Source organism: Amycolatopsis kentuckyensis (assembly GCF_041679295.1).
GTDB lineage: Bacteria > Actinomycetota > Actinomycetes > Mycobacteriales > Pseudonocardiaceae > Amycolatopsis > Amycolatopsis kentuckyensis_A.
This window is the reverse complement of sequence record NZ_JBGDMD010000009.1, coordinates 168043-280421: the sequence shown is the minus strand read 5'-3', so window position 1 is coordinate 280421 and position 112379 is coordinate 168043. Positions and strand designations below refer to the sequence as shown.

General features: G+C 71.2%; 105 protein-coding genes and 2 riboswitches (2 of these 107 only partly in view). Of the genes, 46 read left to right on the top strand and 59 right to left on the bottom strand.

Annotated elements, in window-relative coordinates; genetic code table 11:
* A protein-coding gene (locus ACERZO_RS35545; RefSeq protein ID WP_372670257.1) for a sensor histidine kinase crosses the window boundary here: on the bottom strand, window positions 1–2856 show its 5' portion. 291 nt of this gene lie to the left of the window's left edge; 2856 of the gene's 3147 nt are visible here — the first part of the coding sequence; its start codon is at window positions 2854–2856; its stop codon lies off the left edge, out of view.
* A 727-nt stretch (window positions 2857–3583) separates the two neighbouring features.
* Here ACERZO_RS35545 and ACERZO_RS35540 point away from each other — a divergent pair.
* The 4 genes from ACERZO_RS35540 to ACERZO_RS35525 are packed head-to-tail and all read left to right on the top strand — an operon-like array spanning window position 3584 to window position 7073.
* Window positions 3584–4591, top strand: a complete 1008-nt coding sequence (locus ACERZO_RS35540; protein WP_372670256.1) for an ABC transporter substrate-binding protein — start codon at window positions 3584–3586, stop codon at window positions 4589–4591.
* Window positions 4592–5362, top strand: a complete 771-nt coding sequence (locus tag ACERZO_RS35535; protein WP_372670255.1) for an ABC transporter permease — start codon at window positions 4592–4594, stop codon at window positions 5360–5362.
* Window positions 5359–6192 (top strand): ABC transporter permease, encoded by an 834-nt coding sequence (locus ACERZO_RS35530; RefSeq protein WP_372670254.1) that lies wholly within the window; start codon window positions 5359–5361, stop codon window positions 6190–6192. Before ACERZO_RS35535 ends, ACERZO_RS35530 begins: the two co-directional genes overlap by 4 nt.
* Window positions 6193–6212: 20 nt before the next feature.
* Window positions 6213–7073, top strand: coding sequence for an ABC transporter ATP-binding protein (locus ACERZO_RS35525; RefSeq protein WP_372670253.1), 861 nt, complete (start codon window positions 6213–6215; stop codon window positions 7071–7073).
* A gap of 62 nt (window positions 7074–7135) precedes the next feature.
* On the opposite strand, the gene mdlC is transcribed toward ACERZO_RS35525, so the two are convergent.
* The 8 genes from mdlC to ACERZO_RS35485 all read right to left on the bottom strand — a co-directional run bounded on the left by mdlC (window position 7136) and on the right by ACERZO_RS35485 (window position 16707).
* Window positions 7136–8722 (bottom strand): benzoylformate decarboxylase, encoded by a 1587-nt coding sequence (gene mdlC, locus ACERZO_RS35520; RefSeq protein WP_372670252.1) that lies wholly within the window; start codon window positions 8720–8722, stop codon window positions 7136–7138.
* 10 nt (window positions 8723–8732) lie between these two features.
* The gene (locus tag ACERZO_RS35515; RefSeq protein ID WP_372670251.1) at window positions 8733–8891 is read right to left on the bottom strand and encodes a DUF397 domain-containing protein; all 159 of its coding nucleotides are present in this window, start codon (window positions 8889–8891) and stop codon (window positions 8733–8735) included.
* Complete coding sequence (locus ACERZO_RS35510) at window positions 8891–9736, bottom strand: helix-turn-helix domain-containing protein (RefSeq protein ID WP_372670250.1); 846 nt, start codon at window positions 9734–9736, stop codon at window positions 8891–8893. Before ACERZO_RS35510 ends, ACERZO_RS35515 begins: the two co-directional genes overlap by 1 nt.
* A gap of 81 nt (window positions 9737–9817) precedes the next feature.
* Window positions 9818–11464, bottom strand: a complete 1647-nt coding sequence (locus ACERZO_RS35505; protein ID WP_372670249.1) for a S53 family peptidase — start codon at window positions 11462–11464, stop codon at window positions 9818–9820.
* Window positions 11465–11631: 167 nt separating this feature from the next.
* Entirely contained in the window at window positions 11632–12594 is a 963-nt protein-coding gene (locus ACERZO_RS35500; RefSeq protein ID WP_372670247.1) for a hypothetical protein, read from the bottom strand.
* Between the two features lie 47 nt (window positions 12595–12641).
* A complete protein-coding gene (locus ACERZO_RS35495) occupies window positions 12642–12854 on the bottom strand; it encodes a hypothetical protein (protein WP_372670245.1) in 213 nt (70 codons plus the stop codon).
* A 447-nt stretch (window positions 12855–13301) separates the two neighbouring features.
* Complete coding sequence (locus ACERZO_RS35490) at window positions 13302–13979, bottom strand: copper homeostasis protein CutC (protein ID WP_372670243.1); 678 nt, start codon at window positions 13977–13979, stop codon at window positions 13302–13304.
* Between the two features lie 13 nt (window positions 13980–13992).
* Complete coding sequence (locus ACERZO_RS35485; protein WP_372670241.1) at window positions 13993–16707, bottom strand: sensor histidine kinase; 2715 nt, start codon at window positions 16705–16707, stop codon at window positions 13993–13995.
* A gap of 187 nt (window positions 16708–16894) precedes the next feature.
* On the opposite strand from ACERZO_RS35485, the gene ACERZO_RS35480 reads away from it, so the two are divergent.
* Both ACERZO_RS35480 and ACERZO_RS35475 read left to right on the top strand, forming a co-directional pair.
* A complete protein-coding gene (locus ACERZO_RS35480; RefSeq protein ID WP_372670239.1) occupies window positions 16895–17860 on the top strand; it encodes an ABC transporter substrate-binding protein in 966 nt (321 codons plus the stop codon).
* Window positions 17861–17918: 58 nt separating this feature from the next.
* The gene (locus ACERZO_RS35475) at window positions 17919–19304 is read left to right on the top strand and encodes an FAD-dependent oxidoreductase (RefSeq protein ID WP_372670237.1); all 1386 of its coding nucleotides are present in this window, start codon (window positions 17919–17921) and stop codon (window positions 19302–19304) included.
* On the opposite strand, the gene ACERZO_RS35470 is transcribed toward ACERZO_RS35475, so the two are convergent.
* Window positions 19282–19836: a TetR/AcrR family transcriptional regulator gene (locus ACERZO_RS35470; RefSeq protein WP_372670412.1), complete on the bottom strand. Its 555-nt coding sequence runs from the start codon at window positions 19834–19836 to the stop codon at window positions 19282–19284. The genes ACERZO_RS35475 and ACERZO_RS35470 overlap by 23 nt on opposite strands.
* Before the next feature lie 97 nt (window positions 19837–19933).
* On the opposite strand from ACERZO_RS35470, the gene ACERZO_RS35465 reads away from it, so the two are divergent.
* The gene (locus ACERZO_RS35465; RefSeq protein ID WP_372670234.1) at window positions 19934–20863 is read left to right on the top strand and encodes an NADP-dependent oxidoreductase; all 930 of its coding nucleotides are present in this window, start codon (window positions 19934–19936) and stop codon (window positions 20861–20863) included.
* Here the strand turns inward: ACERZO_RS35465 and ACERZO_RS35460 are convergent.
* Window positions 20860–21468, bottom strand: coding sequence for an LppU/SCO3897 family protein (locus tag ACERZO_RS35460; protein WP_372670232.1), 609 nt, complete (start codon window positions 21466–21468; stop codon window positions 20860–20862). The genes ACERZO_RS35465 and ACERZO_RS35460 overlap by 4 nt on opposite strands.
* A gap of 73 nt (window positions 21469–21541) precedes the next feature.
* Here ACERZO_RS35460 and ACERZO_RS35455 point away from each other — a divergent pair, with 73 nt between their 5' ends.
* Window positions 21542–23188, top strand: a complete 1647-nt coding sequence (locus ACERZO_RS35455) for a DNA repair helicase XPB (protein WP_372670231.1) — start codon at window positions 21542–21544, stop codon at window positions 23186–23188.
* A 54-nt stretch (window positions 23189–23242) separates the two neighbouring features.
* Here ACERZO_RS35455 and ACERZO_RS35450 read toward each other — a convergent pair whose 3' ends face one another.
* The 3 genes from ACERZO_RS35450 to ACERZO_RS35440 form a co-directional block, all read right to left on the bottom strand.
* Window positions 23243–24622, bottom strand: a complete 1380-nt coding sequence (locus ACERZO_RS35450; protein ID WP_372670229.1) for a CHAP domain-containing protein — start codon at window positions 24620–24622, stop codon at window positions 23243–23245.
* A 20-nt stretch (window positions 24623–24642) separates the two neighbouring features.
* Window positions 24643–26076, bottom strand: a complete 1434-nt coding sequence (locus ACERZO_RS35445; protein WP_372670227.1) for a glycoside hydrolase family 19 protein — start codon at window positions 26074–26076, stop codon at window positions 24643–24645.
* Between the two features lie 105 nt (window positions 26077–26181).
* A complete protein-coding gene (locus ACERZO_RS35440) occupies window positions 26182–29196 on the bottom strand; it encodes an AfsR/SARP family transcriptional regulator (RefSeq protein WP_372670225.1) in 3015 nt (1004 codons plus the stop codon).
* A gap of 289 nt (window positions 29197–29485) precedes the next feature.
* On the opposite strand from ACERZO_RS35440, the gene ACERZO_RS35435 reads away from it, so the two are divergent.
* Complete coding sequence (locus ACERZO_RS35435; protein ID WP_372670223.1) at window positions 29486–30247, top strand: DUF4253 domain-containing protein; 762 nt, start codon at window positions 29486–29488, stop codon at window positions 30245–30247.
* Between the two features lie 155 nt (window positions 30248–30402).
* On the top strand, window positions 30403–31248 hold the full coding sequence (locus ACERZO_RS35430) for a DUF72 domain-containing protein (protein WP_372670221.1): 846 nt from the start codon (window positions 30403–30405) through the stop codon (window positions 31246–31248).
* Between the two features lie 97 nt (window positions 31249–31345).
* Here the strand turns inward: ACERZO_RS35430 and ACERZO_RS35425 are convergent, their stop codons facing one another.
* Window positions 31346–34135, bottom strand: coding sequence for an AfsR/SARP family transcriptional regulator (locus ACERZO_RS35425; RefSeq protein WP_372670218.1), 2790 nt, complete (start codon window positions 34133–34135; stop codon window positions 31346–31348).
* Between the two features lie 72 nt (window positions 34136–34207).
* Here ACERZO_RS35425 and ACERZO_RS35420 point away from each other — a divergent pair, with 72 nt between their 5' ends.
* The 3 genes from ACERZO_RS35420 to ACERZO_RS35410 all read left to right on the top strand — a co-directional run bounded on the left by ACERZO_RS35420 (window position 34208) and on the right by ACERZO_RS35410 (window position 35970).
* Window positions 34208–35140 (top strand): o-succinylbenzoate synthase, encoded by a 933-nt coding sequence (locus ACERZO_RS35420; RefSeq protein WP_372670216.1) that lies wholly within the window; start codon window positions 34208–34210, stop codon window positions 35138–35140.
* 79 nt (window positions 35141–35219) lie between these two features.
* Window positions 35220–35438: a PspC domain-containing protein gene (locus tag ACERZO_RS35415; RefSeq protein WP_364452217.1), complete on the top strand. Its 219-nt coding sequence runs from the start codon at window positions 35220–35222 to the stop codon at window positions 35436–35438.
* 208 nt (window positions 35439–35646) lie between these two features.
* A complete protein-coding gene (locus tag ACERZO_RS35410; protein ID WP_372670214.1) occupies window positions 35647–35970 on the top strand; it encodes a hypothetical protein in 324 nt (107 codons plus the stop codon).
* Window positions 35971–36018: 48 nt separating this feature from the next.
* On the opposite strand, the gene groL is transcribed toward ACERZO_RS35410, so the two are convergent.
* The 5 genes from groL to ACERZO_RS35385 form a co-directional block, all read right to left on the bottom strand.
* Window positions 36019–37647 carry a chaperonin GroEL gene (groL, locus tag ACERZO_RS35405; protein WP_003085442.1) on the bottom strand — a complete coding sequence of 543 codons (1629 nt, stop codon included), beginning with the start codon at window positions 37645–37647 and terminating at the stop codon, window positions 36019–36021.
* A 245-nt stretch (window positions 37648–37892) separates the two neighbouring features.
* Complete coding sequence (locus ACERZO_RS35400; protein WP_372670212.1) at window positions 37893–39368, bottom strand: serine/threonine-protein kinase; 1476 nt, start codon at window positions 39366–39368, stop codon at window positions 37893–37895.
* Window positions 39369–39434: 66 nt separating this feature from the next.
* A complete protein-coding gene (locus ACERZO_RS35395; protein WP_086678989.1) occupies window positions 39435–39641 on the bottom strand; it encodes a cold-shock protein in 207 nt (68 codons plus the stop codon).
* A 112-nt stretch (window positions 39642–39753) separates the two neighbouring features.
* Window positions 39754–40377 (bottom strand): AIM24 family protein, encoded by a 624-nt coding sequence (locus ACERZO_RS35390; RefSeq protein WP_372670210.1) that lies wholly within the window; start codon window positions 40375–40377, stop codon window positions 39754–39756.
* Entirely contained in the window at window positions 40377–41054 is a 678-nt protein-coding gene (locus ACERZO_RS35385) for a TIGR00266 family protein (protein ID WP_372670208.1), read from the bottom strand. Before ACERZO_RS35385 ends, ACERZO_RS35390 begins: the two co-directional genes overlap by 1 nt.
* 74 nt (window positions 41055–41128) lie before the next feature.
* Between ACERZO_RS35385 and moeA the strand changes: the two genes are divergently transcribed.
* Window positions 41129–42322, top strand: coding sequence for a molybdopterin molybdotransferase MoeA (gene moeA, locus ACERZO_RS35380; protein ID WP_372670206.1), 1194 nt, complete (start codon window positions 41129–41131; stop codon window positions 42320–42322).
* On the opposite strand, the gene ACERZO_RS35375 is transcribed toward moeA, so the two are convergent.
* Both ACERZO_RS35375 and ACERZO_RS35370 read right to left on the bottom strand, forming a co-directional pair.
* Entirely contained in the window at window positions 42276–43529 is a 1254-nt protein-coding gene (locus ACERZO_RS35375) for an MFS transporter (RefSeq protein ID WP_372670204.1), read from the bottom strand. The genes moeA and ACERZO_RS35375 overlap by 47 nt on opposite strands.
* Window positions 43526–44092: a helix-turn-helix domain-containing protein gene (locus ACERZO_RS35370; RefSeq protein ID WP_372670202.1), complete on the bottom strand. Its 567-nt coding sequence runs from the start codon at window positions 44090–44092 to the stop codon at window positions 43526–43528. The genes ACERZO_RS35375 and ACERZO_RS35370 overlap by 4 nt, the downstream gene beginning before the upstream one ends.
* Window positions 44093–44164: 72 nt before the next feature.
* Here ACERZO_RS35370 and ACERZO_RS35365 point away from each other — a divergent pair, with 72 nt between their 5' ends.
* The gene (locus ACERZO_RS35365; protein ID WP_364452236.1) at window positions 44165–44449 is read left to right on the top strand and encodes a GlsB/YeaQ/YmgE family stress response membrane protein; all 285 of its coding nucleotides are present in this window, start codon (window positions 44165–44167) and stop codon (window positions 44447–44449) included.
* 40 nt (window positions 44450–44489) lie between these two features.
* On the opposite strand, the gene ACERZO_RS35360 is transcribed toward ACERZO_RS35365, so the two are convergent.
* Window positions 44490–44708: a hypothetical protein gene (locus ACERZO_RS35360; protein ID WP_372670200.1), complete on the bottom strand. Its 219-nt coding sequence runs from the start codon at window positions 44706–44708 to the stop codon at window positions 44490–44492.
* 247 nt (window positions 44709–44955) lie between these two features.
* Between ACERZO_RS35360 and ACERZO_RS35355 the strand changes: the two genes are divergently transcribed.
* Window positions 44956–45681 carry a phosphatidylserine decarboxylase gene (locus tag ACERZO_RS35355; RefSeq protein ID WP_372670198.1) on the top strand — a complete coding sequence of 242 codons (726 nt, stop codon included), beginning with the start codon at window positions 44956–44958 and terminating at the stop codon, window positions 45679–45681.
* A 3-nt stretch (window positions 45682–45684) separates the two neighbouring features.
* Entirely contained in the window at window positions 45685–46635 is a 951-nt protein-coding gene (gene pssA, locus ACERZO_RS35350; RefSeq protein WP_372670196.1) for a CDP-diacylglycerol--serine O-phosphatidyltransferase, read from the top strand.
* On the opposite strand, the gene ACERZO_RS35345 is transcribed toward pssA, so the two are convergent.
* The gene (locus tag ACERZO_RS35345) at window positions 46603–47247 is read right to left on the bottom strand and encodes a TetR family transcriptional regulator (RefSeq protein WP_372670194.1); all 645 of its coding nucleotides are present in this window, start codon (window positions 47245–47247) and stop codon (window positions 46603–46605) included. The genes pssA and ACERZO_RS35345 overlap by 33 nt on opposite strands.
* Window positions 47248–47275: 28 nt before the next feature.
* Between ACERZO_RS35345 and ACERZO_RS35340 the strand changes: the two genes are divergently transcribed.
* Both ACERZO_RS35340 and ACERZO_RS35335 read left to right on the top strand, forming a co-directional pair.
* Window positions 47276–47899 (top strand): nitroreductase family protein, encoded by a 624-nt coding sequence (locus ACERZO_RS35340; protein WP_372670192.1) that lies wholly within the window; start codon window positions 47276–47278, stop codon window positions 47897–47899.
* A 5-nt stretch (window positions 47900–47904) separates the two neighbouring features.
* Complete coding sequence (locus tag ACERZO_RS35335) at window positions 47905–50172, top strand: AAA family ATPase (protein WP_372670190.1); 2268 nt, start codon at window positions 47905–47907, stop codon at window positions 50170–50172.
* Window positions 50173–50197: 25 nt separating this feature from the next.
* Here ACERZO_RS35335 and ACERZO_RS35330 read toward each other — a convergent pair whose 3' ends face one another.
* Both ACERZO_RS35330 and ACERZO_RS35325 read right to left on the bottom strand, forming a co-directional pair.
* The gene (locus ACERZO_RS35330; RefSeq protein ID WP_372670187.1) at window positions 50198–50824 is read right to left on the bottom strand and encodes a LytR C-terminal domain-containing protein; all 627 of its coding nucleotides are present in this window, start codon (window positions 50822–50824) and stop codon (window positions 50198–50200) included.
* Complete coding sequence (locus ACERZO_RS35325; protein WP_003101701.1) at window positions 50821–51129, bottom strand: DUF3263 domain-containing protein; 309 nt, start codon at window positions 51127–51129, stop codon at window positions 50821–50823. Before ACERZO_RS35325 ends, ACERZO_RS35330 begins: the two co-directional genes overlap by 4 nt.
* Window positions 51130–51284: 155 nt before the next feature.
* On the opposite strand from ACERZO_RS35325, the gene ACERZO_RS35320 reads away from it, so the two are divergent.
* Window positions 51285–51863, top strand: coding sequence for a peptide deformylase (locus tag ACERZO_RS35320; RefSeq protein WP_364452258.1), 579 nt, complete (start codon window positions 51285–51287; stop codon window positions 51861–51863).
* Window positions 51864–51906: 43 nt separating this feature from the next.
* On the opposite strand, the gene ACERZO_RS35315 is transcribed toward ACERZO_RS35320, so the two are convergent.
* Window positions 51907–54072 carry a glycoside hydrolase family 15 protein gene (locus tag ACERZO_RS35315; protein ID WP_372670184.1) on the bottom strand — a complete coding sequence of 722 codons (2166 nt, stop codon included), beginning with the start codon at window positions 54070–54072 and terminating at the stop codon, window positions 51907–51909.
* 202 nt (window positions 54073–54274) lie between these two features.
* Here ACERZO_RS35315 and ACERZO_RS35310 point away from each other — a divergent pair, with 202 nt between their 5' ends.
* From ACERZO_RS35310 to thiD (ACERZO_RS35300), 3 genes are all read left to right on the top strand, one after another.
* Window positions 54275–55186 (top strand): S1C family serine protease, encoded by a 912-nt coding sequence (locus ACERZO_RS35310; protein WP_372670182.1) that lies wholly within the window; start codon window positions 54275–54277, stop codon window positions 55184–55186.
* Between the two features lie 38 nt (window positions 55187–55224).
* Window positions 55225–55346: riboswitch (TPP riboswitch) on the top strand.
* Complete coding sequence (gene thiC / locus ACERZO_RS35305) at window positions 55340–56977, top strand: phosphomethylpyrimidine synthase ThiC (protein WP_372670180.1); 1638 nt, start codon at window positions 55340–55342, stop codon at window positions 56975–56977. (Overlaps the previous riboswitch by 7 nt.)
* A complete protein-coding gene (thiD, locus tag ACERZO_RS35300) occupies window positions 56974–57774 on the top strand; it encodes a bifunctional hydroxymethylpyrimidine kinase/phosphomethylpyrimidine kinase (protein ID WP_372670178.1) in 801 nt (266 codons plus the stop codon). The genes thiC and thiD (ACERZO_RS35300) overlap by 4 nt, the downstream gene beginning before the upstream one ends.
* Here thiD (ACERZO_RS35300) and ACERZO_RS35295 read toward each other — a convergent pair.
* Entirely contained in the window at window positions 57771–58166 is a 396-nt protein-coding gene (locus tag ACERZO_RS35295; protein ID WP_372670176.1) for a winged helix-turn-helix transcriptional regulator, read from the bottom strand. The two genes, thiD (ACERZO_RS35300) and ACERZO_RS35295, sit on opposite strands and share 4 nt — an antisense overlap.
* A gap of 91 nt (window positions 58167–58257) precedes the next feature.
* Between ACERZO_RS35295 and ACERZO_RS35290 the strand changes: the two genes are divergently transcribed.
* On the top strand, window positions 58258–59181 hold the full coding sequence (locus ACERZO_RS35290) for an NADP-dependent oxidoreductase (RefSeq protein ID WP_372670174.1): 924 nt from the start codon (window positions 58258–58260) through the stop codon (window positions 59179–59181).
* On the opposite strand, the gene ACERZO_RS35285 is transcribed toward ACERZO_RS35290, so the two are convergent.
* Window positions 59178–60188, bottom strand: coding sequence for a phosphatidylinositol-specific phospholipase C domain-containing protein (locus ACERZO_RS35285; RefSeq protein ID WP_372670172.1), 1011 nt, complete (start codon window positions 60186–60188; stop codon window positions 59178–59180). The genes ACERZO_RS35290 and ACERZO_RS35285 overlap by 4 nt on opposite strands.
* A gap of 105 nt (window positions 60189–60293) precedes the next feature.
* Here ACERZO_RS35285 and thiD (ACERZO_RS35280) point away from each other — a divergent pair, with 105 nt between their 5' ends.
* Both thiD (ACERZO_RS35280) and ACERZO_RS35275 read left to right on the top strand, forming a co-directional pair.
* Complete coding sequence (thiD, locus tag ACERZO_RS35280) at window positions 60294–61121, top strand: bifunctional hydroxymethylpyrimidine kinase/phosphomethylpyrimidine kinase (protein ID WP_372670170.1); 828 nt, start codon at window positions 60294–60296, stop codon at window positions 61119–61121.
* A gap of 59 nt (window positions 61122–61180) precedes the next feature.
* The gene (locus tag ACERZO_RS35275; RefSeq protein ID WP_372670168.1) at window positions 61181–61984 is read left to right on the top strand and encodes an ion transporter; all 804 of its coding nucleotides are present in this window, start codon (window positions 61181–61183) and stop codon (window positions 61982–61984) included.
* Here ACERZO_RS35275 and ACERZO_RS35270 read toward each other — a convergent pair.
* From ACERZO_RS35270 to thiO, 4 genes are all read right to left on the bottom strand, one after another.
* Entirely contained in the window at window positions 61981–62409 is a 429-nt protein-coding gene (locus ACERZO_RS35270; protein ID WP_364452288.1) for a MarR family winged helix-turn-helix transcriptional regulator, read from the bottom strand. The genes ACERZO_RS35275 and ACERZO_RS35270 overlap by 4 nt on opposite strands.
* Window positions 62410–62506: 97 nt before the next feature.
* Window positions 62507–63265, bottom strand: coding sequence for a thiazole synthase (locus tag ACERZO_RS35265; protein ID WP_372670166.1), 759 nt, complete (start codon window positions 63263–63265; stop codon window positions 62507–62509).
* Window position 63266: 1 nt separating this feature from the next.
* A complete protein-coding gene (gene thiS / locus ACERZO_RS35260; protein ID WP_329054587.1) occupies window positions 63267–63467 on the bottom strand; it encodes a sulfur carrier protein ThiS in 201 nt (66 codons plus the stop codon).
* Window positions 63467–64540: a glycine oxidase ThiO gene (thiO, locus tag ACERZO_RS35255; RefSeq protein ID WP_372670165.1), complete on the bottom strand. Its 1074-nt coding sequence runs from the start codon at window positions 64538–64540 to the stop codon at window positions 63467–63469. The genes thiS and thiO overlap by 1 nt, the downstream gene beginning before the upstream one ends.
* Window positions 64534–64639, bottom strand: a riboswitch (TPP riboswitch). It overlaps the preceding gene by 7 nt.
* A gap of 31 nt (window positions 64640–64670) precedes the next feature.
* On the opposite strand from thiO, the gene thiE reads away from it, so the two are divergent.
* A complete protein-coding gene (gene thiE, locus ACERZO_RS35250; RefSeq protein ID WP_372670163.1) occupies window positions 64671–65336 on the top strand; it encodes a thiamine phosphate synthase in 666 nt (221 codons plus the stop codon).
* Between the two features lie 3 nt (window positions 65337–65339).
* Here the strand turns inward: thiE and ACERZO_RS35245 are convergent, their stop codons facing one another.
* Window positions 65340–66092, bottom strand: coding sequence for a hypothetical protein (locus tag ACERZO_RS35245; RefSeq protein ID WP_372670161.1), 753 nt, complete (start codon window positions 66090–66092; stop codon window positions 65340–65342).
* A 147-nt stretch (window positions 66093–66239) separates the two neighbouring features.
* On the opposite strand from ACERZO_RS35245, the gene ACERZO_RS35240 reads away from it, so the two are divergent.
* Window positions 66240–67190, top strand: coding sequence for a threonine ammonia-lyase (locus ACERZO_RS35240; RefSeq protein ID WP_372670159.1), 951 nt, complete (start codon window positions 66240–66242; stop codon window positions 67188–67190).
* 104 nt (window positions 67191–67294) lie between these two features.
* Here the strand turns inward: ACERZO_RS35240 and ACERZO_RS35235 are convergent, their stop codons facing one another.
* Together ACERZO_RS35235 and ACERZO_RS35230 are read right to left on the bottom strand one after the other, a co-directional pair.
* Window positions 67295–68827 carry an MFS transporter gene (locus ACERZO_RS35235; protein ID WP_372670157.1) on the bottom strand — a complete coding sequence of 511 codons (1533 nt, stop codon included), beginning with the start codon at window positions 68825–68827 and terminating at the stop codon, window positions 67295–67297.
* Window positions 68824–69579: a GntR family transcriptional regulator gene (locus ACERZO_RS35230; RefSeq protein WP_086678867.1), complete on the bottom strand. Its 756-nt coding sequence runs from the start codon at window positions 69577–69579 to the stop codon at window positions 68824–68826. The genes ACERZO_RS35235 and ACERZO_RS35230 overlap by 4 nt, the downstream gene beginning before the upstream one ends.
* Before the next feature lie 148 nt (window positions 69580–69727).
* On the opposite strand from ACERZO_RS35230, the gene ACERZO_RS35225 reads away from it, so the two are divergent.
* Together ACERZO_RS35225 and ACERZO_RS35220 are read left to right on the top strand one after the other, a co-directional pair.
* A complete protein-coding gene (locus tag ACERZO_RS35225; protein ID WP_372670153.1) occupies window positions 69728–70774 on the top strand; it encodes an SIS domain-containing protein in 1047 nt (348 codons plus the stop codon).
* Window positions 70771–71727, top strand: coding sequence for an N-acetylglucosamine kinase (locus tag ACERZO_RS35220; protein ID WP_372670152.1), 957 nt, complete (start codon window positions 70771–70773; stop codon window positions 71725–71727). Before ACERZO_RS35225 ends, ACERZO_RS35220 begins: the two co-directional genes overlap by 4 nt.
* A 108-nt stretch (window positions 71728–71835) precedes the next feature.
* On the opposite strand, the gene ACERZO_RS35215 is transcribed toward ACERZO_RS35220, so the two are convergent.
* Window positions 71836–72498, bottom strand: a complete 663-nt coding sequence (locus ACERZO_RS35215; protein ID WP_372670150.1) for a DUF3159 domain-containing protein — start codon at window positions 72496–72498, stop codon at window positions 71836–71838.
* Window positions 72499–72753: 255 nt separating this feature from the next.
* Between ACERZO_RS35215 and ACERZO_RS35210 the strand changes: the two genes are divergently transcribed.
* The 6 genes from ACERZO_RS35210 (at window position 72754) to ACERZO_RS35185 (ending at window position 77509) form a co-directional block, all read left to right on the top strand.
* The gene (locus ACERZO_RS35210; RefSeq protein ID WP_372670147.1) at window positions 72754–73572 is read left to right on the top strand and encodes an SGNH/GDSL hydrolase family protein; all 819 of its coding nucleotides are present in this window, start codon (window positions 72754–72756) and stop codon (window positions 73570–73572) included.
* Between the two features lie 461 nt (window positions 73573–74033).
* Complete coding sequence (locus tag ACERZO_RS35205; RefSeq protein ID WP_372670145.1) at window positions 74034–74765, top strand: OmpA family protein; 732 nt, start codon at window positions 74034–74036, stop codon at window positions 74763–74765.
* A gap of 16 nt (window positions 74766–74781) precedes the next feature.
* Window positions 74782–75177: a hypothetical protein gene (locus tag ACERZO_RS35200; RefSeq protein ID WP_372670411.1), complete on the top strand. Its 396-nt coding sequence runs from the start codon at window positions 74782–74784 to the stop codon at window positions 75175–75177.
* 55 nt (window positions 75178–75232) lie between these two features.
* Window positions 75233–75709 carry a DUF6932 family protein gene (locus ACERZO_RS35195; RefSeq protein ID WP_372670143.1) on the top strand — a complete coding sequence of 159 codons (477 nt, stop codon included), beginning with the start codon at window positions 75233–75235 and terminating at the stop codon, window positions 75707–75709.
* Entirely contained in the window at window positions 75706–76590 is an 885-nt protein-coding gene (locus ACERZO_RS35190; RefSeq protein WP_372670141.1) for a hypothetical protein, read from the top strand. Before ACERZO_RS35195 ends, ACERZO_RS35190 begins: the two co-directional genes overlap by 4 nt.
* A 250-nt stretch (window positions 76591–76840) precedes the next feature.
* Window positions 76841–77509 carry a DUF4190 domain-containing protein gene (locus ACERZO_RS35185; protein ID WP_372670139.1) on the top strand — a complete coding sequence of 223 codons (669 nt, stop codon included), beginning with the start codon at window positions 76841–76843 and terminating at the stop codon, window positions 77507–77509.
* A 288-nt stretch (window positions 77510–77797) separates the two neighbouring features.
* On the opposite strand, the gene ACERZO_RS35180 is transcribed toward ACERZO_RS35185, so the two are convergent.
* The 8 genes from ACERZO_RS35180 to ACERZO_RS35145 all read right to left on the bottom strand — a co-directional run bounded on the left by ACERZO_RS35180 (window position 77798) and on the right by ACERZO_RS35145 (window position 89366).
* Window positions 77798–80542 carry an AfsR/SARP family transcriptional regulator gene (locus ACERZO_RS35180; RefSeq protein WP_372670138.1) on the bottom strand — a complete coding sequence of 915 codons (2745 nt, stop codon included), beginning with the start codon at window positions 80540–80542 and terminating at the stop codon, window positions 77798–77800.
* Window positions 80543–80951: 409 nt separating this feature from the next.
* The gene (gene thpD, locus ACERZO_RS35175; RefSeq protein WP_372670136.1) at window positions 80952–81854 is read right to left on the bottom strand and encodes an ectoine hydroxylase; all 903 of its coding nucleotides are present in this window, start codon (window positions 81852–81854) and stop codon (window positions 80952–80954) included.
* 30 nt (window positions 81855–81884) lie between these two features.
* Window positions 81885–82277, bottom strand: a complete 393-nt coding sequence (locus tag ACERZO_RS35170; RefSeq protein WP_372670134.1) for an ectoine synthase — start codon at window positions 82275–82277, stop codon at window positions 81885–81887.
* Between the two features lie 12 nt (window positions 82278–82289).
* Entirely contained in the window at window positions 82290–83543 is a 1254-nt protein-coding gene (ectB, locus tag ACERZO_RS35165) for a diaminobutyrate--2-oxoglutarate transaminase (RefSeq protein WP_372670132.1), read from the bottom strand.
* A 15-nt stretch (window positions 83544–83558) separates the two neighbouring features.
* Window positions 83559–84071, bottom strand: coding sequence for a diaminobutyrate acetyltransferase (gene ectA / locus ACERZO_RS35160; protein WP_372670410.1), 513 nt, complete (start codon window positions 84069–84071; stop codon window positions 83559–83561).
* Window positions 84072–84290: 219 nt separating this feature from the next.
* A complete protein-coding gene (locus ACERZO_RS35155; RefSeq protein ID WP_372670130.1) occupies window positions 84291–87224 on the bottom strand; it encodes a patatin-like protein in 2934 nt (977 codons plus the stop codon).
* 110 nt (window positions 87225–87334) lie between these two features.
* Window positions 87335–88570, bottom strand: a complete 1236-nt coding sequence (locus ACERZO_RS35150; protein WP_372670128.1) for a DUF445 domain-containing protein — start codon at window positions 88568–88570, stop codon at window positions 87335–87337.
* A gap of 4 nt (window positions 88571–88574) precedes the next feature.
* Window positions 88575–89366, bottom strand: coding sequence for an Abi-alpha family protein (locus ACERZO_RS35145; RefSeq protein WP_372670126.1), 792 nt, complete (start codon window positions 89364–89366; stop codon window positions 88575–88577).
* 72 nt (window positions 89367–89438) lie between these two features.
* On the opposite strand from ACERZO_RS35145, the gene ACERZO_RS35140 reads away from it, so the two are divergent.
* The gene (locus ACERZO_RS35140; RefSeq protein WP_372670123.1) at window positions 89439–90260 is read left to right on the top strand and encodes a maleylpyruvate isomerase family mycothiol-dependent enzyme; all 822 of its coding nucleotides are present in this window, start codon (window positions 89439–89441) and stop codon (window positions 90258–90260) included.
* Between the two features lie 3 nt (window positions 90261–90263).
* On the opposite strand, the gene ACERZO_RS35135 is transcribed toward ACERZO_RS35140, so the two are convergent.
* From ACERZO_RS35135 to ACERZO_RS35120, 4 genes are read right to left on the bottom strand one after another with little or no spacing between them, the layout of a single operon-like run.
* A complete protein-coding gene (locus ACERZO_RS35135) occupies window positions 90264–90725 on the bottom strand; it encodes a LapA family protein (RefSeq protein ID WP_372670121.1) in 462 nt (153 codons plus the stop codon).
* A gap of 46 nt (window positions 90726–90771) precedes the next feature.
* A complete protein-coding gene (locus ACERZO_RS35130; RefSeq protein ID WP_372670119.1) occupies window positions 90772–91911 on the bottom strand; it encodes a dipeptidase in 1140 nt (379 codons plus the stop codon).
* Between the two features lie 42 nt (window positions 91912–91953).
* A complete protein-coding gene (locus tag ACERZO_RS35125) occupies window positions 91954–92556 on the bottom strand; it encodes an alpha/beta hydrolase (RefSeq protein WP_372670117.1) in 603 nt (200 codons plus the stop codon).
* Entirely contained in the window at window positions 92553–93518 is a 966-nt protein-coding gene (locus tag ACERZO_RS35120; RefSeq protein WP_372670115.1) for a ring-cleaving dioxygenase, read from the bottom strand. Before ACERZO_RS35120 ends, ACERZO_RS35125 begins: the two co-directional genes overlap by 4 nt.
* An 83-nt stretch (window positions 93519–93601) precedes the next feature.
* Between ACERZO_RS35120 and ACERZO_RS35115 the strand changes: the two genes are divergently transcribed.
* Complete coding sequence (locus ACERZO_RS35115; RefSeq protein ID WP_372670113.1) at window positions 93602–94048, top strand: MarR family winged helix-turn-helix transcriptional regulator; 447 nt, start codon at window positions 93602–93604, stop codon at window positions 94046–94048.
* A 52-nt stretch (window positions 94049–94100) separates the two neighbouring features.
* Window positions 94101–94481: a VOC family protein gene (locus ACERZO_RS35110; protein WP_372670111.1), complete on the top strand. Its 381-nt coding sequence runs from the start codon at window positions 94101–94103 to the stop codon at window positions 94479–94481.
* Here ACERZO_RS35110 and ACERZO_RS35105 read toward each other — a convergent pair.
* From ACERZO_RS35105 to ACERZO_RS35075, 7 genes are all read right to left on the bottom strand, one after another.
* On the bottom strand, window positions 94473–95327 hold the full coding sequence (locus tag ACERZO_RS35105; protein ID WP_372670110.1) for an amidohydrolase family protein: 855 nt from the start codon (window positions 95325–95327) through the stop codon (window positions 94473–94475). The genes ACERZO_RS35110 and ACERZO_RS35105 overlap by 9 nt on opposite strands.
* Complete coding sequence (locus ACERZO_RS35100) at window positions 95324–96868, bottom strand: benzoate-CoA ligase family protein (protein ID WP_372670108.1); 1545 nt, start codon at window positions 96866–96868, stop codon at window positions 95324–95326. Before ACERZO_RS35100 ends, ACERZO_RS35105 begins: the two co-directional genes overlap by 4 nt.
* An 8-nt stretch (window positions 96869–96876) precedes the next feature.
* Window positions 96877–98298, bottom strand: coding sequence for a benzoyl-CoA 2,3-epoxidase subunit BoxB (gene boxB, locus ACERZO_RS35095; RefSeq protein WP_372670106.1), 1422 nt, complete (start codon window positions 98296–98298; stop codon window positions 96877–96879).
* A 5-nt stretch (window positions 98299–98303) separates the two neighbouring features.
* Entirely contained in the window at window positions 98304–99923 is a 1620-nt protein-coding gene (boxC, locus tag ACERZO_RS35090) for a 2,3-epoxybenzoyl-CoA dihydrolase (protein WP_372670104.1), read from the bottom strand.
* 32 nt (window positions 99924–99955) lie between these two features.
* The gene (locus tag ACERZO_RS35085) at window positions 99956–100393 is read right to left on the bottom strand and encodes a hypothetical protein (RefSeq protein WP_372670102.1); all 438 of its coding nucleotides are present in this window, start codon (window positions 100391–100393) and stop codon (window positions 99956–99958) included.
* A gap of 82 nt (window positions 100394–100475) precedes the next feature.
* Window positions 100476–101378 carry a GNAT family N-acetyltransferase gene (locus ACERZO_RS35080; protein WP_372670099.1) on the bottom strand — a complete coding sequence of 301 codons (903 nt, stop codon included), beginning with the start codon at window positions 101376–101378 and terminating at the stop codon, window positions 100476–100478.
* Between the two features lie 151 nt (window positions 101379–101529).
* Window positions 101530–103956, bottom strand: a complete 2427-nt coding sequence (locus ACERZO_RS35075; protein WP_372670097.1) for a beta-glucosidase H — start codon at window positions 103954–103956, stop codon at window positions 101530–101532.
* Window positions 103957–104030: 74 nt separating this feature from the next.
* Between ACERZO_RS35075 and ACERZO_RS35070 the strand changes: the two genes are divergently transcribed.
* Both ACERZO_RS35070 and ACERZO_RS35065 read left to right on the top strand, forming a co-directional pair.
* Complete coding sequence (locus ACERZO_RS35070; RefSeq protein WP_372670095.1) at window positions 104031–104600, top strand: TetR/AcrR family transcriptional regulator; 570 nt, start codon at window positions 104031–104033, stop codon at window positions 104598–104600.
* Window positions 104601–104650: 50 nt separating this feature from the next.
* The gene (locus ACERZO_RS35065) at window positions 104651–105355 is read left to right on the top strand and encodes an MBL fold metallo-hydrolase (protein WP_372670093.1); all 705 of its coding nucleotides are present in this window, start codon (window positions 104651–104653) and stop codon (window positions 105353–105355) included.
* A gap of 1 nt (window position 105356) precedes the next feature.
* Here ACERZO_RS35065 and ACERZO_RS35060 read toward each other — a convergent pair whose 3' ends face one another.
* Together ACERZO_RS35060 and ACERZO_RS35055 are read right to left on the bottom strand one after the other, a co-directional pair.
* The gene (locus ACERZO_RS35060; protein ID WP_372670090.1) at window positions 105357–105740 is read right to left on the bottom strand and encodes a PPOX class F420-dependent oxidoreductase; all 384 of its coding nucleotides are present in this window, start codon (window positions 105738–105740) and stop codon (window positions 105357–105359) included.
* Window positions 105741–105759: 19 nt separating this feature from the next.
* The gene (locus ACERZO_RS35055; RefSeq protein WP_372670088.1) at window positions 105760–106347 is read right to left on the bottom strand and encodes a dihydrofolate reductase family protein; all 588 of its coding nucleotides are present in this window, start codon (window positions 106345–106347) and stop codon (window positions 105760–105762) included.
* A gap of 87 nt (window positions 106348–106434) precedes the next feature.
* Here ACERZO_RS35055 and ACERZO_RS35050 point away from each other — a divergent pair, with 87 nt between their 5' ends.
* Entirely contained in the window at window positions 106435–106890 is a 456-nt protein-coding gene (locus ACERZO_RS35050) for a winged helix-turn-helix transcriptional regulator (RefSeq protein ID WP_372670086.1), read from the top strand.
* Here the strand turns inward: ACERZO_RS35050 and ACERZO_RS35045 are convergent, their stop codons facing one another.
* Window positions 106891–107337 carry a MarR family winged helix-turn-helix transcriptional regulator gene (locus ACERZO_RS35045; RefSeq protein ID WP_372670084.1) on the bottom strand — a complete coding sequence of 149 codons (447 nt, stop codon included), beginning with the start codon at window positions 107335–107337 and terminating at the stop codon, window positions 106891–106893. It abuts the gene before it with no gap.
* Window positions 107338–107386: 49 nt separating this feature from the next.
* On the opposite strand from ACERZO_RS35045, the gene ACERZO_RS35040 reads away from it, so the two are divergent.
* The 4 genes from ACERZO_RS35040 to ACERZO_RS35025 all read left to right on the top strand — a co-directional run.
* Window positions 107387–107854 carry a DUF1579 family protein gene (locus ACERZO_RS35040; RefSeq protein WP_372670082.1) on the top strand — a complete coding sequence of 156 codons (468 nt, stop codon included), beginning with the start codon at window positions 107387–107389 and terminating at the stop codon, window positions 107852–107854.
* A 374-nt stretch (window positions 107855–108228) separates the two neighbouring features.
* A complete protein-coding gene (locus ACERZO_RS35035; RefSeq protein WP_372670409.1) occupies window positions 108229–110154 on the top strand; it encodes an ABC transporter ATP-binding protein in 1926 nt (641 codons plus the stop codon).
* A 104-nt stretch (window positions 110155–110258) separates the two neighbouring features.
* Window positions 110259–111734: a WS/DGAT/MGAT family O-acyltransferase gene (locus tag ACERZO_RS35030; RefSeq protein WP_372670080.1), complete on the top strand. Its 1476-nt coding sequence runs from the start codon at window positions 110259–110261 to the stop codon at window positions 111732–111734.
* A protein-coding gene (locus tag ACERZO_RS35025; RefSeq protein WP_372670078.1) for an alpha/beta fold hydrolase crosses the window boundary here: on the top strand, window positions 111734–112379 show its 5' portion. Its footprint extends 236 nt past the window's final position; only the first 646 of its 882 coding nucleotides appear in the window; its start codon is at window positions 111734–111736; its stop codon lies beyond the right edge, outside the window. Before ACERZO_RS35030 ends, ACERZO_RS35025 begins: the two co-directional genes overlap by 1 nt.

Genomic DNA, 112379 nt, shown 5'->3' with positions numbered 1-112379 from the left:
GATCTCCTCGTTCTTCGACTCCAGCAGCGACTGCGCCGCCTGCCAGCCGTCGTCGGAGGCGCTGTGCCAGCCGTCGTCGGCGGGGAGGAGCGGGTGCCGGGTCGCGGCGGTCGGCTGCAGCTCGTCGACGGGCTCCTGGCGCCGGGCGACCGGTTCGGCCGGTACCGGCGGCTCGTCGGAGCCGGTGAGGGGCGGCAGGTTCGGGTCTTCACCCTCGCTCTGCGGCTGCACCGGGTCGGCAGCCGAGTCGTCGCCCTCACTGAACCAGCGTGACAGCACCGACTGGTAGATGGGCAGCCGCCGGGTGGGTACATCGTCCTCGAGGGCCGACGACCCGACCTCCGCCGCGGGCGGCGGGGGTGGCGGTGGCGGCTCCTCCGGGGGCACGTACTTCGGCTCGCGCTTCGGCAGGACCAGCGGCGCGAACTGCGTGTCACCGGCCCGCGAGCTGGCGCCGTCGCCGTTCGGCTGCGGGGTCAGCGGCGCGAGGTCCTCGGCGGTCGGCCAGGCCGGCGTCTCGGGCTTCGGCAGCTCGGGCGACAGGAACGGGCCCGCCGCGCGGCCGCCGCTGACCAGGTCGTCGAGGCTGATCGGCTGGTCGAGGGGGACCAGGCCGCCCTGGTTCGCCACCGGCTCGGGAGCCGGCGGACGCGGTGGGAGCGGCGGTGCCGACGGCGGCACCGGCGTGTGCGTCTGCGTCTGGTCGAAGTCCGAACGCGCGGCCGGGATCGGGATGCTCGGCATCGACATCGACGTCTCGGACCGGTTCGCCGGCGGCGGGGTCTGCCGCGCCATGCCCGGGCGCAGCGGCGTGAGCAGCTCGGCCGGGACGACGACGCGGGCGATCACGCCACCCTCGATGTCCTCGTTCTCGCGCAGCCGGACCTCGATGCCGTGGCGCTTGGCCAGTCGCGAGACCACGTACAGACCCATCCGGCGGGTCACCGACACGTCCAGGTCCGGCGGCTCGGCCAGGCGCGAGTTGACCTGGGTCAGCTGCTCGTCGCTCATGCCGACACCGTGGTCGGTGACCTGGATGGCAAGCGCCTTCCGGCGGGTCACCACGGCCCGCACGATGACCTTCGTCTCCGGCTCGGAGAAGTAGGTCGCGTTGTCGAGCAGCTCGGCGAGGACGTGCACGAGGTCGTGGATCGCGAGGCCCTGGACCGCGACGTCGGGCACGATGCCGACCTCGATCCGGGCGTACTGCTCGATCTCGGACACCGCGGCGCCGATGACGTCGGCGGCGGGCACCGGCTTGGGCACGGACTTCGCCAGGCCGGCGCCGGAGAGCACCAGCAGGGACTCACCGTTGCGCCGCAGCCGCGTGGCCAGGTGGTCGAGCTCGAACAGGCTGGCCAAGTGGTCCGGGTCCTGCTCGTCGGCCTCGAGGCGGTCGATGACGCCGAGCTGGCGTTCCACCAGCCGCTGCGACCGCCGCGAGAGGTTCACGAAGATGCCGTTGACGTTCTCGCGCAGGAGGGCCTGCTCGGCGGCCATCTTGACGGCTTGTTCGTGGACGATGTCGAACGACCGCGCGACCTCGCCGATCTCGTCGCGGGAGGTGACGGGCACCGGCTGGACGGCCTTCTTCGAAGCGCCGACCGGGTCCGGGTCGTCCAGGATCGCCTGCACGGTTTCCGGCAGCCGGGTGTAGGCGACGTCCAGCGCGCTCTTCCGCAGCACCCGCAGCGGGCGCAGCATCAGGCGGGCGACGACGAGCATCAGCGCGATCGCGGCGGCCAGCGCGGCGAGCACGATGCCACCGCCGACCCAGGCCGAGTTGACCGCCGCCGTGGCGAGGTCGTCGGCGCGGGTCTTGAGCTGGGCCAGCAGGTTCGACTCGACCGCGTGCAGCTTGTCCGCCGACACGGTGCTGTCCTTGCCGAGCGCCGTCGTGTCGATGCTCGGCGCCTCACCCAGCTGGGCGAAGGAGAACGCCGCGGTCTGGATCCGGCGGCGGTCGTCGACCTCCGGGCCGGAGTAGGTGTCGTTGTAGAGCTGGCGCTGGTCGTCGTCGGCGTTCGCGAGGAAGGCCTGGACCGAGGCGTCCGCGCTGGAGGCCGACGCGCGCGTCTGGTCCAGCAGGTCGCCCGGGAAGTTGCCGCGGAACGCGGCGATCTGCAGCTCGGCGTCGGAGCGGGTGGTGAACTCCTTGGCCTCGCTGATCGCCTGCGTGCTCGTGCCGAGGCGCAGCACGTCCCGGTCGGTGACCGCGGTGGTCACCTCGCGGCCGAGCTCGATGAGCGAGTCGAGGATGCCCGAGTAGGCGGTCATCACCGTGATGTCGGGCAGGCCGCTCGAGGTGTTGAACGCCGCCCGCAGCGGGCGCAGGGCGTCGAGGCGCTGGAGACCGCGGGTGTAGCGGTCCTTCGTCGCCTGGTCGTCGTAGTTGAGGGTCGCCGCGGCCGAGCGCAGGTTGGTGACCTCGCGGTCGACCTTGGCGATCTGCGCGTCCAGCCCGGTCTGCAGCAGCTGGTTGTTGGACGAGATCCGCGCGACGGCCAGCGAGCGCTCGTTCTGCAGCTCGTGGACCACCGTGGTGACCTTGACGGCGAAGGCGACCTGGTCGGCCGTCCGCTGGAACTCGGCCGCTTCCTGCGCGTCGTCGACCACGCGCAGCGTGCCCAGCACGAGCGCGGTCAGCGTCGGGATCAGGAGGATCGCGGCCAGCTTCGAGCGCAGCCGCCAATCGCGCATGCCGGAGAACAGCCCGGCCTTCCTGCCCGGAGCATCTCCGGGCGACTGCGCAGGGGTCCCTCCCACCCCCGCGGCGTCTTCGTTCGGCACCGCCGCACCACCATCATCGTTCGTGCTCGTGAAACCCTGCTCGGTCCAGCGCCCGCCAGGGCGCATCGCGTTCTCCTCAACCACTCGTCAGCACGCTCCCGGCGTTCCGGCTCGGCGGCCGATCGGCAGGAACCAGCGCGAGACGCTACCCGTACGGGTGAAAAGATCGTCTTCAGTGTCTGCCTTGGGGGCACCTGAACCCCGTCCGGCCGGACGGAATCGGTTCAGCTCGAGCATCACGGTCGGGTCCCTGCGCTGGTCTGCATCGGTCTGTTTGGTCGGTTCAGCCCACCGGCACGGCGGCTGAGCACGGCCAGGCAGTGGTCTCTGCGGGGGAGAATCTCTCAGGAAAAGCACAGTGAGCCCTGGTAAACCGAAGGTTGTCTTGATCGGCCATCCAGGCACTCTCTCTCACTACATCGGAGGTTGATACCTCCCCGCAGGTGCAGAGGGTAGCGAACGGCCGGAGAAGATGTAACCCTCCTGACGCTTCGTGCCCGATGTTGCACAGCGTTCGCTCAGCCGGCCCACAGTTGGCCATCCGATATTCAGGATCTTGGCCCTACGCTGCGTGAATGACTACGGCGAGTGGAGCAGTGGGTCTAGACCAGAGGCCGAAAGAGTGACGTGCACCACCTTGTCGGGTATTGATCCCACCCGTTGTGAGCGAGCTGTCACCGCCTCTACAGTGGCCCGCGGGACTCTCCTGAGAATGAGTTACGTACTTCCCCGGGATTCGGTCCACCAACCGTCAAACTTTTCACCCAAGGAGCAGGCCTTGCTTGGAAACGCCATGAGCAGTGGCCGGGTTCGCACTCGCCGCGCCGCGCTCGGGCTCGCCCTCACCGTCGCAGCCGCCACAGCCCTGACCGGCTGCAGCGCGCTCGGCTCGGACGACTCGAGCGCCTCGTCGAACGGGGGCGGCCTGGAGAAGTCGAAGATCAAGGTCTCGATCATGCCGACGACCGACCTGGCCCCCTTCTGGCTGGCGCAGGACGGCGGGTACTTCAAGGCCGAGGGCCTCGAGGTCGAGCAGATCATCGCCAACAGCGGCCAGGCGTCGATGACGAAGGCGATCTCCGGTGAAGCGGACATCGCGCTGTCGACCTACATGCCGTTCTTCGTCGCCAAGAGCACCGGCTCCGCGGACGTCCAGCTGGTCGCCGACGGCACGTCGGTCAACGCCAAGAGCAACGCGATCGTCACGGTGCCGAACTCGAGCGTGAAAACGGTCGCGGACCTCAAGGACAAGCGGATCGCGATCACGGCGAAGAACACCGCGTCCGACATCCTCACGAAGTCCGTCATGAAGGACCACGGCGTCGACTTCAACAACGTCACCTGGGTCCCGATGCCGCTGCCGAACATGGCGGCCGCGTTGAAGGACAACCAGGTGGACGCGGCCTACATGCCCGAACCGCAGCTGTCCCAGGCGGCGAAGATCGCCGGCGCGATCCCGGTCATCGACATCAACACCGGCGCCAGCCAGGACTTCCCGCTGACCGGCTACGGCGCGACGACGAAGTGGGTCCAGGCGAACCCGAAGACCCTCGCGGCCTTCCAGCGCGCCATGAAGAAGGCCACTCTCGACGCGCTCAACGACCGCGCGAAGGTCGAGCCGCTGCTGGTCAAGTACGCGAAGATCGACGAGGACACGGCCAAGCTGCTCACCCTGCCCGGCTACGGCTCCACACTGGACGCGCGGCGCCTCCAGCGGGTGCCCGACCTGCTGCTGCAGATGGGCGTCATCACCAGCAAGGTGGACGCCGCGTCGATGATCGCGCCGCAGGTAGCCAGCTAAGTGAAGAAACTGCTCCGAGGCCTGGCCGGTCTGGTCGGCTTCCTCCTGCTCTGGGAGGTCGTCGTCCAGGTCGGCCTGGTCAGCAAGACGTTCACGCCGCCGCCGAGCGTCGTCCTGGTCACCGTCGGGGACCTGCTGGGGGATCCCGACTTCATCCGCGACATCGTCGCGACCATGCTGGCGTGGCTGATCGCCATCGCCATCGCCATCGCCGTGGGGGTACCCGCCGGGCTGTTGCTGGGCAGCGTCCCGGTGCTGCGCACGGCCACCGCGGCGATCGTCGAGTTCCTCCGCCCGATCCCGGTCACCGCACTCGTCCCGCTGGTGCTGCTGGTGATCGGCTCGGGCCCGGAGGCGAAGATTTCCCTTGCGGTGTACGCATCGCTGTGGCCGATCATGTTCAACACCATCTACGGCATGGGTGAGATCGATCCGGTGCTGATGGAGACCGCGCGCGCCTGCGGGACCAGCCGGTTCCGCATGCTCTCGTCGGTCGCGCTGCCGCAGACCGCGCCGTTCGTCTTCACGGGCGTCCGGCTGTCGGCGACCATCTCCTTGATCGCCGTCGTCAGCGTCGAGTTCCTCGCCGGTTCCGAGGTCGGCCTCGGCAGCTTCATCCTGGTCGCGGGCACCGGTTCGATCCGGTTCGACCTGGTGCTGGCCGGTACCGTGGTCGCGGGGGTGCTGGGCTACCTGATCAACGAAGGTCTGGAGCAGCTGGGCAAGCGGCTGTTCCGGTGGAGCACCGTCGACCGGGAGGCGATCGCATGAGCACGGCGACCCTTTCCGGCCGGGTGGGCCGGCGCGCCGCCCGCGGTGCCGCGACCGTCGTCCGCAACTGGCTGCTGTTCGCGATCCTCGTGGTCGTCTGGGAATTCGCCGCCCGGGCCGGCGGCAGCAAGTTCTTCCCACCGCCGACGGAGATCGCGACCGCCGCCGCGAAGCTGTGGTTCACCGGGCCCGCGTCGCACCTGTTCCTCACCGACGCGGTGTTCGACAACGTGTTCCCCAGCCTCGGCCGGACGCTCGGCGGCTGGGCCCTGGCCGCGGTCGTCGGCGTCTTCCTCGGCGTGCTGCTCGGCCGGTCCGAGACGGCGATGGACTACGTCGGCCCGCTGTTCGCGTTCTTCCGCTCGATCCCGCCGCCCACGCTGATCCCGGTGTTCGCGGTGCTGTTCGGGCTGAGCTCGGGCATGCAGATCGGGTCGATCATCTTCGGCTCGGTGTGGCCGGTGCTGCTCAACGCGGTCGACGGCGTCCGGTCGGTCGACCAGGTGAAGGTGGAGACCTCGCGGTCCTTCCGCACGCCGAAGCGGTATTGGATCACGATGGTGGTCCTGCCCGCGGCGGCGCCGAAGATCTTCGCCGGGCTGCGGGTCAGCCTGTCCATCTCGCTGCTGCTGATGGTCGTTTCCGAACTGGTCGGCGCGTACAACGGCATCGGGCGGTCGCTGCTGAACGCCCAGCAGGACTTCGACTTCCCGAACATGTGGTCGTGGCTGGTGCTGCTGGGCATCCTCGGCTACGTCTTCAACACGATCTTCCTGGCCGCGGAGCGGCGGGTGCTCGCCTGGCAGCCCACCCGCCTCGGCCGCGACTGACGCTGGAAAGGCCTCTCCCCATGTCAACCATGCTCGAAGTGTCCGGCCTCAGCCACCGCTACGGCACGGGCGCCAAGGCACACACCGCGGTGAACGACCTGTCGTTCACCGTCGAGGCCGGACAGCTGGCCAGCATCGTCGGCCCGTCGGGCTGCGGCAAGTCGACGCTGCTGCGCTGCGTCGCCGGGCTGACCCCGCCGACCGAGGGCACGGTCAGCCTGCACGGCGACCGCGTCTCGGGGGTGCCGGACGACCTCGCCGTCGTGTTCCAGGACTACAGCCGGTCGCTGTTCCCGTGGCTTTCGGTGCAGAAGAACGTCGAGTTCCCGTTGCGCTGGCGGCAGATTTCGAAGGCCGAACGGCGTTCGCGGGCCGCGGAGGCTTTGGAGCAGGTCGGCCTGTCGGGCGTCGGCGGGAAGTTCCCGTGGCAGCTGTCGGGCGGCATGCAGCAGCGGGTGTCGATCGCCCGCGCGCTGGCCAGCCGGCCGGCGCTGCTGCTGATGGACGAGCCGTTCGCGTCGGTCGACGCCCAGACGCGCTTCGAGCTCGAGGACCTGACCCGGCGGGTGCAGCGCGAGCAGGGCAGCACGATCCTGGTCGTCACGCACGACATCGACGAGAGCGTCTACCTGTCCGACCGGGTGCTCGTGCTGTCGAAGTCGCCGGCGTCGATCGTGGCGGACCTGCCGGTGGCGCTGCCCGCCGCGCGGGACCAGATCACGACGCGCGAGTCGGCGGAGTTCGTGACGCTGCGCGGCGAAGTGGCACGGCTGCTGCACGGCGGCGGCGCGGAGGCCGCCACGGCTGCTTCGGATGCTGCGGAGTGGGAGCTGGCGGAGCAGTCTTCGGACGTTTCGGAGAGCAGCAAGACCGGCAGCTGAGTCCGGTTCGGACACTCGAAGGCCGCGGCCGGTTCGGAACCGGCCGCGGCCTTTTTCGTTTCTCAGTACAGCGTCCGGTCGGACGCGGCGACCTTGACGTGCACCAGTGTCGGGCGCGGGTCGGCCAGCGCCGACGTCAAGCCCGGGACCAGGCCGGACGGCTCGGTGATCGTCACGCCCTGGCAGCCCATGCTCGACGCCAGTGCCGCGAAGTCGATGCCGCCCAGTTCGGTGCCGGGGAGCTTCGCGCCGCCGATCGTCTCGCCGAGGATGCGGACCGCCGCGTACTCCGAGTTGTCCATGATGAGGATCGTGACCGGGAGTTCCTGGCGCGCGGCCGTCCACAGTGCCTGGATGCCGTACATGCTGGAACCATCGCCGACCACGCCGACGACCGGGCGGTCCGGGCGGCCGAGCGCCGCGCCGACCGCGCCGGGGACGCCGTAGCCGAGCGTGCCGCTGGCCATCGTCAGGAAGCCCGTGTCGGTGCTCTTGATCAGCAGGTGGTCGTGGAGGATGCCGCGGTGGCTCGGCGTCTCCTCGACGACGATCGCGTTGTCCGGCACCAGGTCCGCGAGCGTCGAGTAAACGAATTCGGCGGAAAGCTTGTCGGAGGCGGGCTTCGCGGGACGTTCCAGCGGGGCCGGCGCGGGCCGCGTGCTCCGGTCGACGACGTTCAGCAGCGCACGGATGCCCAGCTTCGGCGTCGCGCGGATGCCGGTGCCTTCGAAGGCCCGCGCGAGGATCTGCTCGTCGTCGCTGAGGATGAACAGCGGCGGCAGCGGAGCTTCCCCGCGCCCGCGATCGACGTGGTAGGTGAAGGCGGGCGCCCCGAGCACGAGCACGAGGTCGTGCCCGGCGAGCCTGTCCGAGACGGCACCGCGTTCGGGGTCGAGGAAGCCTTGGAACAGCGGGTGATCCTCGGGGAAGGAGCACCGGAACGACATGGGCGCGACGTAGACGCCGGCGTTGAGCCGTTCGGCGAGCGCGACGGTCTCGACGACGGCGGAGTCCTGATCGACGGCTCCCCCGACGACGATGGCCGGCCGTTCACTGGCTTCGAGCGCGGCGACGAGCTCGTCGATCGCCTCGGGATCGGGCGCGAACCCCCGGATGCGCGGGCGGCTGACGATCGGGCGTTCGGTGGTGACGGTCCAGTCGTCGGCGGGGACGGACACGAAGACCGGACCGGACGGCGCCTGCGTCGCGACGTGGTAGGCCCGGGCAAGAGCGGCCGGGACGTCTTCGGCGGTGGCGGGCTCGATGGACCACTTGACGTAGGGCTTGGGGAAGTCCGGCGCGTCGATGGCGCCGAGGAAGGGATCGTGCGGCAGGAGGTTCCGCGTCTGCTGCCCGGCGACGATGATCAAGGGGGTGCGGTTGCGATAGGCGTTGTAGAGGCTCCCGAGGCCGTGCCCGACGCCGCCGGCGGAGTGCAGGTTGACCAGCACGGCCTGCCGCGTGACCTGCGAGTAGGCATCGGCCATCGCCACGACGGCGGACTCCTGCAGGCCGAGGACGTAGTCGAAGTCGTCCGGCCAGTCGGTGAGGAACGGGACCTCGGTGGTGCCGGGGTTGCCGAACAGGGTGGTGAGGCCGAGTTCGCGGAGGAGTTCCCGGGTGGCGTCCAGCACCGTGCGCTTGATCATGCCCTCCAGACTAATGCTTAGTCTTGCGAAGGAAAGCCCGCCAAGTGGCCGCAGTGACGGTCAGCGTGCCCCCGGAGCGGTCCTTGGTGTCGCGGATCTGCGACACGGTGCCGAGCGAGACCTCGACGCAGTTCTCTTCTGTCCCGCTGTAGCTGGACTTACGCCACATCACGCCTCCAAGTCGGTGATCACCTCCCGAACGAGTGCGCAGGAGTCCTGCTCGTTCAGGGCCAGGGCCGCCATCATCCGCTGGGCCGCCTGGTAGTCGGCCACTTGTTGTTCATCGTAGAGGTAGGCGCTGCCGCGGTACTGCTCGAGAAAGACGATCGGCGGCAGGTCGGCGAAATCGAAGATCACGAAGGAACCGTTGAGGCCCGGGTGGAACTCTTCGTTGTCCGGCAAGACCCGCAAGCTCACGTTGCGCCGCTGCGCCATCTCGTCGAGGTGCCGGAGCTGCGGCGCCATGATCTCGGGACCGCCGCGCCGCTGGCGCAGCGCGGTCTCGGCGAGGAACACGGTGTAGGGCGAAGGATTCCGGCCGGTCAGCACCTCCTGCCGCAGCAGGCGCACTTTGATGCGCAGCTCTTCCTCCGCCCGCGGCCGCCCGGCGGCCGCGAGGATGGTCCGCACGTAGTCGGGGGTCTGCAGCAGTCCCGGGATGAGCAGCGGCTCCCAAGCGAAGATCGCCGATGCGGTGCGCTCGTACTCGATGAAAGCCGAGAGCTTGGGTGAGATTCCGGGAATACTGTGTTCGAGCCAGTTGGGCTCTCGCGCGTACTCCGCCAGCTCCAGCAGCCGCGCCCGTTCCACCGGCTCCACCCGCAGTGCGCCGAGCAACAGCCCTACCTGCGCGATCTTCGGCACCCGCGTGCCGATCTCCCAATGGGAGAGTTCCTGCGGTCGTACGTCGACCATCCGGGCCAGTTCGCGCATGCCGAGACCACGCGCCACCCTGGCCGTGCGCAGGCCGAACCCCAGCGCCCGGCTTCTCGGTGTCGCTACTCGTGTTGACATGTGCGCAGTGTGTCACCGGTCACCGGCAAAAACGGAAACCGGGGCCGTCGCACACTTGCGACAGCCCCGGCCCTCCGAACCTCAGCCGATCAGGCCCGACAAACCGCTCCCCTTGAACGAACCCCAGCCCGTCACCTGGTCATACCCGGTACCGGCGCTGAAACCCGTCGTCCCGTGCAGGGTGTTGTTGCCCGTCGTCACGTCGTGGAACCCGGTGCCGTACGACGATCCGTTGCCGATCGAATAGAACTTCGGGTTCAGGTTCCCCAGCCCACCACCGTGGACCTGGTTCTGCAGCGTCGCGAACGCCGCCCACAGCGGGGCCGCGCCCGACGTGCCCCACACCGTCTCCCACGCGCCCGCCGTGTAGATGTAGTAGCCCGAGCCGCTCGCCGCGTCGGCCGACACGTCCGGGACCTTGCGGTACGTCGTGCTCTGCGACGACTGCCACGACGGGGCCGTGAACACCGTCGAGATGCCGCCGCCCGTCGACCCGCTCGACGCGCCGTCGTTCCACGCCTTCTCGCTGCTGTACGCGTTCGACGACGTCACCGTCAGCTGGGTGCCGCCGACCCCCGTCACGTTCGGGCTGGACGCCGGGAAGTCGACCGCCTTCGCCGTCGAACCCGTCTGGCGGTAGCAGTCGGTCGTGCCGTCGTCGCCCGCGGCCGCGAAGTACGAGATGCCCTCCGCCGTGCCCGTCGCGATCGCGTTGCTGACGCTCTTCGCCGCGCTCGACCCCTCCGCGGATTCGCAGGCGCCCCAAGAGATCGAGACGACGTTGACCGTGTGGTCCGACGCGATCTTCTGGTACATCGCCAGTTCGCCGGCGCTGGTGTTCGGGGCCTCGTACACGTAGTCACTCGCCGCGGCCGCCAGCGCGTGCACGACCTCGATGTCGAGCTCGACCTCGATCTGGCCGTCGCCCGGCGCCGAGTCGTAGTTCGCGCCGCTGACCGGAACCGTGGTCACCGAGCCCGCCGAAAGGCCGTACGTGCTGTCGTACTTGGTGATGTTGGACTTCTGGTAGCCGTCGAACTCGACGAAGCCGACCTTGACGCCGCTGCCCGTCGCCGACAGACCGCTGGTGCCGTAAGCGGTCTTGAGCACCGGCGGGGTCACCGCCTTGACGACGTTGGGCTTCGCGACGGCCTGCGCGTGCGTCCGCAGCGCGTGGTTGTCCAGGCCGACGACGTTGCTCACGACGCCGGACACGTCCGCCGGTACGGTCGGCGCGGCGTCGTTGGCGAAGAAGTTCCGGCCGGACGCCTGGTCGTGGTAGCTCCCGATCCGGGTGTGGAACGCCGATTCCAGCTGCGCCGCCGAACCCGTGAACGTGATGGCCTGGCGGTTGCCGGAAACCTCGATCCCGGTCGCCCCTGATTTCTCGAGGAATGAGACGGCCTTGCTCACGTCGGCCTGGGTGGGCCCGAACTCGGCATTGAACTGCGCCGGGCTCAGAAAGTGGTGGTATTGCGGCGACGCCGGGTTCTGCACATCGGCGAGGAACTTTTCCAGCGCCTGCTGGTTGTGCAGTTTCAGCGACAGCGCGGCGGTGATCGGCTGCGCACCCGAGACATCGCCGACGCGGGCGCTGTTGACGAGCGGAGCGGCGCTGTCGGCCAGGGTGACCAGGGGTTCCGTCGCCGCGGCGGCCGGGACGGCCACGGCGAGGCCGAGCAACGCCGGCAGTGGCACGGCGGCCGCGACGAGCTTGCGCAAGCGCATGGGGGATTTCCTCTCGGCGGTGGGGACCGGGCCTGCGCCGCAATACTCGCCGCAGGTTGCCGAGAAGCATAAGAACCCGTCCGGCCGATCAGGAACCTACTTTTGGCTGCCGTTTCGCGGGTCCCATTTTCATTTTCCGGGACGTTTACCTACCCATGGTCATTCGATTATCGTCCGGAATGCCCCAAATCGTCGACGCGGTCGACGATCTCCTGCGCGTCCGCGTTGCCGGAAAACCGCCGGGCGGCCGCCGACAGCGAGTGCAGCCGCTGGCGCGTGCGCGGTGACCGCAGGACGCCCGCGAGCTCGATCGCCTCCTCGCCGACGGCGGTGGCGACGTCGAGGTCGCCGTCCAGCGCGTGCACGGTGGCCAGCCAGATCAAGGTCAGCGAGCGGCTGCGCGTCATCCCGCCCTGGTACCCGGCGATCGCTTCGGTGAGCGCGGGGATGCCGTCGCGGCCGTGCCGGACGTCGACCACCTGGGCCAGTTCGCCGTGCACGGTGCCGACCATGGCGGCCATGTCGGTGGGTCCGAAGAACGCGTCCCACGGCGACGGTTCACGCCCTTCGGCCTCCGCGAACTCCTGGCGCGCGCGACGCAGGTAGGTCAGCGCCTCGGTGACGTCGGCCTTCTTGGCGTGCGCCCACGCCTGGTTGGCCGAGAGGATCGCGAGCGCGAGCTTGGAGTGGGCCTGCAGCGCCGCCTCCCGGCCGCGCGCGAACTCGGCGAGCGCCGCGTCGACGGCGCCGTAGTGCAGGTGCAGCCGTCCGACGCGGTAGCGGATGTTGGCCTGCAGGTCGTCGTTCCCGGCTTCGACGGCCAGCTCCAGCGCCCGCGCGAACGCCTCCAGCGCGGCGGCCGGGCGGTCCTGGTCGAAGTTCGTCCACCCGGCCAGGTTGTAGAGGTCGGCGACGGCGGTGCAGAGCCGCGCCAGCACGACGGTCTTGGTCACGCCGTCCAGCAACGCCACAGCAGCGGGCAGCCGCGCCTCGACGGCCGCCCGACAGGCGCCACCGCCGTAGCGGTAGTCCAGGGCCCTGAGCTCCGCGACGACGTCCTCGAGCCGGCGCGCGTCGGCGAGACCCACGCGCGTGCCGCGCCCGTCGTCCCGCCCATCACTGCCCGTCATGGCAGCCCTCCGTCCGTAGAGAGCTGCCGATGCCGGGCAGCTCCCGGTCATTCCCCGCCGGGCCAGGCCGGAGCCCGCTCCTTCGAGGGACTGGCACCGGGGAGTACCCCGGTGGCGGTGAGCACCACACCTGTGGCGGTTTCCGCGATCTTGACGGCGGCCAGCAGGCCGGTGAGGGCGAGCGAGCCGCCGAGCCCCAGCTTCGCGAATTCGTCTTCGGAGGTTTCGGGTCCGCGCTGCCGCGGCAGCGCGCCGGTCACGATTCCACCTTCCGGGTGGTTGCGGAGACACTCGGCCGATCGCCGCGCGGAATCAACCACCCCAAGGTGGCGGAAATCCACCGTATCGTCGAACTCCTGGTTTCCTGCTGGCCACGCAACGAGTTCTCGAACTGAATACGCGCGCACACGGCGCCGCCTCCCGCACTGCAGATCGATTATCGGAATCGCCCGGATCGCCAAACGCGGGACCACCGTAGCCAGCCGATCGCTCCGAAATCAGCCGCCAACCAGGTCAAAAGCCTGATTGCGCGTGCAGCTGCACGGTCGACGGCCGGTAGGCATCGGCACGGGCCGAATGCAATTTCATCGCCATGATTCAAAAGCCGGAAATACTGGTACAACCGGTCCGCGAATCAAGCAATCACCCACCGGACGGCCGCGTATTCCGCGTGGTGCGTCCGTCCGGTGTGCGGCTTCCGCAGTTCTTCAGGATTTGACGAGATCCACCCACGTGCGCACCGTTCCGGCGTCGACCGGCGACTGCCACCCGCCCGGCCGGACCGCACTCCCGACATGGAACCCGCGCACCCCGCCCGCGCGCAAGAGGTGCACCTGCTGCGCGCGCAGGCCGCCGCCGACGAGCAGCTCCGGGCCGCTGTCGCGCTGCGCGAGCCGCTGCAGCACGGAAAGCCCACTGGCTACCCCGTTGGGGTGGCCCGCCGCGAGCACGGTGTCACACCCGAGCGCGGCCAGCTGGTCGTAGGCGCGCAACGGATCCCGGGTGCGGTCGATGGCGCGGTGGAACGTCCACGGCAGACCGTCGACCTCCTTGATCAGCGCTTCGCAGGCGTCCAGGTCGATCTCGCTGTCGATGTTCAGGAAGCCGAAGACGAACTCGCGCGCGCCCGCATCGATCAGCCGGGCGGTGTCCGCGCGCAGCCCCTCGAGGTCACCGACGGCGAAGGAACCGTTGTCCCGCAACATGACCCGCACCGGGAGGTCGGTCGCCGACAGCACGTCGCGGAGGGTTTCCACGGTCGGGGTCAGGCCGTCCTGCGCCATGTCCGTCACCAGTTCGAGGCGGTCCGCCCCGCCCGCCTGCGCGCCTTCGGCGTCCGCCGCGTCCAGCGCGATCACTTCCAGCAGGGGCGTCTTCGAGCTCATGCCTCAATCCGTTTCACTGGTTCCGGGTGTCGTCCCCCCTGGCATGACGCCCTCGCCGGAAGCCGCCTTGAAGGCTCGTCATCCGCTCGCGCACCGCTTCCGGGGAAAGAGAGAGTATCGGCCGCTGCTCCGGCACCGCTCCCGGCCCGGCGGCGACGTCGTCGGTCTGCAGGAACGGCCACGTGTCCTCGGCGCCGTCCTCCTGCTCCAGTTCGGCCGGGGTCGGCCACTCGTAGGCGGGCTCGATCGCGGCCGGCGGCGCGACGGGCGCGAACTGCGGATCGGTGTCCTCGTCGTCCGGGTTCGGCTCGGGCGCCACCAGCGGCGGGGGTGGCGGTGGCGGAGGCGGCGGCGCGGCGGCCAGCGCGTGGCGCGGGAGGGGTTCGGCCGGCCGGGGCTCCGGCGCCACCGGGAGCGGCTCGGCGGGCGGGCGCTCGGGTGCCGCCGCGGGCGCGGCCGCCGCGTCGAACCAGCGCGACAGGACGTCGCGGTAGGCGGGCATCCGCTCGGTCGGGGCGTCGAGGTCCAGGTGCGAGTCGTCGTCGGCCGTCGGCCACTCCGGGCTCTGCTCGCGGGCCACCACGGGCGCCCGGCGCGGCGGGCCGGCCTCGATCGACGGCGGCGTCAGCTCCTCCGGCTCCGGTTCGGGCTCGGGCTCGGGTTCCGCCGGCGTCAGCGGGGCCAGCGGCGCGAGCAGCTCCGGCTCGGGCGCGGCGGCGGGCTCGGCGGGCGGCGGCGGGCCCGGCATCGGCGGCAGCTCGACGATCAGGGCGGTGGGCACCAGCACCGTCGCGACGAGCCCGCCGTCGGCGCCCGGGCTCAGGCTGACGTCGATGCGGTGGCGGGTGGCCAGCGTCGCGACCACGAACAGGCCCATCCGGCGCGAGACCTCGACGTCGACGTCCGGCGGGTTCGCGAGCCGCACGTTGGTGCGGTCGATCTCGGCCTGCGGCATGCCGGCGCCGTGGTCGATGATCTCGATCTGCCAGTCGCCGTCGTGGGTCTCGGCGCTCGCGACGGTGACGGTCGCCTTGCCGGAGTAGCGCGTCGCGTTCTCCAGCAGCTCCGAGATGACGTGCACGAGGTCGTTGACGGCTTCCCCGCGGACGGCGACCTGCGGCGCCGGCCCGAGCTCGATCCGCTGGTAGTGCTCGACCTCCGAGAGCGCGGCGCCGATGATCTCGTCGGCCGAGACGGCGCCGGCGTCCTCGCGCGCGGAGTCGTGCCCGGACAGGACCAGCAGGTTCTCGCTGTTGCGCCGCATCCGCGTCGCGAGGTGGTCGAGCTCGAACAGGCCGGCCAGGGTGTCCGGGTCCTGCTCGTCGGCCTCCATCCGGTCGAGCACCGTCAGCTGCCGCTCGACGAGGTCCTGGCTGCGCTGCGAGAGGTTGACGAACATCGCGTTGACGTTCTCGCGCAGCATCGCCTGCTCGCCCGCCAGCCGGACGGCTTCGCCGTGCACCGCGTCGAACGCGCGCGCGACCTGCCCGAGCTCCTCGCGCGTGAACACCGGGACCGGCGCGACGGCCAGCCGTTTCCGCAGGTTCTCCGGGGCGGGCTCGGGGTCGGTGAGCAGGTTCTGCACGGCCGCGGGCAGCCGGTGCTCGGCGACCTCCAGCGCCGTCCGGCGCAGGATCCGCAGCGGGCGCAACAGGGACCGCGCGATGACGACCGACAGCACGCCCGCGACGAGCAGGACGCCGAGCACGACACCGCCGTCCCAGATCGCCGCCGTGCGCGCCTGCGCCGCCAGGGAGTCCGTGCGTTCCTGCAGTTGGACCAGGAGGGCCTGCTGCACCTGGTGGGCGAGGTTGACCGTGTGCGTCGCCGAGACGTCCCACTGGTTCGCGTCGAGGCCGTTGAGGTTCTGGCCGTTCTCCGTGCGGGTGAGCGCGGACTCGACCATGTCGTTGCCGATGTCGACGACCAGGCCGATCACGGTGTCGTCGAACATCCGCTGCTGCTCGGGCGTCGCGAAGGTGCGGTAGTCGTTGCGTGCGGCGGCGAGCTCGGCTTCGGCGCCGAGCAGCGCGCGCGTGCGGTCGCGGTTGAGGCTGCCCGCGGCGAGCGCCTCGGCCAGCACCGCGCGCTTGACCGACATCTGGTCCTTGATCCGGGCCAGCGCGTTGCCGGCCAGGCGCAGCCGGGCGAGTTCGGGGTCCGAGACGTCGGCGGCGGCCGAGTCGCTGATGTCGAGCAGGCCGGAGATCAGCTCGCTGTAGGAGCGCAGCACGGCGTCGGCGGGGAACGCCGAGTGTTCGGCGGAGAAGCGGAGGCCGCCGAGCACGCGTAGCCGGTCGTCGGTCTGCTGCAGGCTTTCCGCCGCCTTGGCGTCGAGCCGGGGTTTGCTGTCGGCGAGGGTCCGTTCGAACGTGCCGATCGCCTGGTCGACGCGTTTGCGCTGGCCGGTCAGGTCGGCGGTGTCGCCCTGGCGGTCCTGGGCGACGAACCGGACGGTGAGGTCGCGCTCGCGCTGCAGTTCGTGGATGGCTTCGGCGACGGTGCTGTCGACGCGGCCGCGGGTGGCGAACTCCGCGAGCTGCCGGGCGTCGCGCAGGTCCGAGCTGATCCGCAGGCCGACGAGCGCGATCACCGCCAGCGCGGGGATGAGGAGGACGGCGAAGAGCTTCGTGCCCAGACGCCAGTTGCGGAGCCGCCAGCGGCCGCCGGCCGGACGTGGATCCGCCGCGTCGCCGCCCTTGCGGGGACGCTTGTCGCGACGGGTCACCTGGTTTCCTTTTCCGCCGCGGGCGGGAACCCGCGGATCTGACAGCACCTCGAACCTACTGAACGGTAGCCCGCCCCATGAAGATCCGAAAGCCGCGCTGGCGCGATACGGCCCTGCCCGCGATCGTATGGGGCGCGGACCATACGATCCAGCACGAGAACCAGATTCTCGCGGTAGGTGAAGGTTCATGATCAGACGCGGAATGCTGATTCCGCTGGTAGCGGCGTTTCTGACGACCGCGGGCTGTGGCGTGTTCGAATCCGGTTCGGCGGCTCCGCCGCCGCCATTGGAACGGACCACCCTGCGCGTCGGTGTGGGCAACGCCATCGACACGGCCCCGCTGCGGATCGCCGTGGCGGCCGGGAAGTTCGGCGCCGTGGGCCTGAACGTGCAGCTCGTCGAGCTCGACGGGGAGGACGGCCTGGCCAAGCTGACCGCGGGTGATCTCGACGTCACGTTCGGGTCCGACATCGCGCTGTTCCGCGCCGCGGCCGGCGGGACGGCCCTGCAGCTGCAGGGCGAGGCCTACACGTCCGGCCCGAACACGATGGCCCTGGTCACCCTGCCCGGCTCCGACTACACCGTGCCGACGTCGAAGAAGTCGCCCCGGATCGCGGTGAACATGCTCGACGACATCGGCGCGCTCGCCGCGCGTTCGGTGCTCGGCACGGCCGGCGTCGACGTGACGAAGATCAAGTTCAAGCAGGTGGCGTTCGACCGGATGCCGCAAGCGCTGCAAGCCGGCGACGTCGACGCCGCGCTGATGATCGAGCCGTACACCACCCGCGCCGAAAAGGACCTCGGCGCCCACATCCTCGCCGACGGCGCCCGCGGCGCGACGCTCGACTTCCCGCTGTCGGCGTACGCGTCGGCCAAGCCGTTCGCCCAGGCCAACCCGCGCACGCTCGCGGCGTTCCGCACGGCACTGGGCGCGGCCCAGCAGAGCGCGACGGACCCGGCGATCGTCCGCGACGCGCTGCCGAAGTTCTCCGACATCGACACGACCACGGCGGCACTGATCTCGCTCGGCTCGTACCCGACGTCGCTCAACGGCATCCGGCTGCAGCGCGTCGCCGACCTCATGCACAACTCGGGGCTGCTGGCCGACCGCCTCGACGTCCAGGGCCTGCTCCCCGACCAGTCCGGTAGTTAGCTGTCATCAAACTTGCACTTGGTCTACTTTTGCACTCAGTCTACTTGAGGAGTGCGTGATGACCGACGTCCTGATCGCCGGAGCCGGCCCGACCGGGCTGATGACCGCCGCCGAACTCGCCCTGGCCGGGGTCGAGGTGACCGTCCTCGAACGCCGCGACGGCCCGGGACTCCCGCGGCCGGTCGGCCTGCAGCCCCGCACCGCGGAGCTGTTCGACCTGCGCGGACTGGACACCAGCCCCGAGATCGACGGCCCGAGCGGGCACTTCGCCGGGCTGCCGGTGGCCTTGGACCACAGCGTCTGGCGGACCCGGCACCCCCGGGTGCTCAACCGCACGCAGGACGACGTCGAGGCGATGCTGGCCGAACACGCGCTCAAGCAGGGCGCGGTCATCGAACGCGGCCACGAGGTCACCACCGTCGACGTCGACGCGGACGGCGTCACGGTCGACGGCATCCGCGCCCGCTGGCTCGTGGCCTGCGACGGCGCGCACAGCACGGTCCGGCGACTGCTCGGCGTGCCCTTCCCCGGCCGCACCGAGACCTACGTCGCCACACTCGCGCACGTCCGGCTCGCCGCCGCGTCCGAGCTCGTCCCGGCCCGCGCCGCGCACTTCAGCCAGGTGACGCGGCAGGCGAACGGCTACTGGTCGATGCTCACCCCGCTCGGCGACGGCGCCCACCGGTTCGTCTTCGGCTCCACGACGACGCAGCCGGGTCGCGACGCGCCCGTGTCGGACACCGAGGTCACCGAAGCCCTGACGGCCGTGTACGGCGCCGAAACGCGGCTAGGCGAGGTGTACGGCGCTTCGCGGTTCAACGACGCTACGCGGCAACTGGAGCGCTACCGGCACGGCCGGGTCCTGTTCGCCGGCGACGCCGCGCACATCCACCCGCCGCTCGGCGGGCAGGGGCTCAACCTCGGCGTCCAGGACGCCGTGAACCTCGGCTGGAAGCTGGCCGCGACGGTCCGCGGCACGGCGCCGGCCGGACTGCTCGACAGCTACCACGACGAACGCCACCCGGCCGCCGCGCGAGTACTTCGGCACACAGCGGCCCAGCGCGTGTTCACGGCGCCGGAGCGCACCGAGAACGTCGAGGCGCTGCGCGAGATCGTCGTCGACCTCATGCGGACGCCGGACGGCAACCGCTACTTCAGCGGGCTGCTGTCCGGGCTCTCGCTGAGCTACCCCGGCGCGCACCGCGTCCCCGACCTCGACCTGACGACGGCGGCCGGCCCGACGCGGCTCTCGACGCTGTTGCACGACGGCCGCGGCCTGCTCCTCGACCTGGGCGACCACCCCGAGCCGCCGGGCTTCCGCGGGCAGGTGGGCCTGGTCCACGCGGCGACCGCGGACGCCGAGTTCCGCGGCCGGCTGCTGCTCCTGCGTCCGGACGGGTACGCGGTCGACCCCGCCGGCCTCACCCGCTGGTTCGGCGGGTGAGGCCGGCCAGCAGGAGATCGCACAGGCGACCGGCCTGGGCCGCGCGCCCGGGCCGGGGAGCCACGGTGAAGATGCCGATGAGGGAGGCGGCGATGTCCTCGGCGGTGACGTCGGAGCGCAGTTCGTCCGTCGCGCGGCCCGCGTCGAGGATCGTGGTGATGGCCGCCAGCAGCTCGGTCCGGGTCGTCGCGTGGGCGATCTCGCCCGTCTCGATCATCGCGAGCAGCGTGTCGAGCATGCCGTTCTTGGTCGCGATCCAGTCCCCGAACAGGTCCGTCCAGCGCCGCAGCGCCGCGGCGGGGGCCAGCTCGCCGAGCAGCTCGCGGGCGCCGGTCGTCAGCCGTGCGACCTGGTCCCGGTAGACCGCGTCGACCAGCGACTCGCGGGTCGGGAAGTGCCGGTAGAGCGTGGCGATGCCGACCCCGGCCTCGCGCGCGATCGCCCGCATCGACGGCTCGTCGTCCGCCGCCGCGAACATGCGGGTCGCCACCGCGAGCAGCTGGTCGCGGTTGCGGGTCGCGTCCGCCCGCATCGGCGTCTCGGTCAAAACGGATCACGCTCCGGTTGTTGTGTTAGAGTCGACGACAGAAACGGAGCATAGTCCGTTTCGGTGTGTCCGGAGGAGACTCATGCAGAAATCCAGGGTGGTCCGGCTCGAGGCGTTCGGCGGCCCCGAGGTGCTCGACGTCCAGGAGGTGCCCGTTCCGCAGCCGGGCCCGGGACAGGTCCGGGTGCGGGTCACCGCGGCCGGCCTGAACCCGATGGACTGGATCATGACCGCCGACGCGGACACCGCCGCCCGGTTCGGCCTGAGCCTGCCCGCGGGGTTCGGGACGGACTACGCGGGCGTGGTCGACCAGGTCGGTGCCGAGGTGACCGGCTTCGCGCCGGGCGACCGCGTGTTCGGCGGTGCGCTGTCCCGCGCGGTCGCCGGCTTCGTGGTGGTCGACGCGGCCGGGGAGACCGCCGCGAACGAGGTCCACCACACGCCCGACGGCGTCGACGACCGCACCGCCGCCACCCTCGCGATCGCCGGCCGCACGGCGTCCGCCGCCCTCGCCGTGGCCGCCCCCGGCCCGGACGACACGGTGCTGCTCGGTGGCGCGGCGGGCGGGGTCGGGGTGTTCGCGGTCCAGCTGGCCCGGACCGCCGGAGCGCGCGTGCTCGGGACGGGATCGCCGTCGTCGTTCGGCTTCCTGCGCGACCTCGGCGCCGAGCCGGTGGCCTACGGCGACGGCCTGGCCGACCGGGTCCGGGCCCTCGCACCCGGCGGCGTCACCGCGGCCATCGACCTGCACGGGACGGAGACGGTGCGCGTCGCACGGGAACTCGGCGTCCCGGACGGGCGCATCTGCACGATCGCCGCGCAGGTCGACGGTGTGCCGGCGGCCAACGGCGCGAACGCCGCCCCCGGCGCCCTGGCCGAGATCGCCCGCCTGGTCGCGGCGGGCCGGCTGCGGGTGCCGATCGCGGCGAGCTTCCCGATCGAACGGATCCGCCACGCGGCCGAGCTGCAGGCCGGCCGGCACGTGCACGGCAAGATCGTCATCGACCTCTAGATGTTCTCGCCCGGCGGGGCCAGGCACACCGTGCGCGACGGCGAGCCGGCGTAGGACAGCACCTTGTCGGCGCGCTCGCACTCGTCTTCGCGCCCGTACCCGGACAGGATCTGGGCGCGCTCCTGCACCGTCGGGTCGGAGCAGCTCACCTTGGCAACCGTCGTCTCGTCGTCCAGGCCGCGCAGGCAGTCGCCGGTCCGGACGTTGAGGGCCAGGCAGAGCGTCTCGCCGGAGCCGAGCCGGAACCGCACGTAGTCGCCGGCGGCGCACGTGCCGGTCGTGCGGCGGCTGGTCTCGACCTTGTACGTCGCGCGGTCGGAGCTGCAGCCGACGTTGTGGTAGGCGAGCCGGTCGCCGCTCTCCCGCGACAGGTACAGGCAGTCGCCGTCCGACGGGGTGCCGTAGCGGCCGATCCGGCTCAGGCCCCACGCGCTCAGCGAGCCCAGCGCCAGCGCCAGGACGACGCACACGATGAGCGTGGTCCGCACCTTCGGGGTGAACCAGTGCGGGATGGGCCGCTGCCCCGGTACCGGCGGCATCGGGGGCGGCGCCGCGGCGTAGCTCGGCGTCCGGAACGGGTTGTCGTCGGACGGTGGTGTGGTCAAGTGCCCTCCCGTGATCCCCTCGGCACCTCGTCCCACCGGCGGCGCCGCGAGCGAGGCACGTATAACAGTAGTTGTGACTGATGGCCCGCTGATCGTCCAGTCCGACAAGACCGTGCTCCTGGAGGTCGACCACCCCCAGGCCGATGACGCGCGGATCGCGATCGCGCCGTTCGCCGAGCTCGAACGCGCGCCCGAGCACGTCCACACCTACCGGATCACGCCGCTGGCCTTGTGGAACGCGCGCGCCGCGGGCCACGACGCCGAGCAGGTCGTCGACGCCCTGACGACGTACTCGCGCTTCCCGGTGCCGCAGCCGTTGCTGATCGACGTCGTCGACGTGATGGGCCGGTTCGGACGGCTGCAGATCGCCAACCACCCGGCGCACGGCCTCGTGATGTCGACCACCGACCGGGCGGTGCTGACCGAGGTCGTCCGGAACAAGAAGATCAGCCCGATGCTCGGCGCCCGGATCGACGAGGACACGGTCATCGTGCACCCGTCCGAGCGCGGGCGGCTGAAGCAGGCGCTGCTGAAGGTCGGCTGGCCGGCCGAGGACCTCGCCGGGTACGTCGACGGCGAAGCGCACCCGATCGCCCTCGACGAGAGCGACTGGCAGCTGCGCGACTACCAGCGCCAGGCCGCGGAGGCGTTCTGGGCGGGCGGCTCCGGCGTCGTCGTGCTGCCCTGCGGGGCGGGCAAGACGATGGTCGGCGCGGCGGCGATGGCCAAGGCCGAGGCGACGACGCTGATCCTCGTGACGAACACGGTCGCCGGCCGGCAGTGGAAGCGCGAGCTGATCGCGCGGACGTCGCTGACCGAGGAGGAGATCGGCGAGTACTCCGGCGAGAAGAAGGAGATCCGCCCGGTCACCATCGCGACCTACCAGGTCATCACCCGCAAGACCAAGGGCGAGTACCGGCACCTGGAGCTGTTCGACTCGCGCGACTGGGGCCTGGTCGTCTACGACGAGGTCCACCTGCTGCCGGCACCGGTGTTCCGGATGACGGCGGACCTGCAGTCCCGGCGCCGCCTCGGCCTGACCGCGACGCTGGTGCGCGAGGACGGCCGCGAGGGCGACGTCTTCTCGCTGATCGGGCCGAAGCGCTACGACGTGCCGTGGCGCGACATCGAGGCGCAGGGCTGGATCGCCCCGGCGAAGTGCACCGAGGTCCGCGTGACGCTGACCGACGCGGAACGCCTGGAGTACGCGACGGCCGAGGCCGACGAGCGCTACAAGCTCGCGGCGACGGCGTTGACGAAGACGCCGGTGATCAAGTCCATTGTGGAGAGTCATGCGGGCGAGCCGACGCTGGTGATCGGCGCGTACCTCGACCAGCTGGAGATGCTCGGCGACGAGCTCGACGCCCCGGTGATCCAGGGCGCGACCCGCAACAAGGAGCGCGAGGAGCTGTTCGACAAGTTCCGCCGCGGCGAGATCCGGACGCTGGTGGTCTCGAAGGTCGCCAATTTCTCGATCGACCTGCCCGAGGCGTCGGTGGCGATCCAGATCTCCGGGACGTTCGGCTCCCGCCAGGAGGAGGCCCAGCGGCTGGGAAGGCTGCTGCGCCCCAAGGGCGACGGCCGTCAGGCGCACTTCTATTCGATCGTCTCCCGCGACACGGTCGACACGGAGTACGCGGCGCACCGGCAGCGGTTCCTGGCGGAGCAGGGGTACGCGTACCACATCGTCGACGCGGACGACCTGCTCCGGCCGCTCTGACCCGCGAACGGCAGTGCGGGCCACGCCCCCTCGGCGTGGCCCGCACTCCCCGGCTCAGTAGTTCGTGAGCTGGAAGTCGCCCACGCCGCCGGTCTGCTCGACCCACGAGCCGTACGGACCGCCGTCCTTGACCGCCAGCGAACCGTCCCCGCGCAGCACGCCCACCCGGCCCGTCGGGGCGTCGACCTCGATCTTCGCCGCGCCCGGGAGCTGGTTGATCCAGCCCGCGTAGAGGTTGCCCTGCTTGACCGACGCGAGGCCGTCCGTGAACACCACCCCGAGGTAGTCCACGGACAGGTCGACCTGCTTGACCCCCGACGTCTGCTCGACCCAGGCGCCGTAGAGGCCGCCTTCCTTGACCGTCAGCGAACCGTCGGCGCGCACCACCGCGAGCCGGCCCGTGCTCGCGTCCACCTCGACGTCGGCGCCGCCGCTCAGCTCGGGGACCCAGCCCGCGTACAGGTTGCCCTGCTTGGCGAACACCGCGCCGTTGTTGTCCACGACCGCGATGTAGTCGCCCGACAGCTCGACTTCCTTGGCGTTGTTGGTCTCCTCGACCCAGCCGCCCTGCAGGCCGCCCTCCTTGACCGCGACCGTGCCGTCGGTGCGCAGGACGGCGATGCGGCCCGCCGCCGACTCGAGCGCGAAGTCCTTGACGCCGCTCGCCTGGTGGACCCACTGCTGGTACAGGTTGCCCTGCTTGACGAACAGGTCGCCCGCGCTCGTGAGCACGCCGACCATGTCACCGTGCACTTCGGACTTGACGGCGCCGCCGCCGTACACGTTCGTCCAGCCCTCGAAGAGGTTTCCTTCCTTCACCTGCACCGAGCTGTCCCCGAACCGCACGCCCAGGCGCGGGGTGACCGGCTTCCCGGGCTCGGACAGCCCGACCGGGCTGACGAACGCGGAGATCTGCTGGCCGGCTAGGTACTGGCCGACCCGGCCGGGCCCGGTCCCGAACTCGACGCTGGTGGTGCCGGGACCGCCGTTGCCCCAGTTGCCGTTGATCGTGCGGATGCTGCCGTCGGCGTTCACCGTGTCGACCATCGCGACGTGGTCGGCGTAGCCGTTGCCCTGGTAGTTGAAGACGACGGCGTCACCCACCTGCGGGACGTAGCCGGGATCGGTGTGCAGCGTGCCCTTTTGCTGGCCGTACAGGTAGAAGCTGCCCGCCGCGGCCGTCAGCCGGTCGACGTCGATGTTCCGGTTGCCCCACACCCATCTGACGAAGTCGGCGCACCACGCCCACTGCATCCGGCAGCTGTCCATGAACCCGGTGCCGCCGAGGCTGTTCGTGCTGCAGGTCTGCTTGTGCAGGTTCGCGGCGGCGAGGTCGCGGACGTCGGTGCGCGTGTCGGCATGGGCCGGCACCGCGCCCAGCAGGGCGAGGACGGCGGCGGCGAGGACGGTCGTGGTGGCGCGTTTGAGCGACATGGCGTTCTCCTGAAGGAAAGTCAGCGGGTGCAGTTGACGGCGCCGTCGGCGACGGGCAGCGAGCCGCCGTTGAAGTAGGCGAGCGCCTTCTTGTAGTCCGCGCAGCGGTTGAGCGACTCGGTCGGGTCGAGGTCGTACGAGTAGCCGATCGCCCGGCCGACCGCGCCCATGTCGTAGTTGTCCGCGGCGGCGTTGATGTTGCGGGAACCCCAGTACCAGCGGGCGACCTTGGCGCTCCAGTCGAGCGTCGCGGCGTCGTCCGGGTGGTTCAGGAAGTCGTGGCCGAGCGCGTTACCCGCGGACCGGTAGTTGAAGTCGCCGGTCAGCTGGATGAACCCGCGGCCCCGGTACGGCTCGGTGTGGCCCGCTTCGCCCGCGTTGTAGCGGAAACCGCTCTCGTGCTTGAGCGTGGCGAGCAGCGCGGCCTTGCGGCTCGGCGTGGTGATGGCCCCGGCCACCATCTCGGCGTTGAGGCTCGGCAGCCCGGCCGCGACGGTGTCGGTGGCGTAGGTGGAGCCGTAGACGGCGGTGATGTCGGCCAGCGACACCTGGCCACCCGTCGAGGGCGTGCCGGCGGCGGCGAGGGCCAGCTGCTGGACGCCGCCGATCTGCTCGACCCACGTCCCGTAGAGGCCGCCGTCCTTGACGGTGACGCTCCCGTCGGTGCGCAGCACGCCGATGCGGTCACCGGCGATCTGCAGGTTCGCGGCGCCCGGGAGCTGGTTGACCCACCCCGCGTAGAGGTTGCCCTCCTTGACCGTCGCCAGCCCGTTGTCGAGCACGACGCCGATGCGGCTGCCGGAAAGCTTCAGCTGCTTGACGCCGCCGATCTCCTCGACCCAGTTCGACCAGAGATTGGACTCCTTGACCGCGACGGTCGCATCGGTGCGCAGGACCCCGATCCGGTCGGCGGAGAGCTCGAGGTCGGCGACCGACCCCAGCTGGTCCACCCAGGGCGCGTAGAGGTTGCCTTCCTTGACGGTCGCCAGGCCGTTCTCGAACACCACGCCGACCCGGTTCGGGGTCAGCTCCAGGTCCTTGACGCCGCTGGTCTGCTCGACCCAGGCCGCGTCCAGCGCGCCGTCCTTGACCGTGGCGGTGCCGTCGTTGCGCACGACGCCGATCCGGTTGCCGGCGAGCCGGAAGTCGCGGACGTCGCCCGCTTCCTCGGCCCAGTTCGTCCAGAGGTTGCCCTCCTTGACCAGCAGGCGCGAGTCCGCGGTCAGCACGCCGATCCGGTCGCCCGCGATCTCGAACTTCTTGACGCCGTCGATTTCGGGGACCCAGGAGTCGTAGAGGTTCCCCTCCTTCACGAGCAGCTTGCCGCCGGCCAGCACCCCGATGCGGTGCGCGCCCTGCGGCAGCTCCCCGGCCGACGCGGTGGCCTGCAGCCCGCCGATCGCGAGGCCCGCGACGAGCGCCGCCGCGGTCACCGTGATCCTGACCGAAGACATGGTTGATCCCTTCTTCACCGTGGGAAAGATCCGCCTCGTCCCGCTTCTCCTGCGGGACGGGAGCAGCCTCTCCCGGCGGGGTCAAAGAAACCTGAAAGCCGTTCTTCAGCTGCCGACCGGACGGACCGCGTTCGCGAGCCGGCGCGGCTCCCGTGCCTCACGGCTGCCGTGCAGCCGGAAGAGGCCCTCGGCCTCCGTCCACGCCGCTTCGGCGGCGACCGTCTCGCCGAGGGCGTCGAGCGTCGTGGCGAGGTCGCGCAGGGCGCGCGCCCGCCAGACCGGCAGCACGAGCGCGTCCCACCACTGGACCGACCGCTCGAGGTGGACGCGCGCTTCGCGGAACCGCCCGGCGGCGAGCTCCAGTTCGCCGAGGGTGCGCAGCATCAGGCCCTGGCCGAAGCCGTCCTGCATCTCGTGGCACGTGGCCAGGCACGCGAGCACGTCGTCGCGGACCTCGTCACCACGGCCCTGGCGGATGCGGACCTTGGCGAGCGCCTGCACGGCGTACGCGGACATCAGCGGGTCGTCGACGCCGCGCAGCAGGTCCACCGCCTCCTGGCTGTAGCGGGCCGCTTCGCCGAGCCGTCCGGCGGCGCGGTGCACGAGGCTCAGCGAACGCAGGGCGACCGCCCGGCCGGTGGCGTCCGCGTACCCCGCCGCCGCGGCTTCGGCGGCGACCAGGGCCTCGGCCAGCTCGCCCTGTTCGGTGAGGACGCGGCCGAGTCCGTGCAGCGCCTGGACGACCGCCTGTTCCTCGCCCAGCTCCCGCAGTTCGGGCAGGGCGAGGTCGAGGGAGTGCCGCGCCTGGGCGAACTGGCCGTACTCGCACTGCACGGTGCTGAGGTCGAGCAGGCTCATGGCCTGCCCGTGCCGGTCGCCGCCGAGCTCGTAGGCGGCCAGGGCCTGCTCGTGGTAGGCGATCGACTCGTCGAAGCGGTCCTGCTCGTAGCGCAGCCAGCCCAGGCCCGACAGCAGCCGCGCCTCCCCGGTGCGGTCACCGGTCCGGCGCGCGGCCGCGAGGGCCGCGTTGTGCGTGCGCCACCACTGGCCGAACAGGTTGCGCACGGCGAACACCGACGAGCACAGCGTCGCAGCGAGCCGGGTGGCGACGTCGGTGAGGTCCAGCCCGCTGACGCGCTCGACCACGCCGACGAGGCCGGTCTGCTCGGCGTCGAACCAGGCCTCGGGATCGGTCAGGATTTCGTCGATCCGGGCCGGGTCGAGGTACCGGACCAGCGAGCCCGTCTCGGCCGGGACGTGCGGCGCCCGCCGGCCCGCGAGCTCGACCAGTTCGAGCCAGCACTCGGCGGCCCGCGCGATCACCGCCCGGACGTCGGCCGCGGGCTCCTCCGCCTCCCCGCGTTCGCGGGCGAACGCGCGCGTCAGGTCGTGGATCTGGTAGCGCACGGCACCGCCGTCGTCCACTGTGGACACGTCGAGCAGCTGGGCGTCGACGAGCCGCTCGACGACCTCCTCCGCCTCGTGGCCGTCGCAGTCGAGCAGCGGCGCCGCGACCCAGGCGCCGAACGAAGAGACGTCGAGCAGGCCGAGCCGGCGCAACGCGGCGCGCTCCCGCTCGGCCAGGTCGTCGTAGCTGAGGGCGAGGCTGCCGCGCACTTCGAGGTCGCCGAGGGTGAGCTCCTGCAGGATCCGGTGCTGCCCGCGGAGGCGTTCGGTGAGCTTGCCGACCGGCCACCGCGGCCGCGCGGCGAGCCGGGCGCCGGCGATGCGCACGGCGAGCGGCAGGTTGCCGCACAGGCGCACCAGCTCGCGGGCGGCTTCGGGCTGCTCGGCCACGCGCGTGCCGCCGACCACCCGGGTCAGCAGCTCCAGCGCCTCCACGTCGTCCAGCACGGGCAGGTGCAGGTGGGTGGCGCCGCCGACCGCACCGAGGCGTTCGCGGCTGGTCACCAGCGCGGCGCAGGTGTGGCCGCCGGGCAGCAGCGGGCGGACCTGGCGTTCGTCGGAGGCGTCGTCGAGCACGACGAGGATGCGCCGGTCGGCGAGCATCGTGCGGTAGAGCTGGGCGCGTTCTTCCTGGCGCGCCGGGATGTCCTGGTCCGGCACGCCGAGCGCGCGCAGGAACCCGGCCAGCACTTCGGCCGGGTCGGCGCGGACGGCCTGCACGCCGCGCAGGGAGGCGTAGAGCTGGCCGTCGGGGAAGTGCTCGCGCACGCGGTGCGCGACGTGCGCCGCGACGGTGCTCTTGCCCGAGCCGGGCTTGCCGTAGACGGCGCACAGCCGCGATCCGGCGGCCGGTTCGGCCAGCGTCCGGGCCAGCTCGGCGACTTCGCGGGCGCGTCCGGTGAAGTCGGCGATGTCGAAGGGGAGCTGGCTCGGGACCCGCCGGTCCTCTCGCCGCGGCCGGCCGGCCGGTGTCTCGGGTTCGTCGTGCAGGACGCGCTCGTGGGCGGCCTGCAGCACCGGACCGGGTTCCAGCCCCAGCTCGTCGAGGAGCGTCGTGCGGCCGTCCTGGTAGCAGGCGAGCGCGTCGGCCCGGCGGCCGCTTTGGTGCAGCGCGAGCATGAGCTGCGCGCGCAGGCGCTCCCGGAGCGGGTGCGCGGCGACGGCCGAGGTCAGTTCCGGGACCAGGGACTCCCCTTCGCCGGTCTCGAGTTCGACGTCGACGCGGTCCTCCAGCGCGGCGACGCGCAGTTCCTCCAGCCGGGCGCGTTCGTTCTCCGCCCACCGGCCCTGCGTGCCGCCCAGCGCGGTCCCCCGCCACGCCCCGAGGGCGTCCCGGATGAGGGCGACCGCGCGACCGGGTTCGCCGGCGGCCCGCGCGCGGCGGCCGGCCGACAGGTCGCGGGTGAAGACGTGCAGGTCGACCTGGTCGAGGTCGACGGCCAGCCGGTAGCCGCCCCCGCTGCGCGCGAGCACGTCGGCGTCACCGCCCGCCGCCAGCGCCCGCCGGAGGGCCGAGACGTAGGTGTAGACGGCGGCGCGGGCCTGGTCCGGTGGTTCCTCGCCCCAGATCGCGTCGATGACCTGCTCGAGCGGGACGACGTGTCCCGCGTGCACGGCGAGCAGCGCGAGCAGGGTGCGCGGCTTGGGGCCGCCGAGGCCGATCGCCCGGCCGCCGGCCGCCACTTCGACCTGGCCCAGCACGTGGAACTCCATGCACCTCCTCCGGTACCCGTCGTCCTGCAGAGCCTGGCAATCGATCACCGGCTAGGCAAGATCCGCACCGGTGACCGGTCTGTCGGGTTCGTCTCGTCGGGTGCGGCCACCCCTTCGGCGCAGTGGCGTGTCTCAGCAACACCTTGTGTCACACGAGCATCAGCAACGCGCTGACCTGCGGATTCGTGGATTCACTCGAACGGATGAGCGGCCGGATCGCTGGAAATTGTCGGACCCTCGAACTACTGTTCGAGGGGCAGTAGCCGAACACAAGTTCGAGGGGACGTCCATGACGATCGCACCGCTCCGCCCCGGTACGCCCGCGCCGCCGGTCCAGACCCTGCCACCGGGGTCGTGGCACGGCCGGCTGTGGGTGTCCGACCTGCCGCTGACCCGGCCCGAGCGTTACCTGGGCTGCGTGGCCGAGTTCGACCGGTCCGGCCTGTGGCCGGTGCTGATCCCCCACGACCAGCGGTTCGCGGCGAACGGCGAGGACTGGATCGACGACCGGGGCCGGCTGGCCCCGGCGGGCCACCGGGTGGCGTCGGCCGACCCGGCGGGCGCGCTGGAGCGCTGGTGGGACGGCTCGTGCTGTGACGGAGCCTGTCTCCGCCCGTTCGGCGCGCGGTTTCCCGGGCTGGCCAAGAAGAGCGCGCGCAAGTCGGACCCGTTGGCGGAGGCGGGCAACACGGGTTCGATCCTGGCGAACCGGGCCCCGCACCGGCTCGGGCTGGTCCAGACCGAGCGCCCGGCGGACATCCCGGCGCTGCTGGGCTGGACGGGGATGATCAAGTGCACGGACCAGGTGGCCGAGCTGTCGGCGGTGCTGAGGAGCTGGGAGGACCGCTTCGGGGCGACATTGGTAGTGCTGGGGTTCGATGCGATCGAGCTGTCGGTGGCGGCGCCACCGCGGAACCAGGCGCGGGCGTTGACGGTGGCGGCCGAGCACCGCGCGTTCAGCTTGCCGACTTTCGCGGGACAGCCGGGGAATCTGCGGGAGTACGCGTCGGGATTGGTGCAGTCGCGGCTGTGGAGGTTCTCCTGGGCGTAGACCCAGGAGCAAGCGTCATGACCAGACACCACAAAGGTCCGCTCAGACGGCCGTCCGCAAAACTGGGTCATCCGTCCCAACCCGCGGCCCGCATGTCCCGCCACGGCCGCGTTTGGTCCCACCCCACTCCGGGAATCACCCACCGCGGAAAGGCGGTGAGAGCGATCGCCGAGATCCGGATCGGCACGTCAGGCTGGCGGTACCCGCCCTGGCGCGGAGTGTTCTACCCACCGGGGCTGGCACAGCGCCGAGAGCTCGAACACCTCTCGCGCCGGATGAACGCGGTGGAAATCAACGGCTCCTTCTACTCCCTGCAACGCCCGGAGCGCTACCGCGCCTGGTTCGACGAGACCCCGGAGGGCTTCCTCTTCGCGGTCAAAGGCGGCCGCTTCATCACGCACATGAAGCAGCTCCGAGACGTCGAAACGGCTTTGGCGAACTTCTACGCGTCCGGAGTTCTCGCGCTGGGCGCGAAACTCGGCCCGTTCCTCTGGCAGCTCCCGCCCAGGCTGACCTTCGACCCCGACCGCCTCGCGAACTTCTTCGCCCTCCTGCCCCGCACGACAACGGAAGCGGCCCAGCTCGCCACGAAGCACGACGACAAGCTCAAAGGCACCCCCTACCTCGAACCCGGACCGCGAAAACCCCTGAAGCACGCGCTGGAAGTCCGCCACCCGTCCTTCGCCGAACCCGCGGCGAAGGACCTCCTGAAAGAACACGGCATCGCCCTCGTGACCGCCGACACGGCAGGCAAGTGGCCGTTCCTGGAGGACCAGACCGCCGACTTCGCCTACGTCCGCCTGCACGGCGACGAGGAGCTGTACGTCAGCGGCTATTCCGACCAGGCCTTGCGCACCTGGGCCGGCAAGATCCGGGCCTGGCACGACGGCGGGAAGCGAGACGTCCACGTCTACTTCGACAACGACGTCAAGGTCGAGGCACCCCGCAACGCCGAGACCCTGGCCGACCTGCTCGGCGTGGCCCCGCCGACAAGACAGTGAGTGGACAGTGAGCGCGATCGGCTTGAGTGGGCACGCGGGCCGGACCGGCTTGCGTGCTGTCGCTGGGGGTCGGCACGCGGGCCGGTCCGCCCAGCCCTCAGCTCCCCGCGCCCACCAACGCCGCCAGCTTCGCGCGCACGTCGTCGGCGTCCGGGTGCCTCAGCTCGGTCAGCAACCGCACCGACCGGACCCAGCACTCCCGGGCCAGCGCCCGGTCGCCGTGGCGCAGGTGGATCGTGCCCAGCTGCGCCAGCACGTCCGCCGCCTCGTACTGCTCGCCCATCTCGAAGAACATCGAGACCGACTCGCGGATGCCCGCGATTCCCTCGTCGACACGGCCCAGCCCGACCAGCGCCAGCCCCCGCGTGTGCAGGGTGAACCGCGCGTCCACCGGCTCGCCGTCCGGCCCCAGCACGGCCAGCGCGGCATCCGCCAGCCGAAGCGCCTGGTCGTGGTCGCCCATCGACGTGCAGATGTCGCCGAGCGCCCGCAGCACGCTCGCTTCGAACGCGCCCAATCCCAGGTCGCGGACGATCTCCAGCGCCTGCATCCCGTGTTCGTACGCCCAGGCGTAGTCGTCGAGGTTGTGCGCCGCCATCGCCAGGTTGTACTGCGCCCGCGCCTCGCCCTCCCGCGCGCCGAGCTCGCGCTGGATCGCGAGCACCTGCTCCAGGTAGCGCCGCGACTCGTCGTATTCGCGCGCGACGCCGTTGACCACGCCGAGCCCGCTCAGGATGCCCGCCTCGCCCGGCCGGTGGCCGCTCGCCCGCGCGGCTTCGAGCGCCACCACGAACACCGAACGCCAGTCGTCGAGCCGCGAGCGCGTCACGAAGTAGCTCTGCAGCAGCCACGCGAGCTTCCAGCAGACGTCGTCCCGCCGGCGCCGCGCCAGGTGCACCGCGGCGATCAGGTTGCCCGCCTCTTCGCCGAACCAGTCCAAAGCGTCGTGGTACGCGGCGAAGGACAGGCCGCCGGCGAGGCCGTCCAGCTCCAGCAGCCGGTAGTAGCGCTCCGGCCGCATCCGGCGCGACGCGTTCAGCGCCGACGCCAGGAACCAGTCCAGCAGCCGGTCCAAGGCCGCTTCACGCTCGGCCGCCGTGTCGACCTGCGAAGCGACTTCGCCCGCGTACGCGCGGATCAGGTCGTGGAACTGGTAGCGCCCGGGCCGCGGCTGGGCGAGCAGGTGCGCGGCAGCCAGGGTCTCCAGCTTCGGCCGGGTCGCCACGACGTCCAGACCGGCGACCGCGGCCGCCGCCGGCGCGGTGAAGTCGACGCCGGTGGGCAGCCCGAGCAGCCGCAGCAGCCGGGCCGTCGACGGCTCCAGTGCTTGGTAGGAGTACGAAAAGACGGACCGGATGTTGGTGCCTTCGCCGTCGGCGAGGTCGAACGAGCCGAGCAGGTCGGCGTCGAGCGAGTCGACGAACTCGTCGAGCGCCAGGTCCGGGAACTGCGCCGCCCGCACCGCGAGGATCCGGATCGCCAGCGGCAGCCCGCCGCAGTAGCGCACGAACCGCTCGGTCGCGGCGGGATCGCGCGCGACGCGGTCGAGGCCGACCGTCGACGCGAGCAGCTCGACGGCGTCTTCCTCCCCCATTTCCGCCAGCGCGATCCGCCGCGCGCCGTGCGTCGCGACCAGCCCGCGCAGCTGCCAGCGGCTCGTGATGACGACCAGGCAGCCCGGACCCGGCAGCAGCGGGCGCACCTGCTCGGTGCGGTTGGCGTTGTCGAGCAGGACCAGCAGCCGCCGGCCCGCGCTGTGCGTCCGCCAGCTCGCCGCGCGGCCGTCGAGGTCGCCGGGGATCGCCTCGCACGGCACGCCGAGCGCGGTCAGCATCGCCTCCAGCGCCGCCGACGGCTCGACCGGCTCGCCGGGCCCGTAGCCGCGCAGGTTGAGGTAGACCTGCCCGCCGGGGAACCGGTCGGCGATCTCGTGCGCGAAGTGCACGGCCAGGGTGGTCTTCCCGATGCCGCCCATGCCCTCGACGGACGCGATCGGCGTCGACGTGTCGGCGTCGATCGCCTCCGGCAGCAGCGCGTGCAACGCCTTGAGGTCGCACTCGCGCCCGGAGAACGTCGGCAGGTCGGCGGGCAGCTGGTGCGGCACCTGCGGCTCGGCGCCCAGCCGGTAGCGCGCCGGGGTGGCGTGGCCGTCGTCGGTGCCGGTCAGGATCGCCTGGCGGGTGCGCTGCAGCGCGGGCCCGGGGTCGAGCCCGAGCTCCTCGGCCAGCACGTCGCTGATCCGGCGGTGGACGTCGAGCGCCTCGGCTTGGCGGCCCGACCGGTACAGCGCGACCATCAGCTGCTCGTGCAGCCGCTCCCGCAGCGGGTTTTCCCTGGTCAGGCGGGTCAGTTCGGGGACGACGGTGCCGTACTCGCCGACGTCGATCAGGGCGTCGGCCCACTGTTCGCGCACGCGCAGCCGTTCCTCGGCGAGCTGGCCGACCTCGTCCCGGTGCAGCGCGTCCGACTCGACGTTCAGCAGTGCCGGGCCGCGCCACTGCGCGAGCGCGTCGGCGAAGAGGGTCGCCGCCTGCCGGCTTTCGCCGCGGTCCACGGCGGCCTTGCCCCGGGTGGCGAGGGCGCGGAACCGGGAGAGGTCGAGGAGGTCGTCGTCGATCTCGATGAGGTAGCCGCCGCTCTCGGTGCGGATCGCGACCTGGTCGCCCAGCGCCCGGCGCAGGCGCAGCACGTACGTCTGGAGCGCGCCTTTCGAGCGGCGGCGGTCGTCGTTCCAGAGCCAGCGGCCGAGCTCGTCGACCGGCACGACCCGGTTCGCGCGCAGCAAAAGCCCGGCCAGCACGATCAACGGCCGGCTGCCCCCGAGCGGCACCGGGTGGCCGTCTGCCGTGACCTCGGCCGGACCCAGCACGCGGAAGTCGAGGACCACGGGAACATTCTTGCCGGAAACGCGCTGTTCGGCAGCCGTTCGCCGCAAGTCGGGATGGCATGATCGGCGGCGATGAAGGTTTACGCGATCCCCTTGCGCAACCGCTTCCGCGGCATCACCGTCCGGGAAGGCGTGCTGCTGCCCGGCCCGGCGGGCTGGGGCGAGTTCTGCCCGTTCGCCGACTACTCGGACGCCGAGAGCGTGCCGTGGCTGCACGCGGCACTGGAGGCGAGCGAGTCCGGCTGGCCGGCGCCGGTCCGCGACCGCGTCGAGGTGAACACGACGGTCCCGGTCGTCGGCGCGGAGAAGGCGTACGAGCTGGTCCGCGCGTCCGGCTGCCGCACGGCGAAGGTGAAGGTCGCGGACCCGAGGTCGTCCGTGGCCGACGACTGCGACCGGGTGGCGGCGGTCCGCGACGCGCTCGGCCCGTCCGGCGCGGTCCGCGTCGACGCGAACATGGCGTGGGACGTCGACACGGCGGTCCGCGCGATCACGGACCTCGACAAGGCGGCGGGCGGCCTGGAGTACGCGGAACAGCCGTGCCCGACGATCGAGGACCTGGCGGCGGTCCGCCGCCGGGTCTCGGTCCGCATCGCCGCCGACGAGTCGATCCGCCGCGCGGAGGACCCGCTGAAGGTGGCGGTGGCCGGAGCGGCGGACATCGCGGTCCTGAAGGTGTCCCCCCTCGGCGGCGTGCGCCGGGCGCTGGAGGTCGCGGAGGCGTGCGGGCTGCCGTGCGTGGTGTCGTCGGCGGTGGAGACGAGCGTCGGCTTGGCGGCTGGGCTGGCGTTGGCGGGCGCGTTGCCTTCGCTGGAGTTCGCGTGCGGCCTGGGCACGATTTCGTTGCTGGAGGGGGACGTCTGCGCGTCCCCACTGTCCCCTGTGGACGGATACCTGCCGGTACCCCTGGAGCCCCCGACCCCAACGGACGCGTACTCGGCGTCGCCCGAGGTGCAAGCGGCGTGGGAAGCCCGGCTCGAGCGAGTACGCGATCTGTCCGGGTAGATCCCCGAGGTCAAGTTCAGGGTCGGAGTCCGGGCCGTTCCCGATGTGGGCGCACCCCGCGAACAGACACCATTGAGCCATGACGAACAGCGTGTACACCCCGGAAACCACCAAGAAGCTCCGCCGCAGCAAGAGCGACAAGATGCTCACCGGTGTCTGCGGTGGCTGGGCCACCTACCTCGGCATCGACGCCAGCGTCCTGCGCATCGGCATGGTCGCCGCCGTCTTCCTTTCCGTCGGGATCGCCATCCCGGTCTACGTCGCCGCCGCGATCCTGACGCCCGAAGAGGACTCCTGACGCCGGGCGGGCGCCGGCTCGCAGGGGGAGCCGGTGCCCGCCGGACACCGGGGGTGCACCGAAATACGGGGGAAGCCGCTGTCGGGGGACGCGGCGAGGGAACGGCCCGGACGCCAAGGGGACGTCCGGGCCGTTCGGCGTACGCCCCTACTCCGACCAGCCCAAAAGCCCGCCGTGAACCCCGGACGAGGGGTTAGGGTTCGCGGTCGTGGATCAAGGCAGCAGAACGGCGGCGAAGATCGTCGTCGGGATTCTGGGTGGGCTCTACCTGATCGCCGGACTGGGGCTGACCGCCTTCTCCGCGTTCGTCGCGCTCGCCTTCAACGACACCGGCAGCACCAGCGTCACCAAAACCGTCCTCTACACCGCCGCCGGGCTGGCCATCTGGATCCTGCTCACCGGCATCGGTGCCATCGTCGTCGCGCTCGAAGCCGAAGAAGCGAGCACCGCCTGGCTCGGGGGACTCGGGGTGCTCGCGCTCGGCGTCGTCATCCTCGGCGCCTACGCCGTCTGGTTCTTCACGAAGCCATAAGAAAAGCCCGGCCCGCCGAAGCGGACCGGGCTTTCGAAGCAGCCGAACTCAGAAGTCCATGCCACCCATGCCACCGGACGGGTCGGCGGGAGCGGCCGAAGCCTTCTCCGGCTTGTCCGCCACGACGGCCTCGGTGGTCAGGAACAGCGCCGCGATGGACGCGGCGTTCTGCAGCGCGGACCGGGTGACCTTGGTGGGGTCCGGCACGCCGGCGGCGAGCAGGTCCTCGTAGACACCCGTGGCGGCGTTGAGGCCGTGACCCTGCGGCAGGCCCTTGACCTTCTCCACCACGACGCCGCCTTCGAGGCCGGCGTTGATCGCGATCTGCTTGAGCGGGGCCTCGACGGCCACCTTGACGATGTTGGCACCAGTGGCCTCGTCGCCCTCGAGCTTCAGGCCCGCGAAGGCAGCCTCGGCGGCCTGGATGAGAGCGACGCCACCACCGGCGACGATGCCCTCTTCGACGGCGGCCTTGGCGTTGCGCACCGCGTCCTCGATGCGGTGCTTGCGCTCCTTGAGCTCGACCTCGGTCGCGGCGCCGGCCTTGATGACGGCCACGCCGCCGGCCAGCTTCGCGAGCCGCTCCTGCAGCTTCTCGCGGTCGTAGTCCGAGTCCGAGTTGTCGATCTCGGCGCGGATCTGGTTGACGCGACCCTGGATCTGGTCGGCGTCGCCCGCACCCTCGACGATGGTCGTCTCGTCCTTGGTGATGACGGCCTTGCGAGCCTTGCCCAGCAGGGACAGGTCCGCGTTCTCCAGCTTGAGGCCGACGTCCTCGGAGATGACCTGGCCACCGGTCAGGATCGCGATGTCCTGCAGGATCGCCTTGCGGCGGTCACCGAAGCCCGGGGCCTTGACGGCGACGGACTTGAAGGTGCCGCGCATCTTGTTGACGATGAGGGTGGCCAGGGCCTCGCCCTCGACGTCCTCGGCGATGATCAGCAGCGGCTTGCCGGACTGGATGACCTTCTCCAGCAGCGGCAGGACGTCCTTGACGGTGGAGATCTTGGAACCGAAGAGGAGGATGTACGGGTCCTCGAGCTCGGCTTCCTGACGCTCCGGGTCGGTCACGAAGTAACCGGAGATGTAGCCCTTGTCGAAGCGCATGCCCTCGGTGAGCTCGAGCTCGAGGCCGAAGGTGTTGCTCTCCTCGACGGTGACGACGCCTTCCTTGCCGACCTTGTCCAGCGCCTCGGCGATCAGCTCGCCGATGGTGCGGTCAGCGGCCGAGATCGAGGCGGTAGCAGCGATCTGCTCCTTGGTCTCGATCTGGACGGCGGCCTTGTGCAGCTGCTCGGTGACGGCCTCGACGGCCGCCTCGATGCCACGCTTGAGGGAGATGGGGTCGGCGCCGGCGGCGACGTTGCGCAGCCCCTCGCGGACGAGGGCCTGGGCGAGCACGGTGGCGGTGGTGGTGCCGTCACCCGCGACGTCGTCGGTCTTCTTGGCGACCTCCTTGACGAGCTCGGCCCCGATCTTCTCCCACGGGTCCTCGAGCTCGATCTCCTTGGCGATGGAGACACCGTCGTTGGTGATGGTCGGCGCGCCCCACTTCTTTTCGAGCACGACGTTCCGGCCCCGCGGGCCGAGGGTCACCTTGACGGCTTCGGCGAGGGTGTTCAAGCCGCGCTCGAGACCGCGGCGGGCGTCCTCGTCGAACGCGATCAGTTTGGCCATTGCGGTGTGGTCCTCCGGTATTGGGCGCCACCGCCGCGCTGCGTCGTTGAGTGATCAACTGCTAAGCAGCGGCGGCAGCAGGACTCTTTCCTCGGCCAGGCTCGGTGCCCGCGACGGACGACTGGACCCGGGTGGGGGTCAGCCTCACCGTCCCGACCTTTGGCACTCGACGGCGTCGAGTGCCAACACCGTGTTTAGCACTCTCGGGTGGAGAGTGCAAGAAGACCTGCTCAGCGCCGCACGACTCAGTTGCCCGGCTTGATGGAGATCGACGTCGGCGGGGCGTTCAGCGACGAGGACGGGTTGCCCTGCGAGTCGCCGCCGGGGCCGACCGGGATGTTCGGGGCCGTCGTCGTGCCGCCGCCACCACCGCTGCCGCTGTCACTGAAGAGGAAGATCGCGCCCACGATCAGACCCGCCAGCACCAGCACACCGAGCGCGATGAAGATCCACTTCTTGCCGCCGCTGCTCTTCGGCTGGTGGAACGCTCCCGCGCCGCCCGCGGGCATCGGGGGACGCAGGCGCATCGGGTCCTGGCCGTAGCCCTGCGGGGGCATCCCCGGCTGCTGCGGGTAGCCGTAACCCGGGGGCGGGCCCTGCGGCGGCATGCCCTGCTGCTGCGGATAGCCGTAACCGGGCGGCGGGCCCTGCGGCGGCATGCCTTGGGGCGGCATGCCCGGCGGGCCCTGCGGACCGCCAGGACCGGGGCCCTGGCCGTAGCCGGGTTGCTGCTGTCCTCCGTACGGGTGCACGGGGGCCCCCTCTCCCTGCGGTGCGCTGTTCTGGTGCGGCCCCTGTTGTACCTGACCATGGCGCTGCGGCGCGGGGATTCCACCCGAATTGGACCCGGGCGGACCCGGTGGGGTGTCCGACGCCGCCTGGGCGCCGAGCGCGCGGCGGGCGGCCGCGATCATCTCGACGCAGCTGGGGTAGCGGTCGGCCGGGTTCTTGGCCATGCCGCGGCGGACCACCTCGTCGATCGCCGGTGGCAGCGCGACCACCCGGGAGATCGACGGCGGGTCGCCGTTGAGGTGGCCCTTGATCACCGTCGGGACGTCGCCCTTGAACGGCGGGCTGCCGGTGAGGCACGCGAAGAGGACGCACGTGAGCGCGTACTGGTCGGTGCGCCCGTCCAGCGGCTCGCCGCGCAGGTGCTCGGGCGCCGCGTACGTCGGGGAGCCGAGGAAGTCGCCGCCGCGCGTGCGGTGCCCCGTCGCGCCGCGGCGCGTCAGCCCGAAGTCGGCGACGTACACGTGCTCGCGCGACGTCTCCTTCTTCGTCACGAGCACGTTGGCCGGCTTGACGTCGAGGTGGACCAGACCACGGTTGTGCAGGGTGTCGAGGGCGTCGGCGACCTGGTCGAGCATCGTCAACGCGCGCGCGGGCGCGATCGGGCCGCCGGAGATCAGGCCGGCGAGATCGCCGCCGTCGACCATCCGCATGGCGATGTAGAGCATGCCGTCGAGCTCGCCGAAGTCGTACAGCGGCACGACGTTGGCGTGGTCGATCGCGGACGTGTTGCGCGCCTCGTCGACGAACCGCTCGCGGAACTCGGCGTCGGCCCCGAGGTGGTCACCGATGACCTTCAGCGCCACCTTGCGGCCGAGACGCACGTCCGTGGCCTTGTAGGTGACGCTCATGCCGCCTTTGCCGAGCACCCCGTCGATGCGGTAGTTGCCCAGCCGGCGACCGGTGAGGTCCCCCGACACATCGCCTGTCACGCCCGGCAGCCTAACGTCCCAGGTTCGCAGGCTGCCGGGGGTTCGCCAATCGGGTGATCAGCGCTGCTATGAGACCTTGCGGACGTCCGCCGCCTGACTCCGCCCGTCACGCCCGGACTGGACTTCGAACTCGACGCGGTCGCCTTCGTCCAAAGTGCGGAATCCTTCGGCCTGGATGGCCGAATAGTGGACGAACACGTCCGGTCCTTCGGTGGATTCGATGAACCCGTAGCCCTTTTCCGAGTTGAACCATTTGACGGTGCCGACAGCCACGGCGCCCTCCCTCAGCACAAAGGATCCGCTGGCCCGAGCGGATGCCAGCGGCGGAAGTGCCAATCACGCTACCGGAATTACCGCCCTCGGCAATGGGCAATTCGTTTGAAGATCACATCGAAGAAAGGCGTCTGTTCCGCGCTTGCACGAGCACCGTCCCGGGCCCGGCGAAGTCGACCGCGAGCCCTTCGCCCGTGCGCAGCGACTGCGGCCCGCCGGGATCGAGCGCCCGCAGCCGGCACTGGACGCTGTCGGGGTAGGCCAGCAGGTAGTCCGGCCGGACGGTGACCAGCTCGCCCTGGCCGAGCTCGAACGCGTCCACCGGGCCGGGCGCGGCCAGCACGAGCGGCCCGGTTCCGCTGTAGTGCTCGAGGAACCCGGAGTCGGCGCCGAAGAGCTGCTGCAGCGGCGCCCAGCCCGCGTCGTGCCGGACCGTCGACGGCCGGACCAGCACGGCGTCGCGGTGCACCGACCAGCCCGTGCCGCCGCCGAGGTCGAGCGGGTAGACGTCGCCGGGGCGCAGCGGCGCGAAGTCGAGCCAGCCGCCGTCGGCGGGGGCGGTGTAGACGGTCGCCGCGGACTTGCCCGCACGGACGCCGCCGCGGCCCGCCGGCGCCTCGGTGACGCCGAACCGGCTGGCGAGCAACGTGTCCGGCGCGGCCTGCACCGACTCGCCCGGGTCGAGCAGCACGCGGGCGACGCCGAAGCCGGGCGTGTGCCGGGTCTGGACGCGCATCAGCGGGACGGGACGTGGGAGATGATCCAGCTGATCAGCGCCGACGGGTTGCGCGTCTGCGTCATGATCTGGCCGGGACCGACGAAGTCGAAGACGAGGCCTTCACCGCTCTTCATGGACTGGATGATGCCCGTCGCGACCTTCCGGATCTGGTACTGCACGGTGTCGGCGTACGCGACGACGTGCCCGGTGTCGATGGTCACCATCTCGCCCTGCTGCAGCGTGATCGTCTCGACGGCGCCGTAGCAGGAGACGAGCAGCTGGCCCTGGCCGGTGGCGTGGGTCAGGAACCCGCCCTCACCGCCCATCAGGTTCTTCATGCCGCCCCACTTGGTCTCCGTCTGCACGCCGTGCGACGACGCGAGCCAGCAGCCGCGGGTGACGGCCCAGCCGGTGCGGCCGTCGAGGGTGATCACCTGGATGTCGCCGGGCAGGTTGGCCGCGACGTCGACCCAGCCGCCGTTCTGCGGCGCGGTGAAGGTGGAGATGAAGAAGGACTCGCCGGAGAGGAACGCGCGCCCGAGGCCCTTCATGATCCCGCCCTGGGCCTGCGACTGGACCTGCACGCCGTAGCTGGTGGCCATCATGGCGCCGGACTCGACCTGGCACGGCTCCCCGGGCGCCAGCATCAGCCGGGCGACGGCGAACGAGGGCTGTTGACGGACTCCGACCTGCATGCGTGCTCCCCATACTGCGTGCCTGTGACGGGGCAGAGTCTTGCACGCCCCGAAAACCAGGAGAGGATGGTCCGGTGATCTCCGTCGACGACTACCGCGACGAGGTGGCCGCGCTCCTGGGCACCTCCCCCGCGACCGCCCTGCCCCTCGCCGCCGCGGCCGGCCTCGTGCTCGCCGAGGACGTGCGGGCCGGCGTGTCCCTCCCGCCCTTCGACAACTCCGCGATGGACGGCTACGCGGTCCGCGCCGCCGACGTCGCGCAGGCACCCGTGACCCTGCCGGTCGCCGACGACATCCCGGCGGGCCGGGTCGACGTCCGGCCGCTCGAACCGGGTACCGCGCACCGGATCATGACCGGCGCGCCGCTGCCGCCCGGCGCGGACGCCGTCGTGATGGTCGAAGACACCGACGGCGGCACCGGGACCGTGACCATCTCCGCCGTCGCCCAGCAGGGCGCGCACATCCGGCGGACCGGCGAGGACGTCGTCGCGGACAGCGTCGCGCTGCACGCCGGGACCGTCCTCGGCCACTCCCAGCTCGGCCTGGCGGCCGCGGTCGGGCTCGCCGAGGTGCGGGTGCACCGGCCGCTGCGGGTGCTGATCGCCTCGACCGGCACCGAGCTGATCGACGCGCCGGCGCCGCTGCGGCACGGCCAGATCTACGAGTCCAACAGCGTGATGCTGGCCGCGGCGATCCGCGGCCTCGGCTGCGAGGTCGACGTGGTCCGCAGCGTCGTCGACGACGTCGAGGAGTTCCGCAAGGTCATCGAGCCGAAGCTCGCCGACGCCGACCTGCTGGTCACCTCCGGCGGCGTCAGCGCAGGCGCGTACGAAGTGGTGAAGGACGCGTTGTCCGGCCAGGGCGTCGAGTTCGCGAAGATCGCGATGCAGCCGGGCGGGCCGCAGGGCTGCGGACGCTGGCAGGGCGTGCCGGTCGTGACCCTGCCCGGCAACCCCGTCAGCGTGCTCGTGTCGTTCGAGGCGTTCCTGCGCCCGGCCCTGCTGACGGCCATGGGTCACACCGATGTTTCGCGCCGGCGCGTGCGAGCCCGGCTGCTCGAGGCGATGTCCTCGCCGGCCGGCCGCCGTCAGTACCGCCGGGGCGTGTTCACGCCGTCCGACCGCGAGGTCACCGGGGTCGTCGGGCCGCGCGGCGGGCCGGGCTCGCACCTGCTGGCCGCGTTCACGCAGGCCAACTGCCTGATCGTGCTGCCCGAGGACGTCACGTCGGCAGCGGTTGGCGACGAGGTGGACGTCCTGCTGCTCTGACCGGGAAGTCCCGCAGTTTCCGGAAGGGCGCGAGGACCGGGAGCGCGGCGACCAGCACCACGGACGCCACCCAGAGCGTCTCGCGGACGCCGATCACTTCGCCGAGCACGCCGCCGAGGACGCCGGCCAGCGGGATCGTGCCGTAGGCGGCGAGCGAGGCGCTCGAGGTGATCCGGCTGAACAGCTCCGGCGGGCAGTACGCCTGCCGGAACGTCGTCGTGAGCACGTTCGAGGCCACGACACCCGCGCACACGCCGAACACGCCCAGGACGAACAGCGACAGCCGCCACCCCGGCCCGCTCAGCGGCCCGAACGCCATCATCGGCGCCGCGGCCACCTCGCACAGGAGGAACGCGCGGGCGGTGCCGAAGCGCGCACCGAGCCGGCCGGCCAGGGCGGCGCCGAGGATTCCGCCGGCCGCGGCCAGCGCGAGCACCAGGCCGACCAGGCCCGGCGCGGCACCGAGCGTGCGGGACAGGAAGACGATCTGGATGGAGCTGTAGCCGGTCAGCGCGAGGTTCGACACCGCGCTGAACACCATCAGCGACCGCAGGTACCGGTCGCCCATGACGAACCGCAGTCCTTCGGCGATCTGGCTGCGCAACGGCGTCCGCGCCGCCGGGACCACGGTCTCGCGCACCCGGATCGCCCGCACGCACAACACGGAGACACCGAAGCTGACCGCGTCGGCGAGGATGCCGCTGACCGGGCCGAACGCCTGCGCCAGCAGGCCGGCCAGGCCCGGCCCGCCGACCTGGGTCGCCGACTCGCTGCCCTGCAGCTTCGCGTTGGCTTCCAGGAGGTCGTCCCGGTCGAGGAGGGCGGGCAGATAAGCCCGGTAGGCGAGCGTGAAAAACACCTTCGCGACCCCGCCGAGCAGAGCGGCGGCGAGCAACAGCGGCATGGTCAGCGCGCCGAACGCGGCCGCGAGCGGGACGCTGCCGAACACCGCCATCGACACGGTGTTGCAGACCAGCATCACCGGGCGCTTCGGCAGCCGGTCGACCCACGCGCCGGCCGGCAGGCCCACGAGCAGCCAGGGCAGCCAGGCGACCGCGGTCAGCAGCGCGACTTCGAAGGTGCTCGCCCGCAGCGTGACCACCGCGACCAGCGGCAACGCCGTGCTCGCGACCATGCTGCCGAGCATGCTCGTGGTCTCGCCGGTCCAGAGCAGCCGGAAGTCCCTGTTCCCCCAGAGCCCCTTCACGGCTGGCCCAGCGAAGCCCGCGCGGCGAGGAAGACCGGACGGCGTTCGACGCCGTCGTCCGGCTGGGTGCGGTCCCGGTACTCGGCGAGCATGGCGACGATCCGGGCGTTCAGCTCGGCCAGTTCGGCGACGGACAGCCGCGCCCAGCCGTCGATGCTGAAGAGCGCCCCGCGCCACTCCGCCGGGTAGGTCTCACGCTTGGCCAGCCATTCGCGGGCGATCGCGTGCTGGTGGTCGAGGGTCAGCACCTCGGCCGCTTCGGCGATCGGGTCGTCGGGGAAGTCCTGCGCGCCCCACTTGATCGCGCTGGAGGTGCGCCGCCACCACCGTTCCCGCCGGTCCCGGGCCAGCTCGGGCGCCTCCTCGATGAGTTCGCTGGCCGCCAGCACCTTGAGGTGGTGGCTGATGTTGCCCACCGCCTGGTCCGTCTTCTCGGCCAGCAGCGACGCCGTCGCCGGGCCGTCGAGGTGCAGCAGGTCCAGCAGCCGGTGGCGCAGCGGGTGCGCGATGGCGGCCAGTGCCTTCGAGTCCCGGATCTCCCGGACGTTCTCTTCTCTCACCATGACGCACAAGAGTAGTTGTACAACACATCTTGTGCAATAACTCTTGTGCAAGCGCTCGCGTAAGCTCCCGCCATGGGTTTCGTCGCATGGGTGATCTTCGGGGCGATCGTCGGCTGGGCCGCCAACCTGGTCGTCGGCGGCCGGGACCGGCGCCGGCAGGGTTGCCTGGTCAGCGTGCTCGTCGGCGTGGTCGGCGCGGCACTGGGCGGGCTGCTCTACCGGCTCGCGACCGGCCAGTCCAAGACGTTCGACTTCGACTTCCCCAGCTTCGGCGTGGCCATCCTCGGCGCCGTCGTGCTGCTGGCGATCCTGCGGCTCGTAACCGGTGTCGGCCGCCGTCCGAGTGACCGTTCGTAACTTTTACTCGGACATTCGGTGATCAACCGGCGATCAGCCGCTAAACTGTTTCCTCACGCGCATCTCCCGGTGGCCGGGTGCATGCGCCGTCGGGGGGCGGATGCACCCGGCCCCGGTTCCCCTTCTTCGCCTCGATCACCACGTCGACGGCGCGCAGCGGGTCCACCAGGGTCGGCAGGGGCACCTCGTCGATCTCCGCCCGCCACGCCCCGAACAGCTCGTCGAGGCGGGCGTCGGCCGGCTCGCGGTGATCGGTCATCGTCCCCTCCCAAGGCTCGCGGCAGCGCCCCGAACGGCATCAACTACTGAGAGTTGTCGCTGAATTCGACCAAGCGTTACCGGGATGTGGCCCCTCCCACCCGCTGCGGGGACACCCTCGCGAGGGAGCCGATCAGGGGCACGCGGCGAGCCCTGCCTGGGGCAGCGGTAGCGTGGTGGCGCCCGTACGCGGCCGCCGGACCCCGGCGCCGACACCTCCTTCCGACACGAAACCAGGGGACCCGACCATGAGCGGCACCCGGCCGGAGCCCGCCGGCAACCCAGTCGCGCACGCCGTCCAGCTCGCCCGCGAGACGCTGCCGCCGATGCACCCGGCCGGCCGACCGTTCGTGGCGGGCGGGGTCGCCGCGACGCTGCTCGCGCGCCGGTTCTCCAAGCGCCTCGGGCTCGTCGGAGCGCTCGCGACCGTGGCCACCGCCGCGTTCTTCCGCGAGCCGAAGCGGGTCCCGCCGCCGCGTGACGGTGTCGCGCTCGCGTCGGCCGACGGGCTCGTGTCGCTGATCGAGGAGGCCGTCCCGCCCGCCGAGCTGGGCCTGCCGGCCGAGCCGCGGATGCGCGTGTCGGTGTTCCTCTCGGTGTTCGACGTGCACGTCCAGCGCGTGCCGGCGAACGGCGTGATCGAGCGCGTCGCCTACCGGCCCGGCAAGTTCCTCTCCGCCGACCTGGACAAGGCGAGCGACGACAACGAACGCAACTCCGTGCTGATGCGCACCGAAGACGGCCACGAGCTCGTCGTCGTGCAGATCGCCGGGCTGGTCGCGCGCCGCATCCTCTGCGAGATCCGCGAGGGCGACAAGGTCGGCGCCGCTTCGACGTACGGCATCATCCGGTTCGGCTCGCGCGTCGACCTCTACCTTCCGCCGGGCTCGACGGTGCTGGTCAGCAAGGGCCAGCGCACGATCGGCGGCGAGACCGTGATCGCCGAACTCCCTGCCGCGCCTGCGAAAGGCTGATCGATGGTCCGCGTGACCACCCCCGGCGTCCGGCTGCTGCCGAACGCCATCACCGTGCTCGCGCTGTGCGCGGGGCTGTCGGCCGTGCAGTTCGCGCTGACGAAGAACTACGCGATGGCGATCGCGTCGATCGGCATCGCCGCGGTGCTCGACAGCCTGGACGGCCGGATCGCCCGCCTCCTCGACGCGACGTCGAAGATGGGCGCGGAGCTGGACTCGCTGTCCGACGGCATCTCGTTCGGCGTCGCGCCGGCGCTGGTCATCTACGTGTGGCAGACGGGCGCGGACCGGATCGGCTGGGTGGCGTCGCTGATCTTCGCCGTCTGCATGATCCTGCGCCTGGCCCGGTTCAACACGCTGCTGGACGACACCGAGCAGCCGCCGTACGCGAGCGAGTTCTTCGTCGGCGTCCCGGCCCCGGCCGGCGGCCTGCTGGCGATGCTGCCGCTGGTGGCGTACCTGCAGTGGGGTTCCGGCTGGTGGTCCTCGCAGTACGTCGTGTGGGCGTGGACGATCGCGATCGCGGCGCTGCTGATCAGCCGCATCCCGACGCTGTCGCTGAAGACGGTCAAGGCCCCGGCGAAGGCGATCGCCCCGCTGCTGATCGGCGTCGCCCTGCTGGCGGCGGCGATCATCCAGTTCCCGCTGGTGGCGCTGATCGTGGCGATGGTCCTGTACCTGGCCCACATCCCGTATTCGGTGTACCGGCACCGCTGGCTGGCGGCGCACCCGGAGGCGTGGACGGTGCCGCCGAGCGAGCGCCGGGCGATCCGCCGGGCCCGGTCGCCGCGCCGGCTGGGGCTGCGCCGGCCACTGCGGCGCCGGGTCGCGGGTGCGGCGATGCGCGCGGTGCGGTTGCCGCGGGAGACGGTCCGGACCCCGCGGGGCACGTCGGAGAACGGCCAGGGCCCGCGGCGCCGCTCATGGCGTCAGATCGGCCTGCGCCGCAAGTAGGCCGCCGATCAGCAGGTCCAGCTGGTAGCCGAAGTCCTGCACGCAGTCACCCGTCTCCAACGCGGGCAGCACGCGGTGCAGGCTCGGCAGCTCCTCGGCCGTCGCCATCCGGCGGAAGTACGCGACGACCGGCTCCGCGCGTTCGGCCTTCGCTTCGCCGGTCCCGGCCGTGCCGGTGAGCACCGAGCCGAACAGCATGCCCAGCAGTGACCGGTAGCTGCGGGCCGCGGCTTCTTCGTCCAGACCCGCGTCGAGCAAGGCGTGCAGCAGCGCGTCGATGACCTTCAGCGCTCCTGCCGAGCGCGGGTTCGCGTCCTGCGCCGCCAGAGCCCGGACCACCACCGGGTGCCGGGCGAAGCTCGCGTGCAGCTCCGCGGCCAGTAACCGCAGCCGGGCGTCCCACGGCAACTCGGGATCCGGCAGCGGCACCTCTTCGAAGACCCGGGCGGTGAGCCCGTCGAGCAGATCACCCTTGTTCTCGACGTGGTTGTAGAGCGACATCGCCTCGACGCCGGCCGCGGCCGCGACCTTGCGCATCGACAGCGCCGCCAAGCCCTGTTCATCGGCCAGCCGGAGGGCCGCGTCCAGGACTTTCTCACGGTTCAAGACCATACTTACAGTGTACGCATACACTGTAAGTATGGACGCCGAGACCGTGCTGACCACCACCCGATCCGTTCGCCGCAAGCTGGACCTCGACCGCGAAGTGCCCCAGCACGTGCTGGACGACTGCCTGCGCATCGCCCAGCAGGCCCCCGCCGCGGGCAGCATGGCCCCTCAGTTCCGCTGGTTGCTCGTGCGCGACGCGGACACCAAAGCCGCGATCGCCGCCTACAACCGCGAGACCGCCGAAGCGGCCTGGGCGAAGTACGGCCACCTCGTCGAAGCCCGCGCCCTCGCCTCCGCCCAGCACCTCGTCCGCAACCTCCACCGCGTGCCCGTGCTGGCCATCCCCTGCATGATCGGCCGGCCGCCGGCGGACGCCTTCACGCAGTCCGCGTACTTCGGCTCCGCCTATCCCGCCGTCTGGAGCTTCCAGCTGGCCCTGCGCGACCGCGGGCTCGGCAGCTCGATCTGCGGCTACCACCTCCAGGACCACGAAGCCGACGTCGCCGCCCTGCTCGGCATCCCCGACGACGTCCTGCAGATCAGCCTGCTCGCCGTCGCCTACACGACCCAGCGCGACTTCCGCCCGGCGGCGCGCGCGGCGGTGGAAGACATCACCTACTTCGACGCCTGGGGCCGCCCCGCATCGCTAGGGTGAACGGCGTGAGCCACCCGCAGATCACGCTGACCGTCCGGCACACGCCGTCCGCGCTGGACACCCGTCGCGGTGTCGTCCGGCTGCACCCCGAGGTCCTCGACGCGCTCGGCCTGCGGGCCTGGGATGCCGTGCACCTCACCGGGGCCCGGGTCAGCGCCGCCCTCGCCGCGCCGACCGACGAAGCCGACGTGCCCGGTGTCGTCCTCACCGACGACGTCACCATGTCGAACCTCGGCGTCACCGAAGGCTCCGAGGTCGTCGTCGCGCCCGCGGACGTCGCCGCGGCCAAGACCGTCACCGTCGCCGGCTCGCGGCTGGCCAGCGTCTCCGTCAGCCCGCACATGCTGCGGCTCGCCCTCATCGGCAAGGTGCTCACCGTCGGCGACGCCGTCTCCCTGCTGCCGCAGGACCTCGCGCCGACGCCGGGGTCCGACCCGGCCGGGCTGCGCGGGCAGCTGTCGCGGGCGATCGGCGCCACCTGGACCAACGAGCTGCTCACCGTCACCGCCACCGAGCCCACCGGCACCGTCGCGGTCGGACCGTCCACAGTGGTCGTCTGGCGCGACGGCGCCCGGCCCGCCCCCGAACCCGCCGCGCCGCGGACGGCGACCGCGCTCGTCCGCACCTCCGCCGTCACCGCGGCCGAGGAGTGGATCGACGCCGAGGTCGTCGAGGACGAAGTCGTCGTCGAGGAGACCCTCGAACCCGCCGTCCCGCTGGCCGACCTGGTCGGCGCCGAGGCGGCCGCGCGCAAGCTCGCCGAGTGGTTCGACCTGGCGTTCCACCGGCCCGAGCTGCTCGCGCGGCTGGGCGCGCCCACCCACCTCGGTGTTCTGCTCTCCGGCCCGGAGGGCGTCGGCAAGGCGACGCTCGTGCGGTCGGTGGCGAACGAGGCCGGCATCCGCGTGGTGCCGCTGGCCGCGCCGAACCTCGCCGTCCTGGACCCGAACGTCGCGGTCGCGCGCCTGCGCGAGGCCGTCCGCGCGACCGAGGGGCCCGCGGTGCTGCTGCTCACCGACGTCGACGCGCTGCTGCCCGCTGCCACGCCGCCGCCGGTCGCGACCGTCGTCCTCGAAGAGCTGCGGACGGCGCTGCGGCGCGAACGCTTCGCCGTCGTCGCGACGACGGCCCGCGCGGAGTCCGCCGACCCGCGCCTGCGCGCCGCCGACCTGCTCGACCGCGAGCTGTCCCTCGCGCTGCCGGACGCGAAGACGCGCCGCGAACTGCTGAACGTCCTGCTCCGCGACGTCCCGCTCGAGCCGGGCATCGACTGCGGCGTCCTCGCCGAGCGGACGCCCGGGTTCGTCGCCGCCGACCTCATCGCCCTGCGCCGCGACGCCGCGTTGCGGGCCGCGCTGCGCCAGCGTGACGCCGAGGAGCCGCGCATCTCGCAGCAGGACCTGCTGGACGCGCTGGCCACCGTCCGGCCCGTCTCGATGTCCACTTCGGACAACCTGGCCACCGGCGGCCTGACCCTGGACGACGTCGGGAACATGGTCGACGTCAAGCAGTCGCTCACCGAGGCGGTGCTGTGGCCGCTGCGGTACCCGGACTCGTTCGCGCGGCTCGGCGTCGAACCGCCGCGCGGCGTGCTGCTGTACGGCCCGCCCGGCGGCGGCAAGACGTTCCTGGTGCGGGCGCTCGCGGGCACCGGCGCGCTGAACGTCTTCGCGGTCAAGGGCGCCGAGCTGATGGACAAGTGGGTCGGCGAGTCCGAACGCGCGGTGCGGGAGCTGTTCCGCCGGGCCGCCGAGGCCGCGCCGTCGCTGATCTTCCTGGACGAGATCGACGCGCTGGCCCCGCGCCGCGGCCAGTCGTCGGACTCGGGCGTCGCCGACCGCGTGGTCGCGGCGCTGCTCACCGAGCTCGACGGCGTCGAGCCGATGCGCGAGGTCGTCGTGCTGGGCGCGACGAACCGGCCGGAGCTGGTCGACCCCGCGCTGCTGCGGCCGGGCCGGCTCGAGCGCCGCGTCTACGTGCCGCCGCCGGACGCCGGGGCCCGCGCCGCGATCCTCGCGGCCACCTCGAAGAACACGCCGCTGGCGTCCGATGTGGACCTGGCCCGGGTGGCGTCCACTCTGGACGGCTACTCGGCGGCCGACTGCGCCGCGCTGATCCGCGAGGCGGCGCTGACGGCGATGCGCGAGTCGCTGGAGGCCCGCGAAGTCACCGCGGCGCACCTGGAGACGGCCCGCAAGACGGTCCGCCCGAGCCTCGACCCAGCACAGCTCGCGACCCTGGAGGCGTACGCGAAGACGCAGGCCGGAGAGTGAGCGAAGGGGCCACGGCCCCTTCGCTTCAGCTGCCCTTGTGGCCGGACTCGTATTCCTTAGTCACGATGACGATCACGCCGGGGCTCGCGCTCTCGATGCCCGGGAAGCGGGGCTCGGCCTTGATACCGAACTCCTGCGCGAGCTGCTTGGCCGCGGCTTCCTCGTCGGTGCCCGGGCGGTAGAACGCCGTCGTCGTCGGGATGACGCCCTGCGAGTAGTTGCTGACCTCGTTGACGTTCCAGCCGCCGCCGCGGAAGTCCTCCGCCGCGCGGTCCGCCAGGCCCTTGATCGTCGAGTTGTTGAACACCCGGACGGTCACCCACTTGTTGGACGCCTGCTGGTCACCGGGCTGACCCGGTTGCCCCTGCGTCGGCTGGCCCGCCGGGGGCGTGGTCGTCGCCGGGGGCGGGGTGGGCGACGACGGGTTCGTCGAGGTCGAGGGCGGGGTGGCCGTCGACGACGTGGCCGACGGCGCCGACGTCCCGCCGGAGGTGCCCGGCTGCGTCGCCGTGCCGCTCGGCCCGGCCTCGTTGGACCCGTTGTCCCCGCTCAACGCGGAGATCCCGCCGATGACCGCGGCGATGATCGCCACGCCGACCAGGGCGACGCCCGCGGCCTTCATCGGCCGGGACATTCCCGAAAACACGCTCATTTCAGCTCGATCCCCAGTCGCCGGGCGCCTCGCTTGCGCTGGCGGGCGGCGCGGGTCTTGCGCAGCCGCTTCACCAGCATCGGGTCCGCTTCGATCGCTTCCGGCTTCTCCAGCAGCTTGTTGAGCAGCTGGTAGTAGCGCGTGGCCGACAAGTCGAAGCGTTCGCGGATGGCGTTCTCCTTCGCCCCGGCGTGCCGCCACCACTGGCGCTCGAAGGCGAGGATCTCGACCTCGCGTTCGGTCAGGCCGGGCACGGGCTTCGGCGGCGACGGCTGCGGCTCAGCCATCGACTCCGCGGCGTCCATCCGAGTCCCTCTCAATCGGGCGTCATGGCGAATCAGACCTAGCTCTTCCGCGGGCGCCATTCAACCACGGAAGCGGCCGCCGACGTGGGCATCGACGTCGGCGCGTCACGGTCTGATGCAGGTCTACCAGAAGGGTCCGACTAAACTGGCTCGCCGTGACCATCCACCCCATCGTTATCGCCGGCGAACCCGTGCTGCACCAGCCGACTCGGGAGATCACCGAGTTCGACGAGAAGCTGCGCACGCTCGTGGACGACATGTTCGAGACGATGTACGCCGCCGAGGGCGTCGGCCTCGCGGCCAACCAGATCGGCCTCGACCTGCGGGTGTTCGTCTACGACTGCCCGGACGACGAAGGCGTGCGGCACAAGGGCGTCGTGGTCAACCCGAAGCTCGAGACGTCGGAGATCCCGGAGACCATGCCGGACCCGGACGACGACTGGGAGGGCTGCCTTTCGGCCCCCGGCGAGTCGTACCCGACGGGCCGCGCGAAGTGGGCGAAGGTGACCGGCTCCGACATCGAGGGCAACCCGATCGAGGTCGAGGGCACCGGCTACTTCGCGCGCTGCCTGCAGCACGAGACCGACCACCTGGACGGGTACATCTACCTCGACCGCCTGGTCGGCCGCCACGCGCGCGCGGCGAAGAAGATGCTGAAGCACAACAAGTGGGGCGTCCCGGGCAACTCGTGGCTGCCGCCCAAGACCCCCGAGGACGACGGCGCCGTCATCTGAGACCACGAAGGGCCCCTCGCGCACGAGGGGCCCTTCGCCGTTTTCAGCAGCCGAGGAAGTGGCAGCGGACCACCTTCGGCGTCTCCAGGACCGAGCCCGCCTTGACGTCCCAAGCCAGCCGGACGTACTGGGCGTGCGTCCAGGCCAGCGGGGTCGCCGACGTGTTCGGCGTGCCGGCCGGGAACCCGGTCTGGCCCGACGGCGGGTTCTCGTCCCACACCTGCTCCGGCATGGTCTCCGCCGAGCTGCTCACCCGGCCGAGGTCACGCAGCCGCCGCGCGGCCGAAGCACTGTCGCCGAGCGTCAGCTCGTACTCCCCGCGCTCACCGGCGAGCAGCGGCCACAGCCGACCGAACGTCGTGCGGCTTTCGGCCGGGAACGTGTAGTCCCACGGCGAACCGTCGGCCTGCTCGCCGTACCCGTCCTTCGTGTACCGGTGCCAGAACTGCCCGGTCGGCGTGGTGAACGCGATGTCCTTGTCCGTCACGCGCACGCTGTTGCGGATCACCGGGTCGTCGGCCCCGTAGATGCCGAGCCGGACGAGGTCGAGGAAGCCCGCGTCGGTGACCGCGCGCTGGTCCATCGTCACGCTCGAATTGCCGAGGTTGTACGTCGTCCCGTTGTTCGCGTTGGCGTCCTTCGTGAGCCGGACGAAGTACGGGTCCTTCGACAGGGGGCCGTTCGAAGTGATCGTCTGCTTCGGCAGGTCGGCCTTCATCCTGTCGGCCGCGGCGAGGTACCGGGCGGCGTCGGCGGCCGCGCCGTTGTGCGCCGCGATGTCCGCCGCGCAGACGAGCCCGGCGATCACCGACGCGATCGTCGACGGGGACCAGCCGTCCTGCTCTTCCCACCGCTCCTGCTGGGTGTACGGCGAAGGCTGCCCGTTCGGACCCCGGTAACCGAGGATGAAGTCCGCGGCCTTGCGAACGCCGGGCCACAGGTCGGTGCGGCCGAGCTGCTGGGCCAGCACGATCGGGAAAGCGGTTTCGTCGAGCTGGATCGACGTCCAGTACGGGACGCCGTCGACCCGGCTGTTCTGCGGCATGTGCCCGTCGGGCTGCTGCTGCGTGCCGAACATGTAGGACACCGCGCGGTTCGCCGCGGCCGGGTCGCCGCCGGCGGCCAGGCCGGTCGCGATCTGGTAGAGGTCACGCGGCCACACCAGGTGGTACGTGCCGGACGGCGACCACTCCGGGTCGTTGTTGCCGAACCGCCACGGCATGCTCGGCGACGCGATGAAGGCGCCCGGGTGGTGCTTGTCCTCGCTCGCGGCGAGCGTCAGCATCGACGCCTGGTAGAGGTCGCGCTCGGCGTCGGTCTTCAGCGACGACGGCGGCTTGCTCACCCCGCGGAGGTACTGCTGCCAGCCGCGGTCGTAGGCGCGCGTGATGTCGCGGACGCCGCGTCGCTGCGACGCCTGCGCGCTCTTCAGCGCGTCGGCGGCCTTCGCGCCCATGCCGAGCGCGAGGGTGACGTGCCGGTTCCGCAGGCCGTCGGCGCTTGTCTGGCCGGTCAGCACGACGTTGCCGGTCGACGCGGTGTCGTACGTGGCCAGCTTGAAGGTCTTCGTGAGCTGGGTGTTCCCGTCGGACGCGCCCGCATAGCCGACGCTCGTCTTCGTGAAGGCGGGCTTGGCGGTGAGCGCGGCGGCGTTGGCCGCGTCCTGCGCGGTGACGGCGTCACCCTTCCGCGCGGCGGAGTCGTCCGAGCCGTCGTTGGTGAGGTCCGGGTCGGCGACCGCGTAGAGCTGGTAGGGCCGCCCGGTGAGCGACTGGAAGTCGACGTCCACCAGCACCGTCGTGGCAGCCGGGTCGGTGACGTACGTCTTGCGCAGGCGCCAGCGGTGCTGGTCGTCGGTGATGGTCTGCTCGTAGGTCAGGCTGTCGTCGTCGGTCCGCCGGACCTGCTGGGACTTCGCGGTGTAGTCGGCGACGGCGAAGCTGCGGCCGTCGGTGACGACGAAGTTCATCGACCGGACGCTCGGTGTCGACAGGTCCGGGTAGTAGACCTCGGACAGTTGCCCACCCTGGAGGGTGAACCAGACGTTGCTGGACCGGTCGTGGGCGGTCCCGAAGCCGGTCTTGTTCGCGGGCAGCCAGCTGGGATGGGCCCCGGGCGCGCCGGGAGCCTGCCCCTGGGCCGCCGCGGTCGCCGGGATCAGGCCGGTGACCAGCAGCCCGGCGAGGGCGCCGAACATGAGTTTGCGCATATCAACCCCACAGAAGATCGCTTCTGCACCGTTACAGAAGCGCTTTGGGAGTCTGCCGCCGAATCTTCACCGGCGCATGGTCCGATCCGGTGAACCACTGACCGTCACTGGTCCGGTCGGCGGTTCACCGACAGCGAACCCCGGGTTCTCGTTTTCGAGCGCATGCTTGTAGTACCTGCAACGGTGTAATCGAGGTGCCCTCATGGAAGACGCGATGGACGCCTACTCGCGCGCGGTCAGCACGGTCGCGAAGACCGTCACCCCGCACGTCGCCGGGGTGCAGCTCGCGCGCGGCAGCGGGTCGGCCGTCGTCTTCGCCGACGACGGCCACCTGCTCACCAACGCCCACGTCGTCGCCGACCACCGGCGAGGGGTCGCCACCTTCGCCGACGGCAGCGAGGTTCCCTTCGACGTCGTCGGTGCCGATCCGCTGTCCGATCTCGCCGTGCTGCGGGCGCGCGGGGAGACGCCGTCGGCCGCTCAGCTCGGCGATGCCGACCAGCTCGTCGTCGGGCAGCTCGTCGTGGCCATCGGGAGCCCGCTCGGGTTCTCCGGCACCGTCACCGCCGGCGTCGTCAGCGCGCTCGGCCGGGCCCTCCCGGTGCGGCAGGGGCGCACCGGGAGGGTGATCGAGGACGTCATCCAGACCGACGCCGCCCTCAACCCCGGCAACTCCGGCGGCGCGCTCGCCGACTCCGCCGGCCGCGTCGTCGGCGTCAACACCGCCGTCGCCGGCGTCGGGCTCGGCCTCGCCGTGCCGATCAACGCGACCACCCGGCGGATCATCGACACGCTCGTCGTCGAGGGCCGGGTGCGGCGCGCGTACCTCGGCGTCGTCGGCGTGCCCGCGCCGCTGCCGGACGACGTCGCCGAGCGCACCGGCCAGAGCGCCGGGCTGCGGGTGCGCGAAGTCGTCTCCGGCGGCCCCGCCGACCGCGCCGGCCTCAAGGCGGGCGACCTCGTGCTGACCGTCGGCCGCACCCGCGTCTCCGACGCCCAGGGCATCCAGCGGCAGCTGTTCGCGGAGGTGATCGGCACGCCACTGCCGATCACCGTGCTGCGCAACGGAGCCATGGTCGACGTCTACGCCACTCCGGCCGAGTTGGTCGGGTGACTTGAGTATCGCGCTCCGGCGTGGCATGGTCGGTGGCACAACACTAACGCGGGAGCTCGCGCCATGGCGGGCTGAGAGGGTGACTTGCGTTTCGCAGGCGTCACCGACCGCATGAACCTGACCGGGTAATGCCGGCGTAGGGAGTGAAAGTCGTTGACGACGCTGGAAAACAATGCTGCCGTAAGCGTGACCACGGGCCCGATCACGGGCTCGCGAAAGGTCTACCACCAGACGGAATCCGGGCTCCGCGTCCCCGCGCGGCGGATCGATCTCTCCAACGGGGAGCACTTCGACGTCTACGACACTTCGGGCCCGTACACCGATCCCGAAGCCGCGATCGACGTCCACAGTGGACTACACCGGCTGCGCGCCGGCTGGGCCGACGGCCGTGAGCACAACACCCAGCTCGGCTGGGCCAAACAGGGCGTCATCACCCGCGAAATGGAGTACATCGCGGCCCGCGAACGGGTTTCCGCGGAGTTCGTGCGCGACGAAGTGGCCCGCGGCCGCGCGGTGATCCCGGTCAACCGCAAGCACCCCGAGTCCGAGCCGATGATCATCGGCAAGAACTTCCTCGTGAAGATCAACGCCAACATGGGCAACTCGGCCGTCTGGTCGTCGGTCGAGGAAGAGGTCGACAAGATGGTCTGGGCGACCCGCTGGGGCGCCGACACGATCATGGACCTCTCCACCGGCAAGCGGATCCATGAGACGCGCGAGTGGATCATCCGCAACTCGCCGGTCCCGGTCGGCACGGTGCCGATCTACCAGGCACTGGAAATGGTCGACGGCGAACCGGAAAAGCTGTCGTGGGAGATCTACCGCGACACGATCATCGAGCAGTGCGAGCAGGGCGTCGACTACGTCACCGTGCACGCCGGCGTGCTGCTGCGCTACATCCCGCTGACCGCGCGGCGCGTCACCGGGATCGTCAGCCGCGGCGGGTCGATCATGGCCGCGTGGTGCCTCGCGCACCACCAGGAGTCCTTTTTGTACACCCACTTCGAGGAGCTCTGCGAGATCCTCCGGCAGTACGACGTCACGTTCTCCCTGGGCGACGGCCTGCGCCCGGGTTCGATCGCCGACGCCAACGACCGCGCCCAGTTCGCCGAGCTGGAAACCCTGGGTGAGCTGACGCACATCGCGCGTTCGCACGACGTCCAGGTGATGATCGAGGGCCCCGGCCACGTGCCGATGCACAAGATCAAGGAGAACGTCGAGCTCGAGGAGAAGCTCTGCGGCGAGGCGCCGTTCTACACGCTCGGTCCACTCGCGACGGACATCGCGCCGGCGTACGACCACATCACCTCCGCCATCGGCGCGGCCCAGATCGGCTGGTACGGCACGGCGATGCTGTGCTACGTCACGCCGAAGGAGCACCTCGGCCTCCCGAACCGCGACGACGTCAAGACGGGCGTGATCACGTACAAGATCGCCGCGCACGCCGCCGACCTGGCCAAGGGGCACAAGTACGCGCAGGAGTGGGACGACGAGCTGTCCAAGGCGCGCTTCGAGTTCCGCTGGAACGACCAGTTCAACCTTTCGCTCGACCCGGACACCGCGCGCTCGTTCCACGACGAGACGCTGCCCGCCGAGCCGGCCAAGACCGCGCACTTCTGCTCGATGTGCGGCCCGAAGTTCTGCTCGATGCGGATCACGCAGGACGTCCGCAAGTACGCCGAGGAGCACGGTCTGTCCACTGTGGAGGCCATCGAAGCCGGCATGGCGTCGAAGTCCGCGGAGTTCACCGAGTCCGGCGGCCAGGTCTACCTGCCCGTGGTGCAACCGTGACACCGCCGACCGCCCTCACCATCGCCGGCTCGGACTCCGGCGGTGGTGCGGGCATCCAGGCGGACCTGCGGACGTTCTTCGCCCACGGCGTCCACGGGCTGGTGGCGGTGACCGCGGTCACCGTCCAGAACTCCTTGGGCGTGCAGGGTTTCACGGAGATCCCGGCCGACGTCGTCACCGCGCAGATCAAGGCGGTGGCGTCGGACATGGGCGTCGGCGCGGCGAAAACGGGCATGCTGGCGACGGCCGAGATCATCCGCGCGGTCGCGAAGACGCTGGACGAAACGGGACTCGAGTTCCCCTTGGTCGTCGACCCGGTGGCGGCGTCGATGACCGGGCATTCACTGCTGCGCGAGGACGCCCTGGAGGCGATCCGCACGGAGCTGTTCCCGCGCGCGACGCTGATCACGCCGAACCTGGACGAAGTAGGCCTCTTGACGGGCATCTCGGTGTCCGACGCGGCTTCGCAGCGCGCGGCGGCCGAGGCGTTGCTGGAGTTCGGTTCCCGCTGGGTCCTGGTCAAGGGCGGCCACATGCAGGGGACGCCGGACTGCGTGGACCTGCTTTCGGACGGCCGCGAGTACATCGAGCTGACCGGCCCGAGGTACGCCACGGAGAACACCCACGGCGGCGGCGACACGCTGGCGTCATCGATCACGTCATGGCTGGCGAAGGGCGCTTCGGTCCCGGACGCGGTGGCGGCGGGGAAGAAGTTCATCGAGCGCTGCGTGGCGGAGGGCTACCCGCTGGGAGCGGGGGTCGGCCCCGTGTCGCCGTTCTGGGTGCTGGACAGCTAACGAACCGGCTGCAGTTCCCGGCCGTCGTACTCCTCGCGCGCTGAGCGGATCCGGTCGAAGTTCGCCTGCGACCACGCGCTCAGCGCGATCAAGTGCGCCCCTACCTCCGTGCCCATCTCCGTCAGCGCGTACTCCACCGTCGGCGGCGTGGTCGGGTACACCGTGCGGGTCAGGAAGCCGTCGCGTTCCAGCTGGCGCAGGTTCTGCGTCAGCATCTTCTGGCTGATCCCGTCGACCGCGCGGCGCAGCTCGCCGAAGCGGTGCGGGCCGCGGGCCAGCGCGCCCAGCATCAGGGCCGTCCACTTGTTGGCCAGCAGGTCCAGCACGTCCCGGCACGGGCAGTTGCGGAGGTAGACGTCCCAGGGTCCGCCCTGGTCACAGGTAGTTTCCACGAGGTACCTACTTTACGGACAAGTGCCTTCTGGCGAAAAGTGACGAACGATCCGAGTATAGGAGGCGACCCGAACCAGAAGGAGTGAAGAGATGCGCATCGTGACCCAGGAGACCCTCGGCGGGCCGGAGGTGCTCCGCGTCACCGAAGCACCGCGGCCGGAACCCGGGCCGACGGAGGTCCTGGTGCGGGTGCACGCCGCCGGCGTCAACCCCGTCGACTGGAAGGTGCGCGCGGGCGGTGGGTTCCTCGGCGAGCCGCCGTTCACCGTCGGGTGGGACGTCGCCGGCGTCGTCGAGCAGATCGGCTTCGGCGCGACCGGCGTCCGCGAAGGCGACGAAGTCCTCGGCATGCCGTGGTTCCCGCGTCCGGCCAACGCCTACGCGGAGTACGTCACCGCGCCCTCGCGGCACTTCGTGCGCAAGCCGGCCGGGCTTTCGTTCGCCGAGGCCGCCGCGCTCCCCCTCGCCGGGCTCACCGCGTGGCAGGGACTTGTGGACATCGGAAACGTCCACGAAGGACAGCGCGTCTTCGTCGATGCCGCCGCGGGCGGGGTCGGCCACCTCGCGGTGCAGATCGCCAAGGCGCGCGGCGCGTTCGTCATCGGTACGGCCAGCGCCGGCAAGCACGACCTCCTGCGCGAACTCGGCGTCGACGAACCGATCGACTACCACGACAAAACCGCGACGACGTCCGATGTGGACGTCTACTTCGGACTCGTCGGCGAGGAGAGCGACCTGCGCTGGCTGCCGGCCATCAACGAGGGCGGCTTGCTGATCGGCGTACCCAGCGGGGTCGCGGACCGCGTCGAAAAGGCCGCCGGAGAACGGAAAGTGCGGACGGAAAGGATTCTCGTCGAGCCGGACCGCGGCGGACTGACCGGCCTCGTGGACCTGATCGAGGCCGGTCAGCTGAAGGTCCGCGTCGAGCAGACCTTCCCGCTCGAAGACGCCGCCAAGGCGCACGAGCTGGGGGAATCCGGCCGGGTGGCCGGCAAGCTCGTGCTGACCGTCTAGCCGCGCGCGAGCACCTGGGGCAGCACCGTCGTCAACCCGGTCCAGTCCGAGGTGACCACCGACGCGTGCTGCTTCGCCAGGTCGGCGACGCGCTGGCTGGCCTGGTCGACCGTCGGGTTGTGGGCGTCGATCGCCGGCGCGACGTTCTGCCCGTCGGTCATCACCAGGTAGTAGTGGTTGGCGTCGTACCACCACGGCCCGGTCTGCGTCACCCACGCGTTCGCGTCGCCGTCGAACACGACGAACCACGGCTTGAGGTCGGCGGTGTACTTGTCCCGCGGGTCACCGCCGGCCGCGCCGTGCACGGTCGGGAAGATGTTCGCGTCGCCGAGCTTGCCCGCGTTCTTGAGCCCGACCAGGTACCGCGCGTACTCGACGTCGGTCTTCAGCGTGTCGGTCGGGTTCCCCTCCTCGACCGTGCCCGGGATGATCTCGGTGATCACCCGGCCCCGCAACGCGTCCACCGATGGCCAGTTGTCCGCTTTGGACGCGTCGTCGAGCGTGGCGTAGCTCCCGAGCAGCTCGGCCGGGCGGAACGCGACGCTGCCGAGGTGCGCGCGGAACGTGGCGTCCAGCTCGTCCGGGCCCATGCCGGTGTTGTCCGAGAAGCCGGTCTTCATCTCCAGCTTGAGCGTGATCGGCGTGTGCCCGGGGTGGGCGGCCAGCCAGATCCGGATGTCGTCGAGGCAGTACTCGAGGTTCTTGTTCTTGCCGCCCGTGTACAGCTGCGCCGCCGACGTGGCCGCGACGCAGTTGTTGCTGTTCCCCAACGGGTTCGAGTGGCTGACCTTCCACTCGTGGGTGAAGAAGTCCGGCCAGACGTCCAGCTCGATCAGCGACGAGCCGGCGTCGAGCGCCCGCGCGAGGTAGTCGTAGGCCGCTGGGTCGTACGTGTTGTGCACGCCGACCGTGGTGACGTGGGAGAGCTTCGGGCTGTCCGCGTGCGCTGCCGTCGCCCCCGAGAGCGCGAGCGCCGCCGTGAGGACGGCCACCGAGAAGAGCTTCATCCAGGCTCCTTCGAACGTGAGTAACGTTCACAATGTCTCATCGTGGTTGACTGTTGATGAAGCAAAAGAGGCTGATTGGCCTAGACCAGAAGTCGGGAAACCACCATGACGACGAGCCTTCCGACCGCGTTGACCATCGCCGGGTCGGACTCCGGCGGCGCCGCCGGGCTGCAGGCGGACCTGCGCACGTTCCTGACGTGCGGCGTGCACGGCCTGGTCGCGGTCACCGCCGTCACCGTCCAGAACACCCTCGGCGTGCACGACCGCGCCGACCTGCCGCCGCACATCGTGGCCGGGCAGATCGAGGCGGTCGCGGCGGACATGGGCGTCGGCGCGGCCAAGACCGGCATGCTGGCGTCGGCGGAGATCATCCACGCGGTCGCCGCGGCGTGCGACAAGGCCGGGATCGGGCGCGACGAGAAGATCCCGTTCGTCGTCGACCCGGTGGCGGCGTCGATGCACGGCCACCCGCTGTTCGACGAAGCCGGGCTGCACGCCCTGCGTGACGAGCTGCTCCCGCGCGCGACGGTCCTGACGCCGAACCTCGACGAGGTCCGCCTGCTCACCGGCATGACGGTGAAGGACCGCGAGGGCATGCACACCGCGGCGGTGGTCCTGCACCGGATGGGCCCGCGGTACGTCCTGGTCAAGAGCGGCCACCTGCAGGCCGACCCGGAGTGCGTGGACCTGCTGTTCGACGGCTCGACGTTCGTGGAGCTGCCGGGCAAGCGCTACGCGACCCCGCACACGCACGGCGCGGGCGACACGATGGCGTCGGCGCTCACGGCCGGGCTCGCCAAGGGGATGTCCGTGGTCGAGGCCGCCCGGTACGGCAAGTGGTTCGTCTCGCAGGCGGTCGAGCACGCCTACCCGATGGGTGCGAAGGTCGGCCCGGTCTCGGCCTTCTGGCGGCTGGCTCCCGAGGAACGCTGAGCACGCGTCCGGCTACCATCCCTGCGTTTACTTTTCCTTGAACCAAGCAGGGGGCGGCCTTGACCGGACGCGAGCGGACGGCGAAGGTCCTCGAAGACCGCCGCTTCCAGAACTTCATCATCGCCGTGATCGTCTTCAACGCGGTCACCCTCGGCATGGAGACGTCGACGTCCCTCATGGCCGGCTGCGGCGACCTCCTGCACGCCCTCGACCACGTCGCGCTCGGCATCTTCGTCTCCGAGCTGCTCGCGAAGTTCTACGCCTACCGCGGCGCCTTCTTCCGGGACAACTGGAACGTCTTCGACCTGCTCGTCGTCGGCATCGCGGTGATCCCGGCGACCGGGCCGTTCGCCGTCCTGCGATCGCTGCGGGTGCTGCGCGTCCTGCGGCTGATCTCGGTGGTGCCGTCGATGCGCAAGGTCGTCTCCGGACTGCTCGCCGCGATCCCGGGGATGGCGTCGATCGCCGCGCTGCTCGCGCTGATCATCTTCGTCGCCGGCGTGATGGCGACCAAGCTGTTCGGCGGCATCTCGCCGGAGAACTTCGGCGACCTGGGCACCTCGCTGTTCACGCTCTTCCAGGTGATGACCGGCGAGGCGTGGCCGGACATCGCGAAGGAGATCATGGTCCAGGCGCCGATGGCCTGGATCTTCTTCGTCGTCTACATCCTGGTGTCGAGCTTCGCGGTGCTGAACCTCTTCATCGCCGTCGTCGTCAGCGGCATGGAGGACGAGCTGCGCCAGGACATCCGCGAGGAAGAGGAGAAGCAGGCCGAAGCCCAGGCGGCCGCGAACCAGGAGATCCTCGACGAGCTCCGCGCGGTGCGGGCGGAGCTCGCCGAGCTGCGCCGGACCGCCGTCTAGTCGTCCGCGATCAGGGCCTCGAGCGCCGGGAGCGCCGCCGTGAGCGCTTCGCGGTGCTCGGGCGTCAAGCGGTCGAGACGGCGGTTCAGCTCCTGCACCCGCGTCGACCGGACGCCGGACACCAGCCGCTCGCCCTCTTCGGTCGCCTTCGCCAGCCACGCCCTGCGGTCGACCGGGTCGGACTCGCGGCTGACGTACCCCGCCTCGACCAGGGACGCGATGATCCGCGACATCGTCGCCGCGGCGACGCCCTCTTTCGCGGCGAGGTCGCCGAGGCGCAGCTGTCCGGAGATCACCAGCGTCGCGAGGGCCGAGATGGCGCCGTGGCCGGGGCCGGGCACGCCGGCCTGCCGCAGCGACCGGGACAGCCTGCCGACGGCCAGGTACAACCTGCCCGAGACGTCCTGGACCGATGTGCTCGTCACGGCTGGCTCCTTCTGCCTTGCCCCGCCGCCGGTGCGCCGGAAAGTGCCGTCCACCTTACGGGCTCGCCCCGCGCGTTCGGCGTGAAGGCGCTCCGGTTCACTTGGGTGGACTCGACGCCTTCGCCCAGAAGCGCTGCGGCACCCGGCCCGCCCCGCGGGCCAGGTGACCGGCGACGACGGCCGAGCGCATGGCGGCGGCCATCCGCTCCGGATCGGCCGCCCGGGTGACAGCCGTGGACAGCAGGACGGCGTCGCAGCCGAGCTCGATCGCCAGCGTCGCGTCCGACGCCGTGCCGATTCCGGCGTCCAGGATCACCGGCACGCCCGCTCGCGAAACGATCAGCTCGATGTTGTGCGGATTCCGGATGCCGAGGCCGGTGCCGATCGGCGCGCCCAGCGGCATCACCGCGGCGCAGCCGGCCTCCTCCAGCCGCAGCGCGAGCACCGGGTCGTCGTTCGTGTAGGCGAACACGGTGAACCCGTCGGCGGCCAGCCGTTCGGCGGCGTCGAGGGTCTCGATGGGGTCCGGCAGCAGCGTCCGGTCGTCGGCGTGCACCTCGAGCTTGATCAGGTCGGTTTCCAGCGCTTCCCGGGCGAGTTGCGCGGTGAGCACGGCTTCGGCGGCCGTGCGGCAGCCCGCCGTGTTCGGCAGCAGCTCGATCCCGAGCCTTCGCAGGAGTTCGAGGACGCCGGAGCCGCCCTCGGCGTCGGCGCGGCGCATCGCGACGGTGGTCAGCTCGGTGCCGGACGCGACCAGCGCGCGTTCGAGCACGGCCAGGTTGGCCGCGCCGCCGGTGCCGATGATCAGCCGGGACGACAGCTTGGCGGTACCGATGACCAGCGGTTCTTCGTCCACTTCAGCCTCCCTGGACCGCGGTGAGCACGTCGACGCCCGCGCCCTTGGGCACGGCGGTGGTCGGCCAATCGCTCCGGCGGACGACGACGCCGTCGACCGCGACGGCGATGCCGGGCCGCTGCCCGCCCGACGCGTCGAGGACGTCGGCGACGGTCGCGCCGTCCGGGAACTCCGTCCACGTCCCGTTGAGCTTGATCTCCATCACACGTGCTCCTTCTGGTGCAGGCGGGCGGGCGAAGCCGCTTCGACGCCTTCGGGCGGCTTCTCCCCCTCGAGCCAGGCGACCACGGCGTCCGCGGTCACGGGGGCCATCAGCAGTCCGTTGCGGTGGTGCCCGGTGGCGGCGAAGACGCCGTCGTCCAGGACGCCGATGTACGGCAGCACGTCCCGGCTGCCGGCGCGCAGGCCCGCCGCGGTCTCGGCCAGCTCGTACTCGGTGATCGCGGGGAAGACGCGTTCGGCGCCCTCGATCAGCTCGCGCACGCCGCGCGCGGTGACGGACTGCTCGAAGCCCGCTTCGTACTGCGTCGCGCCGAGGACGAGCTCCTGGTCGCCGCGCGGGACGAGGTAGATCGGCTTCCCTTCGACGACGGCCCGGACGGTGCGCGCCGGCGGCGGCAGGCAGCCCCGGCGCGGCTTGAGCCGGAGGATCTCGCCCTTGAGCGGGCGGACGGCGTCGGCGAGCTGCGGGTGCAGCCGCCCGGTCCACGCGCCGGCGGCGAGCACGACGGCTTCGGCGTCCGGGATGCGTTCCACGCGTTCGCGGACGAACCGGACTTGGTTGCCGACGCAGGCCGCGTACAGGGCTTGGAGCAGTTTCCGGTTGTCCACGGCCAGGTCGCCGGGCACGTGGAGTCCACTTCGGACAGACCCGACGCCGGGTTCGAGGCGCTTGGTCTCCCGGCCGGTGAGCCGCTCGGCCGCGCGGCCGAGCTCGCGCAGGTGGCCCGCGAGGATGTCCAGGTAGCCGGCATCGGCGCTGTCGAAGGCGACGACCAGCGTGCCGTGTCCGGCCAGGCCGGGGTCGAGGCCTTCGCGGGCCAGGTCGCTCGCGAAGCCGGGCCACCTCCGCAGCGATTCCTCACCGAGGCGCAGGACGTCTTCCTCGCCGGGCCAGGCTTCGGTGACCGGGGCGAGCATGCCGCCGGCCAGCCAGGACGCGCCGCCGCGGACGGGTGCGGGGTCGTAGAGGGTGACGTCGTGGCCGGTCGCGGCCGCGCGCCACGCCGTGGACAGGCCGATCACGCCGCCGCCCACCACTGCCAGGTTCGTCATGGAATCACGCTCCCTGCGCCGGCATGACCCGGATCAGGTTCCACGGTCGGAGCGGCAGCTCCCTCTCAGCCCGTCCCTCGGGCTCCCGTGCGGACCCGTCCACCCTAGCTGGCGAGGTACGGTCGCCGCTATGCCCGCCCTTTCCGGTGACAAGATCCGCGCCCGCCTCGACGCGGCGCGCCTGTACCTCTGCACGGACGCCCGCACGTCCCGCGGCGACCTGGCGTCCTTCGCCGACGCGGCCCTGGCCGGCGGCGTCGACATCATCCAGCTGCGCGACAAGACCGGGGGCTCTCCGTTGGAGGCCGCTCAGGAGATCGCGGCGCTGGAGGTGCTGGCCGAGGCGTGTGCGCGGCACGGGGCGCTGCTGTCGGTGAACGACCGGGCCGACGTGGCGCTGGCGGTCGGCGCGGACGTGCTGCACCTGGGTCAGGACGACATCCCGGTGGGGCTGGCCCGCCGGATCCTCGGCGAGGACGTGGTCATCGGCCGGTCGACGCACTCGCTCGACCAGGCCCTCGCGGCGGCCGCGGAGCCCGGCGTGGACTACTTCTGCACGGGCCCCTGCTGGCCGACACCGACGAAGCCGGGCCGGTCCGCGCCGGGCTTGGACCTGGTGCGATCGACGGCCGCGGCCGCGCCGTCCCGGCCGTGGTTCGCGATCGGCGGCATCGACGGTGACCGGCTCCCCTCGGTGCTGGAGGCAGGCGCGTCCCGGATCGTGGTGGTCCGGGCGATCACCGAGGTCGAGGACCCCGAAGCCGCGGCCCGGGAGCTGCGCGCCCGCCTCCCCTGACCGTTACGGCGTCGGCGTGGTCGCCGCGCCCTTGCTGGTCGGCGGGGTCGTCGTCGCCGGGGCTGACGTCGACGGTTGCTGCGTCGACGGGCTCGGCGTCGTCGTCGGGGTCTCCGAGGTCGTCGTCGGGGCCGTCGACGTGTCCGTCGGCGTCGTCGTCGACTCGCTCGGGGACACCTGCGTGTCCTCCGTCGACGACGTCGAAGGCGTCGTCGACGGGGTCTGGTCGGTCTGACCACCGCCGTTGCCGAAGATCTTGCCGATGCTCGTGCCCGTGCCGCCGCCGATCTGGGTGCCCGTCGCCGACTCGAAGCCGACTATCGCCAGGATCGCCACCGCGAACGCCGCGACGCTCGTGCCGATGATCAGCGGCCAGCGCAGCTTCCGCAGCCGGGACGGCTCCTCCGCCGGCGGTTTCGCCAGCTGGACCGTCGGCTGGTCGGTGATCGGCACCTCGGCCGCCGCCGGCAACTCGGGCACCCCGCGCCGGCGGATCCCCGACGTCGCCAGCTGCCGCGCCTTCAGCGCCGCCTCGCGGGTGCGCTGCAGCGAGCGCAGGTACAGCTCGCTGCCGACCGTCGACACCACGCTCGCCACGCCCGCGCCGACGACCGTGCCCGCCACGCCGAGCGTCGATCCCAGCAGCGCCGCGGTCACCGCCGCGAGCGCCGCCGCCAGCACCTGCGCGATCCGCAGGCCGGACTTTTCTTCCTTCTCCGTGTCCAACTCGGAAGCCGCTGCGTTCTCCTTGCTCATGATCCCGATCCGCTAGAAAGTCTTCTCCCCGTTACCAACGTTTAAGGCGCGCGAGGAACTCCCCGCGTTGCCGGAGCGTGAGGAGCACCACTCTCACCGTCCACAATAGACACTCCATGCCGAACACTTTCTTGACATACTCGGCACATGGAACTGGTGACGATCTCTGACATCGAGGCCGCGGCGAAGCGCGTCCAGGATGTCGCCGTGCGCACGCCCCTGTTGCTCCAGACGTGGGATCCCCGCGGAACCCTGTGGCTCAAACCCGAAAGCCTGCAACCGGTCGGCGCGTTCAAGGTGCGCGGCGCGTTCAACGCGATCGCCGGCCTCGACGACGAACGGCGTACCCGCGGCGTCATCGCCTACTCCAGCGGCAACCACGCGCAAGCGGTCGCGTACGCCGCGCAGCGGTACGGCGTGCCCGCGGTGGTCGTCGTGCCGGACGTGACGCCACGGATCAAGGTCGAAGCCACCCGCTCCTACGGCGCCGAGGTGATCGAGGTGCCGATCGGCGAGCACGAGGGCAAAGCGCGCGAACTGGCCGCCGAACGCGGGCTGACCCTCATCCCGCCCTTCGACGACGCGGCCATCATCGCCGGGCAGGGCACGGCGGGTCTCGAGATCGCCGAGGACCTCCCCGAAGTCGAGGTCGTGCTGGTGCCGGTCAGCGGCGGCGGGCTGGCCGCCGGCGTCGGCACCGCGATCAAGGCCCGGGCACCGCACGCGAAGGTCATCGGGGTCGAACCGGCGCTGGCCGCGGACGCCGCCGACAGCCTCCGGCGGGGCGAGCTGGTCCGGTGGCCACAGGCCGACCGCGCCCGCACGATCGCCGACGGCCTGCGCTCGCAGCCGTCCGAGCTGACGTTCGCGCACCTGCGCGCGGTCGTCGACGAGATGGTCACGGTCACCGAGGACGAGATCCGCGAGGCCGTCCGCACGCTGGCCCGCAAGGCCCGCCTGGTGGCCGAGCCCAGCGGCGCGGTGACGACGGCGGCGTACCTGTTCCACGCGGCCGAGCTGCCGGCGGGCAAGACGGTCTCGATCGTCTCGGGTGGCAACGCGGACCCGGCGCTGTTCGCCGAGATCCTCGCGGGCTGAGCGGGCCCCAAGCGCCCCAAGGTGGCCTTCGGTGCGTCTGACGCACCGAAGGCCACCTTGGGTGCGTGAGACGCAACCAAGGCCACATTGGGAAGCTTCGAACCCTAGGAGCCCGCCACCGGGGTCCCGCCGCCGCGGACGTGCGTCGGCGGGCCCTCGACTCCGCAGTGGTAGCACTCGCCCAGGTGGGGGGACTCGTCCGCAGGCGAGTCCGGAGCGGGCGACGACGGCGGCTCGAGCACGCCGTTGTGGATGCCCAGCGCGATCAGCCCGCCCGCGATCGCCAGTGCCGCGCAGATGACCAGCGCCATCCGCCAGCCCGCCGTGAGCGCCACCGGGTCCGCGTACGCCTCGCCCGTCAAGCCGGCCGCCGCGGGCAGCACCGCCACCGCCAAGAGCCCGCCCGACCGCGCGATCGCGTTGTTGACCCCCGACGCCACCCCGGCGTAGCGGTCCGGGGCCGCCGCGAGCACCGTCGCGGTCACCGGGGCCACCACCGTCGCCAGGCCGAGGCCGAACACGACCACCGCGGGCAGCACCGCGCCGAGGTAGGACGCGCCGGGCGCGATCCGCAGCATCAGCAGCATCCCGATGCCGACCACGATCGGGCCGACGACCAGCTGCGTCCGCGGCCCGATGCGCTGGGCCAGCGCCCCCGACCGGCCCGACAGCAGCAGCATGACCACCGTGAGCGGCAGCCCGGCCAGGCCGGCCGCCGTCGGCGAGTAGTGCAGCGACACCTGCAGCTGCATGACCAGCAGCATCATCACGCCGCCGAGCGCCGCGTACATGGCGAAGGTCAGCGCGTTGGCCAGGGTGAACGTCCGGTCGCGGAACAGCGACGGCGGCACCAGCGGCTCGCGCGAGCGGTGCTGGACGACGACGAACGCCGTCAGCCCGGCGATCCCCAGCAGGCCCGCGACCAGCACGATCGGGTCGCCGATGCCGCGGCCGGGCGCTTCCACCAGCGCGCCGGTGACGCCGGCGAGGCCGATCGCGCCGAGCGCCGCGGCGCCGAAGTCCGGGTGGCCGGTCGCGTCCGGGTCGCGCGACTCCGGGACGAACTTGCGGGCCATCAGCACGACGACGATGGCGATCGGGACGTTGATCAGGAACGCCAGCCGCCACGACCAGACCTGGACGAGGAAGCCGCCGAGCAGCGGGCCGGCGGCCGCGGCGATGCCGCCGAGGCCGGACCAGGCGCCGATCGCGCGGGCGCGCGCGTCGTGCGCGAAGGAGGACTGGAGGATCGCGAGCGACCCCGGGGTCAGCAGCGCGCCGCCGACGCCCTGCAGGATCCGCATCGCGACCAGCATCTCGGTGGACACAGCGGCGGCGCACAGCCCGGAGGCGACGCCGAACCAGACGACGCCGATCAGGTACATGCGGCGCCGGCCGTACCGGTCGCCGAGCGAACCGGCGACCAGGATGAGCGCGGCGAGCGCCAGCAGGTAGCCGTCGAGGATCCACTGCAGCCCCGCGACGGAGGCGTTCAGCTCGGCGCCGATGCGGGGCAGGGCGACGTTGACGATGGTGCCGTCGAGCATCGCCATGCCCGACCCGAGGATGGTGGTGGCCAGCACGCCGCGCGCGGCGTGCGTCCCCCAGCGGATCCCGGTGTCCTCCGTGGCGGTCACGGCATCAGCGTGGTGACGAACTTGTACCGGTCGCCGCGGTAGACCGAGCGGGCGTACTCGACGGGCTTGCCGTCCGTGGCGAACGAGTGCCGGGTCAGCCGCAGCACCGGCATGCCGACGTCGGCGCCGAGCATCTCCGCCTCTTCCGGCCCGGCGAGCGACGTCTCGATCGACTCCTCGGCGCGTTCGAGTTCGACGCCGTAGTGCTCGCGTAGAACGGCGTACAACGAACCGCCCGCCGAGACGTGCTTGCGCAGCCCGCGGAATCGGCCGGCGGGCAGGTGCGAAGTCTCCAGCGCCATCGGCTGCGAGTCCGCCAGTCGAAGCCGTCGAAGGCGAAGAATTTTCGCACCAGTACGGATTCCGAGCAGTTTCGCGAGGTCGCCCTCGGCCGGCAGCTCCTCGAGTTCGAGCAGCTTCGACGACGGCTTCAGGCCCTGCCGGCGCATGTCCTCGGTGTAGGACGACAACTGCAGCCGCTGCGCGAGCTTCGGCTCGGCCGCGAAGGTGCCTTTGCCCTGCACGCGGTGCAGGCGGCCTTCGGCGGTGAGGTCGGCCAGCGCCTGGCGCACGGTGGTGCGGGAGACCGTGAACTCCCCGGCGAGCGCGCGTTCGGTCGGGATCGGCGACCCGGGCGGCAGCACGTCCAGGAGGTCGAGGAGGTGCTGTTTCAGCGCCCAGTACTTGGGCTCGCGCTGCCCGCGCATCCCGGCGACGGCGCTCGCCTCGCCCGTGGTGGTGGTCTCCAACATGCCCGACTCCCTATGTCTTCCCTCATCGCACGCCACGTCCCCGTAAGAAACGTACCCTTTTCCCCAAACGCGCCGCCCCACTAACATTGGTCTAGACCTGACCGACGCCGCCTGAGTCCGGTACATAATGCCGGAGGTGGAGAGGAAAATGATGACCGAACAACGGCCCGGCGAGCACATGGCCGCGGAGATCGCCCAGCAGCCGGAGGTCCTGGCGGGACTGGTGGAGCGTCAGGCGGAAATCGCGGAGGTGGCGGAAAAGATCTCACAGAGGCCGCCGCGCTTCGCTTTGCTCGCCGCGCGTGGATCGAGTGACCACGCAGCGTTGTACGCGAAGTACCTGATCGAGGTACTGCTCGGCCTTCCGGCTGGTCTTGTCTCCCCGTCCACGGCGACGCTGTACGGCGCGCGGCCCGACCTGCGGGACGTGCTGTTCGTCACGGTCAGCCAGAGCGGCGGTTCGCCCGACCTGATCGAGGTCACCGAGTCGGCGCGGCGCCAGGGCGCGCTGACCGTGTCCGTCACGAACACGCCGGACTCGCCGCTGCGCGCGGCGTCCGAACTCGGCGTCGACATCGGCGCCGGCGTCGAGAAGGCCGTCGCCGCGACCAAGACGTACTCGGCGACGCTGATGGCGCTCTACCTGCTCATCGACGCCGTGCGCGGCGGCAAGGCGGCCGACGCCGAGAAGATCGGCGAGCTGGCGAGCCAGACCCTGGACGGCGCCGCCGAGGGCGTCCAGCGCGCGGTCGACCGGTACCGCTTCGTGGACCGGGTCCTCACCACCGGCCGCGGCTACTCCTACGCCACCGCGCTCGAAGGCTCGCTGAAGCTGGCCGAGACCAGCTACCTCGCCGCCCGCGCGTACAGCGGCGCGGACCTGCTGCACGGCCCGGTCGCGGCGGTCGACGGCGAGACCGCCGTCCTCGCGGTGACCAGCAAGGGCCAGGGCGGGCAGGCGATGCACGAGGTGCTCGACGCCGTCGGCAAGCGCGGCGCGGACGTCCTCGCGGTCGGCTCGGCCGCCTCGGAGGTGCCGGCGGCGCTGCGCATCGACGTCGCGCCCACGGTCGAAGAGCTCGCGCCGATCCTGGAGATCCTGCCCATCCAGCGGATCGCCCTCGGCCTGTCGCTCGCCCGCGGCGGCGACCCGGACAGCCCGCGTGGCCTGCTGAAGGTGACCAAGACGAGGTGAGCTTCGCGATCGGCGTCGACGCCGGCGGAACGTCGACCAGGGCCGCACTGGTCGACGCCGCCGGCGCGGTGCTGGGCACCGGGCGCGGCGACGGCGCCAACCCCAATTCGCACGCGCCCGACGTCGCCGCGGGCCGGATCGCCGACGCGATCACCGCGGCCCTGGGCACTCATGACGCCGGCGACGTGCGGGCGTGCGTCGTCGGCATGGCGGGCGTCAGCAAGCTCAGCGACGTGCGCGTGGCGGCGGTGTTCGACGCGGCCTGGACGCGAATCGGGCTCACGAACGTGCGGGTGGTCGCCGACGCCGAAGTGGCTTACGCGTCCGCGACGTCGGCGCCGGACGGCACCGTGCTCGTCGCCGGCACCGGTTCCATCGCGGGCCGGATCCGCAAGCGGCGGCTGGCCGGCACCGCGGGCGGCTACGGCTGGCTGCTCGGCGACGAAGGGTCGGCGTTCTGGCTCGGCCGTGAAGCCGTCCGATCCACTTTGGAGGCTCTCGGGCGCGGGCTGCCCCTCGACGGGTTGCCTTCGGCGGTGCTCGCCGCCGCGCTCGGACCGTCCGGTTTGGACGTCCGGACGGACACCGACCGGCTCGCGGCGTCCCGCGCGTTGATCACCGCGGCCAACGCCGAGGCACCGGTCCGGCTCGCCCGGTTCGCCCCGTTGGTGAGCGCCGCGCACGACGCGGGCGAACCCGCCGCGCGCGGGATCGTCACCCGTGCGGCCGAACTCCTGGTCGCCAACGCGCTCGCCGCGCGTGAGCCCGGCGAGTCGACACCGGTCGTGCTCGTGGGTTCGGTGCTCACCGGACAAAGCCCGATCGGCGGGCTCGTACGCCGCGGTCTGTCCGGGCTCGAGGTGCTGACCAGCTCCGACGGGGTGCTCGGGGCGGCTTGGCTCGCCGCCGTGGACGCGTTCGGCGAAGGGGTGGTTAGACCAGTATTTCCCTAGAACGAGCAAAACCCTGGCCGGGAACACGTCAAAACGTCGACTGAACCAGGGTTTTCCGGGTAACGTAGGCAGTGGCCCCCGGACCCTCCCCCCTCGCCGGGGGCCGCCTTATGTCCGGGGTACGTCGTCCGGGCCGGTTTCGGGGGCCAAGCGCAGCCCCGGGTGCTCCGGCGGCAACGCCCGGTAGAGCACCCAGCCGCTCACCGCGACGGTCAGCGCGACCAGGGGCCACGACAGCACCGTGCGGGCCACGCCGAGCGCGATCACCTGGCCGGACCACCACAGCAGGCCGTAGACGATCACCCGCAGCGTGTACTGGCCGAACACCCACACCCAGCTGGCGCGCGAGTACGCCTTCAGCAGGACGGGGTCGCGGCGCCAGCGCGTCTTCTGGCCGAGCACCAGGCCGACGACGACGCCGAGCAGCGGCCAGCGGATCACGATGCTGGCCGCCCAGAGCAGCGCGCTGGCCACATTGGACATCAGCTGCAGCAGGAAGAAGTCCTGGGCGCGGCCGGTGTGCAGGGCGATCAGCGCGGCCGCGATGACGGCGGCCAGGCTGACGACCACCGCGCGGACCTTCCCGCCCCGGACGACCCGGTAGGCACCGAGCGCGACGGCGACCACGATGGCCGCGCCGGCGCCCCAGGCGATGGACTGCCCGGCCGCGAGCCAGCCGGCGACGAAACCGACGGGCGGGATGCTGGCGTCGAGGGCGCCGCGCCGGCCGCCGAGGATCTGCGCGAGCGACTCACGGGGTTCTGCGGACACTCCTCCAGCGTGCCGGATCGCGCGTCGGACCCTCCAAGCAGGGAGATTTTCGCCACACCTGGTGTGGTAATGGCCTTCGAGTGTGCTGTCTCACGGCATGCGGAAGGTGAAGACTGCGTAATAGGGGAGCGGAGAAGGCCGACAAGATAAGACACTGTTACCACAGGCTGAACGCGGGCAGGGGGTCCCGATGGTTAGTTGTGGTGTACAACTACATGTCGGGGAGTCGGTCGCAGGACGGGAAGGGGACCCAACGTGTACGGATTCGACAGCTATGTGGCGATCGGGGACAGCTTCACCGAAGGGCTCAACGACGGGCTCCCGGACGGCTCGTTCCGCGGCTGGGCCGACCGGCTCGCCGAGATCCTGGCGGCCGGGCGGCCCGACTTCCGGTACGCGAACCTCGCCCTGCGGGGGAAGATGCTCGACGAGATCATGGACGAGCAGCTCCCGATCGCGCTGGAACTGAAGCCCGACCTGGTCACGCTGTGCGCGGGCGGCAACGACATCATCGTCCCGGGCGCGGACGTGGACGCGGTGACGGCGCGCTTCGAGGAAGGCGTCGCGAAGCTGCGCGAGGCGGGCATCCCGGTGCTGATCTTCAACGGCCCGGACACGAAGGTCCTGTCCGTGATGTCGGTGCTGCGCGGCAAGGTGGCGATCTACAACACCCACCTGTGGGCGATCGCCGACCGCTACGGAGCGCGCATGGTGGACCTGTGGACGATGGGGCCGCTGCACGACCGCCGAGCATGGAGCGACGACCGGCTGCACTTCTCCCCGGAGGCCCACCGCCGGATCGCGCTGAAGTCGGCGGAGGTACTGGGGATCCCGGTGACGGGCGATTGGCGCGAGCCGTGGCCGTCCGAGGCGGTCCCGTCCCGGTGGATCGACTCGCGGCGGTCGGACTTGACGTGGACGAAGGTGCACTTGCTGCCGTGGATCCGGCGGCAGTTGAAGGGGCAGTCCATGGGGGACGGGTTGTCGCCGAAGCGGCCGCAGCTGGCGCCTTTGCTGCCGTTGGACGTGCTCGAGGTGCCGGACTCCGCCCAGGCTCGGCAGCAGGCCAGCTGAGGGGTTCTTTCGGTTCGAGGGGGCCGCTGCCGGGGTACGGGTCGCGGCATTCCCGGTCGGTGCCGCTCGGCTCGGTGCCCGAGTTCGCGCCGGCCGGCATGCGCGCGCCCCTCGCGGCGGCTTGGGCGGCCGGCTGCGGCCCAGGTAGCCGGGCCGAGAGACCGCCCATCGTCTTGGATGAGTCATTCAGGGCTTCCGAGGTCCTGAACGACTCATTCAAGACCTCGCCCGCCGAAGCCAAGCCAGGCTGAGCGGCACAAGCCACCCCGAGCCCCACAAACATGCCCCGCCACACCCAAGGGGGCGTCCCCGAGTCCATTCTATCGGCCCCCTCCGACACAAAGTGCTCAACCGATCACCGCACCCCGAGTTGTCCACATGTCGACTCGCCTGGGGACAACTTGTGGAAGACCACCCTTCCCCGGGTCGCCAACCCGCTCCACCCGGCTTACAGTCCCCTTATGTCCGGTGGTCGTCGCTGGATCCTCGTGGTCCCGATCGCGGTGCTGGTCACCGCCTTGCTGGCCGGGGTCGTCACCTGGGCCCAAGCCGGGAACATCCAGCGTGACCTCGCCGCCGATGCTCGAGCCGCTCTGACGAACGCCGGCCTCCGAAAAGGCACCGTCACCTTCGACGGCCGGGACGCCACCCTCAGCGGCTTCCCGCCCGACCAGGCCCTGAAAGCCCTCGAAGTCGTCCAGAACGTCGATGGCGTGCGGGCCGCCCAGGTCCAAGGCGACGTCGCCCCGAACACGCCGCCGCCGCCCACCAGCGCGCTGGCTCCGAGCACGACCGCGCCGCCCACCACCAGTGCCACCGCTCCGCCGCCGCCCACCGACAAGGCCGGCGTGCAGGCCGAGATCGACCGGATGCTCGCCGAAGCGCCGATCACCTTCGAACCGGACACCGCCCGGCTCACCCCCGACGGCGAGCAGGCCGCCCGGGCCGTCGCCGTCGCGCTCGCCAAGTCGCCGGGCACCTTCCGGTACCGCGTCACGGGGCACGCCGCCCGCGGGACCGGCAGCGCGAGCGGCGCCCTCAAGCTCTCCCGGGACCGCGCCAGGGCCGTCACGCGGATCCTCACCACCAACGGGCTGACCGCCAAGCGCGTGACCTACCGCGGGCTGGGCGACACGCGCCCGTCCACCGGCGGCGGCGAAGAAGACCGGCGCGTCGAAATCACCGTCGTTTGAAGGGGTGAGTGAGCAGATGGTGTGGCTGTTCGGGCAGATCTGGCTGTGGCTGGTCATCGCCTTCGCCCTCGGCGCGCTCACCTCGTGGCTCGTCCTGCGCACCGCCCAGCGCCCCAAGCCCAAACCCCAGCCCGAGCCCGAACCCGTGCCCGCGGCCGAAGAGCACTACGAAGAGCCCGCCGAGCAGACGCAGTTCATCCCCGCCGCCTGGATACAGCCCGGCACCGAACGGCCCCACGAGGTCCACGAGGACGACGAACCCGAGCCCGTCGGCCACCGCGAGGGGCACCTGCCGCTGCCGCCGCAACGCGGTGCGCAGGCCGAAGACTGGCCCACCGAAGAAGAACCCGCCTGGCCCGAGTCCGAAGAGACGGCCCCGCAGTGGCCGCAGCAGCCTGGGCGCGGTGGCTGACACCCATCCTGGTAAGTTCGGCTACGCACTGTGAGCGAGGCCTGAGGAGGGGTGTGTGGCGCTCCCCCATTGGACGGCGCAGCAGGTCCTGCCGCCGGGCCGCCACGCCTGCGACCTCGCCGACGTCTACGAACGCCTGGTCTTCGACGCCCCGCACCAGAACGAGCGCGAGATCCTCTTCAGCGCCCTCAACAGCTACCTCGGCGTCGCCCGGCGGATCATGCCGTCCGGGCGGGCCTGGATCGGCGGCGAGCTCATCACGCGCGGCGCGCACCCGCCGCAGGGCCTCGACGTCGTCCTCATCCCGGACGAGTGGGGTGCGCTGAAGCGGCTCGACGACGCCGGCCGGTCGGCGCTGTACGGCCTGCTCACGCTGCGCGGCGTGATCGTCGGGCAGCCCGCGATGTACCTCGATCAGGTTCAGCCGGTCGGGGGCATGCTGGACGGCTTCCTCTGCCGTCCCGGCGACGAAGACGTCTGGGCCGAGGTCTGGGCCGACGGCGGCAGGGGCTACCCGGAGATGGTCTGGTGAGGAACGAGTTCCGGCGCATCGCCGACGAGATCCCGGGCGGCACGTGGCTCGACGACCTGGCGCGCGCGTCGGCGATGGCCGCGAACGCCAAGTTCGAGCGGACGTCCCGGTCGCCGCTGCTGCACGTCTCGGTGATCGGCGAGCAGACCATCGACGCCTACACCTTCTCCGACATCAGCCGCGCGCTGCAGGACGCGACGGCGAAGATCGGGCACATCATCCGCAACCCGTCCGGCGAGGTCACCCAGGTCCAGCAGGCCGACCGCGACAAGGCGCCGCTGATCCAGCGCGGCCAGGCGGGCAACGCGATCTTCTTCGGCTTCCCGGAGCTCGACGTCTCCGACGACGCGCTGATCGTCGACGGCATCGAGACGCTGTCCGAGCGCGCCGTCAAGGAGCTCTGCGACTTCCTGCCCGCCAACGGCTCGGACGACGGCGCGCTCGACGCCGTGCTGCTGCAGCGCGACACCGTCCGCAACGCCGTGAGCGACATCGTGAACGCCGTCGCGAAGAACGCCGGCATCGGGATGGCGCTGACGCCGACGTCGGGCGAGCAGGTCACCCGCAGCATGACCACCGAGCAGGCGCGGATCCTGCAGGGCAGCCTCCGGGAGTCGCGCGAGGCGGTCGGCTACGAGACGGTGCGCGGGCGGCTCGACGGCGTCCGCACCCGGCGCCGGATCTTCTACCTCGACCGCGAGCCGGGCGGGACGATCCAGGGCGCGGTGGCGCCCGACCTGCTCGACCAGATCAAGGAGAACCTCGACCGCCCGGTGACCGCCCGGTTGCGCGTCGTGCGCACGACGACGATCGACGGCCGCCGCGGCCGGCCCGTTTTCGAGCTCCTCGAAATCACCCCCGAAGTGAGCCTTTTCGACTGAAAAGTCCAGCTTGCGACTTTCGTCTTGAACGCCGGACACGACGGTCGTCGTGGGCCGAACGGCCACGAAAACAGTGGGAACCCCGATATTCTCGCCATTGATCACCGGGCCACACCCTGCGCGCGATGTCAGGAAATACCGGTACTTCGCGCAAAATGGTGGGACAATGACTTTTTCCAGAATGTAACAATTTCGTTCGGGGGCACTCTTATGGGTTAACGTCGTCGCACTCCCACCCGAAGGGGCCCGCATGATGACCGACCCGCAGTACCCGCCGCCGACCGCCGCGCGCCACGGACGGCCCGCGCCACCGGTGACGGCCACGGAGCGTCGTCAGGCCAACGCCAAACCCGGGCGGAACATCCTCGCCATCGTCGGCCTGCTGCTCGGCGTCGCCGCCCTGGTCGTCACGTTCGTCCCGGACATCGGGTTCGTCGCGTGGCCGCTGGGCGGGATCGGGCTCGTGCTGGCGATCACCGGGCTGGTCCAGGTCAAGAAGGGCACCGTGGGCGACCGCGGGCTCGCGATCACCGCGCTGGTGGCCACGATCGCCGCGCTGCTGACGACGGCCGGGATGCTGCTGTACTCGACCTTCCTCGGCGGCGGCGAGTCCGGGCTGCACCTGCCCGCGGTGGGCGGGGACAAGCACACCGTGACGTTCCAGGTGACCTCCGCCGGCGGCGCGACCGTGCGCTACGGCAGCCTGTCCGACCAGCGCACGGAGAACGCGCCGGCGAGCACCGACGCGTGGGAGGGCGCGGCGTCGTACAACAATGGTTCGTACCTGTTGACGCTCACCGCCGACACGCGCAATTCCAACATGAACAACGAAATCAGCTGCGCCATTCTCGTCGACGGCAAGAAGGTCGCGGAAAACAGCGGGACGACGATCGCGCTCTGCACGGCGAACGTGAGCTGAGGCGAGCCTGGCGACCGGCCGGCCTACCCCCACGTCGGCCGGCCGGGCCGCCACGAGCCGCTCCTGGCGGCTCCCGGCCCCGGCGGGGTTTTCCCGCACGGGGCCCGGCGCCGGCGTCTCAGCCTGCCCCTCCCCTAGGGCTCAGCCGGCACTGCCGAACCTACGCGGACGCCGCCCGCGGGCACTAAGAATCCACTAAGGATTCACGGTGATCGCCCGGGTCGTGATCCATTCGCAACTCTCTTCACAAATGTCGATCAGCGGCGCGGAGTTGTCGCGCGAAAGCCATCACTGGAGTTCGGCGAGTTCAGCCCGCACCTCGCCGACGAGCTTCGGGTGCACCCGTTCGTAAATGCGCACGGACAACGCCAGCTGCTCCCGCGCGCCGTCGAGATCACCGCGCGCCCGCAGCACCCGCCCCAGCGTCAGCCGCAAGGCGCCCTCGCGGGCCACGAACTCGCGGCTGATCGCCAGGTCGATCGCCTCCCAGACGTACCGCTCCGCCGCCTCCAGGTCGCCCGCGCGGAGGCTCAGGTCGGCCAGCTTGTCCAGCGCCACCACGACCCGGTCGTCGTCGCCCAGCTCACGGTCGATCTCCAGCCCGGCGAGCTGGTGGGCGACTGCCTCGGCCAGCCGGCCCGCCCGCTTCTCCGCCTGCGCGCAGCTGCTGAGCGCCTGGCCTCGCAGCGTGACGTCCGGGGCCTCCGCGATCGCCTTCGCCAGCCGGTCGATCGCCTTCTGGTGCTCGCCGCGCCGGCTCAGCGCGCGGCCGAGGTGCAGGTCGGCCGACGTGGTCAGCCGCGCGTCGGCGGACCCGGCCGCCAGCGCCGCCGCCCGTTCGGCGTCCGCGAACCCGTAGCCCGGCAGCTCGAACGTCAGCGCGATCTCGCACCGCGCGAGCCGCAGCCAGCACTGGCCCTCGACGTCGCCGGCCGCCTCCGCCGCCTCGACGCCGACGTCGGCCATCCGCGTCCACTCGTCCAGCAGCGGGCACACCACGCGGTAGGTGTGGCCCAGGAGCGCGAGCCGCCAGACGTCGTCGTGGCGGCCGGCCGCGTACGCGGCGTCGAGGGCCGCGAGGAGGTTCGGCCACTCGGCCGCGAACCAGTCCTGCGCCTCGGCGAAGCCGGTCAGCGGCGGCATCGCCTCGTCGGCGAGCACGCCGGTGAAGTCCAGCGGGTCGGCGACGTGGCCCAGCCGGCGCCGCGCCCGGTCGGCCACCGCCTGGTAGTAGCGGACCGTCCAGCCGAGCGCCTCGTCGCGCTCCTTCTCGCCCAGCTCCTGCTCCGCGAGCTCCCTCAGGTAGAGCCAGACGAGGTCGTGCGGCGCAAAGACGTCCCGGGCGGTCTCTTCGATGAGATTGTGCGCGGCCAGCGCGCGCAGCCGCCGCCGGGCCTCGGCGACCGGGATCTGCGCGACCGCGGCCATCAGGTGCGGCCCGACCAGCACCCCGGGCACCGCACCGAGTTGCAGGAACGTCTCGGCGATCTCGCCGGGCAGGCCGCGGAAGGAGACGTCGAACGCGGCCCGCACGCCGTCGTCGGCGCCTTCGACCTGCAGTCCGGCCAGCCGGGTGCGTTCGTTGCCCAGCTCGTCGACCAGCTCCTCCGCGGTCCGCTGCGCGCTCGCCGAAAGCCGCGCGCCCGCGATTCGCAGGGCGAGCGGGAGGTAGCCGCACAGCCGCGCCAAGGCGTGGTTGAGCGTGGCCGGCCCGGCGAGCTCCTCGATGAGCCGCACGGCGTCGTCGGGCGCGAGCGTGCCGAGGACGCGCTGCTTGGCCGCGTTCGACACGGCGAGCCCGTCCAGGCGGGACCGGCTGGTCACGACGGTCATCGTCCGCGCGCTCGGCGGCAGCAGCGGGCGCACCTGCTCGGCGGCGCGGGCGTCGTCCAGCAGCACGAGCATCCGCCGCCCGGCGATCAGCGACCGGTAGAGCGCGACGCGTTCGTGCAGCAGCTCGGGGATCTTCGCGGTTTCGACGCCGAGGCCGAGCAGGAACTGCGTGAGCAGGTCGGCCGGCTCCAGCGGCGGGTGGTGCGGGTCGAAGCCGCGCAGCGACGCGAACAGCACGCCGTCCGGGAACCGCGGCGCGACGCGGTGCGCCCACCACACGACCAGCGTGCTCTTGCCGACCCCGGCGGTCCCGGTGACGACGGCGATGGTCGTCTCGCCCGCTTCGGCGCGGGTGACCAGGCTGTCGAGCCAGGCCAGTTCGTCGGTGCGCCCGGCCAGGCTCGGCACCGCGGCGGGCAGCTGCGAGATCGCCTTCTCCGGCTCGGCGGCGGCCGGCGCGACGACGTCCCGCACCGGGAGGTCGTCGTTCAGGACGCGCTCGTGCAGCCAGCGCAGCTCGGCGCCGGGCTCGACGCCCAGCGTGCGCAGCGTGGCGCGCGAGACGGTCCGGTACAGCTCGAGCGCGTCCCCGCGCCGCCCGGCGTGGTACAGCGCGCGCATGAGCTGGCCGGCGGTCCGCTCGGCGAGCGGGTCGGCGCGGACGATCGGGCTCAGCTCGACGATCAGCTCGGCGTGCCGGCCCAGGTCGAGGTCGGCGTCGACGCGGGCGCCGTGCACGGCCAGGCGCAGGTCCTCCAGTTCGGGCGCCCGCAGCGAGTCCGGGACGCCGCCCAGCGCCGGGCCCTGCCAGAGCGCGAGCGCCTCGGCCAGCAGCGCGGCGGCGGTCTCCGGGGTGGCGAGCGACGCCCGGTCCAGCAGGCTGCGCGCCCGGTGGACGTCGACGCGCTCGGGCTCGACCGCCAGCAGGTAGCCCGGCGGCGTGGTCAGGATGCTCGGGCCGTCGATGTCGCGCAGGATCCGCCGCAGGTGGGAGACGTTGCCGTGGACGATGGTGCGCGCGGTGGCGGGCGGGTCGTGGCTCCAGAGGGCGTCGATGATCTCGTCGAGCCCGACGACCTTGCCGGGCTTGAGCGCGAGCAGGGCGAGCAGGCCGCGGACACCGGGACCACCGATCGGGACGGCGACGTCGCCGGCGAAGAGCTGGACGGGCCCGAGCAGCTGGAACCGGCATTCGGCCATGCTCGCGCCCACCTCCCCGGGGGTTCACGGTCGGTTCGGCGTCTCCCTCGCCGGGAAGTCAACCTACCGTGGTCACCGGCTGTCGAGCAGGCCCGGTACCAGGAGTTTTGGGGCGTCTGCGAATTCCGTAGCGGTCAGCGGGACGCGGTGCGGCATCCACCGGCGGACATGGCACGACCCCCTACCAGCGGTCCCGATCCGCTGGTAGGGGGTCGTGGTGGAGCAAACAGCCGGGCCGCCAGGGGGCGCGGTCCGCCCGTCCGTCACCGCGGGCGACCAGGCGGGTGAGCTCACCCCGAGCGAAGCACCCGCCGATCGTCCGCGAAGACGTCTGTTGCGCGGACCACACGCCCGCGCGGTGGCGACACGGTAACAGGGCGCACCTGGCCGGTCACCGGCGGGCTGTGCTTTACCGCGAGATCGGGGTCGAGTCGCGGCCGGCGATGAACGCGGGCCGCGGCGTGCTCGCGGCGAACGGTTCCTGCAACGCGTTCTCCACGCTGTTGAACACCAGGAAGATGTTCGAGCGCGGGTACGGGGTGATGTTGTTGCCGGAGCCGTGCATGATGTTCGAGTCGAACCACAGCGCCGAACCCGCCTGGCCGGTGAACTGGTCGATGCCGTGCTCGGCCGCCATCTTCGTGATGTCGTCCTCGCTGGGCACGCCCACCCGCTGGTCCTTGAGCGACGCCTTGTAGTTGTCGTCCGGCGTCTCGCCGGCGCACTGGACGAACGTCCGGTGCGAGCCCGGCATGATCATCAGGCCGCCGTTGAACGGGTAGTTGTCGGTCAGCGCGATGGAGCAGCTGACCGCGCGCGGGGCCGGCATGCCGTCCTCCGCGTGCCAGGTTTCGAAGTCCGAGTGCCAGTAGAACCCGGTGCCCTTGAACCCGGGCATGTAGTTGACGCGGCTCTGGTGGACGTACACCTCCGAGCCGAGCAGCTGCCGGGCCCGGTCCAGCACGCGCGGGTCGCGCACCAGCTCGGCGATCAGGGCCGAGATCTCGTGGACGTCGAAGATCGACCGGACCTCACCGGTCTTCGCCTCGGTGATCACGCGCTCGTCCCTGGCCAGCTCGTCGTCGGAGGACAGCCGCACCAGCTCCTGCCAGTACGTCTGCACCTCCCCGACGGAGAGCAGGTCCTCGACCACGGTGTAGCCCTTGGTCTCGTGGTTGGCCAGCGTGGCGGCGTCGATCGGGCCGTCGGCTTCGGTGCCCCACACGGTGGGGTGCACGCGCGGCAGGTGCTCCGGCGTACCGGTGATCCGGGTCGGGTAACCGTCGTCGACCCGGGTGTCCGTCAGCGTCACGGGCTTCGCCTCCTGTTTCCTCTCCGGGGTTTACGAGTCCTCGGTGATCAGCGGGTACACGCCGTTCTCGTCGTGCACCTCGCGGCCGGTCACCGGCGGGTTGAACACGCACACGCACTTGATCTCGGTCTTCGGCCGGACCTGGTGCTTGTCGTGGTCGTTGAGCAGGTAGAGGGTGCCGGGCTTGAGCTGGTGCACCTCACCGGTCGCGAGGTCTTCGATCTCGCCCTCGCCGGAGGTGATGAACACCGCCTCGATGTGGTTGGCGTACCAGAAGTCGTTGACCGTCCCCGCGTACAGCGTGGTCTCGTGCACCGAGAAGCCGACGCCCTCCTTGGCCAGGATGATTCTCTTGCTGCGCCAGTTCGGGGTCTTGATGTCGGCGTCGGTGTCGGTGATCTCGTCGAGCGTGCGGACGAGCACGGGCAATCTCCTTTACTTCTTGAGAACGGCCTTGATCGACTCGTCGATGATCGACAGGCCCTGCGTCAGTTCGTCGTCGGTGAGGGTCAGCGGCGGCAGCAGCTTCATGACTTCGCCGTCGGGGCCGGAGGTTTCCATCAGCAGGCCGCGCGCGAACGCTTCCGCGCAGACGCGGCCGGCCAGGTCGCCGTTCTGGAACTCGATGCCGCGCGCGAGGCCGCGGCCCTTGGCGTAGAGCTTCGCGTCGGGGTAGGACTCGACGATGCCGGAGAAGGCCGCGGCGATGCGCTCGCCCTTGGCCTTGGTCGACTTCTCGAGCTCGTCGTCGCTCCAGTAGACGTCGATCGCTTCCTTGGCGGTGACGAACGCCGGGCTGATGCCGCGGAAGGTGCCGTTGTGCTCGCCGGGCTCCCAGACGTCGAGCTCCGGCTTGATCAGCGTCAGCGCCATCGGGATGCCGTAGCCGCCGATGGACTTCGAGAGGCAGACGATGTCCGGCTTGATCCCGGCGTCCTCGAAGCTGAAGAACGGCCCGGTGCGGCCGCAGCCCATCTGGACGTCGTCGAGGATCAGCAGGATGTTGTGGCGCTTGCAGAGGTCGTCGAGACCCTTCAGCCACTCCAGGCGCGCGGCGTTGATGCCGCCCTCGCCCTGGACGCCCTCGACGATCACCGCGGCCGGCTCGTTGAGCCCGCTGCCGGAGTCTTCCAGGAGCTTCTCGAAGTACAGGAAGTCCGGCATCGCGCCGTCGAAGTACTTGTCGTACGGCATCGGGGTGGCGTGCACCAGCGGGACGCCGGCGCCGCCGCGCTTCATCGAGTTGCCGGTGACCGAGAGCGCGCCCAGCGTCATGCCGTGGAACGCGTTGGTGAAGTTGATGACCGACTCCTTGCCGGTCACCTTGCGCGCCAGCTTCAGCGCGGCTTCGACGGCGTTCGCGCCGCCCGGCCCGGGGAAGACGACCTTGTAGCCGTACCCGCGCGGGTCGAGGATCTTGTCGCGGAAGGTCTGCAGGAAGTCGCGCTTGGCCACGGTGAACATGTCCAGGGCGTGGGTGACGCCGTCGCGCTGGATGTAGTCGATCAGCGCCTGCTTGAGCGCCGGGTTGTTGTGCCCGTAGTTCAGCGCGCCGGCCCCGGCGAAGAAGTCCAGATAGGGCTTTCCGCTCTCGTCGTACAGCCAGCTGCCCTGCGCGCGGTCGAACACGACCGGCCAGCCGCGGCTGTAGCTGCGGACTTCGGATTCGAGCTCTTCGAAGATGCTCATGACGTTTCTTTTCTCCTACTCGCCCGGATCTTTGCGTGCCGTGAGCGGACCGATGCGGTAAAGCTCTTCCGGTAGGTGTTCGCCGTCGCCGGGGAAATCCGCGCCGTCGAACAGCACCGTGGTTTCCATCGACGCCTCCCAACGCTTCGCGAAGGAGGTGAACAGCCGGATGGACGCTTCGTTGTCCGGGGTGATGGTGGTCTCGAGGTAACGCACTCCGGCGTCGACCAGGCGGTCGTACAGGGCGTCGAGCAGCTTCCCTGCCAGGCCCTTCCCGCGCTGGGACGCGTCGACCGCGACCTGCCAGACGAACCCGACCTCGGGTTCACCCGGCCTGCGGTAGCCGGTGACGAATCCGACCGCCTTGCCGTCTTCACGCGCGACGACCGAGGACTCGGCGAAATCGCGGCACCACAGCATGTATGCGTACGGCGAGTTGAGATCGAGCTTGGCGGAATCGCGCGCGATTCTCCACAGCTCCGCGCCGTCCGCCTTGGTCGGGGATTCGATCAAGTGCGTTACGGACATACTCAGGAAACGTAACAGAGAATTTTCCGCCTGCCAGCGATGCAGCTCACGACCCCCGCGATGACCTGCGACGACGCGGAGTACCCGGTGAGCAGTCCCACAAACATGTTTGAAGCAGCCGGTGCTTGGGCACACGCGCGCCTGGGTCGCTCGCGCGTGGCTCGCGGCCTATTCGCACGATGAACCCTCGCGCCCGTGATCGCAAGGCGACGGGCCGGTTCAGGCTCGCTTGCGGTGCCTCAGCCGGCGCCAGATCCCGCTCAGCGGCATCACCACCGCGGGCAGGATCAACAGGCCGGAGACCACGAGCCACCACACCGCGCCCTCACCGCGCCGCCAGCCCGCGACGACCCCGCCGAGCCAGCCGAAGAACGGCCCGGCGATCGGCGGGAGGAACGCGGCCAGCAGCAGCGCCGCGACCACCAGCACGCCGAGCGCGGCGAACAGCCTCCGCGCGAACCGGCCCATCGTGAGCAGCGCCGTCGCGAGGTAGACGACCGCGCCGGCGAGCACCGGCAGGCCGATCCACTGCAGCACCGCGCCGCCGTTGTTGCCGAGCACCAGCCCGGCGAGCAGCGCGAGGAGGCCGGCCCCCAGCGAGCCCGCCGTGCCGAGGCGGGACGCGCCCTGGGCGACCTTCGCCGTGCTCCTGGCCACCGTCCGCAGCATGCCCGCCACCGTCTGCGGCCAGCCGCCGGGCAGCCGGAACGCGACCGTGCCGGCGTTCACCACGGCCGCGCCGAGCGCGACGAGCGTGCGGGTCAGCCGCGCGGTGCCCTGCTCGCCGGCGAGTTTCTCGGCCGAGACGCGGCACGCCTGGAACCGAGCCTGCGCGGCGCCGACGTCGACGCGGGGACGGTCCTCGGCCAGCGCTTCCTCGATGTTCTTGGCGTCCCGGGCGTCGTGGCGGACCGTGAGGTCGACGACCGGCAGCTCCTCCGCGGCGATCTCGGCCTGCCGCGACCGGGCCAGCACCATCGCCGTCACCGGCAGGCCGACCGGCCGCTCGGGCTTGAAGTCGACCGGCCGCAGGTCGGCGTCGAGACCCAGGAAGGCCAGTTCGGCCGTGAGCTGATCGCGCAGCTGCGCCGCCTCCTGCGGCGTGCAGCGGTCCTGTTCGTCGGGCTTGCGCCAGGACGGGCCGAACGCGGCGACGAGCTCGTCGCGGAACCGCTCCCGGCCGAGGACGTCCCGCAGCGTCTCGAGGCGGACGGGGTCGAGCAGGCACTGGACGAGCCACCCGGCGCCGTCGACGCGGCCCCACATCCAGTCGCTGGCCCGCCACGACGCCTTGTAGAACGCGCCGAAGTAGCTCGCCTGCAGCCCGGTCAGCTTGTCCCCCGACCGCTGCCGCGTCATGTCCAGCAGCGTCCGCGAATCGGCGCTGACCTGCACCAGGTCGACGCGCTGGTCGACCGACGGCGCCTGGGCGAGCAGCCCGCGCGTCGCCACGTGCAGGGCCAGGAGCCGGGCTTGGACGACCTCGTCGGCCACCTCGGGCGTCAACGCCAGCCAGTCCAGCAGGGTGGTCACGGTGTCGTCGCCGCCGGCCAGCGCCCGCAGCGTCGGCGCCGCGGCGCGCAGGCCGGCGACCACCTTCGGCCACGCCTCGGCGACGGCGGCGGAGCGGCCCAGCCCGGCCCACTCCTCGGCCAGTTCGCGGATCCAGGCTTCGAGGGTGCTGCTCGCGCCCGGCCCGGCGTGCGCGGCCACCCACTGCCCGAGCCGGACCCCGCGCGAGGCCGTCGACCGCGCGGCGTGGAGCTCGGCGCGGGCGTCGTTGAGCTCCTTCGCACGCGTGGCGTCCGGCTGCAGCCGGAACCCGGCGTTGATCAGCTGCAGGCCGGTGGCGACGGCGTCGTCGAGCGCGGTCGTCCGGTAGCCGACGAGGTCGGCGACGGCGATGCCGGCAGGCGGCGGGGTGGCCGGGACCCCGCTCGTCAACCCGGCGATGGCGATCGCGCGCAGCTGCCGCGACATCCCGGACGCCCAGTCGCGGTCCGGGGTGTCCGCTTCGGACAGCGCGTACCGCCGGGCGGCGACCCGGACGAGCTCGGCGGCGTCCTCGGCGGTCCGCCGCTCGAGGTAGGCGGCGGCGATCCGCTCGTCGACGAGGTGCTCGGGCCCACCGCGAAGTCCCAGTGCGGCAAGGGAAACGCGGGTGTCCCGCGCGCGGAGCACGGCGTCGTTGTGCCGGGTCAGGTCGTCCAGCTCGGCGCTGATCGACTGGCTCATCACGGTGTTGACGACCTTGGCCATGGCGTGCGACAGCAGCGGCGGATCGGCGGGATCGCACTCGACGGCGTCGGCGTCCTTTTCGCCGGTGGGCACGACGTAGAGCAGCAGCCGCCGGACGTCCGAGTGCGACGGGCGTTCGAAGATCTCGCGCAGCGCGGGCCGCAGCGGTTTGTTCAGCAGCACGCCGCCGTCGGTGAGCCAGTGCGAGCGGGTCAGCTCGGTGTACGGCGTCATGTCGGGGTGCAGCCGGTCGGTGCCCTCGGCGCCGATGGGCATCCGCGACAGCTCGAACGCGCCGGGGAACGACGCGGTGGAGCGGGCCGCCAGCGCGAGCGGCCCCTCCACCCCGGGTGTCCACAGTGGACCGCAGAACCGGAAGAGCATCCGGTGTTCGGTGTCCCGCACGAGGTTCCCGAGCGCGTCGTCGAACCGGGTGGTCTCACCGTCGATCATCGTCCCGGTGAGCAGCACGGTGACGTCGGGCTCCGCGGCGGGCGGTGTTCCGTGGCCGGTGATCTGCCGCAGGGCTTGTTCGAGGTCCCCGAGCAGCACGCGGTCGCCGTCGAGCACCGACCGCGGTTCCTTTTCGCGCGGGTCCCGGATCAGGTTTTCCAGCGAACCGATGGTGATCCAGGTGTCGCGCAGGACTTCCGGCGTCGAGCCGAAGGCCTCGGCGAGCCCGAGGCAGGCGGCGTTGACGCCGCCGGCACTGGTCCCGGTGAGGACGTCGACCGAGACGGTGGCGCGCAGCAGGTCCAGGAGTTTCCGGTAGAGCCCGGGCTCGGCGTCCCCGCGCGATTCCCGCAGCAGCCGGGACGTCTCGGTGGCGACGCCGCCCATCCAGATGGCGAGGCTGGAGCCGCCCACCATGGTCACCGCCAGGCGGATCTCCTGCGGCCAAGGTTCAGCAGTCATGGGGCTCCCCCGCCCGGTCGTCGTCCTGACGCAGACTAGTGGCGCAAGGTAAGCACCGGGATACGTCCGGGTGTACGGCCGTTCGGGTGGAGTTGCTCGCCCGTCCGGGCTCAGACCGCGAGGTGCTCCAGCAACAGCACCTGTCCCTCACCGACCGCGAACCCCAGCACCGCCCCGGTGGCGATCAAAATCCACTCGTCCTGCTCGAAAGCCGGCCGCAGCAACCGCTCGAACTCCCGGGGCGACAGCTCCTTCATCTTCGACACCAGCACGTTCCGGATGTCCATCGCATCGGTCGCGTAGTCCTCGATGTACCGCATCGTCTCCGGGAGCCGCGACATGATCTGCGAAGCGATCGCCAGCTTCACGTCCTGGTACTTGCGCGAGCCCACCGCGAACACCAGCAACGGCTTCGCCACACTGCCCAGCTCCCGGTCCAGCTGGCGCTGGATCAACGCCAGCACCCGGTCCGACAGCGGCCCGTGCAAAATGGCCTCGATGACGTTGTGCGGGGTGATGATCTCCTTCGCGATCAACGAACCGTACGCCTCCGCGACCTCCGCGCGCCGCTTCAGGAACAACCCCTGCCACTCGACCCCGAAATAGCGCCGCGGTTCGATCGGGTAGAAGATCATCCGCAGTGCCAGCCAGTCGGTGAACCAGCCCGTGAACAACCCGAAGATCGGCATGATCGGCGGGAACTTGAACAGCACCCACGCCACCATCTGGATCACGCCGATCGCGCCGCCGAAGACCAGCCCGGACCGCGCGATGAACTTGAACTCCTTCGCGCCCGCCTCCTGGAAGATGCGGTTCAGCAGGCGCTTGTCCTTGACCAGGCTGGTGACCACCATGCCCTTGAGGTCGAACACACTGTCCACATCGGACTTGATCAGGTCGAGCACCGCCGCGACCATGCGCGGCGACTCGTGCTGGACGCGCTCGATCACCAGGCGCTGGACGCGCACCGGCAACGACTCCCACAGCCCCGGCTGGTAGTGCCCGGCCACCTCGCGGACGATGTCCTCGACGCCCGCCAGCAGCGGTTTCTCGATCTCCTGGGCGATCCGGCCGGCGTCCAGCCGCGCGACGACCTCCGCCGGCTTGATCAGCTGCTCGGTCATCGTGTCGCACGCGATGCTCGCCATCCGGGCCGCGCGCTTGGGCACGATGCCCTGCCAGCCCAGGAACGGCTTGACGCCGATGAACTCCACCGGCTGGAACATCATCCGGATCGCCACGAGCTTGGTGCCGTAGCCGATCAGCGCGGCCACGATCGGGATCGAGACGTAGAGGGGCCAGTGCTGCGCGAAGTCGGCGAGGATGCCGCTGAGGAAGGCCCCCATCCGGCTAGGCGAAGCTCGGGTCGCAGGCCTGCCAGAACTGCGCCCCCAGGCGCGAGATGTGGATCGTCCGCCGGACGTACTTCGCGCGCTTGACGTGCTTCTCCGCGTCTCGCACGGTCTCGTCGGTCAGCAGGATCTCGTACTGCGTCTCCAGCGACGGCACCTCTTCGTCGAGGTCGACCAGGCCCAGCCCGATCAGCCGCGTCACGTACCCGGGCACCTGGTCGGGCAGCGACACCCCGGCCGCCTTGCCGACCGTCGACGCGTTGCGCAGCGCGACCCGGCCCGTGCCGCCGATGCCGGTCCGCTCGACGACGTCGATCGCGGGGAACGGCGAGCCGTCCGACAGCGCGGACAGGATGCGTGCCTCGTCGGGCGTCAGCTGGCGCAGGATGATCGCGTAGAAGTACTCGCGGGCGCGTTCGCGGCCGAAGCCGATGGAGTGGTTGAGCAGCTCGGCCATCGCGGCGCGCAGCGGCTCGGCGTGGTTGTCGCGGGCGGGGACGAGCGTGACGGTCGCTTCGACCTTCCCCGGCACCGCCGGGCGGTTCATCGCCGACGCCGCCGTCAGCGCCGCGTGGTACGGGTCGTCGACCTCGTCGAGCCGGCGCCGCAGCTCGGCCAGCAGGGAGTGCTCCACCTGCCGCACCGTGCGTTCGGCGGTCTCGACGCCGGGGAGTTTGCGGCCGAGCGCGAACCCGGTGCGCGCGGCCCAGCCCGCCAGCTGCCCGGCGCGGCGGGCGAGGTCGGCCACCTCGTCGCCGGTGCCCCGGCCGTTCGGTCGCTCTGCGTTCACCGGTGGACTCCCCTCTGCGTACGGGCTGATGCTACCTGCGGGTAGGCCGAACAGCGGTGTTTGGATGCACACATGAGTCCGACGCGCTGGGGTCCGCCGATCGACGTCCTCCCGTACTTCTCCAAAGAGGAACAGGCGCTGATGACGCTGCTCGGCGCCCTGACCGACGAAGACTGGACGCGCCCCACCAGGTGCGCGGGCTGGTCGGTCAAGGACGTCGCCGCCCACCTGCTGGGTGACAAGGTCGGCCGGCTGTCCCGCGGCCGCGACGGGCACACCGCCGATGCCCCCCGTCCGGGTGAGGCGTTCCCGCGCTTCATCGACCGGCTCAACGAGGAGTGGGTCCTCGCGTGCCGCCGGCTCTCGACGGACGTGCTGCTCACGATGATGTACGAGTTCATGGGCCAGACGACCGAGTACTGGGCGAAGCTCGATCTCGACGTCGAAGGCGAGCCCGTGAGCTGGGCGGGCGACGAGCCGGCGCCGCGCTGGCTGGACGCGGCCCGCGACTATTCGGAGTTCTGGGTCCACCACGTGCAGATCCGCGAAGCTCTCGAACACACGCCGCTGGAAGCCGAGTACGCCGAGCCGATCGCCGACACGTTCGTCCGCGCGCTGCCGCACACCCTGCGCGACGTCGACGCGCGCGTCGGCAAGCAGGTCGGCTACACGGTCACCGGCGCCGGCAAGTGGTACGCGCGCCGCGAGCGGGACGGCTGGACGCTCGACCGCGGCGCCCCGCCGTCACGCACCCCGCTGGCCACCGTGACGACGGACCTGGACACGTTCTGGCGGCTCTGCACGCGCAACGCGGCCGACCTCGGCCGCGTCCGCACGACCGGCGACGAAAGCGTTTGCGCGCAGGTGCTGACGATGACGTCGATCATCGTCTGAGGGTCAGCGGCGCCGCGCCTGCTTCCGCAGCTGCAGGATGCGGGCGCCACCGATCAGCGCGACCAGCGCCGCCCCGCCGATCGCGGAGAACAGCATCGCGATGGCCAGCGGCAGGCTGCCCTCGGCGCCGAAGAAGTGCACGGTCACCGAGTCCAGGTTCTGCAGGATGAAGATCAGCAGCACGATCAGCACGACGAGGCCGGCGATGACCGCGACCCAGGTGCCGCTGATCCGCGTCGGCCGCGGCTTCTTGCCGGTCGCGGGCCTGCTCGGCGCCGGGCGCACCGGCGTGACCTCCTCGGCGCCGGGCCGGACGTCGCCCGCGCGCAGCTCGGCGGGTTCGAGAGCGCCTTCGGGCACGTCGTTCTCGCCCAGCTGGTGGCGGCCGGAACCGTCGCTGCCGGGCAGGTCGTGGCTGGTGGGGCCGGTGGGGCGGTCGGCCGCGCCCCCGCGCGCGTGCGTCATGTCCTCAGTGTCCGTCCGGCACGCGGGGAGCGCCGCGTCAAACCCCCTAACGGGCGAAACCGTCAACCTCCCGGAGCACGCGGAGCGTGTTCTTACCGGCCAGCTTCGCGCAGTCTTCGTCACTCCACCCGCGCTCGAGCAGCGCGGCGAACAACACCGGGTACTTGGACGTGTCCTCCAGCCCCTCCGGCAGGGTGCCCACGCCGTCGTAGTCGCCGCCGAGGCCGATGTGGTCGATCCCCGCGACCTCGCGGGCGTGCTCGACGTGCGCGACGACGTCGTCGACGGTGGCCTTCGGCTTGGCCGGGCCGTCCCACTCCTTCGCGAACTTCCCGCGCAGGCCGAGGTTGCGGTAGTCCTGGCCCGCCGCCTCCATCGCGGCCTTCAGCTCCTGGTCCCACGCGGAGACCTTCGGCGAGATGAACGCCGGCACGAACGTGGTCATCGCGACGCCGCCGTTGCCGGGGAGCAGCGCCAGGACGTCGTCCGGGATGTTGCGCGGGTGGTCGTTCACCGCGAGGCACGAAGAGTGGCTGAAGATCACCGGCACCGAGCTGACCTCGATCGCGTCGCGCATCGTCGCCGGCGCGACGTGCGAGAGGTCGACCATCATGCCGATCTTGTTCATCTCGCGCACGACGTCGCGGCCGAACTCGGTGAGGCCGCCGTGGGCCGGCTCGTCGGTGCCCGAGTCGGCCCAGGTGGTGTTGTAGTTGTGCGTCAGCGTCATGTAGCGGACGCCGAGGCGGCGCAGGATCCGCAGCACGCCGAGCGACTCGGCGATGCTGTGCCCGCCTTCGGCGCCGAGCAGCGACGCGATCCGGCCGTCGGCGAACGCCGCCTCGGCCTCGTCCGCGGTGTCGACCAGCCGCAGCCGGTCGGGGTAGCGCTCGGCCAGCTGGTGGACGACCTCGATCTGCTCCAGCACCGCCGTCACGGCGCTGTGGCCCTCGAACTCGCACGGCACGTACACCGACCAGAACTGCATGCCGAGCTTCCCGTCGGCGAGCTTCGGGAAGTCGGTGTGCAGGGCGGGCTGCCGGACGGTCAGGTCGAGCGACGCGGCGGCCTCGACCGGGTTCGGGCCGCCGTGCTGCCGCAGCTCCCACGGCAGGTCGTTGTGCCCGTCGGCGAGGATGACGGCGTCCAGCAGTTTCGTAGCACGCTGTAGTGCCTCGTTAGTCATCGCCCGATAGTAGGACGAGCCGATATACGCTCCGTACAAACGTCAGGTCATGATCCACTTCGCGGCCGCGCGGACGCCGTCGAGCGTGATCTGGTGCCCGCCGGGGTGGCGCTGCGTGCTGACGTCGGCGCCGCGCTCGCGCAGCAGCCGGATCAGCTCCTCGGTGGACGCCAGCGGCGCCATCGGGTCGCGTTCGCCGTTGGCCAGGAAGACCCGGCTCGCGCCGAGGTCGTTCGAAGGCGGCTCCGGGACCGGCGACATCGCCGCGAACAACGCGGCCTCCCGGACGACCTCCGGCCGCAGCAGCGTCACCGCGGCCGCGATGTTGGCGCCGTTCGAGAACCCGACGGCGACCAGCCGCCGGTCGCCGAGCCCGTACTTCTCGCGGGCTTCGACGACGAAGTCGGCGAGCTCGTTCGCGCGCTTGACGACGTCCTCGTGGTCGAAGACGCCCTCGGCGAGCCGCCGGAACCAGCGCGCGGCGCCGTGCTCGGACACGGGGCCGGCCGGGGCCAGCACGGCGGAGTCCGGGCTCAGCTCACGCGCCAGGCCGAGCAGGTCGTCGGGGCTGCCGCCGGTGCCGTGCAGCAGGAGCAGCAGCGGCGCGTCCGGCGAGCCCTCGACGTACTTGTGCGCCAGCGTCATGACAGCTCCGGGTTGTTCTCGGCGGGGAGGTTGAGCTTGGGCAGCATGTGCCGGATCTCTTCGCGGCGCGGCTCCAGCCACGGCGGCAGCTTGAGCGCGCGGCCCAGCTCCAGCAGCGGCTCGTCGATGGCGAAGCCCGGTTCGTCGGTCGCGACCTCCAGCAGCGTGCCGCCCGGCTCGCGGAAGTAGATCGAGCGGAAGTACTGGCGGTCCAGGATGGACGTGACGTGCACGCCCTGGTCGACGAGCTCTTCGCGCCAGGTCTTCTGGGTTTCCTCGTCCGGCGCGCGCCAGGCGACGTGGTGCACGGTGCCCGCGGCGACCAGCCCGCGCGGCGCGTCCGGTGTCACGAGGACGTCGACCAGCGCGCCCGGCCCGCCTTCACCGGCGGCGAAGCGCAGGCGGTTGCTGTCCTGGTTGGCGAAGGTGAGGCCGAGGCCGTCGGTGAGCATGCCGGCGGTGGCGTCCTCCTTGGTCACCGACAGTGTCACCGAGTGCAGGCCGCGGATGGCGTGCGCGGCCGGGACGAGTTCGGTGTCCCAGGGGTCGCGCGGGTCGCCCTGCGGGTGCGCGACCAGGGCGAGCTTCAAGCCGTCCGGGTCGCGGAACGTGATCGTTTCTTCGTCGTCGGCGTTGCGGACCTGGCCGGTCTCGACCTTGTTGGCGGCCAGGTGCTGCTGCCACCAGCCCAGGGACGCTTCGGGGATGGAGAACGACGTGGTCGTCGCCTGGCCGGTGCCGTGGCGGCCGCTCGGCGCGTCGGGCCACGGGAAGAAGGTCATCAGCGAGCCCGGCTTGCCGGAGCTGTCGCCGTAGTAGAGGTGGTAGGTGCCCGGGTCGTCGAAGTTCACGGTGGTCTTCACCAGCCGCAGACCCAGGGTCCGCAGGTAGAAGTCGGCGTTGCGCTGCGGGTCGCCGCCGATCGCGGTGACGTGGTGCAGGCCGGACGTCTTGATCGACATGGTTGCCTCCTGGTTCCAAGGTAACCGCAGAACCTCTCGCGAGCAAGATATATTCCGTGCAGACTTTCGGGTAGGCTGGCGCGGTGGATCCGAAGACCGACGACGACGAGATCGTCACGTGGTGGGGCCTGGTGATCGAGGGCTACCTGGCCACGCAGGACAAGCTGATGGGCGAGATCGCCGACCGCCTCGGCCTCGCGCCGGCGTCGTTCGACATCCTGCTGCGCCTGGTCCGCTCACCCGAGCACCGGATGCCGATGACCAAGCTGGCCACCGAGGCGGCGCTGTCCAGCGGCGGCTTCACGAAGGTGGCCGACCGCCTGGTCGCGGCGGACCTGATCTGCCGGGTCCCGAGCCCGGACGACCGCCGCGTCACGTTCGCGGCGCTGACCGACCACGGGCTGGACATGGCGAACAAGGCCCGCTCGGCGGCGGCGGAGATCCTGCGGCGCATCGTGCTGACCCCGCTGGGTGACGACGCGCAGGCACTCGCGGAAGCGATGCGCACACTCCGCGCGTTCAACACCTGACGTTGAAAAAGCCTCGCTGGTCAGCGGTTTCCCCGGCGCGCACGATAGGTGCATGCTGACCGAATCGACGATCACGACGATGCTCCCGGTGACCGACAGCGAACGCGCCGGCCACTTCTACGCGGACTCCCTCGGCCTGAAGCAGACGGGGAAGGGCGAGGACGGAACGCTGTACTTCGCGGCGGGCGCGGGCGCGATCGGCCTCCGCCCGATGCCGGCGGGTACCCAAAGCGAAAACACGGCGTTGAGCTTCGAAGTCTCGGACCTCCCCGCCGAAGTCAAGGCGCTGGAGGACCGCGGGGTGCGGTTCCAGGACTTCGAGATGGAGGGCCTGAAGACCGTGGCCCACATCGCGGAGCTGGGCAACGAGCGGGCGGCGTGGTTCACCGACTCCGAGGGCAACGTCCTCTGCCTGCACGAAATCCTAGGCTAGGCCCGGCATCAGCTTGACCGCGTTGCCCGACAGCACGCCGGTCAAGACGTCCTCCGGCAACCCCAGCCCGAGCAGGGTCCGCACGTTCGCCGCCACCGACGGCACGCCGGGCCAGTCCGTCCCGAACACGAACTTCCCGGCCAGCCGGGCCAGGTCGAAGCGCTGGTAGTACTCCGGCAGCTTCTTCGGCGGCAACCCGGCCAGGTCGAGCCAGACGTTCTCGCGCGCCAACGCGAGGAACGCCGCCACGTCGTACCACCAGCCGCGGCCGCCGTGGGCGAAGACGAACTGCACCGACGGGAAGTCTTCGACCACGTCGGACATCAGCTCGGGATTCCCGAAGCTCGTGCGGGAGCCCGGGAAGCTCGACGTGCCCGAATGGAGGATCACCGGCACCCCGCGCTCGGCGCACAACGCGTAGACCGGGTACAGCTCCTTGTCCGCCGGCGAAAACGCGCCGTGCACGGGGTGGATCTTCAGCGCCACCGCGCCCAGGTCGAGCTGCCGCGCCACCTCCGACGCCGGCGGGTGGTGCAGGTACGGGTTGACGTTCGCCACCAGCCGGAACCGCGCCGGGTTGTGCGCCACCAGCGGCAGGTTGTCCTCAATGGACTGGATACCGGTCGCGCGTGGGCTGTACTCGCAGAACAGCAGCACGCGGTCGACGCCCTCGGACTCCATCAGCTCGTCCATCGCCGAGGGGATCACTTCCCCGGCATCGGAGTACACCGACCGCCAGGGATAAGAACCCGCGAAGTCGTGCGCCCACTGGAGCCAGGCGGGTTTGAGCGTCGGCAGGCGAGGTGTGTGGACGTGCGCGTCGACCACGAAGTACCCGTCGATCACGGACTGGGCACCACCCGCAGGACATCGCGGACCTGCTCGCGGATCACGTTGCGGCGGATCTTGCCGGTCGCCGTCTTCGGCAGCTCCGCCAGCTCGACCACTCCGCGCGGGCGCTTGAACGCCGCGAGGCCTTCACGGCAGAACTCGATCAGCTCGTCGGGGTCCACCGCGAAGCCGGGCGCGGCCACCACGCACGCCACCGGTTTGTCGAGCCCGTCGGCATCCGGCGCGGCGACCACCGCGACCTCCGCGACCGCCGGGTGCTGCCGCAGCCGTTCCTCCACTTCGGACGGTGAAACCCAGATCCCGCCCGCCTTCAGCATGTCCCCGAACCGGCCGAGGCACGTGTACGTGCCGTCCTCGTTGCGCACGTAGCTGTCGCCGGTCCGCAGCCACTCGCCCTGGAACACGAGCTTCGTCGCGTCGTAACGCGCCCAGTAGCCGGTCGCCGTCGACGGCCCGGCCACGAAAAGCTCGCCCGGTTTGCCCACGGCGTCGATCACCGCGCCGGCCTCGTCGCGGATCTGCAGGGAGTACCCCGGTACTGCGACGCCGGTGGTGCCCGGCCGCACCGCACCGGGCCGGTTCGACAGGAAGATGTGCAACGCTTCGGTCGACCCGATGCCGTCCAGGATCTCCAGGCCGAAGCGGGCGCGGAACCGTTCGAACAGCGACGCGGGCAGCGGCTCGCCCGCCGAAACGGCGTGCCGCACCGAGGCGAACGAGTCGTCCGGGACGTCGCTGGCGAGCAGCGCCGCGTAGAACGTGGGGACGGCGAAGAACAACGATGGCTGCTCTTCACGCGCGCGTCGCGCGAACAACGCCGGGGTCGGCCGCGAGGGCTCGAGCAGCGTCGTCCCGCCCGCGCCCAGCGGGAAGAAGCACGAATTGCCGAGCCCATAAGCGAAGAAGAGCTTCGGCACGGACAGGAAGCGGTCGACCGGCGTCGTCGCCAGCACGCCGCGCGCGTACGTCTCGCACACCGCGCGGATGCTCGCGTGCCGGTGCATCGCGCCCTTCGGCTGACCGGTCGTCCCGGACGTGTACAGCCACAACGCGGGCGAGTCTTCCCACGTCCGTCCACTTCGGAACGAGCCGCTCAACGACGACCACTCGTGCGTCCGGACGCCGAAGCCCGCCGCGTCCGCCCGGTCCAGCAGGACGTCGGTGACCTCGGGCGCGAACCCGAGCGCGGTCACGGCCTGCTCCGCGAACTCGCCCGACACGCACAGCAGGCGTGCCCGCGAGTCGGCCAGCATCTTGCCCAGTTCGAGCCCGGTGACCATCGTCGAGACCGGCACGGCGACCGCGCCGGCGAGCATCGCGCCGAGGATGCCGGTGAGCAGCTCGACGTCGTCGACCATGCAGAACATGACGCGCTCTTCGGGCCGCACGCCCAGCTCGACGAGCCCGCCCGCGACGCGGCGGGACTCTTCGGCCAGTTCGGCGTAGGTGAGGGTGCGGCGGGGCGACACGACCGCGGTCGCGTCCGGGTGCCCGGCCGTGAGCAGGTACTCCGCGGCGTTGAACGCTGTCGCCACCAGACCTCCTACGTGAGGTGCACGTACTCGTAGTCGAAGGGCTTCCCGTTGATGCCCTGCCGCGGCGGGGCCACCCAGCTCGCGATCTTCCCCCGCTCGTACACCGGGTGCATCAGCGAGCGGACGAACGCGAGGTCCTCGGTGGTGGGCAGCCACTTGCGTTTGCCGGCCTCCCAGGTCGCCTCGTCGACGATGGTGCCGTCGGGAGTGACGTGGTGGCCGGAGTTTATGCCGACTTCGCGGTTGAAGCCAGGGTGCGGCAAGCGGAACGTGTGGTCGATGCCGGCCTCGGCGAGGATCTTGTTCCAGCGGTTGACGCCGGTCTGGCAGTCGGCCACGTACTCGCTGCGCAGGTCGAGGTTGAGCAACAGGATCGCCTGCAGCTCCTCGGACGTCCAGGTGCCGTCGGCGGCCGGCTTCTCCAGCGTGCGGGCGTCGTCGGTGAGCTTGTGGTCGTCCTTGCGGCGGGTCTCCTGCCAGCGGCCCTTCAGCCCGGCGGTGTAGTAGTTCGCCGCGTTCGTCGACGTCTCGCTGCCGAACAGGTCGAGCGAGACGGTGTAGTGGAAGTTGATGTACTTCTGGATGAGGGCCAGCGGGATGCCGCCGTGCGGGCCGATGTCGAGCGTGTCGTGCTCGCGGATCAGCTCGGCGCTGCGGGTCACCACGCGGTCGACGCCGGTGGTGCCGACCATCATGTGGTGCGCCTCCTCCTTCAGCATGAACTCGCAGGTGCGCGAGAGCGGGTCGAAGGAGGACTCCTTGAGCGTGCCGAGCTGGTACTTCCCGTCGCGGTCGGTGAAGTAGGTGAACATGTAGAAGGCCAGCCAGTCGGCGGTCTCCTCGTTGAACGCGCCGAGGATGCGGGGCGCGTCGGGGCTACCCGAGTTGCGCAGCAGGAGCCCTTCGGCCTCGTCGCGGCCTTCGCGCCCGAAGTAGGCGTGCAGCAGGTACACCATCGCCCACAGGTGCCGGCCCTCTTCGACGTTGACCTGGAACAGGTTGCGCAGGTCGTAGAGGCTCGGCGCGGTCAGGCCGAGGAGCTTCTGCTGCTCGACGGACGCCGGTTCGGTGTCGCCCTGGATGACGATCAGCCGCTGCAGGTCGGCGCGGTACTCGCCGGGCACCTGCTGCCAGACCGGCTCGCCCTGGTGCTCGCCGAAGGCGATCCGCCGGTCCGGGTCGCGCTCGGCGAGGAAGATGCCCCAGCGGTAGTCCGGCACGTTGACGTGGTCGAAGTGCGCCCAGCCCTCGCGGCCGACGCTGACGGCCGTGCGCAGGTAGACGCCCTGGGTCTCCAGCGTCGGGCCCATCTCGCCCCACCAGTGCATGAACTTCGGCTGCCAGCCCTCCAGCGCGCGCTGCAGCCGCCGGTCCTCGGAGAGGTTGACGTTGTTGGGGATCTTGGCGTCGTAGTCGATCTTCTCGGGCATCTGCGCTAGACCCGCTTCCTGTCGAAGACGGCCTTCTGACCGGTACCGTATCGGCGCAGCGCGCCTTCCGGCCCGGACGCGTTCGGCCGGGTGAAAATCCAGTTCTGCCAAGCCGCCAGCCGGCCGAAGATCTTGGTCTCGATGGTCTCGGGACCGACGAACCGGTGGTTGGCCTCCATGCCGGTGAGGGCGTCCGGCGACAGCGACGCCCGGCCTTCGAGCGCGATCCGGATCTCGTCCTCCCAGTCGAGGTCGTCCGGGGCGTCGGTGACCAGGCCGAGTTCGACGGCCTCGGCCGCACTCAGCTCGTGGTCCTTTTCGCGCGCGAGCCAGGCGAGGTGGTCCTCGTCGCCGTAGAAGCGCGTCTGCAGGCGGGTCAGGCCGTTGCCCATCGGGAACGGGCCGAAGTTGGCTTCGGACAGGCGGATCGTGGCTCGCTCTTCGGAATCTTCGTCGTCGATCGGCGGGCCGTCGAGGATGTACTGGCGGTCGGCGGCCAGCGCGAGTTCCAGAAGCGACCCGGCGAAGCAGCTGCCGGGCTCGATCAACGCGATCAACGTGCGGCTGGTGACGTCGAGCCGCTTGAGCGTGCGCTTGAAGTAGTGCGTGATCTCGTTGCCCAGCCAGTCCTTCGAGCCGAGGACGGCCTGCTCGTGCGCGAGCACCTTCTCCGGGTCCCCGATGGTCTTCAGGATCCACGTGCCGGCTTCGACTTCGTTGGTGCGCAGCCGCAGGATGGCGTCGTCCAGCTCGCGGGTCATGGCGAGGAACCAGCCGTCCGCGCCTTCTTCGTGCAGGTCACCGGGGTCGTTTTCGGGACCCTTGACGGTGATCGTGACCTGGTCCTTTTCGACTTCGATGTCGACATGGCGATGTTCCAGCGGCGTCAGCTCGATGCCACCCTCACCGGTCCGGTCGGACTCGCGGGCGATCTCCCGGGCGCGCTTCGCCACGGCCTCGCGGAACCCCTGGCGCGGCACCAGTTCGTCGACCAGCCGCCAGTCGACCGCCGTCTTGCCCTTGACGCCGTCGGGGCGCGTCGCGAAGACGTCGGCGAGGTCCTTGCGCACCCGCCGCTTGTCGACGACGCGGGTCAGCCCGCCGGTGCCGGGCAGGACGCCGAGCAGCGGCACCTCCGGCAACGCGACCGTCGAGGAGTTGTCGTCGATCAGGAGGATCTTGTCGCAGGCCAGCGCGATCTCGTAGCCGCCGCCGGCGCAGGTCCCGTTCACCGCGGCGACGTACGTCTGGCCGGAGTGCTCGGTGGCGTCCTCCATGCCGTTGCGGGTCTCGTTGGTGAACTTGCAGAAGTTCACCTTCCAGTGGTGCTCGGACGCGGCGAGCATCCGGATGTTCGCGCCGGCGCAGAAGACCTTGTCCTTCGCGCTGGTCACCACCACCACGCGGACCTCGGGGTGTTCGAACCGCAGCCGCTGGGTGGCGTCGTACAGCTCGATGTCCACGCCGAGGTCGTAGGAGTTCAGCTTGAGCTCGTAGCCCGGGACCAGCCCACCCTGTTCGTCGACGTCCAGCTCCAGCCAGGCCACCTCCCCGTCGACGTGGAGGCGCCAGTGGCGGTACTCGTCCGGACGGCGGTCGAAGGCAACCGGTGTGGTGGTGGTCACTCACCCGAGTGTCTACATAGTTCCGACGAACGTCAATGTTGTGTAGAAATTTGATCTCGCGAGGTCACCCGGTTGAGCGCCGCCCACGCCCACGTTACGAACACCCACAGGGCGAGCGCTGCCGCCGAGTCGGTGAAGATCGTGGCGAACCAGAACGCCGGGACGTTGACGTCGCCGACCAGGAAGTGGCCCGCGCTGGCCAGCCCGGACAGCGAGTAGACCAGCAGGAACACGAGCGCCCGCGGGTAGTTCCGGCGCAGGTACGCCCGGTAGCCGAGCCAGCCGAACGCCGTGAACAGCACCCAGCCGAACGCCACGACGACCTGCGTGACCAGCAGCGGAACGCCGGGGAGCGGCGGGTAGTCCGCCGCCCGGACGACGTTGTGCGCGTAATGCAGCGTGGTGCTGAGCAGCGAGAAGCCGAGGATCACGCGAAGCGGTGTCAAGCCCTTTTCCTGCAGAACGTCCATCATGCGCCCCCGATTTGATAGATCGCTCTAGCGACGGTACCGCGCGGCGGCCGCGCCGGGCAAGACGCGGCCGCCGGCGGTGTCACACGAGGTCGATGCGGTGCTGCGTCACGGGGTAGCCCGCCTTGGCGAACGCCTTCGCCATCGGGACGTTCCCGACGTCGGTACCCGCGACGATCTGCTCCGCGCCGTACCCGACGAGGTCGTGCGTGGCCTCGACCAGCAGGTCGTAGGCGTAGCCCTGCCCGCGGTGCTCGGGCACCACGGCGATGTACCCGACGACCGGGTCGTACGCGTTGCGGCTCGGCAGCGTGAGGCCGACGAGCTCGCCGCCGGGCGTGTACGCCAGCCGCCACCAGTCCCGGGGCGCCGGCATCCACTTCATGATGTCGAGGTCCTCCCGGGCGGCGGCGTCGAGGCCGTGCTCCTCGACCGTCTTGCGGACGTGCGCGTCGAGGCTGCCGACGTGCACGCGCTTGAAGACGTCGAGGATGACGTCGTCGTCCGGCTCGGGCCGGAACTCGAGCCGGCCCGGCTTCTCCGGCAGGCCGTTTTCCGGCGTCCAGCAGAACCGGTAGCGCTCGACGAGCTTGCGGTAGCCCGCCTTCTCGGCCGCTTCGAGGCGGATGGTGACCTCGTGCGCGACGTCGGGGTCGTCCTGCCACGCGGGCGGCGTGGTCAGCGAGTACTCCGCGCGCAGCGGCACCTTCTTCAGCAGCTCGACGCCCGCGTCGAAGTCGGTGAAGTCGAACCAGTCGAGCGCGATCGGCGTCTCGTCCTTCGGCGTGCCCCACCAGGCGGCCCGCGCCACGACGACGTCGTCGCGCAGGGCGACCCAGACCCACTCGGGCCGGTACTCGCCCTTGGCGGCCATCTCGGCGAAGTCGTTGCCGAACAGCTTGCGGCCGACGAGACCGCGGTCGGGCAGGGAGGTGAACAAGGCTTCTTCGCCCGCTTCGAGCGGGCGGATGACCAGATCGGTCACGGAATTCCTTCCAGGAGTACGCGCTCCCGGTCAGATACCCGGCACCCTCGTTCCGAGGTGGGAGCGCGTGATCGGTTGGGTGATCATCGGTCCCACCTCCTTTCGCTGATCATGGGTGCCTGCGTGAAATTAGAGCCTTCCGCACCGGGCGTCAACGTATTTTCTGGAGGACGACCCGCGTGCTCAGCCGCGGCTGGTCGTAGGAGTGCGACGCCTCCAGGACGTACTCGCCGGCGATGTGCTGCCAGCCGTCGCGCCAGACCTCGGCGGACCTCGGCGCGATGACGATGTCGGTCTCGACGGCCTCGCCGGGCCCGGCTTCGACGCTCGCGAAGCCGGCGAGCCAGCGGGGCGGCCGGTCGCCGCGCTCGGTCGGGGCCAGGTAGAGCTGGACGACTTCGCGGCCCCTACGCGTCCCTGAGTTGCGTATGCGGACTCGGACGCGCGCACCGCCTTCGTCGTCCGGGTAGCAGTCGAGTTCTTCGTACACCCAGGTCGTGTAGCCCTGGCCGTGGCCGAACCAATACGCGGGTTGGGTTTCTGCGCGCGCCCAAGCGCTGTAGCCGATGTAGACGCCTTCGCCGTACTCGAGAACGCCTTCTTCCGGTGTCACGTCGGTCACCGGCGCGTCTTCGAGCTTCGCCGGCCACGTCGTCGGCAAGCGGCCGCCGGGCTCTTCGCGACCGAAGAGGACGTCGGCGAGCGCGTCGCCGCCCGCCTGGCCGGGGAACCAGGTGAGCAGCACCGCGGCGACGTCGGCGCGCCACGGCATCTCCACGGGCGAGCCGGCGTTCACGACGACCACGGTGTTGGGGTTGGCCTTCGCGACCCGCGCGACGAGTTCGTCCTGCCTTCCCGGCAGGGCCAGGGAAGTCCGGTCGAAGCCTTCGCTTTCGACCTCGGCGGTGGTGCCGACCACGACGACGGCGACGTCCGACTTGCCCGCCAGGGCAACGGCTTCGTCGAGCGCGGCGTCCGGGGCGGGCACCGGGCCGCGGTGGCCGAGCGCGAAGGTGACCCAGGCGAACGTCCCGCGCGCGAACTCCGCCATCTCCGACGGGATCCAGTACGTGAGGCTGACGTCGACCAGTTCGGCTGCCGCCAGCTCGATCTCCCGCCGTTGCTCCCGGACCTGCATGATCGACGTGAAGACGTCGCCGCCTTCGGGCAGGTTGACGCCGTCGAAGAGGGTTTGGCCGCCGACGGTGAGGCGCAGGTCGCCGGGGCCGGTGACGGCGAAGGTGTGCGTGCCGCTGCGTTCGGGCAGGTAGGTGCCGTGGATCTCGACCGACGCGAGCGTGGCCAGGTCGAGTCCTTCGGGCAGTTCCCCGATCCAGTTGATTTTGGCTTCCCTGAGCGGAAATTCAGCCAATCGGGTGCCGTCCGCGGCCTTGGCGGTCGCGCGGAGCCGGAAATTGTCGGTGGCCGGCGGTAGCGTCGTTCGCGGATCGGCACCGATGGCGAACGCCAGGTCGGTGCCCGGGGGAACGGCCTTGCGGAGGCCGTCGAGAGGGGAGACGACGTGATCGGGGAACACGGTGGCACTGCCGCCGCCGAGGATCTTGGGGTCCGCGGCCAGCGCGCCGATCAGGGCGATGCTCTGCGGCTGCTTGAGCGGGAGCACGCCGGTTTCGTTGCTGAGCAGCACGAACGACCGGTGCGCGACCTCGCGCGCGACCGCGTCACCGTCCACTTGGGACTGACTGGCCGCCGGGCCGCCGTCGAGTGCGCCGGTCCGGTGGGCCAGCAGGAGCACGCGGCGGACCATGTCGTCGACGACCTCTTCGTCGACTTCGCCGCCGCGCACGGCTTCGGCGAGCTGTTCGCCGAAAACCGTGCGGGGGCCGGGCATCGCGACGTCGAGGCCGCCGTTGGCGGAGGCGACGGTGTCGCGCGCGGCCAGCCAGTCGGAGACGACGAAGCCGTCGAAGCCCCATTCGTCGCGCAGCACGTCGTTGAGGAGTCCGGCGTGCTGGGTCATCGTGGTGCCGTTGACGCTGTTGTAGGCGGCCATGATCCCCCACGGCTTCGCCCGCCGGACGATGAGTTCGAAGGGTGCGAGGTAGAGCTCGCGCAGGGCGCGTTCGCCGACGTGGACATCGGCGGTGAAGCGTTCGGTCTCGAAGTCGTTGGCGACGAAGTGCTTGACCGTGACGGCGACCCCGCCGTCCTGCACGCCGGTGACGTAGCCGGCGCCGATCATCCCGGTGAGGAGGGGATCTTCCGAGTAGCACTCGAAGTGGCGGCCGCCCAGGGGCGAGCGCTGGAGGTTGACCGTCGGGGCGAGGAGCACGTGCACCCCCTTGCGGCGGGCTTCCTGCGCGAGCAGCCGGCCGACGCGCACGGCCAGCCGCGGGTCCCAGCTCGCGGCGAGCGCCGTCGGGCTGGGGAGCGTCACCGAGGGGTCGTCCGGGCTCCACCGGACCCCGCGGACGCCGACGGGGCCGTCGGAGAGCACGAGGGAGGCCAGGCCGAGGTCCGGCAGGGCGGGCAGGCTCCAGACGTCCTGGCCGGCGAGCAGGCTCGCCTTGGTGTCCAGGTCGAGCCCGGCCAGCAGCGCATCGACGTCGAAGCTCATGGGCGCCTACTGTACCTGGCGACGAGTAGTGAACGTTACGGTTTCGTGACAGCGCGTCCCGTAGGCTCGGGATCATGACCCGGGCCAGGGGCGCCGACCGCCGCGCGAGCATCGTCCGAGCGGCGTTCGAGGTGATCGCCGAACGCGGCTACCGGGGCACGTCGCTGGCCGCGGTGGCCGACCGCGTCGGCCTGACGCAGCAGGGGTTGATGCACTACTTCCCCACGAAGGAGGACTTGCTGACGGCGGTGCTGGAGACCCGCGACGAGTGGGACCTGCTGCACTTCGGGCACGCCGAGTCGTCGATGACGGTCAACCAGCTGGCGGACCTGGTCGACTACAACGCGACGCGCGCGGGGATCGTCCAGACGTACACGGTCTTGTCGGCCGACAGCGTCACAGAGGACCATCCGGCACGCGAGTACTTCCACGACCGCTACCAGCGGGTGCGCGCGGGCATGACCCAGATGCTGGAACGCCACCGCGACGAGCTGCCCCCGGGAACGACACCGGAACAGCTGGCCCCGATCGCGATCGCGGTCCTGGACGGGTTGCAGTTGCAGTGGTTGCTGGACCCGTCGGAGGTCGACATGTCGGCGGGGTTCCGCACGTTCTTGACCCTGCTGGGCATCAAACCGGACTGACAGCTCCCGGCACGATTGCGCCGGCCGAAGCCACCTGGCACGGTGTTCCGATGCTGAAGCAGGTAGCCGACGACGTCTGGGTCCGGCAGAGCGAATGGGTCTGGAGCAACACCACCGTCATCCGAGCGGACGACGGCCTGGTCCTCGTCGACCCCGGCATCACCGGCGCCGAACTCGACGCGCTCGCCGACGATCTGGACCAGCTCGGCCTCCCCGTGGTCGCCGGGTTCTGCACCCACCCCCACTTCGACCACCTGCTCTGGCACTCCCGCTTCGGCGACGTCCCCCGCTACGCCACCCCCGACGCCGCTCAAGTCGCCACCGAAGCCCGCGAACGCGCGCAAGCCATGGCGGCGGAGACCGCGCCCGACATCCCCCTCGACCTCGTTGCGCTCGTGACCCCGCTGCCGAAGGACAACCCACTGCCCGGCGAACTCGTCGAGCACGACGCCCACGCCGTCGGCCACGCCGCCCTGCTCCTCGCCGACCGCGGGGTCCTGCTCGCCGGCGACATGCTCTCCGACGTCCTGATTCCGCTCCTCGACCCCCGCCGCTCCGGCCAGGAGGACGCCTACCCAGCAGCGCTCGACCGGCTGGAAGAAGCCGCTCGGCACATCGACGTTCTCGTCCCCGGCCACGGCTCCATCGCCGAAGGGAAAGACATCGCCGCCCGCTTCACCACCGACCGCGCCTACCTCGAAGCGCTGCGGCGCGGCGAAGAACCGGCCGACGAGCGCTGGGGAAAACGCAAGTGACTCACCCCATCCCGATGCTCTGCCGCTCGACCTCGATCAGTCCGACCACCCGCACCTGCTCGCGCGGATAGCTCTGCCCGAGGTACTTCGTGGCGATGCGGTCGACGATCTCCCAGCCCGCGTCGCCGTCGACCCACTCGACCACGCGGCCGCGGATGATCACCGGCTCGAACGGGTTGTCCACCGGGGTCAGGGACAGCGCCACCCGCGGGTCGCGGCGCAGGTTGCGGGCCTTGCGCGAGTCCGGCCCGGTCATGATCGCGATGTGGTCGCCTTCCGGGTCGACCCACAGCGGGATCGAGTGCGGGGCGCCGTCGGGCAGGACCGTGGCCAGGTGCGCCACCACGTTCGTCGAGAGGATGCGGCGGACGTCTTCGTTCAGCATGGCTTTCTCCTTTGCAGGTTCAGGCGACCGAGTAGTGGAGGTGGGTGACGCCGGGGGCGGCGACGGCTTCGACCAGCCGCAGCCGCACGTGCGCGGGCAGCTCCTGGAAGAACGACCGCCCGCCGCCGAGTAGAACCGGGACCTGGTGGAGGACGACCTCGTCGACCAGGCCCGCCGCGAGCGCCGACGTCAGGACCCCGCCGCCCATCAGGCCGACGTCCTTGCCGCCCGCTGCCTCGCGGGCGGCCTCGATGGCCTCCTTGATGTCCCCGACCAGCGTCTGCTGCGGCGTCAGCTCCGGTGCCGGCCGGTGGCTGAGCAGGAAGAGCGGGGCGTTCGGGTGCGGGCTGCCGCCGCCGAAGTGGTCCGAGTCCTCGTAGGTGTTCCGGCCCGCGACGATCGCTCCGACGCGCCCCGCGAGGTCGTCGAAGACGCGGGCGCTCGGTTCGCTGAGCTTGAAGAAGTCGAACACGCGGCTCTGCGTGCCGCCGTCGGTGTACCAGTCGAAGAGCGTCCCGCCGTCACCGAGGCCGTGCCCCGGACCGGCGCCGCGGCCGGTGATGTACCCGTCGACCGACACGGCGTGGGCGCTGAAGACCTTGCTCATCGCGATCCTTTCGGAGTTCCTTGAGGAGACTCCGTAACCGTAGCAGGACAAGTTCCCTAAGGGAACCCCGAATGCTAAAGTGGCCTCATGCAGCGCACGAACTTCAGCGAACTGGCCGCGTGCTCGATCGCGCGCACGCTCGACGTCATCGGCGAACCGTGGTCGCCGCTGATCCTGCGGGACGTCTTCGCCGGGTTCAGCCGGTTCGAGCAGATCCAGGCGGACCTCGGCATCTCGCGCAAGGTCCTCACCGAGCGGCTCCACCACCTCGTCGAGCAGGGCGTCCTCGAGCGCCGGCCCTACGACCGGCGGCCGCGCTACGAGTACGTCCTGACCGAAAAGGGCGCCGAGCTGGTCGACATGCTGATGGTCATGACCCGCTGGGGCGACAAGTGGCTCGCGGGCGAAGCCGGCCCGCCGGTGCTCTACCGCCACCACACGTGCGGCGAGATCAGCAGCGTCGAGCTCCGCTGCGCGCACTGCGGCGAACCGATGAACGGGAGCAACGTCGACCCGCTCCCCGGCCCCGGTGCCGGCTTGTGATTAGAGCAACCGCGGCTGCGCCACGACCTCGCGCAGCCGGCGCAACGTCCGCAGCGTCGTCTCCAGGTCCTCTTGGGACACCGCGCCCGCCACGTCCTCCGCCCACGCGACCTGCGCCGCCCCCAGCTCGCGCATCGCCGTCTTCGCCCGCCGTGTCAGGCACAGCAGCGGCGCCCGAGCGTCGGCCGGGTTCGGCACACGGTCGAGCATTCCGTTGCGCAGCAAGCGGTTAACCGTCTCCTGGACGCTCTGGCGTCGCAGCCCGCGGCGCCGCGCCACCTCGGCCGCCGTCGCCGGGCCGTCCTCGAGGAAGCCGAGGACCTGCCACTGCGCCGCCGTGAGCCCGACCGGCTCGGTCAGCGCGTCACCCGCCGCCAGGAAGCCGCCGTTGCAGGCGAAGACCGCGTCGATCACCCGGGTGAACGTCTCGGCTCGATGGGACCGCATGCGTGCTAGTCTCGCACATCGACAGGTACCTGTCGAAATGGAGACGACCATGGACATGCCCACCCTCGGCCCCGCGCACGACGCGCTGAAGGCCTTCGCCGGCGACTGGACCGGCACCGAGGAGCTCGCCGCTTCACCGTGGGCGCCGGCCTCGACCGCGCGCGCCGAGTGCCGCTATCGCCTGGAGCTCAACGGTTTCGCACTGGTCCAGGACTACCGGCAACTGCGCGAAGACGGCACGGAGTTCCTGGGGCACAACGTCTTCACCGTGGACCCGAAGACCGGCGAGACACTCTCGTACGGCTTCGACAGCTACGGCTTCCCGCCCGAGTCGCCCGCTCGCGGGGACTGGTCCGGCGCGACGCTCGTCCTGGACAAGCGGACCGCCCGCGGGGTGGCCCGGCACCGGCTCACCCCGGACGGCGACACCCTGACGCACGAAATCGACGTCAAGATGGGCCAAGACCGCGAATTCAGCCCATTCCTGCGCGCGCGGTACACCCGCGAAAACGGGTAGGAGGAAACAGGCGACGCCCCTCCCCCCTTGCACGAGGACGTCACCTGTTTCCGGTCTCTGCCACCACATCCGCAGACCTGCCGACCCGGGCGGCCCAGCGGCGGATCAATTTCACAACAATTATTAGTTATTCGGTGTCGCTCGATTCGGGGTTCTTCAGCGAGTGTGTCCCCGATACTCGCGAAGGCCCAGAGAAATCGATTACTTTCACCCGAACGGCCTAGCGCCCGCACCCGCTCACCGGTGCCCCGGCCGACCTCGGAGCTCCGGAATTGTCGTACCCCCGGAGTAGAGATGGATGCGTGCGCAGACCCGCCGGAACACCCCAGGACGCCCCGGACTCGCCCCCGCTGATCGGGGTCGAGAACGTGAAGATGCCCGAATGGGCACGCGTCGACGAACGCGTGGCCCAGGCCGGCTTCGGCCAGGCCGTGCGCGCGTTGCCGACCGCGATCGCCGTCGTGCTGCGGCTGGCTTGGCGGACCTCGCCACGGCTGACGCTGCTGGCCGGCTTCGTGCACGTCGTCTCGGGCTGCGTCACGGCGTTCGGGCTGCTCGCCACCGCGAACGTCTTCACCGCGCTGCTCGAACAGGGCCCGACCCCGGACCGGGTGCTGCAGTCGCTGCCCGCGATCGCGGTCGTCACCGGCTCGTACGCGGCACGCGCGTTGCTCGACGCCGCCGTCGCGGCCGTCGAAGGCGCGCTGCGGCCCCGCGTCACCGCGGCGGCGGACGACGCGGTGACGGCGGCGGTCGTGCGCGTCGGGCTGATCGCGTTCGAGGACGCCGACTTCCGCGAGCTGGCGCGGCAGGGCGCGCGGTTCGGCGTCCGGGCGATCGAGACGAGCCTGCGCCGGCTGGCCGACCTGACGTCGTCGGTCATCTCGCTGGCGGCGGCGATGCTGACGGCGGGGCTGCTGAACCCGTGGCTGGCGCCGGTCCTGCTGCTCGCCGCGGCCGCCGACGGCTTTGCCGCCGCGCGCATCGCGAAGCTGAACTACCGGCACTTCATCGACACGGTCGGGCGCAACATCCGCAAGTCGGTCGTCGAAGAGGTCGCCACCTGGCGGTCGATGGCCCTCGAACGGCACGCGCTGACGTTGCAGGAGCCGCTGCTCGGCGAGTACCGGCGCATCTCGCGCAGCCTGATGCGCGAGGAGGTCCGGCTGGCGCACCGCAGCAACCTGGTGCGCACGACCGGCCGGGCGGCGGCCGGGTTCGGCACCGCCGTGGCGTACCTGGTGCTCGGCTGGCTGCTCTACTCCGGCGGGATGGAACTGGCGCTGGCCGGCACGGCGGTGCTGGCGATGCGCACGGCGTCGACGGCGCTGTCCAACACCATGCGCGCGGTCAATTCGCTGTACGAAGACTCGTTCTACATCGGCTTCTACAACCAGCTGCTGGTGGAGTCGGTGCGGCGGCAGCCACCGCCGGCGGCGCTGCCCGCGCCGGCCGACCCGGCCGAGATCCGGCTGGAGGGCGTCTCGTTCACCTACCCGGGCGGGCAACGACCGGCGCTGCGGGACATCTCGCTGACGATCCGGCGCGGCGAGGTGGTCGCGCTCGTCGGGGAGAACGGGTCGGGCAAGACGACCCTCGGCAAGCTGCTGACCGGGCTGTACCCGCCGGACGAAGGCGTGGTGCGCTGGGACGACGTCGACCTCGCGCACGCGGACCCGGCGTCGGTGCACGCGAACATCGCGGTGATCGCGCAGGAGCCCGCGGAGTGGCCGATGACGGCGGCGAACAACGTCACGGTGGGCCGCCTCGGCCGCGCGGACCCCGGCGGCCGCGCGTGGCGCGAGGCGGTGGGCTACTCGGGCGCGGACGAGGTGATCGAGTCGTTGCCCGCCAAGGAGAACACGATGCTGTCCAAGAAGTTCGACGAGGGCCACGACCTGTCCGGCGGCCAGTGGCAGCGCATGGGCATCGCCCGCGGCATCTACCGCGACGCCTCGGTCCTGGTGGCCGACGAGCCGACGGCGGCGCTCGACGCCCGCGCGGAGGCCCGGGTGTTCGCCGGCCTGCAGCACGCGAGCGCGTCCCACCACGGCAGGCGCACGACGATCCTGGTCACCCACCGGCTGGCGAACATCCGCTCGGCGGACCGGATCCTGGTGCTGGACAAGGGAAAGCTGATCGAGCAGGGCACCCACGAGGAACTGATCAGAGAAGGCGGGGTGTACCACGAGCTCTACGAAATCCAGGCGCGCGCCTACCGCGCCGGCGCGGAGGTCCCGGCACCGCGCACCACGAGCGCGCGGAACGAGCCCTCGCCCGGCGCGACGCCCTCCCGGTGAGCGTCCGGGTGTCCGCCGAAGGGGCGTCACCCGGCCCCCCAGCCAGCGGATTTACCCCGCCGATCCCCCGGGGCAGACTGGCCTGCCGAGCCCGAGGAGGCCTGATGCGCCAGCTCACCGCCCTGGACGTGCAGTTCCTCAACGCCGAGTCGACCACCACCACCGGGCACGTCGGGGGCCTCTCGATCCTCGACCCCCTGACCGCGCCCGGCGGGAGGCTCACCCTCGACGGCCTGCGCGAGCTCATCGGCTCGCGGCTGCACCTCGCGAAACCGCTCCGCTGGCGGCTGCTGCCCGTGCCGCTCGGGCTCGACCACCCCTACTGGATCGACGATCCCGAGTTCGACCTCGAGTACCACGTCCGCGAGATCGCGCTGCCCGCTCCCGGCGACGCGCGGCAGCTCGGCGAACAGATCGCCCGGCTCACCGCGCGGCCGCTGGACCGGCGGCGGCCGCTCTGGGAGGCCTACCTCATCCACGGCCTGCAGGACGGCAGCAAAGCCGTCTACACGAAGGTCCACCACTGCGCGATCGACGGCGTCTCCGGGGCCGAGCTCATCGGCGTCCTCATGGACACCACCGCCGAACCCGGAGCCACCGAACCGCCGAAGAAACCGCAGAAGGAGCCCGTCCCCACGCCCGTCGCGCTCGCCCTGAACGGGACGAAGAAGCTCGTGCTGCACCCGGTCAAAGCCGCGCTGCAGGTCCCGAAGCTGCTGCAGCACCTCGACGAGGTCCCCGGGCTCGGGCGCTACCCCGGCGTCGGGCTGCTCGCGAAGGCCGGCAGCGTCCTCAACCGCGTCACACGTCAGGGCTCCGGCCGGCACGAGGCCGCCCGGCCGCGGCTCATCGCGCCCGAAACGCCGTTCAACGGGCCGATCAGCCCGCACCGCCGGTTCGCGTACGGCTCGCTGCCCCTCGACGAGGTCAAGCACATCAAGAACACTTTCGGCGTCACCGTGAACGATGTCGTGCTGGCGTTGTGCGCGAGCGTCATGCGCCGGTGGCTGGCCGACCACGACGCCCTGCCCGACCAGCCGCTCGTGACGCTCGTCCCGCTGTCGGTGCGCACGCCCGAGCAGGCGAAGGACGCCGGCAACCAGGTCTCGGTCATGCTCGCGCCGCTGCCGACGCACCTCGCCGACCCCGCCGCGCGGCTGGCCGAGGTCACCAGCGCGATGGTCGCCGCGAAGCAGCGGTACCAGCCGCTGCCCGCGTCGTGGCTGGTCGACTTCAGCGGGATGCTGCCGGCCGCGCTCGGCGGGCTCGCCGCGCGCGCCACGATGAAGTTCCTGGGCGCCACCGCGCCCGTCGTCAACCTCGTCGTGTCGAACGTGCCGGGCTCGCAGCAGCCGCTGTACCTCGCCGGCGCGCGGCTGCTCGCGAACTACCCGGTGTCCGCGATCACCGACGCCAGCGGCGGGCTGAACATCACCGTGATGTCCTACGACGGCAAGCTGGACTTCGGGCTCGTCGCCTGCCGGGAGCTGATCCCGGACGTCTGGGACCTGATCGATCACCTGCACGACGCGCTGGCCGAGCTCACCAAGCTGGCCGCCGAGCACGCCCGGGAGGCCTGATGGCGGAGCAGGTCACCGAGGTCGGCGGGATCGAGCTGTGCCACGAGTCCTTCGGCGATGCGGCCGGCCGGCCGCTGCTGCTGGTCATGGGCCTCGGCGCGCCGATGATCTGGTGGGACGAAGAGTTCTGCGAACTCCTTGCGGCACAGGGGTTCCACGTCATCCGGTTCGACAACCGCGACGCCGGGCGGTCGAGCCGGATGCGGGGCCGGGCCAACCTCGCGCAGGCGTACCTGCTGCACAGCGCGCCCTACTCGCTGGCGGACATGGCCGCCGACACCGCCGGGCTGCTGGACGCGCTGGGCATCCCGGCCGCGCACGTCGCCGGCGCGTCGATGGGCGGGATGATCGCGCAGACCCTGGCGATCCGGCACCCCGCGCGGGTGCTATCGCTGACGTCGATCATGTCCAGCACCGGCGGTCGGCTGGTCGGCCGCCCGAGCGGCAAGGCGATGTCGATGCTGCTCAGCGCGCCGCCGCGCAACCGCGCGGACTACGTGGAAATGCTCGTGCGGACGTTCCGGCTGATCGGCTCGCCCGGCTACCCGTTCGACGAGGCCCGCATGCGAGACCGCGCGGAGCGCACGTTCGACCGCGGCGTCCACCCGGGCGGCACGCTGCGCCAGCTCGCGGCGATCATGGCCG

Excerpts from the sequence above, each read along its gene's own strand:
- ACERZO_RS35540 (WP_372670256.1), top strand. The coding sequence starts at position 3,584 with ATGAGCAGTGGCCGGGTTCGCACTCGCCGCGCCGCGCTCGGGCTCGCC.
- ACERZO_RS35530 (WP_372670254.1), top strand. The coding sequence starts at position 5,359 with ATGAGCACGGCGACCCTTTCCGGCCGGGTGGGCCGGCGCGCCGCCCGC.
- ACERZO_RS35525 (WP_372670253.1), top strand. The coding sequence starts at position 6,213 with ATGTCAACCATGCTCGAAGTGTCCGGCCTCAGCCACCGCTACGGCACG.
- mdlC (WP_372670252.1), bottom strand. The coding sequence starts at position 8,722 with ATGATCAAGCGCACGGTGCTGGACGCCACCCGGGAACTCCTCCGCGAA.
- ACERZO_RS35515 (WP_372670251.1), bottom strand. The coding sequence starts at position 8,891 with ATGTGGCGTAAGTCCAGCTACAGCGGGACAGAAGAGAACTGCGTCGAG.
- ACERZO_RS35510 (WP_372670250.1), bottom strand. The coding sequence starts at position 9,736 with ATGTCAACACGAGTAGCGACACCGAGAAGCCGGGCGCTGGGGTTCGGC.
- ACERZO_RS35505 (WP_372670249.1), bottom strand. The coding sequence starts at position 11,464 with ATGCGCTTGCGCAAGCTCGTCGCGGCCGCCGTGCCACTGCCGGCGTTG.
- ACERZO_RS35500 (WP_372670247.1), bottom strand. The coding sequence starts at position 12,594 with ATGACGGGCAGTGATGGGCGGGACGACGGGCGCGGCACGCGCGTGGGT.
- ACERZO_RS35490 (WP_372670243.1), bottom strand. The coding sequence starts at position 13,979 with ATGAGCTCGAAGACGCCCCTGCTGGAAGTGATCGCGCTGGACGCGGCG.
- ACERZO_RS35480 (WP_372670239.1), top strand. The coding sequence starts at position 16,895 with ATGATCAGACGCGGAATGCTGATTCCGCTGGTAGCGGCGTTTCTGACG.
- ACERZO_RS35475 (WP_372670237.1), top strand. The coding sequence starts at position 17,919 with ATGACCGACGTCCTGATCGCCGGAGCCGGCCCGACCGGGCTGATGACC.
- ACERZO_RS35470 (WP_372670412.1), bottom strand. The coding sequence starts at position 19,836 with ATGCGGGCGGACGCGACCCGCAACCGCGACCAGCTGCTCGCGGTGGCG.
- ACERZO_RS35465 (WP_372670234.1), top strand. The coding sequence starts at position 19,934 with ATGCAGAAATCCAGGGTGGTCCGGCTCGAGGCGTTCGGCGGCCCCGAG.
- ACERZO_RS35450 (WP_372670229.1), bottom strand. The coding sequence starts at position 24,622 with ATGTCGCTCAAACGCGCCACCACGACCGTCCTCGCCGCCGCCGTCCTC.
- ACERZO_RS35445 (WP_372670227.1), bottom strand. The coding sequence starts at position 26,076 with ATGTCTTCGGTCAGGATCACGGTGACCGCGGCGGCGCTCGTCGCGGGC.
- ACERZO_RS35440 (WP_372670225.1), bottom strand. The coding sequence starts at position 29,196 with ATGGAGTTCCACGTGCTGGGCCAGGTCGAAGTGGCGGCCGGCGGCCGG.
- ACERZO_RS35435 (WP_372670223.1), top strand. The coding sequence starts at position 29,486 with ATGACGATCGCACCGCTCCGCCCCGGTACGCCCGCGCCGCCGGTCCAG.
- ACERZO_RS35420 (WP_372670216.1), top strand. The coding sequence starts at position 34,208 with ATGAAGGTTTACGCGATCCCCTTGCGCAACCGCTTCCGCGGCATCACC.
- ACERZO_RS35415 (WP_364452217.1), top strand. The coding sequence starts at position 35,220 with ATGACGAACAGCGTGTACACCCCGGAAACCACCAAGAAGCTCCGCCGC.
- groL (WP_003085442.1), bottom strand. The coding sequence starts at position 37,647 with ATGGCCAAACTGATCGCGTTCGACGAGGACGCCCGCCGCGGTCTCGAG.
- ACERZO_RS35390 (WP_372670210.1), bottom strand. The coding sequence starts at position 40,377 with ATGCGCGTCCAGACCCGGCACACGCCCGGCTTCGGCGTCGCCCGCGTG.
- ACERZO_RS35385 (WP_372670208.1), bottom strand. The coding sequence starts at position 41,054 with ATGCAGGTCGGAGTCCGTCAACAGCCCTCGTTCGCCGTCGCCCGGCTG.
- ACERZO_RS35370 (WP_372670202.1), bottom strand. The coding sequence starts at position 44,092 with ATGGTGAGAGAAGAGAACGTCCGGGAGATCCGGGACTCGAAGGCACTG.
- ACERZO_RS35365 (WP_364452236.1), top strand. The coding sequence starts at position 44,165 with ATGGGTTTCGTCGCATGGGTGATCTTCGGGGCGATCGTCGGCTGGGCC.
- ACERZO_RS35360 (WP_372670200.1), bottom strand. The coding sequence starts at position 44,708 with ATGACCGATCACCGCGAGCCGGCCGACGCCCGCCTCGACGAGCTGTTC.
- ACERZO_RS35355 (WP_372670198.1), top strand. The coding sequence starts at position 44,956 with ATGAGCGGCACCCGGCCGGAGCCCGCCGGCAACCCAGTCGCGCACGCC.
- pssA (WP_372670196.1), top strand. The coding sequence starts at position 45,685 with ATGGTCCGCGTGACCACCCCCGGCGTCCGGCTGCTGCCGAACGCCATC.
- ACERZO_RS35345 (WP_372670194.1), bottom strand. The coding sequence starts at position 47,247 with ATGGTCTTGAACCGTGAGAAAGTCCTGGACGCGGCCCTCCGGCTGGCC.
- ACERZO_RS35340 (WP_372670192.1), top strand. The coding sequence starts at position 47,276 with ATGGACGCCGAGACCGTGCTGACCACCACCCGATCCGTTCGCCGCAAG.
- ACERZO_RS35330 (WP_372670187.1), bottom strand. The coding sequence starts at position 50,824 with ATGAGCGTGTTTTCGGGAATGTCCCGGCCGATGAAGGCCGCGGGCGTC.
- ACERZO_RS35325 (WP_003101701.1), bottom strand. The coding sequence starts at position 51,129 with ATGGACGCCGCGGAGTCGATGGCTGAGCCGCAGCCGTCGCCGCCGAAG.
- ACERZO_RS35315 (WP_372670184.1), bottom strand. The coding sequence starts at position 54,072 with ATGCGCAAACTCATGTTCGGCGCCCTCGCCGGGCTGCTGGTCACCGGC.
- ACERZO_RS35310 (WP_372670182.1), top strand. The coding sequence starts at position 54,275 with ATGGAAGACGCGATGGACGCCTACTCGCGCGCGGTCAGCACGGTCGCG.
- ACERZO_RS35290 (WP_372670174.1), top strand. The coding sequence starts at position 58,258 with ATGCGCATCGTGACCCAGGAGACCCTCGGCGGGCCGGAGGTGCTCCGC.
- ACERZO_RS35285 (WP_372670172.1), bottom strand. The coding sequence starts at position 60,188 with ATGAAGCTCTTCTCGGTGGCCGTCCTCACGGCGGCGCTCGCGCTCTCG.
- thiD (WP_372670170.1), top strand. The coding sequence starts at position 60,294 with ATGACGACGAGCCTTCCGACCGCGTTGACCATCGCCGGGTCGGACTCC.
- thiS (WP_329054587.1), bottom strand. The coding sequence starts at position 63,467 with ATGGAGATCAAGCTCAACGGGACGTGGACGGAGTTCCCGGACGGCGCG.
- thiO (WP_372670165.1), bottom strand. The coding sequence starts at position 64,540 with ATGACGAACCTGGCAGTGGTGGGCGGCGGCGTGATCGGCCTGTCCACG.
- thiE (WP_372670163.1), top strand. The coding sequence starts at position 64,671 with ATGCCCGCCCTTTCCGGTGACAAGATCCGCGCCCGCCTCGACGCGGCG.
- ACERZO_RS35245 (WP_372670161.1), bottom strand. The coding sequence starts at position 66,092 with ATGAGCAAGGAGAACGCAGCGGCTTCCGAGTTGGACACGGAGAAGGAA.
- ACERZO_RS35240 (WP_372670159.1), top strand. The coding sequence starts at position 66,240 with ATGGAACTGGTGACGATCTCTGACATCGAGGCCGCGGCGAAGCGCGTC.
- ACERZO_RS35230 (WP_086678867.1), bottom strand. The coding sequence starts at position 69,579 with ATGTTGGAGACCACCACCACGGGCGAGGCGAGCGCCGTCGCCGGGATG.
- ACERZO_RS35225 (WP_372670153.1), top strand. The coding sequence starts at position 69,728 with ATGATGACCGAACAACGGCCCGGCGAGCACATGGCCGCGGAGATCGCC.
- ACERZO_RS35205 (WP_372670145.1), top strand. The coding sequence starts at position 74,034 with ATGTCCGGTGGTCGTCGCTGGATCCTCGTGGTCCCGATCGCGGTGCTG.
- ACERZO_RS35200 (WP_372670411.1), top strand. The coding sequence starts at position 74,782 with ATGGTGTGGCTGTTCGGGCAGATCTGGCTGTGGCTGGTCATCGCCTTC.
- ACERZO_RS35185 (WP_372670139.1), top strand. The coding sequence starts at position 76,841 with ATGATGACCGACCCGCAGTACCCGCCGCCGACCGCCGCGCGCCACGGA.
- ACERZO_RS35180 (WP_372670138.1), bottom strand. The coding sequence starts at position 80,542 with ATGGCCGAATGCCGGTTCCAGCTGCTCGGGCCCGTCCAGCTCTTCGCC.
- ectB (WP_372670132.1), bottom strand. The coding sequence starts at position 83,543 with ATGAGCATCTTCGAAGAGCTCGAATCCGAAGTCCGCAGCTACAGCCGC.
- ectA (WP_372670410.1), bottom strand. The coding sequence starts at position 84,071 with ATGTCCGTAACGCACTTGATCGAATCCCCGACCAAGGCGGACGGCGCG.
- ACERZO_RS35155 (WP_372670130.1), bottom strand. The coding sequence starts at position 87,224 with ATGACTGCTGAACCTTGGCCGCAGGAGATCCGCCTGGCGGTGACCATG.
- ACERZO_RS35150 (WP_372670128.1), bottom strand. The coding sequence starts at position 88,570 with ATGGGGGCCTTCCTCAGCGGCATCCTCGCCGACTTCGCGCAGCACTGG.
- ACERZO_RS35140 (WP_372670123.1), top strand. The coding sequence starts at position 89,439 with ATGAGTCCGACGCGCTGGGGTCCGCCGATCGACGTCCTCCCGTACTTC.
- ACERZO_RS35135 (WP_372670121.1), bottom strand. The coding sequence starts at position 90,725 with ATGACGCACGCGCGCGGGGGCGCGGCCGACCGCCCCACCGGCCCCACC.
- ACERZO_RS35130 (WP_372670119.1), bottom strand. The coding sequence starts at position 91,911 with ATGACTAACGAGGCACTACAGCGTGCTACGAAACTGCTGGACGCCGTC.
- ACERZO_RS35125 (WP_372670117.1), bottom strand. The coding sequence starts at position 92,556 with ATGACGCTGGCGCACAAGTACGTCGAGGGCTCGCCGGACGCGCCGCTG.
- ACERZO_RS35120 (WP_372670115.1), bottom strand. The coding sequence starts at position 93,518 with ATGTCGATCAAGACGTCCGGCCTGCACCACGTCACCGCGATCGGCGGC.
- ACERZO_RS35110 (WP_372670111.1), top strand. The coding sequence starts at position 94,101 with ATGCTGACCGAATCGACGATCACGACGATGCTCCCGGTGACCGACAGC.
- boxB (WP_372670106.1), bottom strand. The coding sequence starts at position 98,298 with ATGCCCGAGAAGATCGACTACGACGCCAAGATCCCCAACAACGTCAAC.
- ACERZO_RS35085 (WP_372670102.1), bottom strand. The coding sequence starts at position 100,393 with ATGGACGTTCTGCAGGAAAAGGGCTTGACACCGCTTCGCGTGATCCTC.
- ACERZO_RS35075 (WP_372670097.1), bottom strand. The coding sequence starts at position 103,956 with ATGAGCTTCGACGTCGATGCGCTGCTGGCCGGGCTCGACCTGGACACC.
- ACERZO_RS35070 (WP_372670095.1), top strand. The coding sequence starts at position 104,031 with ATGACCCGGGCCAGGGGCGCCGACCGCCGCGCGAGCATCGTCCGAGCG.
- ACERZO_RS35065 (WP_372670093.1), top strand. The coding sequence starts at position 104,651 with ATGCTGAAGCAGGTAGCCGACGACGTCTGGGTCCGGCAGAGCGAATGG.
- ACERZO_RS35060 (WP_372670090.1), bottom strand. The coding sequence starts at position 105,740 with ATGCTGAACGAAGACGTCCGCCGCATCCTCTCGACGAACGTGGTGGCG.
- ACERZO_RS35055 (WP_372670088.1), bottom strand. The coding sequence starts at position 106,347 with ATGAGCAAGGTCTTCAGCGCCCACGCCGTGTCGGTCGACGGGTACATC.
- ACERZO_RS35050 (WP_372670086.1), top strand. The coding sequence starts at position 106,435 with ATGCAGCGCACGAACTTCAGCGAACTGGCCGCGTGCTCGATCGCGCGC.
- ACERZO_RS35045 (WP_372670084.1), bottom strand. The coding sequence starts at position 107,337 with ATGCGGTCCCATCGAGCCGAGACGTTCACCCGGGTGATCGACGCGGTC.
- ACERZO_RS35040 (WP_372670082.1), top strand. The coding sequence starts at position 107,387 with ATGGACATGCCCACCCTCGGCCCCGCGCACGACGCGCTGAAGGCCTTC.
- ACERZO_RS35035 (WP_372670409.1), top strand. The coding sequence starts at position 108,229 with ATGCCCGAATGGGCACGCGTCGACGAACGCGTGGCCCAGGCCGGCTTC.
- ACERZO_RS35030 (WP_372670080.1), top strand. The coding sequence starts at position 110,259 with ATGCGCCAGCTCACCGCCCTGGACGTGCAGTTCCTCAACGCCGAGTCG.